Origin of the sequence: Pseudorhizobium xiangyangii, from assembly GCF_020531965.1 — a bacterium.
Taxonomy (GTDB): Bacteria; Pseudomonadota; Alphaproteobacteria; order Rhizobiales; family Rhizobiaceae; genus Neorhizobium; species Neorhizobium xiangyangii.
This window is the reverse complement of sequence record NZ_JAJAWH010000008.1, coordinates 114,474-202,754: the sequence shown is the minus strand read 5'-3', so window position 1 is coordinate 202,754 and position 88,281 is coordinate 114,474. Positions and strand designations below refer to the sequence as shown.

At 60.0% G+C, this 88,281-nt stretch carries 86 protein-coding genes; 15 read left to right on the top strand and 71 right to left on the bottom strand.

The window, feature by feature from the left end:
* On the top strand, positions 1-2,805 hold a 2,805-nt coding region (locus tag LH464_RS09480), incomplete at its 5' end, for a PAS domain S-box protein (RefSeq protein ID WP_226786124.1).
* Positions 2,806-3,150: 345 nt separating this feature from the next.
* On the opposite strand, the gene LH464_RS09475 is transcribed toward LH464_RS09480, so the two are convergent.
* Together LH464_RS09475 and LH464_RS09470 are read right to left on the bottom strand one after the other, a co-directional pair.
* Complete coding sequence (locus LH464_RS09475; protein WP_226786123.1) at positions 3,151-4,113, bottom strand: glycosyltransferase family 92 protein; 963 nt, start codon at positions 4,111-4,113, stop codon at positions 3,151-3,153.
* A 270-nt stretch (positions 4,114-4,383) separates the two neighbouring features.
* A complete protein-coding gene (locus tag LH464_RS09470) occupies positions 4,384-6,333 on the bottom strand; it encodes an acetoacetate--CoA ligase (protein WP_226786122.1) in 1,950 nt (649 codons plus the stop codon).
* A 157-nt stretch (positions 6,334-6,490) separates the two neighbouring features.
* On the opposite strand from LH464_RS09470, the gene LH464_RS09465 reads away from it, so the two are divergent.
* Entirely contained in the window at positions 6,491-8,347 is a 1,857-nt protein-coding gene (locus LH464_RS09465) for an AsmA family protein (RefSeq protein WP_226786121.1), read from the top strand.
* Positions 8,348-8,414: 67 nt separating this feature from the next.
* On the opposite strand, the gene LH464_RS09460 is transcribed toward LH464_RS09465, so the two are convergent.
* The 5 genes from LH464_RS09460 to LH464_RS09440 all read right to left on the bottom strand — a co-directional run bounded on the left by LH464_RS09460 (position 8,415) and on the right by LH464_RS09440 (position 14,023).
* Positions 8,415-9,233: an ABC transporter permease gene (locus LH464_RS09460; protein WP_226786120.1), complete on the bottom strand. Its 819-nt coding sequence runs from the start codon at positions 9,231-9,233 to the stop codon at positions 8,415-8,417.
* Positions 9,234-9,236: 3 nt separating this feature from the next.
* Complete coding sequence (locus LH464_RS09455) at positions 9,237-10,145, bottom strand: ABC transporter permease subunit (protein ID WP_226786119.1); 909 nt, start codon at positions 10,143-10,145, stop codon at positions 9,237-9,239.
* Positions 10,146-10,154: 9 nt separating this feature from the next.
* Complete coding sequence (locus tag LH464_RS09450) at positions 10,155-11,315, bottom strand: ABC transporter ATP-binding protein (protein ID WP_226786118.1); 1,161 nt, start codon at positions 11,313-11,315, stop codon at positions 10,155-10,157.
* A 78-nt stretch (positions 11,316-11,393) separates the two neighbouring features.
* The gene (locus LH464_RS09445) at positions 11,394-12,491 is read right to left on the bottom strand and encodes a polyamine ABC transporter substrate-binding protein (protein WP_226786117.1); all 1,098 of its coding nucleotides are present in this window, start codon (positions 12,489-12,491) and stop codon (positions 11,394-11,396) included.
* A 113-nt stretch (positions 12,492-12,604) separates the two neighbouring features.
* Complete coding sequence (locus LH464_RS09440) at positions 12,605-14,023, bottom strand: helix-turn-helix domain-containing protein (protein WP_226786116.1); 1,419 nt, start codon at positions 14,021-14,023, stop codon at positions 12,605-12,607.
* 217 nt (positions 14,024-14,240) lie between these two features.
* On the opposite strand from LH464_RS09440, the gene aceA reads away from it, so the two are divergent.
* A complete protein-coding gene (aceA, locus tag LH464_RS09435; protein ID WP_226786115.1) occupies positions 14,241-15,530 on the top strand; it encodes an isocitrate lyase in 1,290 nt (429 codons plus the stop codon).
* A 75-nt stretch (positions 15,531-15,605) separates the two neighbouring features.
* Positions 15,606-15,842 (top strand): SMc00767 family acetate metabolism repressor, encoded by a 237-nt coding sequence (locus LH464_RS09430; RefSeq protein ID WP_226786114.1) that lies wholly within the window; start codon positions 15,606-15,608, stop codon positions 15,840-15,842.
* Positions 15,843-15,978: 136 nt separating this feature from the next.
* Here LH464_RS09430 and LH464_RS09425 read toward each other — a convergent pair whose 3' ends face one another.
* Positions 15,979-17,823, bottom strand: a complete 1,845-nt coding sequence (locus LH464_RS09425; protein ID WP_226786113.1) for a methyl-accepting chemotaxis protein — start codon at positions 17,821-17,823, stop codon at positions 15,979-15,981.
* Positions 17,824-18,261: 438 nt separating this feature from the next.
* Positions 18,262-19,395, bottom strand: a complete 1,134-nt coding sequence (locus tag LH464_RS09420) for a BaiN/RdsA family NAD(P)/FAD-dependent oxidoreductase (protein WP_390624958.1) — start codon at positions 19,393-19,395, stop codon at positions 18,262-18,264.
* Between the two features lie 175 nt (positions 19,396-19,570).
* Here LH464_RS09420 and LH464_RS09415 point away from each other — a divergent pair, with 175 nt between their 5' ends.
* The 5 genes from LH464_RS09415 to edd all read left to right on the top strand — a co-directional run bounded on the left by LH464_RS09415 (position 19,571) and on the right by edd (position 26,535).
* Positions 19,571-21,019 carry a glutamine synthetase family protein gene (locus LH464_RS09415; RefSeq protein WP_226786111.1) on the top strand — a complete coding sequence of 483 codons (1,449 nt, stop codon included), beginning with the start codon at positions 19,571-19,573 and terminating at the stop codon, positions 21,017-21,019.
* 33 nt (positions 21,020-21,052) lie between these two features.
* On the top strand, positions 21,053-22,369 hold the full coding sequence (locus LH464_RS09410) for an NAD(P)/FAD-dependent oxidoreductase (protein WP_390624954.1): 1,317 nt from the start codon (positions 21,053-21,055) through the stop codon (positions 22,367-22,369).
* Between the two features lie 89 nt (positions 22,370-22,458).
* Positions 22,459-23,931 (top strand): glucose-6-phosphate dehydrogenase, encoded by a 1,473-nt coding sequence (zwf, locus tag LH464_RS09405; protein ID WP_226786110.1) that lies wholly within the window; start codon positions 22,459-22,461, stop codon positions 23,929-23,931.
* A 4-nt stretch (positions 23,932-23,935) separates the two neighbouring features.
* Complete coding sequence (pgl, locus tag LH464_RS09400; RefSeq protein ID WP_226786133.1) at positions 23,936-24,634, top strand: 6-phosphogluconolactonase; 699 nt, start codon at positions 23,936-23,938, stop codon at positions 24,632-24,634.
* Between the two features lie 83 nt (positions 24,635-24,717).
* Positions 24,718-26,535: a phosphogluconate dehydratase gene (gene edd, locus LH464_RS09395; protein ID WP_226786109.1), complete on the top strand. Its 1,818-nt coding sequence runs from the start codon at positions 24,718-24,720 to the stop codon at positions 26,533-26,535.
* Positions 26,536-26,574: 39 nt separating this feature from the next.
* On the opposite strand, the gene LH464_RS09390 is transcribed toward edd, so the two are convergent.
* From LH464_RS09390 to LH464_RS09165, 46 genes are all read right to left on the bottom strand, one after another.
* A complete protein-coding gene (locus tag LH464_RS09390) occupies positions 26,575-26,931 on the bottom strand; it encodes a hypothetical protein (RefSeq protein ID WP_226786108.1) in 357 nt (118 codons plus the stop codon).
* A 179-nt stretch (positions 26,932-27,110) separates the two neighbouring features.
* Positions 27,111-28,199, bottom strand: a complete 1,089-nt coding sequence (locus tag LH464_RS09385; protein ID WP_226786107.1) for an ABC transporter ATP-binding protein — start codon at positions 28,197-28,199, stop codon at positions 27,111-27,113.
* 15 nt (positions 28,200-28,214) lie between these two features.
* Positions 28,215-29,870 (bottom strand): beta-galactosidase BglA, encoded by a 1,656-nt coding sequence (gene bglA, locus LH464_RS09380; protein WP_226786106.1) that lies wholly within the window; start codon positions 29,868-29,870, stop codon positions 28,215-28,217.
* Positions 29,871-29,901: 31 nt separating this feature from the next.
* Positions 29,902-31,065 carry a carbohydrate ABC transporter permease gene (locus LH464_RS09375; RefSeq protein WP_226786105.1) on the bottom strand — a complete coding sequence of 388 codons (1,164 nt, stop codon included), beginning with the start codon at positions 31,063-31,065 and terminating at the stop codon, positions 29,902-29,904.
* A 1-nt stretch (position 31,066) separates the two neighbouring features.
* A complete protein-coding gene (locus LH464_RS09370; protein WP_226786104.1) occupies positions 31,067-32,080 on the bottom strand; it encodes a carbohydrate ABC transporter permease in 1,014 nt (337 codons plus the stop codon).
* 100 nt (positions 32,081-32,180) lie between these two features.
* Positions 32,181-33,542 carry an ABC transporter substrate-binding protein gene (locus LH464_RS09365; RefSeq protein ID WP_226786103.1) on the bottom strand — a complete coding sequence of 454 codons (1,362 nt, stop codon included), beginning with the start codon at positions 33,540-33,542 and terminating at the stop codon, positions 32,181-32,183.
* Positions 33,543-33,757: 215 nt separating this feature from the next.
* Positions 33,758-34,657, bottom strand: a complete 900-nt coding sequence (folD, locus tag LH464_RS09360; protein ID WP_226786102.1) for a bifunctional methylenetetrahydrofolate dehydrogenase/methenyltetrahydrofolate cyclohydrolase FolD — start codon at positions 34,655-34,657, stop codon at positions 33,758-33,760.
* Between the two features lie 114 nt (positions 34,658-34,771).
* Positions 34,772-36,424 carry a hypothetical protein gene (locus LH464_RS09355; RefSeq protein ID WP_226786101.1) on the bottom strand — a complete coding sequence of 551 codons (1,653 nt, stop codon included), beginning with the start codon at positions 36,422-36,424 and terminating at the stop codon, positions 34,772-34,774.
* Between the two features lie 180 nt (positions 36,425-36,604).
* Positions 36,605-37,315 carry a hypothetical protein gene (locus LH464_RS09350; RefSeq protein WP_226786100.1) on the bottom strand — a complete coding sequence of 237 codons (711 nt, stop codon included), beginning with the start codon at positions 37,313-37,315 and terminating at the stop codon, positions 36,605-36,607.
* A gap of 107 nt (positions 37,316-37,422) precedes the next feature.
* On the bottom strand, positions 37,423-37,959 hold the full coding sequence (locus tag LH464_RS09345; protein ID WP_226786099.1) for a hypothetical protein: 537 nt from the start codon (positions 37,957-37,959) through the stop codon (positions 37,423-37,425).
* The gene (locus LH464_RS09340) at positions 37,959-38,324 is read right to left on the bottom strand and encodes a hypothetical protein (protein WP_226786098.1); all 366 of its coding nucleotides are present in this window, start codon (positions 38,322-38,324) and stop codon (positions 37,959-37,961) included. The genes LH464_RS09345 and LH464_RS09340 overlap by 1 nt, the downstream gene beginning before the upstream one ends.
* 25 nt (positions 38,325-38,349) lie before the next feature.
* The gene (locus LH464_RS09335; RefSeq protein ID WP_226786132.1) at positions 38,350-38,904 is read right to left on the bottom strand and encodes a rod-binding protein; all 555 of its coding nucleotides are present in this window, start codon (positions 38,902-38,904) and stop codon (positions 38,350-38,352) included.
* A gap of 116 nt (positions 38,905-39,020) precedes the next feature.
* The gene (locus tag LH464_RS09330; protein WP_226786097.1) at positions 39,021-39,437 is read right to left on the bottom strand and encodes a hypothetical protein; all 417 of its coding nucleotides are present in this window, start codon (positions 39,435-39,437) and stop codon (positions 39,021-39,023) included.
* A gap of 7 nt (positions 39,438-39,444) precedes the next feature.
* Positions 39,445-40,197: a flagellar biosynthetic protein FliR gene (gene fliR, locus LH464_RS09325; protein WP_226786096.1), complete on the bottom strand. Its 753-nt coding sequence runs from the start codon at positions 40,195-40,197 to the stop codon at positions 39,445-39,447.
* Positions 40,198-40,224: 27 nt separating this feature from the next.
* Entirely contained in the window at positions 40,225-42,312 is a 2,088-nt protein-coding gene (gene flhA / locus LH464_RS09320) for a flagellar biosynthesis protein FlhA (protein WP_226786095.1), read from the bottom strand.
* A gap of 100 nt (positions 42,313-42,412) precedes the next feature.
* On the bottom strand, positions 42,413-42,679 hold the full coding sequence (gene fliQ / locus LH464_RS09315; protein ID WP_226786094.1) for a flagellar biosynthesis protein FliQ: 267 nt from the start codon (positions 42,677-42,679) through the stop codon (positions 42,413-42,415).
* A 40-nt stretch (positions 42,680-42,719) separates the two neighbouring features.
* Positions 42,720-43,232 carry a flagellar hook assembly protein FlgD gene (flgD, locus tag LH464_RS09310; RefSeq protein WP_226786093.1) on the bottom strand — a complete coding sequence of 171 codons (513 nt, stop codon included), beginning with the start codon at positions 43,230-43,232 and terminating at the stop codon, positions 42,720-42,722.
* Entirely contained in the window at positions 43,223-43,672 is a 450-nt protein-coding gene (flbT, locus tag LH464_RS09305; protein WP_226786092.1) for a flagellar biosynthesis repressor FlbT, read from the bottom strand. Before flbT ends, flgD begins: the two co-directional genes overlap by 10 nt.
* Positions 43,669-44,016, bottom strand: coding sequence for a flagellar biosynthesis regulator FlaF (gene flaF, locus LH464_RS09300; RefSeq protein WP_226786091.1), 348 nt, complete (start codon positions 44,014-44,016; stop codon positions 43,669-43,671). The genes flbT and flaF overlap by 4 nt, the downstream gene beginning before the upstream one ends.
* A gap of 33 nt (positions 44,017-44,049) precedes the next feature.
* Positions 44,050-45,144 (bottom strand): flagellar hook-associated family protein, encoded by a 1,095-nt coding sequence (locus LH464_RS09295; RefSeq protein ID WP_226786090.1) that lies wholly within the window; start codon positions 45,142-45,144, stop codon positions 44,050-44,052.
* A gap of 3 nt (positions 45,145-45,147) precedes the next feature.
* A complete protein-coding gene (flgK, locus tag LH464_RS09290; protein WP_226786089.1) occupies positions 45,148-46,641 on the bottom strand; it encodes a flagellar hook-associated protein FlgK in 1,494 nt (497 codons plus the stop codon).
* Positions 46,642-46,669: 28 nt separating this feature from the next.
* Complete coding sequence (locus LH464_RS09285; RefSeq protein ID WP_226786088.1) at positions 46,670-47,884, bottom strand: flagellar hook protein FlgE; 1,215 nt, start codon at positions 47,882-47,884, stop codon at positions 46,670-46,672.
* Between the two features lie 104 nt (positions 47,885-47,988).
* Positions 47,989-48,660 carry a response regulator transcription factor gene (locus LH464_RS09280; protein WP_226786087.1) on the bottom strand — a complete coding sequence of 224 codons (672 nt, stop codon included), beginning with the start codon at positions 48,658-48,660 and terminating at the stop codon, positions 47,989-47,991.
* Between the two features lie 282 nt (positions 48,661-48,942).
* Positions 48,943-49,518 carry a transglycosylase SLT domain-containing protein gene (locus tag LH464_RS09275; RefSeq protein ID WP_226786086.1) on the bottom strand — a complete coding sequence of 192 codons (576 nt, stop codon included), beginning with the start codon at positions 49,516-49,518 and terminating at the stop codon, positions 48,943-48,945.
* Positions 49,448-50,821: a flagellar hook-length control protein FliK gene (gene fliK, locus LH464_RS09270; protein WP_226786085.1), complete on the bottom strand. Its 1,374-nt coding sequence runs from the start codon at positions 50,819-50,821 to the stop codon at positions 49,448-49,450. The genes LH464_RS09275 and fliK overlap by 71 nt, the downstream gene beginning before the upstream one ends.
* Positions 50,818-52,092, bottom strand: a complete 1,275-nt coding sequence (gene motC, locus LH464_RS09265) for a chemotaxis protein MotC (protein WP_449301439.1) — start codon at positions 52,090-52,092, stop codon at positions 50,818-50,820. The genes fliK and motC overlap by 4 nt, the downstream gene beginning before the upstream one ends.
* The gene (locus LH464_RS09260) at positions 52,089-53,339 is read right to left on the bottom strand and encodes a MotB family protein (protein WP_226786084.1); all 1,251 of its coding nucleotides are present in this window, start codon (positions 53,337-53,339) and stop codon (positions 52,089-52,091) included. Before LH464_RS09260 ends, motC begins: the two co-directional genes overlap by 4 nt.
* Positions 53,336-53,977, bottom strand: a complete 642-nt coding sequence (locus tag LH464_RS09255; protein WP_226786083.1) for a hypothetical protein — start codon at positions 53,975-53,977, stop codon at positions 53,336-53,338. Before LH464_RS09255 ends, LH464_RS09260 begins: the two co-directional genes overlap by 4 nt.
* Before the next feature lie 208 nt (positions 53,978-54,185).
* Positions 54,186-55,184 (bottom strand): flagellin N-terminal helical domain-containing protein, encoded by a 999-nt coding sequence (locus LH464_RS09250; RefSeq protein ID WP_226786082.1) that lies wholly within the window; start codon positions 55,182-55,184, stop codon positions 54,186-54,188.
* 313 nt (positions 55,185-55,497) lie between these two features.
* Positions 55,498-56,505 (bottom strand): flagellin N-terminal helical domain-containing protein, encoded by a 1,008-nt coding sequence (locus LH464_RS09245; protein WP_226786081.1) that lies wholly within the window; start codon positions 56,503-56,505, stop codon positions 55,498-55,500.
* A 254-nt stretch (positions 56,506-56,759) separates the two neighbouring features.
* Positions 56,760-57,731 (bottom strand): flagellin N-terminal helical domain-containing protein, encoded by a 972-nt coding sequence (locus tag LH464_RS09240; protein ID WP_226786080.1) that lies wholly within the window; start codon positions 57,729-57,731, stop codon positions 56,760-56,762.
* A 422-nt stretch (positions 57,732-58,153) separates the two neighbouring features.
* Positions 58,154-59,017 (bottom strand): flagellin N-terminal helical domain-containing protein, encoded by an 864-nt coding sequence (locus LH464_RS09235; RefSeq protein ID WP_226786079.1) that lies wholly within the window; start codon positions 59,015-59,017, stop codon positions 58,154-58,156.
* A gap of 230 nt (positions 59,018-59,247) precedes the next feature.
* Entirely contained in the window at positions 59,248-59,985 is a 738-nt protein-coding gene (gene fliP / locus LH464_RS09230; RefSeq protein ID WP_226786078.1) for a flagellar type III secretion system pore protein FliP, read from the bottom strand.
* 111 nt (positions 59,986-60,096) lie between these two features.
* On the bottom strand, positions 60,097-60,591 hold the full coding sequence (locus tag LH464_RS09225) for a flagellar basal body-associated FliL family protein (RefSeq protein WP_226786077.1): 495 nt from the start codon (positions 60,589-60,591) through the stop codon (positions 60,097-60,099).
* 27 nt (positions 60,592-60,618) lie between these two features.
* Positions 60,619-61,335: a flagellar basal body L-ring protein FlgH gene (gene flgH / locus LH464_RS09220; protein ID WP_226786076.1), complete on the bottom strand. Its 717-nt coding sequence runs from the start codon at positions 61,333-61,335 to the stop codon at positions 60,619-60,621.
* Positions 61,332-61,868, bottom strand: coding sequence for a MotE family protein (locus tag LH464_RS09215; protein WP_226786075.1), 537 nt, complete (start codon positions 61,866-61,868; stop codon positions 61,332-61,334). Before LH464_RS09215 ends, flgH begins: the two co-directional genes overlap by 4 nt.
* Positions 61,865-62,989: a flagellar basal body P-ring protein FlgI gene (locus LH464_RS09210; RefSeq protein WP_226786074.1), complete on the bottom strand. Its 1,125-nt coding sequence runs from the start codon at positions 62,987-62,989 to the stop codon at positions 61,865-61,867. Before LH464_RS09210 ends, LH464_RS09215 begins: the two co-directional genes overlap by 4 nt.
* The gene (flgA, locus tag LH464_RS09205; protein WP_226786073.1) at positions 62,986-63,468 is read right to left on the bottom strand and encodes a flagellar basal body P-ring formation chaperone FlgA; all 483 of its coding nucleotides are present in this window, start codon (positions 63,466-63,468) and stop codon (positions 62,986-62,988) included. The genes LH464_RS09210 and flgA overlap by 4 nt, the downstream gene beginning before the upstream one ends.
* Before the next feature lie 17 nt (positions 63,469-63,485).
* Positions 63,486-64,274, bottom strand: a complete 789-nt coding sequence (gene flgG, locus LH464_RS09200) for a flagellar basal-body rod protein FlgG (protein WP_226786072.1) — start codon at positions 64,272-64,274, stop codon at positions 63,486-63,488.
* 18 nt (positions 64,275-64,292) lie between these two features.
* Positions 64,293-64,622: a flagellar hook-basal body complex protein FliE gene (locus tag LH464_RS09195; protein ID WP_226786071.1), complete on the bottom strand. Its 330-nt coding sequence runs from the start codon at positions 64,620-64,622 to the stop codon at positions 64,293-64,295.
* Positions 64,619-65,038 (bottom strand): flagellar basal body rod protein FlgC, encoded by a 420-nt coding sequence (gene flgC, locus LH464_RS09190; protein WP_226786070.1) that lies wholly within the window; start codon positions 65,036-65,038, stop codon positions 64,619-64,621. The genes LH464_RS09195 and flgC overlap by 4 nt, the downstream gene beginning before the upstream one ends.
* Before the next feature lie 7 nt (positions 65,039-65,045).
* Positions 65,046-65,432 carry a flagellar basal body rod protein FlgB gene (gene flgB / locus LH464_RS09185; RefSeq protein ID WP_226786069.1) on the bottom strand — a complete coding sequence of 129 codons (387 nt, stop codon included), beginning with the start codon at positions 65,430-65,432 and terminating at the stop codon, positions 65,046-65,048.
* A 52-nt stretch (positions 65,433-65,484) separates the two neighbouring features.
* Positions 65,485-66,057: a flagellar protein gene (locus tag LH464_RS09180; RefSeq protein ID WP_226786068.1), complete on the bottom strand. Its 573-nt coding sequence runs from the start codon at positions 66,055-66,057 to the stop codon at positions 65,485-65,487.
* A gap of 1 nt (position 66,058) precedes the next feature.
* Positions 66,059-67,462 carry a flagellar protein export ATPase FliI gene (fliI, locus tag LH464_RS09175; RefSeq protein WP_226786067.1) on the bottom strand — a complete coding sequence of 468 codons (1,404 nt, stop codon included), beginning with the start codon at positions 67,460-67,462 and terminating at the stop codon, positions 66,059-66,061.
* A 14-nt stretch (positions 67,463-67,476) separates the two neighbouring features.
* Positions 67,477-68,211 carry a flagellar basal-body rod protein FlgF gene (gene flgF / locus LH464_RS09170; RefSeq protein WP_226786066.1) on the bottom strand — a complete coding sequence of 245 codons (735 nt, stop codon included), beginning with the start codon at positions 68,209-68,211 and terminating at the stop codon, positions 67,477-67,479.
* 1 nt (position 68,212) lies between these two features.
* Positions 68,213-68,989 (bottom strand): DUF1217 domain-containing protein, encoded by a 777-nt coding sequence (locus LH464_RS09165; protein WP_226786065.1) that lies wholly within the window; start codon positions 68,987-68,989, stop codon positions 68,213-68,215.
* Between the two features lie 205 nt (positions 68,990-69,194).
* Here LH464_RS09165 and motA point away from each other — a divergent pair, with 205 nt between their 5' ends.
* From motA to LH464_RS09135, 6 genes are all read left to right on the top strand, one after another.
* Complete coding sequence (gene motA, locus LH464_RS09160) at positions 69,195-70,067, top strand: flagellar motor stator protein MotA (RefSeq protein WP_226786064.1); 873 nt, start codon at positions 69,195-69,197, stop codon at positions 70,065-70,067.
* Positions 70,067-71,020, top strand: coding sequence for a FliM/FliN family flagellar motor switch protein (locus LH464_RS09155; RefSeq protein ID WP_390624957.1), 954 nt, complete (start codon positions 70,067-70,069; stop codon positions 71,018-71,020). Before motA ends, LH464_RS09155 begins: the two co-directional genes overlap by 1 nt.
* Before the next feature lie 69 nt (positions 71,021-71,089).
* Positions 71,090-71,698 (top strand): flagellar motor switch protein FliN, encoded by a 609-nt coding sequence (gene fliN, locus LH464_RS09150; RefSeq protein WP_226786062.1) that lies wholly within the window; start codon positions 71,090-71,092, stop codon positions 71,696-71,698.
* Positions 71,699-71,725: 27 nt separating this feature from the next.
* Positions 71,726-72,772 (top strand): flagellar motor switch protein FliG, encoded by a 1,047-nt coding sequence (gene fliG, locus LH464_RS09145; RefSeq protein WP_226786061.1) that lies wholly within the window; start codon positions 71,726-71,728, stop codon positions 72,770-72,772.
* 173 nt (positions 72,773-72,945) lie between these two features.
* The gene (gene flhB / locus LH464_RS09140; RefSeq protein WP_226786060.1) at positions 72,946-74,025 is read left to right on the top strand and encodes a flagellar biosynthesis protein FlhB; all 1,080 of its coding nucleotides are present in this window, start codon (positions 72,946-72,948) and stop codon (positions 74,023-74,025) included.
* Between the two features lie 5 nt (positions 74,026-74,030).
* A complete protein-coding gene (locus LH464_RS09135) occupies positions 74,031-74,474 on the top strand; it encodes a hypothetical protein (RefSeq protein WP_226786059.1) in 444 nt (147 codons plus the stop codon).
* Positions 74,475-74,482: 8 nt separating this feature from the next.
* Here LH464_RS09135 and visR read toward each other — a convergent pair whose 3' ends face one another.
* The 16 genes from visR to LH464_RS09060 all read right to left on the bottom strand — a co-directional run bounded on the left by visR (position 74,483) and on the right by LH464_RS09060 (position 87,948).
* Positions 74,483-75,232: a transcriptional regulator VisR gene (visR, locus tag LH464_RS09130; RefSeq protein ID WP_226786058.1), complete on the bottom strand. Its 750-nt coding sequence runs from the start codon at positions 75,230-75,232 to the stop codon at positions 74,483-74,485.
* 14 nt (positions 75,233-75,246) lie between these two features.
* Positions 75,247-75,969, bottom strand: a complete 723-nt coding sequence (gene visN / locus LH464_RS09125; protein WP_226786057.1) for a transcriptional regulator VisN — start codon at positions 75,967-75,969, stop codon at positions 75,247-75,249.
* A gap of 286 nt (positions 75,970-76,255) precedes the next feature.
* Positions 76,256-77,938, bottom strand: coding sequence for a flagellar basal-body MS-ring/collar protein FliF (gene fliF, locus LH464_RS09120; protein WP_226786056.1), 1,683 nt, complete (start codon positions 77,936-77,938; stop codon positions 76,256-76,258).
* Positions 77,939-78,081: 143 nt separating this feature from the next.
* Positions 78,082-78,471, bottom strand: coding sequence for a chemotaxis protein CheT (gene cheT, locus LH464_RS09115; protein ID WP_226786055.1), 390 nt, complete (start codon positions 78,469-78,471; stop codon positions 78,082-78,084).
* A gap of 29 nt (positions 78,472-78,500) precedes the next feature.
* Positions 78,501-79,055, bottom strand: coding sequence for a chemoreceptor glutamine deamidase CheD (cheD, locus tag LH464_RS09110; protein ID WP_226786054.1), 555 nt, complete (start codon positions 79,053-79,055; stop codon positions 78,501-78,503).
* Entirely contained in the window at positions 79,052-79,441 is a 390-nt protein-coding gene (locus LH464_RS09105; protein ID WP_226786053.1) for a response regulator, read from the bottom strand. The genes cheD and LH464_RS09105 overlap by 4 nt, the downstream gene beginning before the upstream one ends.
* Positions 79,442-80,482 (bottom strand): protein-glutamate O-methylesterase CheB, encoded by a 1,041-nt coding sequence (cheB, locus tag LH464_RS09100; RefSeq protein WP_226786052.1) that lies wholly within the window; start codon positions 80,480-80,482, stop codon positions 79,442-79,444. It lies immediately after the preceding gene.
* Positions 80,479-81,387, bottom strand: a complete 909-nt coding sequence (cheR, locus tag LH464_RS09095) for a protein-glutamate O-methyltransferase (RefSeq protein WP_226786051.1) — start codon at positions 81,385-81,387, stop codon at positions 80,479-80,481. The genes cheB and cheR overlap by 4 nt, the downstream gene beginning before the upstream one ends.
* On the bottom strand, positions 81,384-81,851 hold the full coding sequence (locus tag LH464_RS09090; RefSeq protein ID WP_226786050.1) for a chemotaxis protein CheW: 468 nt from the start codon (positions 81,849-81,851) through the stop codon (positions 81,384-81,386). The genes cheR and LH464_RS09090 overlap by 4 nt, the downstream gene beginning before the upstream one ends.
* 4 nt (positions 81,852-81,855) lie before the next feature.
* The gene (locus tag LH464_RS09085; RefSeq protein ID WP_226786049.1) at positions 81,856-84,102 is read right to left on the bottom strand and encodes a chemotaxis protein CheA; all 2,247 of its coding nucleotides are present in this window, start codon (positions 84,100-84,102) and stop codon (positions 81,856-81,858) included.
* Positions 84,103-84,131: 29 nt separating this feature from the next.
* Positions 84,132-84,497 (bottom strand): chemotaxis response regulator CheY1, encoded by a 366-nt coding sequence (gene cheY1 / locus LH464_RS09080; RefSeq protein WP_226786048.1) that lies wholly within the window; start codon positions 84,495-84,497, stop codon positions 84,132-84,134.
* A 3-nt stretch (positions 84,498-84,500) separates the two neighbouring features.
* Positions 84,501-84,794 carry an STAS domain-containing protein gene (locus LH464_RS09075; RefSeq protein WP_226786047.1) on the bottom strand — a complete coding sequence of 98 codons (294 nt, stop codon included), beginning with the start codon at positions 84,792-84,794 and terminating at the stop codon, positions 84,501-84,503.
* Entirely contained in the window at positions 84,794-86,428 is a 1,635-nt protein-coding gene (locus LH464_RS09070) for a globin-coupled sensor protein (protein ID WP_390624952.1), read from the bottom strand. The genes LH464_RS09075 and LH464_RS09070 overlap by 1 nt, the downstream gene beginning before the upstream one ends.
* A 349-nt stretch (positions 86,429-86,777) precedes the next feature.
* Positions 86,778-87,359 carry a DNA-3-methyladenine glycosylase gene (locus LH464_RS09065; RefSeq protein WP_226786045.1) on the bottom strand — a complete coding sequence of 194 codons (582 nt, stop codon included), beginning with the start codon at positions 87,357-87,359 and terminating at the stop codon, positions 86,778-86,780.
* Between the two features lie 52 nt (positions 87,360-87,411).
* Positions 87,412-87,543, bottom strand: coding sequence for a hypothetical protein (locus LH464_RS24520; RefSeq protein ID WP_255648309.1), 132 nt, complete (start codon positions 87,541-87,543; stop codon positions 87,412-87,414).
* 186 nt (positions 87,544-87,729) lie between these two features.
* Entirely contained in the window at positions 87,730-87,948 is a 219-nt protein-coding gene (locus LH464_RS09060) for a hypothetical protein (RefSeq protein ID WP_226786044.1), read from the bottom strand.
* Positions 87,949-88,281 lie beyond the last annotated feature (333 nt).

Here is an 88,281-nt window from a genome sequence, read left to right as displayed (position 1 = left end):
GCACCGGCACCGGCACCGGCACCGGCACCGGAGGACGCGGCCGAAGACCTTGCCTCCGTGGAAGACCAACCTCTCGCGCAGACGGTCTCCAACGTCGTTTCGACCGATCGGGAGCCTCCGGTATCGGAATCCATGCCTGCACCGGCTGTTGCCGAGGCAGCACCCGCGGACTTCGTCTTCAAGCGCGATGCAAGAGCCATGCGCTTTGTCTGGAAGATCGACCGGGAGGGCCGTTTCTCCGAAGTGTCCGACGAGTTCGCCACCACCGTTGGCCCTCGTGCTGCGGCCATCAACGGAATGGCGTTCAGCGACGTGGCGAGCCTCTTCCATCTGGATCCGGAGGGCAAGATCGGAGAACTTCTCGGACGGCGTGACACGTGGTCCGGAAAAACGATCTGGTGGCCAGTCGAGGGTACATCCCTGATCGTGCCGATCGATCTGGCAGCTCTGCCCACTTACACGCGCGACCGCACGTTCGACGGCTTCCGCGGGTTTGGCATCGTCCGCGTCGGAGACGCTGTCGAGGACCCTCATGCATCTGGTCTCACGCTGGGCCATGCCGAGGATGACACGCCAGCCGACGCAGAGACCGACATGGTGGAGGATGAGGCGGTCGTCGTGAACGATGAGCCGCCGGCAGCCACGCATGCACCGGGTGAACTGGAAACGGGCCTCACGCACTCATCGAACGACAATATCGATCTGGCAGAGGAGCAGGCGGCCCCTGCGCCCCATGGCGAGACAACCGGCGAGATCACCGATGCACCGATCGTAGGCGAGCCCGATCAAGGGCAGGACCGCGAGCTTCCCGAGGGAGAAAAGCCTGCTCTGCGCCTCGTCGACAGCGTCGTGCCGAGCGATTCCGAGAAGGTTGTTCGACTTCCCAACCACAGCCAACGCGGCCAAAGCCTGTCGCCGGTAGAACGGGCCGCGTTTCGTGAGATCGCACGCCATCTGGACCGTTTCATCGGCCCCCGAAACGACGCCAAGGATACGGACCAGCTGGCGGCTTCCAGCGACGTTCCTGAAACGCCGGGCGACCGGGCGGACGCTGATACGCTTTTGGGCCCGAACCATCCGGCGGATGCCGCGCAATCTCACGATGAGAAGACCGTGGAGGCTGCGCAGCCCACCGATGATCTTTCCTCGCTGGAGCGGGGTGTCGAGGACGAAGTCGATGTCAATGCCGATGCCGATGCCGGAGATAAGGCAGAGCCCACCATCGACGCGGATGCGGACGCGGAAGAAGCCCACGCCACCGAACCGCAATTCGCTTATGCGGGAATACCGGTGCGCGAGCGGATCAGTCTTTCAGCGGAAGTCCTTGATCAGATGCCGGTGGCGCTCCTGGTTCACAACGGCGACAGCTTGCTCCATGGCAATCCGGAGTTCCTGCGCCTGACGGGTTACTCCTCGATTGAAGCCCTGGCGGAGGTCGGTGGCCTCGATGCCCTGCTCCAGCGTGAAGATCTGGACGAAACGGGTGACCGGACCAGCGGCATGATGGTCGTCCGCGCCGACGACGCGCTCGTTCCCGTGACGGCCCGGCTACAGTCCGTGCGTTTCGACCAGGTCACCGCCCTCATGCTGGCCCTGATGCCGATCTCCACCGAGACGGCTGAAGAAGGGCCCGCATCCGGGGCGAAAATCATTCCCCTGCCGACAGGACAGATACCGGAAGAGGCCGCGCAGGTCGAAGTGGAGGAACTACGCGCTATCCTGGAAACGGCGACGGACGGCGTCGTCGTCATCGGCACGGACGGCAATATCCGCTCCCTGAACAGAGCCGCCAGTGCGCTCTTCAACTACGATGGCGAGGAAGCGAACGGAAAGCCGTTCGTGATGCTCTTTGCCCATGAGAGCCAGAAGGCCATCATGGATTATCTTGGCGGCCTTTCGGGGCATGGAGTGGCAAGCGTCCTGAACGACGGCCGGGAAGTGATCGGCCGCGAGGCGTCCGGCGGCTTTATTCCACTCTTCATGACCATCGGCACACTGACGTCGTCGAACGGCTATTGTGCTGTCATCAGGGACATCACCCAGTGGAAGAGGACCGAGGAGGAGTTGCGAACGGCAAAGCGGTCGGCAGAAACCGCCAATGCGCACAAGAGCGAATTCCTCGCCCATGTCAGCCACGAAATCCGCACGCCCCTTAACGCCATCATCGGATTTGCCGATCTCATGGCGTCAGAACGCTTCGGTCCCATCGGTCACCCGCGCTATGTGGAATATTCCAACGATATCGTGCGTTCCGGCCGCCACGTACTCGATATCGTCAACGATCTCCTGGACATCTCGAAGATCGAGGCTGGCGAGATGGAGCTCGACTTCGTGTCGGTGGAACTCAACGAGAGCATCTCTGAAGCCGTGTCCCTTGTGCAGCCACAGGCGAACGGCCAGCGCGTGATCATTCGGACGGCCCTGTCGCACGCCGTGCCGCCTGTGGTCGCCGACCTCCGGTCGGTCAAGCAGATCGTTCTCAACATCCTGTCCAACGCTATCCGCTTCACGCCGTCCGGCGGGCAGATCGTGGTTTCAACCGTCTATGAAGCAAACGGCAGCGTCGTACTGCGCATCCGCGATACCGGGATCGGAATGACGCGTTCGGAGCTCGAGCTTGCCATGAAACCCTTCCGCCAGGTTGCGGGCAGCACCCGGCAGCGAGGGGATGGCACGGGACTGGGCCTACCGCTCACCAAGGCGATGGTCGATGCCAACCGCGCAACATTCGCCATCAACTCGGCTCCGCGCGAAGGCACCCTGATCGAAATCACCTTCCCGCCGCAAAGGGTGCTCGCGAACTGACGCGGCAGCTATCCGGCAGGACCTGCGTTCCTTGTACACGCCACGGGGCGAGCACAAAAAAAAGGCGGCAAAGCCGCCTTTTAAAGTGAAATGCTGTCCAACGTGTGGATCGAAGACCTCATGTCGTGGAGGCGTACGCTCCAGATCCGCTGCACAAGAGATACCTCATTGTTTCTTTACTGTTGACCAACACTTCTTAACGCAGCGTTAAAATGGCACATCATTCGTCGCACTCGGGGCTCCTGTTCCAACAGGCAACGACGGTGGCCCGTTCTGGCACTATCAATGCAGGCTGACAGCTTCATTTGCACATCTGCAGTTTGCCTCGGGTCTCGAGTGAACTCCTCAGGAGGCTTCTGCCTCAGCCCTCGCGTCGCGGGTGGAAGGCGTGCTGCCGTTGTCCAAACTTATGGCATTGGACAAAACGAACTCGACCATGGCGACGTCCTCCACTTCCTGCTCTTCGATATTTCGTAAAGTTGCCCGCATTCGATCAGAGAGTTTCTCCGCCGAAGCGATATAATTCGACCCCCGCGCCAGCTTTCCCAGCATCTCTTCTTCCGACTTGCTGTAGTAATGATTTAACTGCAGGTTCTTGTTGGAGTAGAATTCTCGGCCTTTCCGCCCATCTCGACTGGTTCGAAAACCGGCATCATTGGATGTCAGATCGCCGAAACTGCGCGTCTTGAATTGATGTATGCTGACCTCCACGACCTCGCAGGGATCGACAATGCATTTGAAATTGGATGCATTTTCCTTCCTGCTCATCGGATCGGCACTTCGGCGCGTGTAGTTGAGAAGGACAGGCCCATTCGGCTTTGCCTTATGGCCGCTGGTTCCAAACATATGCCACGGCAGGGAAACGTTCGGGAAATCGCCTGTCGCCGAAAGCGCCTCCTTAATAGTCGAGCCGATGCGCGGCAGCAGAAACTCGTCCGCGTCAATAAAGGCCATGCGGCGGAAGCGCGATCCAAAACTCAAGATGGCATGGGCGAAGGCAAGGACCTGCCCATCTATCAATTGGCCGGACTTCGCCGAATTGACCTTTCCGGACCAGGGTATCAGCGTCAGTGTCCCAGTTGGCGCCACACGGTTCAGGATTTCGCACGTCGCATCAGTCGATCCGTTGTCGTAAACAATGAAATGGCTCACACCCACGGCAAGGTGGTATCTCAGCCACTCCTCGATGTAGGTCTGTTCATTTTTGACGCAAACCGCGATTGCCATGCCATCTCGGTCAGGCCGAGGCGGCGGAGGCTCTATGGCAAGCGCCTTTATCGCCTTCTCCTTCTTCTTCCACCACAGCATTTGCTACCTCTTCCCCGTGCAGGCATTAGGCTGTGAGGAACCATCTATGTGAGACAAGGCGCACGGCAAGGGCGACGAGGCAGGCGAAGCGTCGTTTTGTTTCTCGTAGCGCAAGGGCGACACGCTTGAACCGCTTGATCTGGCCGACAGCCTTCTCGATGCGGGCGAGCCTTGGTGGACCGTCCTTCCATGTCCAAACGCGGACCCGATGCCGGGACCAAGCCCGAGCATGATGAGAAAGGCGACGTCGGCGCTCTCGGGCGGGCCTGACTAACTTTTCAACTCAGCCAGCTCGGAGAACAAGTCCAGCGCCTCCGGATTGGCCAACGCCTCCTTGTTCTTGACCGGTCTCCCGTGAACAACGTCGCGTACCGCCAGTTCGACGATCTTTCCCGATTTCGTTCTCGGTATGTCGGCGACAGCGATAATCTTGGCCGGAACATGCCGCGGCGAGGCACCGGTCCTTATCCTGTTCTTGATTGTCTTGATCAGCGGCTCGTCGAGTACGACGCCGGAGGCCAGACGCACGAAGAGGACGACGCGGACGTCCTCTTCCCAGTCCTGTCCGATGCAGATGGCCTCCGCTATCTCCGGCAAATGCTCGACCTGATTATAGATTTCGGCCGTTCCGATCCGAACCCCTCCCGGGTTAAGCGTGGCGTCCGAGCGGCCGTGGATGACGATGCCGCCATGGGCCGTCCACTCGGCAAAGTCGCCATGGCACCAGATGTTCTCGAAGCGCTCGAAATAGGCCGCCCGATACTTGGCGCCGTCGGGGTCGTTCCAGAACATGATGGGCATCGAAGGGAACGGCCTGGTGCAAACGAGTTCACCCTTCTCTTCCCGGACAGGGTCTCCTTCATCGTTCCAGACATCAATCGCAAGGCCAAGTCCCGGCCCTTGTATCTCGCCGCGCCAGACCGGCTTCAGCGGATTGCCCAACACGAAGCAGGAGACAATGTCGGTACCGCCCGAGATCGACGCGAGGTGGATGTCAGGCTTGATGCCGTCGTAGACGAAGGAAAATCCTTCCGGCGAGAGCGGAGAGCCGGTGGATGTCATCAGGCGCAGCGACGACAGATCGTGCGATTGCCGCGGCAAGATCCCGCTCTTGCGCACGGCATCGATATACTTTGCGGACGTACCGAAAACGGCAAAGCCCTCCTGCTCGGCATAATCGAACAATACGTTGCCATCGGGTGCAAAGGGCGAGCCGTCAAACAGGCAGAGCGTGGCACCGACGGCAAGGCCCGAGACCAGCCAGTTCCACATCATCCAGCCACAGGTGGTGAAGTAGAAGAGGCGCTCTCCCGGCTCGATGCCGCAGTGGAGACGGTGCTCCTTCAGATGCTGGATCAGGGTTCCGCCGGCGGAATGCACGATGCACTTCGGAACTCCCGTGGTTCCGGAGGAGAAGAGAACATAGAGCGGATGCGCGAACGGGAGCGGCAGGAACTCGACGTCGCGGGCTTCGAATGGTGCGAGGAAATCCATCAGCGTACGACCATCATCCAGCGAGGCCGCAAGCCCCACCGCGTCGCCGGCATAGGGTATGACGAGAACCGGAACCGAAAGCACCAATGAAACCGCACAGACCTTCTGGGCGACGTCCTGCAGTTTGCCGTTATACCAGTAGCCGTCGCAGGCGATGAACAGTTTCGGTTCAATCTGGCCGAAGCGATCCAGCACACCTTGCTCGCCGAAGTCGGGGGAGCAGGACGACCAGACGGCACCGATCGAAGCGGCCGCCAGCATCAGCGCCACGGTCTCGGGCATGTTTGGCATCATTGCAGCAATACGGTCACCCTTCTGGATCCCCAGCGCAAGCAACGCCTGCTGAATTCGAGACACTTCCGAGTGAAGGCGATCCCAGGACCACCGGTCGCGCGCCTTGTCTTCACCGCGGAAGATCATGGCGTCCCCCTCGCCCCTGCGCGACAGCAGGTTTTCGGCGAAGTTGATCCTTGCTTCCGGGAAGAAGCGTGCCGCCAGCATATCGCCGCCGTCCGTCAGGACCCGCTTTCCCGGATCCCCCTTCAGGTCGCAGAACGTCCAGACAGAAGACCAGAACTTTTCCGGCTCGCTTACGGTCCAGGCATGGAAGTCATCGTAGGATGCCGGACTGCCATGCCGCTCGGCACACCAAAGCATGAACGTGTGCATTGGTGCCTTTTGCTGCTCGGCCTTCGAGGGGCTCCAAAGGGGCTGCTCAGATGTCATCGGCGATCCTCCATCCCAACGGCACTCCATACCGTGCTGCAACGCAAGATAAACCAGCTCAGCGCGGGATATAAAGCGGTGAATTTGCACGCACACGGGATTTGCTATATCGGCTTCCTGCGGCGCCTGCCGGCTGTATCAAGGCAGACATCGAATCATGATCCATACCATTCAACGCATGTCACAAGCGCTTGGCCGACGATTGTCGCCCCTCCACCGCCGTTTGCTGCGCATCCTCCTGCTGGCCGTCACCGGCGTCCTGGCAGTGCTTGTCGCCGTGCAGCTTGCAGCACCTCTGTTGATCTCGACGCCGATCGTGCGCAACGGGATGGAGCAGGCTCTTGCGGAATGGACCGGCGACCAGGTGACCATAGACGGTGCGCCGACGATACGCTTCCTGCCGGTTCCTCGCATCGAAGTGTCGCGGGTCGCCATCACCAAGCCGACCAGCGACGGCATTCGCGTTCTTGCCCGCATATCGCGCCTTTCCGCCAATTTCAGCCTCTATCAGGCGCTTCAGGGGCGCATCGCCTTCCGCAATTTCGAGCTGGTCGAGCCGGAGTTTTTCGTTCTGCGCGATGCGACAGGCCGGCTTGACTGGGCAGACGAAGGCTTGCTTAGCGCCGCTGCCAGGAATGCTGCCATCGCAGAAGGAAATCTCACCCTCGATCCCAAGCTTGATCCTCGCGTTGGCGATGTCACCATCGAGAACGGTCGGGTGGAAATCGATGACAGTGCCACCGGCCAGATCTGGCGCGCGGCCGGCATGACCGGACGTGTCCAGTGGCCGCGCCTTTCGCAGCCGGCGTCCTTCCAACTTTCCGCTCAGGTCGGCGGTCGATCCCTGCAACTCAGTGGGTCCTCCCCACAACCGCTTATGCTTCTGTCTGGACGAAACGCACCCTTCGAAGGCCGCTTTTCGTCGGACATCATGTCCGCCCGGTTCAACGGCACAGCGAACCTCGCAAACTACGCGGCTGTCTCCGGTGACGTCGAGATTGCAATAGCCGATGCTCCCACGGCACTTGCCTGGACCGGCATCACCTTGCCAGGCCTGGAGCAGCTCAAGCAATTCTCGTTGAGTGCCCGGCTGCTGACCACCGCAGAGACGCTGCGCTTCGATGCCCTGGACCTTTCATTCAACGAGACAGAGGCGGATGGTGTCCTGGATCTGGCCATGCCGGCGGGACGACCACCACGGCTGACGGGGACGCTGGCCTTTGAACGTCTCAATCTGCCCGCCCTGTATTCCGCGATCACGCCCGCAGGCGACACACATTCCGAGCTGACAAAGGGGCTGGATCTCGACTTGCGGATTTCAGGACAGGAGATGTCCTTCGGGCCCCTGCTCCTGACACAGGCAGCACTCGGCATCATGAACGAAGGCGGGCAATCCCGCATCGACATTGTCGATGGCACCCTGGAGGGAGGCCGGCTGACCAGCCAGATGGTAACCTCGAACTCCGGCCCCGATGTGCAGGGTAATGTCCGGATCGCCCTGCACGATGCGAATCTTCAGAACGTCCTGCAAAAACTTGCGATAAGCGGGCCGTTGCCACAGGCACGTGGCTCGATCGAGCTGTCCTTCAAGCCGGGCGGTCAGGGCTTTCCCGTTGATTGGCGGGATGCGGAAGGCCTCATACGGATCACCACCGGCGCCGGTACCCTGCCTGAGCTCGACCCGGCCGCCATCCTTCAGCGGGTCGGCGAGTTGAACTATCAGCCGTTGCAGAACCCTGATGGACAGGACTTCGAATATCAGAAGCTGGATGTGACGGCCGCCTTCAAGGGCGGCACGGCGGAAATTCAATCGGGCGTGATAGAGAGTGCCGCGGCCAAGGTCGTGCTTGCCGGGCTGGTTCCCTTTGTGGACGGCGGACTGGCCCTCTCGGCGCGCATAGCCTCTGCAACCGAACCGGGCAGCGATCGGGTGCTCTTTATCGGCGGATCCACATCCAAGCCGGTCGCGATCGCCGTCCGTGGGGCCGCAATACCCGCCGGGCCGCAGGACTAGACCTGCCCCCTGCCATCCAGGGGGTGCTCCCCTATTCAACACATCAGGGGGTAAGCGCCCCTTCTTCTCACGCAGCCCCGCGTTGGGCGACATGCTCGTCGCGGATGCGGCGCAGTTCCGTTCTTTTCGACGTGAACGAGGTCGCGATGACCCCGATGGTCACAAGGCCGATCAGGATCGTGCAGATCGCATTGATTTCCGGCGTAACCCCAAGCCTGACCTGCGAATAGATCTTGATCGGCAGCGTGGTCGCACCAGGCCCCGTCGTGAAGCTCGCAATCACCAGATCATCGAGCGATAGCGTGAAGGCCAGCATCCATCCGGCGGCAACGGCGGGAAAGATAAGTGGCAGGGTAATTTTGAAGAACGTCCTGACCGGGGGAGAACCCAGGTCGAGGGCAGCTTCCTCCAGGCTGCGATCGAAGGTGAGAAGCCGCGACTGGACGACGATCGCCACGTAGCACATGGTGAATGTCGTATGGGCGATGGTGACCGTCCAGAAGCCTCGATCTATCCCTATGGCCACGAACAACAGCAGCAGTGACAGACCGGTAATGACCTCCGGCATGACAAGCGGCGCGTAAATCATTCCAGAGAAGGCCATTTTGCCGGGGAAGCGGGCGTATCGCACGAGTGCGAGGGCGGCCAGGGTACCCAGGATGGTGCCTATCGTGGCGCTGATCACGCCCACCCGCGCCGTGACCCAGGCGGCATCCATCAGCCCCTGGTTTGACCACATCGCCGAATACCACTGCAGCGAAAATCCGCCCCAGACCGTGACCAGTCGGGAGGCATTGAAGGAGTAGATCACCAGAATGATGATCGGGATGTAGAGAAAGGCGAAGCCAAGCGTCAGGACAACGGGATCGAAGCGGGACGGTTTCATGGCCTACCTCACCTTCTGCTGCTGATTCTGGAAGATCATGATCGGGATCACGAGGACCAGTAGGAGAAGCACTGCGACAGCGGATGCAAGCGGCCAATCGCGATTGCCGAAGAACTCCGTCCACAGCGTCTTGCCGATCATCAACGTCTCTGCGCCGCCGAGCAGGTCGGGGATCACGAATTCGCCGGTGATCGGAATGAAGCAGATCATTGCGCCGGCGACGACACCCGGCAGGGAGAGCGGGAAGGTAATCTTCCAGAACGCCTTCCACGGCGGGCAACCGAGGTCGCTGGCCGCCTCCAGCAGGGTTGCATCCATTTTTTCCAGCGCCGCGTAGAGCGGCAGCACCATGAACGGCAGGTAGGAATAGACGATGCCGATGAACACGGCGGTATCCGTGCGGAAGATCTGCACCTGTTCAGTCGGCCCCAGAATGCCGATGGCCTGCAGAAGGAGGGTGAGCAGGCCTTCAGGCTTCAGGATGCCGATCCATGCGTAGACACGGATCAGGAAGGAGGTCCAGAAGGGCAGGATCACCATCATGACCAGCGTGGGCCGGATGCTTGTGGGTGCGCGGGCCATGGCAAGCGCAATCGGATATCCGATGAAAAGCAGCAGGCACGTCGAGATAGCCGCGATCCGCAGCGACGAAAGGTAGGACCGCAGGTAGAGTGGATCCTCTGCCAGGAAGGCGTAGTTTTCGAAATCCAGTTGGGAGATGAAATCGCCGATCGCGCCAAATCCCTCGAAAACGGGCGTATATGGCGGCATCGCGATCGCGGTATCGGAGAGCGATATCTTCAGAATGATCAGGAACGGCGCGACAAAAAACAGCAGCAGCCATACATAGGGCACCGCGACGACCAGCCAGCGGGCGGGACCTGCATGCGGGGAAGCGGTGACCTCGGCCATGGTGATCCCCTATCGCGCCAGAACAAGGCCGGCATCGTGTGGCCACCTAAGCCAGACCATGTCGCCAAAGGTGATGGGGCGATCCACTAGCCGCGAAACGTTGGCCTGCGCCGCGCGAATGATCCGATCATCCGGGAGCTTGACGAGGAAGACAGAGAAATCGCCGAGATATCCGATATCCCAGACCTCGCCGTAGGCAGCGTTGACGGATGTATCTACCGGCTGGTCGAGCGAGATCCTCACCTTTTCCGGCCGGATGGCAAAGGCGACCTTGTCGCCTGCGGCAGCCGTGCACTGCTGCTGCTCCACCGCGACGGGAAGTCCGTCACAATCTATTCCGACCGTTCCTGCCTCCCCTCTCCCGGCGGAGGCGGAAACGACGGTGCCCTCCATGATATTGATGTCGCCTATGAAGTCCGCGACATAGCGGCAGTTCGGGGCCTCGTAGATTTCGGCAGGTGTCGCGACCTGGACGATGACGCCCTTGTCCATGACCGCAATGCGGTCAGAGACCGTCATGGCCTCTTCCTGATCATGCGTAACGATCAGGAAGGTAAGCCCCAGCGTGTGCTGGATATCCATTAGCTCGAACTGCGTTTCTTCGCGCAGCTTGCGGTCAAGAGCACCGAGCGGCTCGTCCAGAAGCAGCACCTTCGGTCGCTTCGCCAGAGACCGCGCGAGTGCCACGCGTTGACGCTGACCGCCCGAGAGTTGCCCCGGCTTGCGCTTGGCGAACTCTTCCAGCTTGACCAGCCTCAGCATCTCCTCGACACGGGTCTGGATCTCGCCTTTCGGCAGGTTATCCTGTTCAAGGCCAAAAGCGACGTTCTTCTCCACCGTCATGTGGGGGAAAAGCGCGTAGCTCTGGAACATCATGTTGGTGGGGCGCCGGTAGGGCGGGACGCCGGAGATATCCTTGCCCTGCAGAAGAATCCGGCCTTCCGTAGGTTCCTCGAAGCCGGCCAGCATGCGCATCAGCGTCGTCTTCCCGCAACCGGAAGGGCCGAGCAGTGAAAAGAACTCCCGCTCATAAATGTCCAGGTTGAGGTTGCTGACGGCCGTGAAGTCGCCGTAGCGTTTCGTGATGTTTTCGAACCGGATGAAGGGGACCGCACCGGGCTCTGTCCATGGGGCGAATTTACGTTTTACAGGTCCCAGAGATTTCGCCATGCCCGCTCCCCAAATGAGATCTTCGATTGTTTACGACAGGAAGAAGAAGGGGCAGGTGTGAACCTGCCCCTTTCGAAATCAGCTTCCGGTCTTGATCTCGGTCCAGACCCGGTTGAGCACACGTTGCTCGCGTGGACCGTAGGGAGAGATGGTGAAGAGCTTCGAGACCGTCTCGGCCGGCGGGTAGACGGACGGGTTTTCCAGGACTTCCTTGTCGAGGAGCGGCTGCGATGCAAGGTTGCCGTTTGCATACTGCACGTAGTTCGACGCCTTGGCGATGATGTCCGGCTTCATCAGGTAGTTAATGAACGCGTGAGCCTCCTCGACATTCTTGGCGTCAGCCGGAATGGCCAGGTTGTCGAACCACATGTACGTGCCTTCCTTGGGAATCACGTACTCGACCTTCACACCATTGCCGGCCTCGGCGGCACGGGTCTTCGCCTGCAGGATGTCCCCGGACCAGCCCATTGTGATGCAGGTGTCTCCGTTCGCGAGCTCATCAATATAGGAGGAGGAGTTGAAGGTTTTCACGAAGGGCCGGATCGCCTTGTAGACCTCGCCGCCCGCTTCCAGATCCGCCGCCTGCTTGCTGTCCGGATCCTTGCCGACGTAGTTCATTGCAATCGCAAAGGTCTCGTCGGACGCATCGAGGATGTTGACGCCGCAAGCCTTCAGCTTCTCCGCGTTCTCCGGCTTGAACAGAACGTCCCAGCTATCGAGTGGAATATCGCCCAGCGCGGCCTTCACCTTGTCGATGTTGTAACCGAGCCCGGTCGTACCCCACATGTAGTTGACGGCGTATTCGTTGCCCGGATCGTATTTTGCCAGCCGCTCGGAAATCTCCGGCCACATGTTGGCCAGGTTGGGCAGCTTCGACTTGTCGAGCTTCTGGAAAACACCTGCCTGGATCTGGCGGGCCAGGAACGGTGCTGTCGGCACCACGACGTCGTAGCCGGAACCGCCGGCAAGAAGCTTCGTCTCGACGATCTCGTTGGCGTCGAACACGTCGTAAACCACCTTGATGCCCGTCTCCTTGGTGAAGTCGGCCAGTATCGACTCATCGATGTAGTCGGACCAGTTGTAGACATTCACCACACGCTCCTGCGCCATGGCGGTAGTCGCCGCGATGGCAACCCCGACTGCAGTTGCGGCGAGACGCAGCAAATGAGTTTTCATGATCTCTCCTGTTCCGATTGTTATAAGCGGTGAAAGCCCACCGTGTTCCCTGTTCGTTAGAGAGTAAAAAGGAAATTTGGTAGCCACAAGCGAAATGTGCACTGCATCAACTGCTACTGAAAGTCGAAGGCGCTGAGGCCGGTAACCATCTCATCCAGACCCAGCGGGCGTGTCAGCGGTGGTTCGGCGCGTGCGAGACAACCCCGCCTCTCGCACAGTCGACATGCGGCCCCCGCCAGCACCTTTGCGGATGGCGAGGCGGCGGCAGGGCCGTAAACGCTTTCCGCACCGGCGGCGAGTTCGCAGCCGATGAGTATGGCGGTACGGCGTAGTCTCTCTCCAAAAACGGCCTGCGGCCCTTCGACGGTCCGGGAGACCGTGAGGAACGCTCGACCGTCCGGCATCTCCACTGCTTCCGAAAGCACCTGACCGGGCTGGGCGAAAGCCGCATGGATCCCGAGCTTGGGACAGAGCCCGCCGAAACCTGCCCTGGGGTAGGCTTGAGCCCCAGCCCTGCGGATCACATGGCCGGCATGGTCAAGCTCAAGCAGGAAGAAGGAAATGCCTGCGGCGTCGGGTCGTGCCAGGGTCGTCAACCGATTGGCCGCCTGCTCGAACGAAACGTCGAAACGCGATCTCAGCACATCGACATCGTAGCGGGCCTTCTGCGCCGCAGAAAGGAACGCGCCATAGGGCATCATCAGCGCATGGGCGGCGTAGCGCGCAAGTTCGAACCGCGCGATGCGCCGTGCTTCGTCGCTAGACAACGAAAGGCCTTCGAGTTCGGCGACGATCTGCGGGCCGAAAGCCAAAAGGGCAACTTCCATCGCCAATTCCCGAGCGCGATCAAACGGCGACAGGCGCTCCGAGAGGAAGAGCCGCATCGAGTGCCGGTCATACCGCCGCCTCAGATTGGGCATGGCGTGCACCGGAAGGGTTCGGACAGCAATGCCGTGCTCGGCCTTCAGCCATCCCTTCAGCACGCCGGACAGGTCCTCAGTCGACCCCAGTCGCTGGATAAACGCCTCGGCGGCATCCTCTATGAGAGGAAAGAAATTGGGCCGCTGCTCCAGCCGTTCACGAACCTCGTCGATCGGAAGCCTCGCGCCCGCCACGGATGGTTCATGTCCCTCCCGCGCCAGGATGTCAGCCAGATCCGACAGGCGAGCGGCCTGCTCGCGATAGGCACGATAGAGTTTCACCATTCCCAGAGCCGCATTGGGGGCGGCTTCCGCGACCTCGATGATTTCCTGATCGCCCGGGATTTCGCCCGCCAGGAGAGGGTCGGCGAAGACCTCGCGCAACTGGGTCGTCGTTCCGCCAGCCTCCCCCTGCAGCACATCGAGATCGATCTTGTAGACCGAGGCGAGCCTGATCAGGAGCTGGACGGTTAGCGGCCGCTGGTTGCGCTCGATGAGGTTGAGATAGGACGGCGAGATAGCCAGCGCCTCGGCCATGGCCGTCTGCGTCAGGCCGAGGCCCATCCGGATGCGCCGGACGCGCGGCCCGGCAAAGATCTTACGCTCGACCATCTGTCACCATTTTTACAATACGCACCCGAGCCGATCTTTGACAGAATTTACATTCTGACAAATCCAGAAGTCAAAGACAATTACATCATAACCCTTTTCCAGGTCCGATATAGGTCAATTTCCTAGCCGTTTCGCGTCAGTCCCTGTAAATCTAGTCACACGTCACGCAGTCGACAAAGGCTTGCCGGGCAGGACATTGAAATGGGAGAATGTTGATATGACAGAATTTGACAACTTGGTCTCGAACGCACCGAAGGGCCGGTACGAGGGTATTGAGCGCCCTTACTCGGCGGATGACGTCAGACGCCTGCGCGGCTCGTTCGAGATCAAGTATTCGCTTGCCGAAATGGGCGCCAATCGTCTCTGGTCGCTGATCAACGAGGAGCCTTTCGTCAACGCGCTGGGGGCTCTGTCCGGCAACCAGGCCATGCAGATGGTCCGTGCAGGATTGAAAGCGATCTATCTCTCCGGCTGGCAGGTCGCCGCCGACGCCAACACTGCATCCGCCATGTATCCCGACCAGTCCCTCTATCCCGCCAATGCGGCTCCCGAGCTTGCCAAGAGGATCAACAAGACCCTTCAGCGCGCGGACCAGATCGAGACCCAGGAAGGCAAGGGCCTGTCTGTCGAGACCTGGTTCGCCCCGATCGTTGCCGATGCCGAAGCCGGTTTCGGCGGGCCGCTGAATGCGTTCGAAATCATGAAGGCTTTCATTGAGGCCGGAGTTGCAGGCGTCCACTTCGAGGATCAGCTGGCATCGGAAAAGAAGTGCGGCCACCTCGGCGGCAAGGTTCTGATCCCGACCGCCGCACACATCCGGAACCTGACTGCTGCCCGTCTCGCCGCGGATGTCATGGGTGTCTCGACACTGATCGTCGCCCGCACCGATGCGGAAGCCGCCAAGCTGCTCACCTCCGACATCGACGAGCGTGACCGCCCGTTTGTCGACTATGACGCCGGCCGCACTGCGGAAGGTTTCTACCAGGTCAGGAACGGCATCGAGCCCTGCATCGCCCGCGCGATTGCCTACGCACCCTATAGTGACCTGATCTGGATGGAGACCGGCAAGCCGGACCTGGAACAGGCGCGGAAGTTTGCCGAGGCCGTCCACAAGGTGCATCCGGGCAAGAAGCTCGCTTACAACTGCTCGCCATCGTTCAACTGGAAGAAGAACCTGGATGACGCGACGATCGCCAAGTTCCAAAGGGAACTCGGCGCGATGGGCTACAAGTTCCAGTTCATCACCCTTGCCGGCTTCCACCAGCTGAACTTCGGAATGTTCGAACTGGCGCGCGGCTACAAGGACCGCCAGATGACGGCCTATTCGGAGCTGCAGGAAGCGGAATTCGCCGCCGAGGTCAACGGCTACACCGCAACCAAGCACCAGCGCGAAGTCGGCACCGGTTATTTCGACGCCGTTTCGATGGCGATTACCGGCGGCCGGTCTTCGACCACCGCCATGAGAGAATCCACCGAAACCGAGCAGTTCCGACCGGCAGCGGAGTAACAGAAACCCCTCCGCTTCAGCGGCCAGGATAGCCGGAAGTCAGTGTTCAAGAACCCTTACAAGAGGAGAAATGCCATGAACGTCCAAACCCGCGTCAAGGAACGTGCAGAAGAGCAGGCATCCGCCATGTCTTCCGATCAGCAGACCGCCATTCGTACGCTCGCCAACGATCTGCACCGGCTCAATCATTCGGTCATGAAGGCTGTCGATGCTGGCGTGTCGGTCGAACTCATCCGGTCCGCGCGCCACCATGGCGGGGCCGGGAACTGGGGCGACCTGCTCATTCCCGTCGTTGTCGCGCAGCCAGGGTGAGTCATCCGGCGTTCCCGCTGGCAAGGCTCGCGCGTCTCTCGGCGGCACGCTTTCGGCCGTAGCGGAGAGAGTTGCCGTAGAAAAAGCGGCGGCGAACAGAAGTTCGCCGCCGCCATGTCTGTCGATCATGAGGAGATCAGGCAGCCCGGGCGGCAGACCCTTCCCTCGACCTTGTATCCGCATCGATGCGGAACTGCTGGACGAGCTGCATGAGGGCTTGCGCCTCCCCTGCCAGTCGATGGCTGGACTCGCTCGTTTCCCCGACCATCGCGCCATTCTGCTGGGTCATCTGATCCATTCGGTTGACGGAGACATTGATCTCCTGAAGGGCAGCGGACTGGTCCTGGCTGGCGGTCGCGATCATCTCCACATGCTGGCTGATCCCGGTGACCTGCTTGCTGATGGCGGAGAGCACATGTCCCGCCTCCTGAACAAGCCCGGAGCCTGTGCTGACTTCGCGCGTGGACTGATGGATAAGCGACTTGATCTGTTGCGCCGCCTCGGCCGAGCGTTGAGCCAGCTCGCGAACTTCCTGGGCAACGACCGCAAATCCCTTGCCGGCCTCGCCTGCCCGGGCAGCCTCGATGCCCGCGTTCAAGGCCAGCAGATTGGTCTGGAACGCGATGTCGTCGATGACCTCGATGATCAGTTCAATCTTCTTCGAAGCCTCCTCGATACGGCCCATTGCATCGACCGCATTATTGACGACAGTGCCGGAATCATCCGCGCTACGCTTGGTTGCCGAAACAGCAGCGTTCGCTTCTTTCGCCCGCTCCGCCGAGGATTTTACCGTCACGGTGATCTCTTCGACGGCTGCAGCCGTCTCCTCGAGCGAGGCAGCCTGACTTTCTGTGCGCTTGGAAAGATCGGACGAGGCTTCGCTAAGGTCAGCACTGTTTCTCTGGATTGCCAAAGTACTCTGGCGAATCTGCGAAAGCGTGTCGCGTAGGCGGACGATCGAACCGTTGAAATCGACACGCAACTGTTCGAGGCGGCCCGAGAACCGCGCCTCTATGGTGGTCGAAAGGTCGCCCTGTGCGAGACGGGAGAGGGCCGCACCCAGCTCTACCACCGCACGGTCGATTTGCGCATCGACCTGCTGCTTGTCGAGGTCGTTGCGATGGCGCTCCGCCTCCGCCTCCACGCGTTCTTCCGCGCTACGGTTCTCGATAGCCTGCTTGTCGAGCGCGCTGTCCCTGAAGCCTTCCAGCGCCCGCGCAATGTTACCGAACTCGTTCTTCTTTTCGAGATAGGGGATACCGGTCGAATTCTCGCCATTGGCGATCGCCCTGACCGTTCCCGTCAACACGCGAAGCGGCCGGATCTGCGCCCGAATGGCAAGGAAGCCGATGATGCTGACGAATAGCAGCGCCGCCAGCGAACTGCCGACGATCACGCTGCCCGAAGCGGCGATGTGATCGAAGTAGATGGCCATGGGGATGCCGATGAAGAGGATGCCGGTCACCGTACCTGCCGCATCCTTTGTCGGGAAGTAGCCGGTCATGAAGTCCTTCCCGAACAGGAGTGCCGGGCCATAATAAGCTTCGCCACGGGCGAGGAGCGGCTGCGCGGGATGATCTGCCACGAGCTTGGTGCCGGTGGCGCGATCACCATTTTCCTTCTTCACGTTGGTCGATATGCGAACGAAATCGCTGCCCTGTTTTTCGAATACGGTAGCAACGCCACCAATCGAAGCTGCGGTGCGGTCCACCAGGGCGTGATTGCTGAGGTCACCCTCACCGGCGCGGATGGTCGTGACCACTCCCTCGTCCAGCGAGACGGCGGCGCCCGGCGCCTCCAGCTCGTAGAGCAATCCCATAACGCGAACGGCCTTATCGGCATCCACCATTGCGGTCTGCATGACGTCGGCTTGAATATGCCTGTAGGCGAGCCCGCCCACGGCCGACACCGTGATGAAGATCAGGAACAGACAGAGAAGTAGAATGCGGCTGACAACCGATGACGGCAAAAGACGAGACATTGACCTAGCACCCTTGAATTAATCCCAGGATCTAGCATCTCAGACTTTACTTAACTTTTACTGAAATGACGCTCGGCGCGAACGCGTGGACGGTGGGCACACGTTTACTCACGGAGATCCGTCACTCGTCCAAATGCCCGGCGCCGAAGAAGATTGAGACGCTGGAGATCAGAAGAGAACTGGCAGGGCCATGAGAGCACAAAGTGCGCCGATACTGATAGCCACCAAGCGCAGACGCCTCGACTTTACGGCGTCCTGGGTCTGGGCAATTGCGATGGCGCGGGCACGGCGAGCTTTCTGCATTATGTGAACCCCAAAGCGTTGTCAGTGGCGTTCCGCCGAATGCGGCGGGGCGCATGCCCTCCTTCAACCACAGGAATTGGCTGGCATTATGGCAGAATTGCCTACCCGGATTAACAAGTCCTGAATCGGCCGCCCCTACAATGCATCCCCACAAACATGACCCGAGGCCCAGGCCCACTGGAAATTGTAGCCGCCGAGCCAGCCTGTCACATCGACGCATTCTCCGATGAAATAAAGGCCGGGCATCCGCTTGGCTGCCATCGTGCGCGAATCCAGATCGCTTGTGTCGATGCCGCCGAGCGTAACCTCCGCCGTCCGATAGCCTTCCGAGCCCGCAGGCCTTAAATTCCAGTTCTGGATCGTCGATGCGATCGCCTCCAGCGCCTTGTCGGAAAGATCCGCCAAGGGTGCTGTGATGCCTGCCTTCTCGATGAAGAACTGCGCCAGCCGTTTGGGGATGATCTCCCCGAGAACGGTTTGCGCCGCCTGCCGACCGTTCTGCTTGCGCGCAGATTTCAGCGCAGCAAGGATATCCCTGTCCGGTTCGATCTTCAGCTGGATATCGTCGCCCTCTCGCCAATAGGAGGAGACCTGCAGGATTGCGGGGCCGCTCAGCCCGCGATGGGTGAACAGAAGCGCTTCCCGGAAGCCGGTCTTGCCGTGGCGGATCTCGGCCGGCACGGAAACACCGGAAAGAGGCGCCAACCGTTCGAGCCACTGCGGGTCGAGCGTCAGCGGCACGAGGCCCGGGCGCGTCTCCAGGACATTGAGGCCGAACTGCTCGGCGATCCGGTAAGCGAAGCCCGTCGCCCCCATCTTCGGAATGGACTTGCCGCCTGTCGCGATGACGAGAGACGCGGCTTCGATGACCCCGCCGGCTGTCGTCAGGCGGAACCCCTCCCCCGTCTTCTCGACGGTCGAGACTTCCTGCTGCAGTTCCATCTGGACATTTGCCGCGCGCATCTCCGCAAGCAGCATCGCGATGATGTCCTTGGCGCTGTTGTCGCAGAACAGCTGGCCGAGCGTCTTCTCGTGCCAGGCAATCCGATAGCGCTCGACGAGGTCCAGAAAGTCCCGAGGCGTGTAGCGCGCAAGAGCCGACTTGGCGAAGTGCCGGTTTTCCGAGAGGTAGTTGGCTGGCGACGCATTTATGTTCGTGAAGTTGCAGCGCCCCCCGCCTGAAATGCGGATCTTCTCTCCGGGTGCCTTGGCATGATCAAGAACGAGAACACTCTTGCCGCGGTTTCCGGCCCGGATCGCGCACATCATGCCGGCAGCGCCCGCGCCCAGAACTACCGCGTCGAATTTCCGGACCACTCGAAACTCCTTATGATGTCAGGCCTGCTCTTTTCGATCCTGACCATAAAGTCAATGCCGCACCCCTCTCGCCAATTGCCGATCTCTCTCTATGATAGTGTTCCCGTCAACTCCTCTCCGGTGAGTCATGCCACGCAAAAACTCTGCTCCCACCCCGGCCGCAGGCAATGTCCTGAAGTCGACGGGCACTCCAGCCGCGCAACCGGCACTGACTTCGCTGCGTGGCGTGACTGACTGGAGAGAAGCTGCATTGTGGCTTCGCAACCGTGGGATCGAGGACATTGAGTGCATCACACCTGACCTTGCGGGCGTGCCGCGCGGCAAGATGATGCCGTCGTCCAAGTTCACCTCGAACACCTCGCTGGCTCTCCCGTCGGCACTCTACCGGCACACGATCTCGGGGGAGTATCCTGAAGAGACAGCGAGCTTCCGTTATGAGCCGCGCGACAGCGACCTGAAGCTGGTTCCCGACCTATCGACCCTATCCGTCGTTCCATGGGAGACGGATCCGACCGCGCAGGTCATCTGCGATGTCGTCGGCACGAGCGGCGAGAACATTCTCTACACGCCCCGTGCGGCCCTGAAGAACGTCGTTAATCTATACAAGGAACGCGGCTGGAAGCCGGTGGTGGCGCCGGAAATCGAATTTTACCTGGTCGCCAAGAACGCCGACCCCGATTATCCACTGCATCCGCCGAAGGGTCGGTCGGGACGCGCGATCCTGGGTGGCCAAGGCTATTCCATAGCCGGCATCAACGAATTCGACGAGCTGATCGACGATATCTACCATTTCTCCGAGAAGCAGGGCCTGGAGATAGATACCCTGATCCACGAGGAAGGGCCGGCCCAGCTGGAGATCAACCTGCGCCACGGTGATCCGATCGAACTCGCCGACCAGGTCTTCCTGTTCAAGCGCACGATCCGCGAAGCAGCCATGAAGCACGGCATCTATGCCACCTTCATGGCAAAGCCCATGCAGGGCCAAGCGGGTTCAGCGATGCACATACACCAGTCGGTCGTCGACATAGAGACCGGACGGAACGTTTTCTCAAACAAGGACGGCAGCCCGTCGAAGGAATTTTTCCACTTCATTGGCGGCATGCAGCACTACGTGCCGAAGGCGCTTGTCATGATGGCGCCTTACGTGAACTCCTATCGTCGCCTTACACCCGACATGGCCGCCCCCGTGAACAACGCCTGGGGTTACGACAACCGGACGACGGCATTCCGCGTACCGGTCTCGGATGCTGCGGCCCGCCGCGTGGAAAACCGCCTGCCAAGTTCCGATGCAAACCCCTATCTGGCGCTTGCCGCTTCGCTCGGCTGCGGACTGCTCGGCATCATGAACAAGATCGAACCTGGGCCACCCACGGAGGATTCCGCAAACGAGGGATCGATCGAGCTGCCGCGCGGGCTTCTCGAAGCAGTCGCGGAACTGGAATCGGAACCCGCACTTACCGAAGTGTTCAGCCGAGAATTCATCGGCCTCTATGCCGGGGTGAAGCGTGGGGAATTCGAGACCTTCATGCAGGTAATCAGCCCCTGGGAGCGGGAGTTCCTGCTTCTCAACGTCTAAGGGCCGGTGGACAGACAGGATTTGGAGCGCGGCATGAGGGAAAGCCTTAAGGGACCGGCCATGAACGAGTGGCAAAGCCCGATCGCGCCGGGAATATCCTGGTATCAGGCCACGGTTAGCCAGCGCCCGACCTATCCGCCCCTCGATGGTTCGAGGACGGTCGATGTCGCCGTCGTCGGCGGCGGCTTCACCGGCTTGCAGGCCGCCTACCACCTGGCCAAGCGAGGGATCTCCGTCGTGCTTCTCGAAGCCTGCCGGATTGGCGACGGCGCATCGGGACGGAATGGCGGACAGCTCGGCACCGGCCAACGTTCGTGGCCGGAAGAGCTCGAGGAAAAGATCGGCTTCGAGCGCTCGAAGGCACTGTTCGACATGGCCGAGCAGGCGAAACGCCACCTCCTCGATTTCGCGGCCGAGCATTCAATCGACATCAACTACATGCCGGGACAGATGAACGTCGCCCATAAGCGCGGCCACGAGAAGGAATATCGTGCCAACGCGGAGATTGCCGCCGAACGTTACGGCTATCCGCACATGACATTCATGGATCGCGCGGAAACCGCAGAGAGACTGGGCTCGACCCAGTATCATTGTGGCGTCCGTGACACCGGTACCGGCCATATCCATCCGCTGAAGCTTCTTGTTGGCCTCGCCCGCACAGCAAAGGCCGCCGGCGCCGAGATCCATGAGATGACGAAGGTCACCGGGCTGCGGCAGGCGGCGGGGAGGACGTTTCTGGAAACGGCGAGCGGCACGGTCTCGGCGGACCGGGTCCTGCTTGCTACCAACGCCTATATCGAAAGGCTGGAGCCGGTCACGGCGGCGCATATCATGCCGATCGGTTCCTTCATCGCCGCGACCGAACCCCTGGACGATCACCCGAGCGTTCTTCCGGGTGGAGAGGCCGTTGCGGATTCACGCTTCGTCGTGCGCTATTTCCGCAAGTCGCGAGACAACCGTCTGCTCTTCGGTGGCCGTGAGGTCTACTCGTCGACGAACCCGCAGGACACGGCCGACTTCATCCGCCAGCAGATCGCCGAAACATATCCCGCTCTCAAGAACGTTGGCATCACGCATGCCTGGGGAGGCTATGTCGGCATCACGATGCCGCGACAGCCGTTCGTGCGTGAGGTGATGCCGGGGGTTACCTCTATCGGCGGCTATTCCGGCCACGGCGTGATGTTGGCGAATTTCTGCGGCAAGCTCTATGCCGACCGTCTGGCTGGCATGGATACAGGACTGGACGATATCGAGGCTCTGGATGTTCCGCGTTTTCCGGGCGGCCGACACATGCGAACACCTTTGCTATTCCTCGCCTTGACGTGGTTCGCGCTACGCGACAGGCTCTAGGTCGAAAGCAAAAATGCGCCCAAGGGGTAGAATTTTTAAATCGATTAGATTATGAAGCGCGCAAACTTTAGAGACGAAAGAGCAGTACGATGAGCAGCCAAATCATCCCGGTCGAGGCCTTTGATTGTGTCGTGTTTGGCGGCTCGGGCGACCTTGCTGAACGGAAGCTGCTTCCCGCTCTTTACCACCGTCAGATCGAGGGACAGTTCTCCGAGCCGACGCGCATCATCGGCGCTTCGCGCAGCCCCCTCACCGACGAGGAATACCGGAAGTTTGCACAGGATGCGTTGAAGACGCATCTCAAGGCTGGCGAATACGATCAGGCCGAGGTCGCCAAGTTCTGCCAGCGGCTGTTCTACATCTCCGTCGATGCAAAGTCCGACCAGGGTTGGGACCAGCTCAAGAAGCTTCTTGAAGAAGGCAAGGACCGTATCCGCACCTTCTATCTGGCCGTTGCTCCGGGAATATTCGGGCCGATTTCGGAAAAGATCCGGGATCACAAGCTCATCACCAAGCAGACCCGCATCGTCGTCGAGAAGCCGATCGGACGCGATCTCGCTTCCGCCCTCGAACTCAACGACACGATCGGCAAGGCCTTCCCCGAAGAGCAGATCTTCCGCATCGACCACTATCTCGGCAAGGAGACGGTGCAGAACCTGATGGCGTTGCGCTTCGCGAACGCCCTCTACGAGCCGCTCTGGAACGCACAGCACATCGATCATGTCCAGATCACCGTCGCTGAGGCGGTTGGCCTCGAAGGTCGGGCTGGCTACTATGACACCGCCGGCGCGCTGCGCGACATGGTGCAGAACCATATCCTCCAGTTGCTCTGCCTCGTCGCCATGGAAGTGCCGTCTTCCATGAGTTCCGAAGCGGTGCGTGACGAAAAGCTGAAGGTGTTGCGCGCGCTGACGCCCATCACCGAAGCCAATGTCGAGCACCGAACGGTGCGCGGCCAGTATCGCGCCGGCGCTTCATCCGGTGGTCCGGTGAAGGGCTATCTCGAAGAACTCGAGGGAGGCGTCTCCAACACGGAGACCTTCGTCGCGATCAAGGCCGAAATCGGCAACTGGCGCTGGGCCGGCGTACCCTTCTACATCCGTACCGGCAAGCGGCTGGCGACGCGTGTTTCCGAGATCGTCATCACGTTCAAGCCGATCCCGCACAACATCTTTGACCAATCCGCCGGGCGCATTCCGGCCAACCAGCTGATCATCCGCCTGCAGCCGGACGAGGGCGTCAAGCAATCGCTGATGATCAAGGACCCGGGTCCCGGCGGCATGCGCTTGCGCAACGTATCGCTCGACATGAGCTTCGCAGAGGCTTTCGCCGTGCGTAATCCCGATGCCTACGAGCGGCTGCTGATGGACACGATCAGGTCCAACCAGACACTGTTCATGCGGCGTGACGAAGTCGAGGCCGCATGGCACTGGATCGACCCCATTCTCAAGGGTTGGGAAGCAACGGGCCAGTTGGTTCAGGGCTATACGGCAGGAACCTGGGGTCCAAGCCAGGCAATTGCGCTGATCGAACGCGACGGCCGGACCTGGCATGAAGGCTGACGCGATGGAAACGCACATCCACGAATTTGCCGACGGTTCCGTATTGGCTGAAAAGCTGGCGGACCAGGTTGCGCATCGTCTTGCCGCTGCGATCGAGCAACGAGGCCGTGCAAGTCTGGCTGTTTCGGGCGGGTCCACGCCGAAGAAGTTCTTCCAGGCTCTTTCGACGCGGGATATCGACTGGGGCAAGGTCTCGGTCACGCTGGTCGATGAGCGCTTCGTGACCGCTGACAATCCTCGTTCAAACCACCTTCTGGTCAGTGACTATCTGTTGCAGGACAAGGCTTCTGCCGCACAGTTCGTTCCGCTCTATCACGACTGTCCCACGGTCGAGGATTCCGCAGCGGCAGCGACTAAGGCAACGGCGGCGATCGGCCAGCCGTTCGACGTCGCCATTCTCGGAATGGGCGGCGACGGGCATACCGCCTCGTTCTTTCCGCACGGCAACAATCTGGCCCAGGCACTCGACGCCGACACGCCGCGCTGCGTGATGACCATGGAAGCCGGCGGCGCCGAGGAACCACGCCTTACGTTCTCTTTCTCCAGCCTGACAGACGCGGGGCTGCTGGTCCTGCACATCGAGGGGGAAGCGAAGAAGACGGTGCTCGAACAGGCACAGAACGGCATCGACGAGACCGAGATGCCGATCCGCGCCGTCCTCAACCGGGCGGTATCGCCCGTGGAGATTTACTGGGCGCCCTGACGCGCCCGATGGATATCATGCGGAGCACTCCGGCGGCATGTGCCGCTCCCACCCGGCCTGCTCCCGAACCCAAGGACATGGCCATGGCTGCTCATTCAAGCATCGAAGCAATCACAGCCCGGATCGTGGAGCGTTCCAGGCCACACCGCGAGCGCTATCTGGAGCGGGTCCGTGGTGCGGCCTCGCGCGGTCCCCATCGCTCCGTTCTTTCCTGCGGTAACCTGGCCCACGGTTTTGCGGTCTGTTCCCCCGCCGACAAGGACGCGCTAGCGGGAGACGTCATCCCGAACCTCGGCATCATCACCGCCTATAACGACATGCTCTCGGCTCATCAGCCTTACGAGACCTTTCCGGCGATCATCCGCGAGGCGGCACGGGATGCCGGCGGCATCGCGCAGGTTGCAGGTGGCGTACCGGCTATGTGCGATGGCGTCACGCAAGGGCAACCGGGCATGGAGCTGTCGCTCTTCTCCCGCGATGCAATCGCCATGGCGGCAGGCATCGGCTTGTCACACAACATGTTCGACGCCGCGGTCTTCCTCGGCGTCTGCGACAAGATCGTACCCGGCCTCGTCATCGCAGCGCTCAGCTTCGGGCACCTGCCGGCAATCTTCATCCCCGCCGGGCCGATGACCACGGGACTGCCCAACGACGAGAAGTCGCGCATCCGCCAGCTCTATGCAGAGGGCAAGGTCGGGCGCGCCGAACTGCTCGAGGCAGAATCGAAATCCTATCACGGCCCCGGCACCTGTACCTTCTACGGCACGGCCAATTCCAACCAGATGCTGATGGAGATCATGGGCTTCCACATGCCCGGCGCTTCTTTCATCAATCCCGGCACGCCGCTTCGCGAAGCCCTGACAAGGGAAGCGACCAAGCGGGCGCTTGGCATCACGGCGCTCGGCAATGAGTTCACGCCGGCGGGCGAAATGATCGACGAACGGTCGATCGTCAACGGCGTCGTCGGCCTTCACGCCACAGGCGGGTCAACCAACCACACGCTTCACCTCGTGGCGATGGCCCGGGCAGCCGGCATTCATCTGACCTGGCAGGACATCTCCGAGCTTTCGGACGTCGTGCCGCTCCTGGCGCGCGTCTACCCGAATGGCCTGGCGGACGTAAACCACTTCCATGCCGCCGGTGGCATGGGCTTCCTGATCAAGCAGCTGTTGAAGACAGGCATGCTGCACGACGACGTGCGTACCGTGTTCGGCCATGGCCTCGGCGCCTATACCGTGGAGGCCAAACTCGATGAAAAGGGCGGCGTCGTCCGGGAACCGGCGGGAGAGGAAAGCGGCGACGCCAAGGTTCTGGCCCGGATCGAGACGCCGTTCCAGCCAACCGGTGGACTGAAGATGCTGACCGGCAACCTCGGCAAGGCGGTGATCAAGATCTCTGCCGTGAAGCCCGAGCGCCACATCATCGAAGCACCGGCAATCGTTTTCCATGACCAGCAGACCTTGCAGGACGCGTTCAAGGACGGCCATCTGAACAAGGATTTCGTGGCGGTCGTCCGCTTCCAGGGGCCGAAGGCAAACGGCATGCCGGAGCTTCATCGTCTGACACCGCCGCTCGGCGTCCTGCAGGACCGCGGCTACAAGGTGGCGCTGGTGACCGACGGGCGGATGTCGGGCGCCTCCGGCAAGGTGCCGGCGGCTATCCACATTACACCTGAGGCCTGCGACGGCGGCCCGATCTCACGCATCCAGGATGGCGATATCGTTCGGCTGGATGCCGTGGCGGGGACGCTGGAAGTGCTCGTGGATGCCGCGGAGTTCGCTGCCCGCCAGCCCGCGACCACAAATCTCGACGAAAACGAGTTCGGCATGGGACGCGATCTGTTCGCGGTCTTCAGACGCAACACCGGAACCGCAGATAACGGTGCAAGCGTGTTCGCCTGAATAGGTCAGGAAGGGCGCTGGAGGCACCCTTCCCCCGCGTTACCAGGACCGGATATCGAGCGTCTTTTCGCGATGGGCCGGATGCGTGCTGTAAACGAAAATCCGGTCGAGCTCCTTTTGTGTCAGGAGCCGCAGGAAGCGCACCTCGACCGTGTTGTTGACGAAGGTCTTCATGAGGACGCAGCCGATCTTGGAAATCCGCGCATCCGGAAGATCGAGATAGAACTGCTGCGGGAGATCGTACTGGGTCAGAATTGCCAGAACTGCGCCGCTCAGCGAAATGCCAACCACTTCGCAGCGGCGGGCCGCCATGTTGAGTACGCCTTTTTCCGTGTACTCGATGCGAGCGGTATTCATGGTGTCTTCCATTCGATACCGCGTTTCGCGGTCGTACATGAAAGACTCTTCCTTGTTCAGAAAATGCTCACCGCTCCGCTTCGCCGCCACCACAGTCTTTTTCTCCTTTTTGCTGGGAAGGAGGCTAGCCCCGGAAGCTTAATAGAGAGTGTTTGGACATGGGCAGGATCGGCCTTCGGCGGCACATCATATCCTTATGGTTGCACAGAAATTAACAATTAACGGCGATATGTTTGTCCTTCTTGATCAAAGAGATGTAGCTGATCCGGCCGCGCCTTGAAGCGCAGAATTTCACCTTTACGTACCTGTGCTATCCCGGGAATTTTGGCGATGATCGGCTCGTCTTTGGACAAGCCGTCGATGTAGAGAAGCGTTACTTCTCCAAGCGCCTCGACGATCGAAACCTTGCCTTCAAAAAGATAGTCGTCGTCATTGCTGATGGCGAGATCCTCCGGCCTCACGCCAAAGCTCCCCTGCTTGCCCTTCTCTCCCGCATCGGTGGCAATGGGCACGCCCACCGACTTGCCGCCCGGCAGGCTCACCATCGTCGACGGGCCTGCCTCCGCGATGGTCACAGGAAGAACATTCATCGCCGGCGAGCCTATGAAGCGCGCGACGAAGAGGTTGTGTGGTCGCTCGTAGAGCTCGAGCGGTGCACCGACTTGCTCGATCCTACCGGCAGAAAGGACCACGATCCGATCGGCGAGCGTCATGGCCTCGACCTGATCGTGGGTCACGTAGATCATCGTGGTGTCAGGCATCGACTCGTTGAGCTTGGCGATCTCTATGCGGGTTGCCACACGAAGCGCGGCATCAAGATTGGAGAGCGGCTCGTCGAACAGGAAGACCTTCGGGTCACGGCAGATCGCGCGACCAATCGCGACACGCTGCCGCTGCCCGCCTGAAAGCGCCTTGGGCAAGCGATCGAGATAGGGGGTGAGCTGCAGGACATCGGCGGCTGCACGCACCCGCCGATCAATTTCAGCCTTGTTCTCCTTCGCAATTCGCATGCCGAAGGCCATGTTGTCGTACACAGTCATGTGCGGGTAGAGCGCGTAGGACTGGAAGACCATGGCGATGCCGCGCTTGGATGGCGGCACCTCGTTGACCAACTGGCCGTCGATATGCATATCGCCGCCGGTGATCGTCTCAAGGCCGGCGATCATCCGCAGCAACGTGGACTTGCCGCAGCCGGACGGACCGACGAAAACCACGAACTCGCCTTGGCGGATCTCCAGGTCGATGCCGTGGATCACCTTCACCTGGCCATAGGCCTTGCGGATATCCTTAAGAACGACGCCAGCCATTTCGCTTCCTTCTCTTTAGGCCCTGCGGGCGAAGAATGCCCCCCATGCGGGCAAGTTTATCCGATTGTCTTCGACGGCGCTTTCAAACCCATGTCCTTCGAGAACGTCCCAGTTCCCGAGCGGCGCCTCCGCCTCCGCCGGTTCGGGGCTCATGTTGAAGACGCACAGCACCACCTCGTTACCGTGGCGCCGCTCGTAGCGCAGGATCGGCCCCTGGGACGGCAAGAGCTCCATGTCGCCCTTTGCAAGCGCCGGATGCTGCTTTCGGAACGCGAGGAAACGGCGATATTGCTCCAGCACGGATTCCGGATCGCCATACTGGGCGCTCACCGCCCGCAGTTGATGCTCGACAGGGATCGGCAGCCAGGGCTTGTCGGCCGTGGAAAAGCCCGCCTGCAGGGCCTGCGCATCCCAGACCATCGGTGTCCTGCACCCATCGCGACCCTTGAACTCCGGCCAGAACTGGATGCCGTACGGATCCTGCAGGTCGGTGAAGGCAATATCCGCCTCCGTCAGCCCCAGCTCCTCGCCCTGATAGATGCAGATGGAGCCCCGTTGGGTCATGAGGACCGCAGAGAGCATTTTCACATAGGTCTCGCGATCCATCACATCGGCGCCCCAGCGGCTCGCATGACGGACGACGTCGTGATTGGAGAACGCCCAGCATGCCCAGCCTTCGGGTGCGGCTGCCGAAAATGCCGCCTGGACCTCCGAAACCCGATCGGGAGACAGGACATCCGGCGCCAGAAACTCGAAGGCATAGCACATGTGCATCTTGTCGCCGCCGGACGTGTATTCTCCGACGATCTCCAGCCCGCGCTGGCTGTCTCCCACTTCACCGACGGCCGCGATGGCCGGGAACTCGTCCAGCACCGCGCGGAAGCGCTGAAGGAATGCCAGGTTTTCCGGCCGGTTCTTGTCGTAGAGGTGCTCCTGGAAATTGTAGGGGTTCACGGCCGGCGCGGTGGACGCATTGCGCCTCGACGGATCGAGCGCCGGGTTGTCCCGCAACTCCTTGTCATGGAAGTAGAAGTTGATCGTGTCCAACCGGAAGCCGTCCACGCCACGCTTCAGCCAGAAGCGCGTCATGTCGAGCAGCGCGTCCTGGACCTCGGGATTATGGAGGTTGAGATCCGGTTGCGAGGTCAGGAAGTTGTGCATGTAGTATTGCATGCGCGTCGGGTCCCAATGCCAGGCGGACCCGCCGAAGATCGACATCCAGTTGTTTGGCGGCGTTCCATCCGGCTTTGCGTCCGACCAGACATACCAGTCGGCCTTGGGGTTGACGCGGCTCGACCGGCTCTCGATGAACCAGGCATGCTGGTCAGAGCTATGCGACATGACCAGGTCGATCATCACCTTGAGGCCAAGCCGATGCGCCTCGTGGATCAGGCCATCGAAATCCGACAACGTCCCGAACATCGGATCGACTTCCGTGTAGTTCGATACGTCGTAGCCAAAATCCTTCATTGGCGAGGGGAAGAATGGCGAGATCCAGATGGCGTCCGCCCCGAGCGCCGAGATATGCGGCAGCCGGGCGGTGATACCCTTGATGTCGCCGATCCCGTCACCGTTGGAATCCTGGAAGGAGCGAGGATAGATCTGGTAGATGACGGCGCCGCGCCACCAGTCCTTGTCCGGTGCCGCCGGCGTTCCTGCGAGAATGGTCATTCAATGTCCCGTAAACGTGTGATGAGGAAGCTCAGCCGCCCTTGACCGAGCCTGCCAGAAGGCCGCGAACCAGATATCTCTGAAGGGCGAAGAAGACCAGAAGCGGTACAATGATCGTGATGAAGGCCGATGCCGTAAGGATCTCCCACTTGCCGCCCTGGGATCCCAGAAGTGCGTTCAGGGCACCCGTCAACACCAGCTGGTCCCGACCCGTTCCCAGGAAGACCATCGCGACCAGGAGGTCGTTCCACGTCCAGAGGAACTGGAAGATCGCGAAGGACGCCAGTGCGGGGAAGGAAAGCGGCAGGACGATCTTCATGAAAATCTCGAAGTCGCTTGCTCCATCGACCCGGGCAGATTCGATGATCTCCTTCGGCAGACCGGCGATATAGTTGCGCAGCAGGTAGATTGCGAGCGGCATGCCGAAGGCGGCGTGAGCAAGCCAGATCCCCACATAGCTGCGTGACGACACGCCCAGCAGGGAGCCGATATCGTTGTACATGCGCAGAAGCGGTATGAGCGACATCTGCAGAGGCACCACGATCAGCCCGACGACGAGAGCGATCAACAACGCCCGCCCCGGGAATGCCATCCACGAAAGCGCGTATGCCGCGAAGGCTGCGATCAGGATCGGGATGATGGTTGCCGGAACGGCCACCGTCAGGGAATTGACGAAGGCCTGGCCAATGCCCTGTGACGTCAGGACCGTCCGGTAGTTATCGAGCGTGAACACCGGGGGTGTCGCGACCGCAAGATAGACGCGCCGACCTCGCTCGCCGTCGAACGGGACGCTGCTGGAGTGGATGTAGGAGCCATCCTCATTGACCACGAGCGTCTCGCCATCGCCGAGATCGGCCGTCTGCCCCGCCGGGAATTCGTCGGGGTCGGCAACTCTTGTGCCGAAATACCTGACCGTACCGCCCGCATCACCTTCAAAGACAGAGCCGGAGATGACGTGGCTGGACCCTTCCTGGCGGGCGGTCGAGGGCTCCGCCAGTCTCGCCGCTTCGGTCTGGGTCGAGCTCGTGAACGCGGTCCACCAGCCGGCGGTCGTGATCTGGTCCTTGTCGCGGATGGAGGTGACGAGGATACCGAGGGTGGGGATAAGCCAGATGACGACGATCACGAGAACGGAGAGGTGGACGAGCAGCCGGGGGAGCCCGACACGCCGGATGCGCACTGCTATCGATGTCATGTCAGTGCCCTCCCATCTCGCGGTTCGCCTGCCGGATATTCCAGACCATGATGGGCGTAACCGCCGCCATGATGACCAGCGCTATGACGGCGCTTCGACCGCTGTCGCCGCCGCCGCGGAACATCCAGTCGAACATCAGATTGGCGAGGACCATGGTGCTCCACTGGCCGTTGGTCATGGTCAGCACGATATCGAAAACCTTGAGGACAAGAATGGTGATGGTCGTCCAGACGACGGCGATCGTGCCCCAGATCTGCGGCACCATGATCTTCCAGAAGATCTGCCAGCCGTTGGCGCCGTCGATGACGGCAGCCTCGATCGTCTCCTCCGGAATGCCGCGAAGAGCGGCCGACAGGATGACCATGGCGAAACCTGTCTGGATCCAGATCAGGATGACCATCAGAAACAGGTTGTTCCAGAACGGCAAGGCGATCCAGACCTGCGGGTCGCCGCCGATGAACTGGACGATTGCGTTCAGCAGGCCGATCTGTGTCTCGTCGCCGCCGCGGTACTCGTAGATGAACTTCCAGATGACCGATGCACCGACGAAGGAAATCGCCATGGGCATGAAGACCAGGCTCTTGGCGATATTGCCCCACCAGATGCGGTCCGTCAGGACGGCAATGACGAGGCCGAGGAACGTGCATGCCGCCGGCACAACCGCCAGCCAGAGGATGTTGTTGAAGATGGACTGGCGAAACGCGGCATCGTTGATGGCCCATCGATAGTTCGCGAGACCGACGAAGTTGCCGCCCGAACGATCGTGGAAAGACAGGATGATCGTCGCGATCACGGGATAGATGAGATAGACGGCCAGGAGGAACAGGGCCGGTCCCATGAACAGCCAGGGCCGGACAACGTTTCTGCGATTGAGGTTGCGGGAAGCAAGCTGCAGATTGCGATCCGAAACCGGGAACACGACCTGCAGAACCTTGTCGGAAAGCCAGTAGTACAGCGCGCAAGCAAAGACACCAGCGATCACCACGCCGATGGCCGACACGATCTGGGATATCATGATGTCCCCTCCAAAACCCACGCCTTGGCGCTTGGCCAACCGCCGTCGTCCGCGACGTTGCCGGTCTTGAGGCCGCGCCGGAAGCGCGGCCTCGCAGTTCCTACTTCAGGCCGTCCCAGGCCTTCTGGATATCTGCAGCGACCGTGTTTGCATCCTTTCCGACGACATAGTCGATCATGCCGGTCCAGAACGCACCGGCACCGATCTTGCCGGGCATGAGGTCGGATGCGTCAAAGCGGAACGTCGTGGCGGTCGTGAGGATCTCTCCCTGTTTCTTCAGCGGTTCGTTGGCATAAGCCTCGACATTGACCCCCTTGTAAGGTGTCAGGAACGCGGCCTGGGCCATCCAGACCTCGTGAGCAATCGGCGTCTTCAGGAATTCGACGAATGCCTTTGCGGCGGGGGAATCCTTGGTGATGGCGACGAGAGTTCCCGCACCGAGCACCGGAGTGCCCAAATCGGCCTTGGCTTCATAGGTGGGCATGTAGAAGAAGTCCGCATCCGTACCCAGTTCGGTACCCTCCGGGAAGAATGAGGGAATGAAGGACGCCTGATGGTGGAGGTAGCATTTCGGCGGAATGCCGAAGAGCCCCTTCGGGCTATCGCGAAAATCCGTCGAGGTGACGGCCGCGACGCCGCCGCTGACATACTTCTCGTTTTTGGCGAATTTTCCGAATTCGTCGATCGCGCCGACAACGGCCGGGTCATCGAATTTGATCTCGTTGCTCACCCACTTGTCGTAGGTTTCTGCCGGCTGGGTGCGCAACATCATGTCTTCTACCCAGTCCGTGGCCGGCCAGCCTGTCGCACCGCCCGAGCCGAGGCCGATGCACCATGGCACACCGCCATCTTCGACGATCTGGTCGCTGAGCTTGATCAGGTCTTCCATGGTCTTGGGAACTTCGTAACCCGCTTCCTCGAAGTTTTCCGGCACATACCAGACCAACGACTTCACATCGGCCTTGTAGGGGAATGCATAAAACGCCTCGGCGGCATCCTTGCCCTTGTAGGTGCCATATCCGACCCAGCTTTCGCCGGCTCCATAGTTTTCCTTCAACCAGTTGGCCGTTTCGTCACCGAGTGGCGTGAGGAACCCCTTCGACGCGAGGTCGGCCAGAAGACCCGGCTGCGGGATGATGGCAATGTTCGGCGGAGAACCTGCCTGCGTGTCGATGACGATCTGCTGCTCGTAGTTCTCGGAGGACGAGTAGCGGCCATCCACCCCGGTAGCGGCATTGAAATAGGCCAGGACGCTATTGAACAGGATTTCATCCTCGCCACGCCAGGGACCGAACAAGGTCAGGCTCTCCCCCTTGATGTCACCATGCGCGGCCTTGAATTCCTCGAAGCTTTGCCAGTTGAAGCGCGCGTCCTCGCCCGGCGCGAATTTCAGTTCCTGCGCTCCTGCACTACCGGCGATCAGGGCGGCCATTGCCGTCCCCATCCAGAATGCTCTGCTCATTTAGATAGCCTCCCTTGGATCCCACTCCCCATGCGCCGGTCGGATTTTCTGCATGATTACAAACCCCGGCACATATCGATGCCTACTGATCTGTTCCTCACCGCGCGACAGTCAAGGGTCGTCGATGCAGTGCACCCGGAGCACACGCTATTCGTGCACATCCTATGCCCGCAATCAAGCTGGGTGGATTCGGCTATCCGGAACGGGGCGGCGTATCAGAACTTCGGCGTCGGGCGTCCGAAGGTGCGGCAGGCGGCAACGACCGTGTTGGCCATCAGCATGGCGATGGTCATCGGGCCCACTCCGCCCGGGACCGGCGTGATCGCGCCGGCGACTTCCGAGCATTCCCGATAGTCAACATCGCCGGTGATCCTGGTACCGCCCTCGCCCTTTTCAGGCGCAGGTACGCGGTTGATGCCGACATCGATGACGGTGGCACCGGGCTTCACCCAGTCCGCCTTGACCATGTGCGGCCGCCCGACCGCGGCAACGAGAATATCCGCATGGCGGCAGATCGCGGCAAGATCCTTGCTGCGCGAATGCGCCATGGTGACAGTGGCGTTGGAGGATAGCAAAAGCAGCCCCATTGGTTTCCCGAACAGGTTCGACCGGCCTATGACAACGGCGTTCAGGCCGGACAGATCCGTGCCATGGATCTTGTTGATGAGGAGCAGAGCCCCTGCTGGCGTGCATGAGATCAGACCACTCGCCAGATCGCCCGTCGCCAGCTTGCCCGCATTCACCACGTTCAGTCCATCGACGTCCTTCTCCGGCGCGATGGACTGGATCACGGGTTCAGACTGGAAGTGCTTCGGCAGCGGGAGCTGAACGAGAATTCCGTGAATTGCGGGATCGGCATTCAACTCCGCGACCAGACACTCGAGTTCTTCCTGCGTGGTTTCCTCGGGCAGGCTGTGCTGTATGGAGTTGAAGCCGCATTGCTTCGCCATCTTGCTTTTCGAATTGACGTAAGCGTGGCTGGCAGGATCATTGCCGACAATCACAACCGCGAGACCCGGCTTTACGCCGACATCCTGCTCCAGGTCCTGCGAGGCACTGGCGACCGCTTCGATGACCGATGCCGCTGCCAGTTTTCCGTCAATGATAGTGGCCACGCCCATTTCCCTTCGCTGCGAATGAAGCCGATCCCAAGCCGGTGCAAGGAGAGTTACTGCACACGCCGTATGCGTCGCCAAGGCGGCAATTGCAAGAAGAATGCCGCTGGCGGATCAGCTGCGCCCAGAGGTGTTTTTCTCCACCCGGCCACGGAGGGCTGCGAGCTGGCGCTGCAGTTCCCAGACTTCCTGTTCCCACTCGAACCGATCGTTGTCGGCCTGGATGGTCGGAGGGGATGGACGCTGTCCGCCTGAGTGAGCCGTATCCGGCGACGCCTCCCCGGCCAGTGCCGCGGCGATCAGCGGTGGAAGCGGTTGGTGCTGATCGGCCGGGATTGCATTCCCGTACAGGATCTCGCGGATTTTCTCCGAGAACAGCCCATCCGCTGCAGCATGCTCCTGCTCTTCATATGCCACCGTTGGCTCTGCAGAGGGATGCGGCAAGGCCTGAAAAGAGGATGCGCCTGTCTCCAACGAAGGAGGTGAGAATTCGGACAAGGGTTCCAGTCTGTCGCGCCACACGGCCAAATCGAGCTCCGCTTCCTCGTCATCCCTCCAGCGGGTACGCCAGAGGGACGCCGCCAGCGGAACGGAAAGGCCGATCAAGGCTCCCAATCCCATGATGCTTGCAGTTGACCACTTGTGGGCCTCCGCTTGCACCAGAGCCGGTTCGCTCAGCAAGGTCAGCAACAGTGGCTCCTGCGTTCCATTCGCGGGACCATCCTGCAGCGCCTTCTCGTAGGCCTGGCGTGCGACGAGAGCACCGTCCTCAAGAGCATTCAAGCGTTCGAGCGATCCGTCAGGTTCCTTCACTCCCGCCGCCTGACGCGCCTTCATCTCGCCGATCTGCGTCGACGCCGCCTGTTGCTGCTGCCGCAGCTCGGCCCCGAGCTTGGCCACAGCAATCTCGATGTCTTTCGATGCGGCGTCCGCCGCCCCCCTTGCGCTCAGCAGTCGGGGGTGGCGCGGGCCGAGCTGAATGGAGAGCTGCTCCAGCAGGAGCTTTGCCTCGACATGCCGTTGACGGTGATAGTCCAGCGCGGTGAACTCGAGACTGTCCGGTAGATGCTGTGTCAGCACATCCGCAACACTCATGTCGGCGACCCGTCGCAGTTTCTCGGCGATCCCGGCAAGGCGGGCTTCACGCGAGGCAATCTCGTCAGCCAGGGCGCGGGCTTCACGCTCGCCTTGCCGAAGCGCAGCCAGCCTTTGTGGTCCGATGTCCGCCGTGAACGCGGTCAATGCAGCTTCCGCCTCCTCAGCGGCCAGACGCAACTCATCGGCTCCGCCGCTGTGCGAGCCAATACCGGATACCGCGGCCTCCGCGCTCAGCCGAGCGGCCACCGTGTTGGCCAAGCTCAGCGCTGCGACCGCATCATCGCCAGCAACGCTGACAATCAGCGTTTCGCCCGCTGTGTCGGATCCAAGGGAAATCGATCCGGCCAGTCGCTTGCGCAACGCAGCCTCCCTTTCGGCCACCGTTGTTTCGCCACCGATGATCAGGTCTTTGGCAATCTCGAAAGCGGTCGTTCCGTCGGAGGTCCATTCGCTGTCCGACCGCATTCTCAGATCACCGATCACCCCCTCCAGAAAGGGCTGGGAACGAACCCGTTGCGAGAGTGTGGTGAACGCGGTTGCACTGAGTGCTGCTCCGTCGACAGCGAGCATGGCTTCCGCCCGCGTCTGAGGACGCCACAGGTCCGTCAGAGGCGGCGCCAGAAGCGCTCCCGTCGCCGCGGCGAGGAGTGAGAGAACAAGACGTGACATCGGGACCGCGTATCCAAGGCGCAGTAGCGCGCGGGTGGAAACAGCCCGGCAGCGTCTGAAGTTGTGGAAGATCATAGCCAAGCTCATCAGGCCCCGCTCACGATCCGAGCCGCATCAAGATGAACAGAAGTTAAAGAAAAATGGCAAACAAACCGTTAATAATGGCGGCGCGCGCGAGGATCACGCTGCCTTGGAAGGTCTGCCTTCGTCCGGTATCCGACGCGAGGCCGTCGCCGCCACCCGCTGATCGGCCAAAGCAACCGAGGCCGCCAGTCCCTCTCCCGAAAAGACCGCCAGATTGTAGCGGACATCCGCCAGCTGAACGTGATCGCGGATACCGACCGCTTGCCCGGCGACGATGACGAGATCGACTGCCGATGCCTGCGGAAGCCGTTCCGCAACCAGGTGATGCCATGGCGTATGCGCTTGCAGATGGTCGCGCAGCATCTGTGCGCTTCGTTCATCCGGCCCCATCACCAGAACCTTCAAAGGCCGTTCGACAAAGGTCAACAGGGACGGCACGAATGTCTCCCGCCGGACGTGGGCGGTTCCTCGTGCGAAAACGCGTTGACCAAGGAAGCGCATGATCGTGCCGCCGGACAGCAGAAGCATCTGATGCCTCAACCGGCGGCGATACTGTTTGTCCACCAGCTGCCGGACAAACGAACGCCCGTCGAGAAACGACAGTTCCGAACGGGCTCCGGGCTGGGCGAGCAATTTCTCCACGAGAGTGAACGTGGCACCCAGATCGCCGTCGTGCAGGGGGATGCCGAACAATCTTGTTCTGGCCCGCAGAGGAGCGGACTTCCGGATATTTGCAACATCCGCCGGCGCCCAGCGCGTCGCGCCGGTTCCCATCAGGTAGTCATGGAGCAAGCTTGCTACGCGCATACGATCACCGAACCCTGCCAATCACCAGATCCCTAGCAGGCGGCAGTGAACGGCCTCATAAGCCGATCGTTAAACCTTGAACGAAGGTTGGAGAGACCCGAAAAATATCATTTCTTGGTCGATGCCGGCTCTTCGATCACAACACCCTCGACGATCTTTGTGGGAACGACGGGTCGCTTGCCTTCACGCGCAACGTTGGTGCGGATGTCTTCCTTCGACATGAAGTCGAGCTGCTCCACGATCACTTCCGTAACCATGCCCTCTCCCATCCTGCGGTTCAGATCATCCTTGACCTTGGCGCGGAAGGTATCGAGGTCGAAGTCACCGGGATTGCCGAGATCGATCATCTTCTCCCCGACGAGCAGCGTGAAGAGCTGATCCGTGGTCAGCTCGGTCAACGGCAGATCCACTCCGGCGATCTTCTGCTTGTCCATCATGAAGGAGAACCGACCGAGAAAGTAGCCGGTTATCATCCCGTCCGTGATGACGGGAATGGTAAGAGATTCGCCCCGGACGAGTTGGAGCGCTTCCTTCCTTGCGGCCTCTTCGTCGACCGACGGCGGGGCCGACATCCGGACCGAGAAATAGACTGCCCCAAGCGTGATGAGGCAGACCCAGAGACCGGTAAGAAACAGCTTGATCATCACATCTCGCTGTAGGTGAATTGTTCCTGGGTATAGGTGCCGTCGCCGTCCGCGTCGCGAGCCGCACTTTTCAGGAGATCGGCCACAGCGCGCACTGCGTGAAGGTGTGCTTCAACACGACGGGCATTGGTGGCGAGCTTGTCCTTCAGATGGTGCATCTGCTCGATATGAGCCACCGCAAGCTCCTTGGGATCCGTGCTGCGGAACAGCATGGTTAGTTCGTAAAGGCAACGGCTCTTGTGGGCGTTGGAGACCTTGAGGTCGAACTCCGCGTCGTTGCCCAGCCGCTGGTTTTCGTTGTCAACGATCATCTCCAGCCGCCCGAGCACCGTCTTGATGCGAGAATCGTTCGTAGCAACTTCCATGTGTCTTACCTCAGTGTGGTTCATATCAGGCAGCACCTTTGTCCGTGGGTGAAAGATCGAGTACCTGACGTTCAAAATCCGTGACCATTCGCATTGCGCGATCACGATCACTCTCGTTTGTCGCTGCGTTGACTACAGCCCCTTCGGAACGAGCCAGCGCCTGCGAGAACATCTGTTCCGCAATGCCGATTCCACCGTTCCGGGACATGCCGTCGGCGATCTGCTCGGCCATCATGCTCTTCCAGAACTCGCCGGCAGAACCCTTGCCGTAAACCTGCTCGCTATCGCTCGGCAGCATCGAATTCACAAAGTTCTGCAGGATGCCCGCCTCGAACTGGCGGTATTCATCCGGCATCTTCGCCACGCCCTTCGACGGCTCCGGATTGCCAAGACCAGCCTTGGTGCCCGGGGTGGAAATGATGTCGAGTGCGGCGCCAAATCCGGCGCCGACTTCCGCAAGGCTATTGGCTGCAAAGGCCGCCTTGTTCGCCTTCAGCTTCGCCTGAGCTTCCTGCACTTCTGCCGGATCGGCGGCACGCACGACGTCTAGGACAAGATCGCTCGGAGGTGAGATCGCCACATCGATTCCTTTCGCCATGCCGCGACGTCGACTCGGATGTCGTCGCGGCAGCAACAATCTGAAAATGCTCTTGTATTTCCGATCGCCATGCGGCGGCTGTCATACAGTGCCGGTGACTATGACGACTGAAGCTTGCTGGAGGCTGACGAAGCTAGCGTAATCTCTAATAGATCGTAGATGGCCTGATCCGAGGCTTCGCGATCTTCCAGATCACGGGCTTCCTTCATGTGCTCTTCGAGCCGGTCCGCCTTTGTGCGTTCCTTGAGCACTTTCGTTTCCTGCATCTGCTGGATGTTCTGCAGCTGGGTTTCCTTGATCGTAAGGCGACCGAAACGTTCGGCATAATTCTGTGAGAATTGCCGATGCACAGGCTGCATGGAACCCATCGCCTCGATCACCACCTCCATGGACCGGGCGACTTCCTGGCGATGCTGCGTGGTCGTCGCAAGCTCCTGCTCCGCCATCTTCTCCAGGTGTCGCTGAACGACCACGAGCCGCTTCAGCTTCTTCGAACGGCTCAACCCATCGGCCATCGGAACCTCAGAACGAGAGAAAGATCGGCGCAAACCCATCCGCAAACTGGCGGACCAGGGCTGCGATCGACAGGTAAAGAAGGAATATTCCACCCGCGAGCAGGAACGGTGTCGAGATAAAGAACACCGGTATCTGCGGCGCGAGCTTGTTGATCAGGCCGATGCCGACGTTGAACATCAGACCATAGATCAGAAACGGACTCGCCAGACGCAGCATCAGGTCTGTCGATGCCCGCAACGTATCGGTCAAGGTGATCAGCATCTTCTGCGGATCCACCACGTTGCCGACCGGCGTCGCCGCATAGGATTCCACCAGCGCCCGAAAGACGATGTGATGAAAGTCCAGCATGAACAGCATCAACAGCGCGCAAAAGCTCAACATGCTGGTCAGCGGGTTTTCGGACGTGTCCTCGAGAATATCCATACCACCCGGAGCACTGAACCCGATGGACATCGCCACGATCGAGCCGGCGTATTGCATTCCGAGCGTGTAGAGGCGGGCGATCAGCCCATAGACGACACCGATAAGCGTCTCACTGACGATCAGGCCGACATAGGTCGCGTCCGGCGAGGAGGCACGCGGATAGATCGTATCCCACAGGAGCGGCAGGACGGCGACCGATACCGCCACCGCCAGGAACAACCTGATGTTGGCGGCAACGCGAGCGCTGCCGAATCCAGGCAGGACCATGATGCATCCGCCCATGCGGCAGAATGCGAGAAACAACGCGAGAATGGTCCCTTGCGGGTCGGCTAGCATAGGGGCGATCCCTGTGGGGTTCGGCCATCAGGAGATGGCGCCCAAAATCTTGATCTCGAGTCCCTTGGCAAGTTCAACGTGAGAGAGAACAGGAAGCGTCGCGAAGAGCCGCTCGATAATCATGCGCACATAGGAGCGTGTTTCCGGCGACGTGACAAGGACGAAGGGCAGTCCACGGTCCATGAATTCACGGATAACTTTCGTTGCCTGCTCGCTGAACTCTTCCAGGCTGCGTGGATCGATGTCGAACTCCACGACTTCGCCCTTTCCATCGCGCTTAAGCGCCTGATGGAAGATCATGTCCCACTTCGTGCCGAGTCGCAGAACCCGCAGCACGCCATTGTCAGCCAGATCGCCGCACAATTGCTGCGCCATGCGTACGCGCACATGCTCGACGATCTGCTCAGTCTTCCGGACATGGGGCGCGAGTTCGGCGACCGCCTCGAGGATGAGATGCAGGTTGCGGATGGAGACCCGCTCCGCGAGCAGCAGCTTCAGCACCGCCTGCAGGCCGGAATAGGACATGTGCGACGAGCAGATCTCATCGGCGAGCTTCTTGTACTCCGGATCAAGGCGATCGATGAGGATCTTGACGTCCTTGTAGGAGAGCAACTGCGGCAGGTTGTTGCGGATAACCTCGGAAAGATGCGTCAAAACCACCGAAACGTTGTCGATCGGGTGGAAGCCCTCCCGCTTCAGATCCTCGGAAAACGTCTCGAGGATGGAGACTGCGGGCATGCCGAACGCCGGCTCCCTGATATCGTCGCCGGGAATGCTCGGCTTGCGGCCCGAACCGGTGACAACCAGAACGTCGCCAACCCGCAGATTGTTCGACGCGATCGTCGTGCCATGGACCCTGATCTGGTAGGATTTCTCCGAGATCATGATGTCGTCGGACACTTTTATCTCCGGCACCACGAAGCCATATTGCGTCGCGAACTTCTTGCGCATCTTGCCGACACGGAATGCCAGCTCCTGATGCGCGCCCAAGAGGCGGGTCGAAACCTGCTTGCCCAGCGCCAGCTCGATTTCTGCAGTCTTGAGGGCGCCCTTTACGGAATCCTTGTCGGCTTCCTTGTTCTGGACGACCTTCTTTTCCTCGTCTTCGCGACGAACCTTGTTTTCTGCTTCGATACGGCGCGGCACGAGCCAGGCGCCAAATGCCATGACGCCACCAAGGGCAACGAACGGCAGGAAAGGCAGGCCCGGCACGAGTGCCAGCAGACCCATGAGGCTGGCGGCCATGAACAGCGCCCTGGGATAGCTGCTCAGCTGGTCCACGACAGCCTTGTCCGTGGAACCTGTGGTGCCGCCACGAGACACCAGCAAGCCTGCCGCCAGCGAGACGATCAGTGCAGGGATCTGCGAAACGATACCATCACCGACAGAAAGCTTGACGAAGACGTCGGCCGCTTCGCCGATTTCCATGCCGTGACGGAAATAACCGATGATGATGCCGCCGAAGATGTTGATGGCGGTGATGAGGAGGCCGGCGATCGCATCGCCGCGAACGAATTTCGAGGCACCGTCCATGGCACCGAAGAAGGAGCTCTCCTGCTCAAGCTCACTTCTGCGGCGCTGCGCTTCCTTCTCGTCGATGATACCGGCGGAGAGATCGGCGTCGATGGACATCTGCTTGCCGGGGATGGCGTCGAGGGTGAATCGCGCACCGACTTCCGCGATACGGGTCGCACCCTTGGTGATAACGATAAAATTGACCGTGATCAGGATCAGGAAGACGATAACCCCGATGACGAAGTCACCAGACATCACAAGGCTGGAGAAGCCCGCAATGACGCCTCCTGCTGCGTCATGGCCTTCGTGACCATGCGTCAGGATCACGCGGGTCGTCGCGATGTTCAACGACAGGCGGACCATGGTCGCGATCAGGAGGATGGTGGGAAATGACGAGAAATCCAGCGGTCGCTGAATCCACAATGACACCATGAGGATCAGAACCGAGAAGGCAATCGAGAACGCCAGACCCAAGTCGATAAGGAATACCGGGATGGGAAGGAACAGGATGCAGAGGATCGCGATGATCCCCACGGCAAAGCCGATATCCCGGCCGTTCGGAGTTACCTTCGGAATTGATAGTGCAGGTGGTTGCGCCATGATGCATCCGTCTCTTCATGAGATGGTGGCAGAGATTCTGCCAGTTCAGCGCTTAGGTAACCTGCGAAGCTTGTGCGAGGATGGGCCTCGCGGGCCGACATCAGAAGCCGGATTGCACCCGCGAAAACACGAGATTTGAGAAAAGATTGATCTGGGCGCCGATGAAGGGCGCGGAAACGCCTATCGCAATCATGATGGACACGATCTTCGGAACGAAGGTCAGCGTCATTTCCTGAACCTGCGTCAAGGCCTGGAGGATGGCAATAGCCACCCCCACGACCATGGCAGTCATCACGGCGGGACCTGAGGCCACAAGAATGGTCCAGATCGCCGCCTGCATTATATCAAGGGCATCGGCTTCGTTCATCTCGCCAACTCCGGCCCGAATCATTCAGGCCTCAAGAAACTCAAATCGTGTCGGGCATTGTATCGTCGGCTGGATCGTCCGTCGATGGTGGTGTGTCACCAGATGAGCCGTCACCGGTCTCAGGGGTAGCCTTGATCGGTTCGTTGGAGAAGACAACGCCGGCCTGCAACAGAACCTTTTCGTTCGCTTCCGTGATGACGATAACGCCGTCGGAGTAGACTTCGACTTCCCTGACCTTACCCATGACCTTGTCGTCAGCGCTCTGGACGTATTTGCCAACCAGGTCACCTGCCCGCGTAAGGGCTTCGGCCTGCAGCATGCTGCGCAGATGGGAATTCGTCTGGATCGTCTGTTCAACCTGCGAGAATGTCGCGAGCTGCGAGATTTGCTCGGATGCGTCCATGGGCTCCGTCGGATCCTGGTTCTTCATCTGAGCGATGAGGAGCTGCAGGAAACTGTCGTAGTTCATGTTTGCCTTGTTGGCATCGTTGGTCGTCGCGCCGGCATTGGCCCAGGGATTGGATGCCGCCGTGGTTACTGGATCTACCGCCATGGAGCGATCTCCTTGCGAATCTGTTCGATCGTCGCGGGTGTCATTTCCTGGTCGTGCAGGATACGGTCCTCAAGCGGATAGAGCGAGCGGATCGCCTTCAGGGCGTCGAAAGCCCGGCCAGATGCGACCATGCCATCGACACGCTTCAGTTCGGCGAGGATCTCGTCATTCTGGAAGCAGTTCAGAAGCATGCTTACCGACTTGCGGAAGAGCGTCACGGACTGCTCCTTGCCTTCCGGATTGATCAGTATCATCTGGGCGATGAAGTAGAGCTGCCGTAGTGGAGTGTTCGCGTCTTCGGGTTGAAGAACGTGGTTTTCCAGAAGGAACGTGACGTCGTTCAGGAATTCCAGAGCCACCTTGCGATCGACGCGTAGGACTGCACCGTTGATAAAAATGCGTTCACCGGATTTCAGTGAGATTCGCAGCGTACTTTTCATTTAAGTCCATCCTTGATGATGGTGGTCACGTCGATGATGCCTTGGTAGTTCTCGGACTTTCGTGTCCTGATCTGCTCGCATTCCTTCAACATCCAGATAGCAATGGAGATCAGGTTCGCTCGCAGTTCGGCACCCAGTTCGTTTTCGGGCTGCTTAAGGTCTTCGATGAGGCGCAGCCAAACACGCCGCGTGTAGTAGACCGCCTCCACCGTCTTGCGTGAGTACGCCCCCTCGTCGCGCGCTGCTACCAAGAGTTCGATCGACCGCTCCAACGCCTGGCGTTCACGGTCCTTGGCGTCCGCGACGCCATCCTCCATGATCTCGGCGTATGAAAACTGGTACATTCATGTATCCTTAATTTTCATGCACTTCCTCAGTCATTTGAGGAAGTTGACTAAGCTCAACTGCTGCAGGCGCGCGGTTAGTGTGTAGGATGCCTCGATCAGAGCCTCGAGCCCCTTCACTCGCGTCGACGCTTCGTAGGCGTCCACGGATTGAAGATCGTTAAGGTGCGTTTCAATGATCTTGTTCTGATCCTGGAGGGATACATCGGCCTTCTTCACGCGCTCGGAAGAAAGGCCAAGCCTGGCCCGTTCGGCATCCAGCCCACCCTTGGCGGTGCTGACGAAATTCATAATTTTTCCCTGCGCCAGATCACGTCCCGCAGTCGATGTTTCGCTGTTGATGAACATCTCGGAAGCGAATGAGGCCAGAACGAAATCGCGCATGGGGTTCGCGTTTGCGTTTGTTGACGTCTCCACTATCTCGGACTGGCTGATGCGGCTCTTCATGTTGGTGTCGGAGGCATTCGAGACGAAGGTCGTCCAGAAATCCTCACCCGCGATGGCGGGGGGTACCGGCGTCAGCGCCTGCGTGCCGTCAAAAATGCCTTCCAGCTGGGTCATGAACGCGCCCATCTGCGCATCGGTCAACGTGGCCTTCGTCGCAGGCGGGACCTGCGCCGCCAGGAAGAGGTTCAGTTCGCGCTCGATTGCTGCGCGTGCGCCAGAGGCCGGATCGGCAATCTCCTCAAAAGGCATCACGTCGGAGTTGATGCCTGCGAACAGGTATTCTCCAGCAACAGAAGTGTTGGCGAGGCTGGCAAAGGCGTTCAAAGAGCCGCGGATGGTCGCCTGGTAGGTCTCGATACCCTTCGAATCCTCGCTGCCTCCCAGGGTGATAAGGCCCTGGGTGATTTTATCAGCGATACTCGCCATTTCCGCCAAGGCCTCTTCCGAGGCTTCCAGGCGCTGCGTGGCCAGCGAATTGGTCGACAGCGTCGACTTGATGCGCAGGATGTCACGGGTAAGGTCGAGGCTGCGGGCGGTCGTGGCACCAAGTGCAACGCCGACGTCAGAGTGGCGACCGGTGGTCACCTCCTGTTGAGCGGCAACCATGTCCTGCTGCGCCCTCGCAACAGCGTAGCGCATCGTGGTCTGCATGCTGAGTGATGAAATGAAAGAGGTTTTCATTTGTTATCTCGCGGCCTCCATCAACGCCTGCAACATCTCGTCTATGGTCGACATCAGCTTTGCAGCAGCCTTGTAGGACTGCTCGATATCAAGCAGCAACGACAGCTCCTCATCCAGGCTGACACCTGTCTCGCTCGAGTAGGCATCGAATGCGCGGCTCATCATCGCCAGCTTGTTTTCGGCAGCTGACGATGCACCGCTGCGGTTCATTTCGAGCCAGCCGACCGAATTCGCAGCAAAGGATACAAGCGAGAACGAACCGCCGATCTGCGTGCCGTCCATGAATACGATCTTCGTATCGAACGCATTATCGAGCGCCATGAGCCGGTCAGCGAAGCTGGCGGAACCATCCGTGTTCAGCACATATCCGGGGCCGTTGATGCCGCCATCTCGGATCAGGTTGGGATCGCCGGTCGGCGGAACAACCTTCGGATTTATCTTGATACGACCCGCCAGACCCGGTTCGATCGCAGTATCACCCGGCATGGGAGCTGTTGCGGGAGGCACGGGAGGCGGCGTGGGCGTCCATGTGAACATGCCCGGAAGCGTCGGCAGCGGTGGAACCGTTGCGGGATCAGGATTGGTTTCGGCGAAGGCTACGATCAGGCCGCGCGCGATTTCATCGAGCTGGCTCTGGAATATCGGCACACTCTCGTCACGCAGCTGGAGGAGCCCCTGCAGCGAACCCTTTGCACTGGTCTCAGCGCCACTACCAGCCTTGAGAGGGATGCCATCAATAAAGATCCCGTTTCCGACCGTCGCTGCGCCGTATGCGCTTGTCGGCGTGAACGTCACGGACCTGGCAATGGTCTCGAACAGCACATTGCCGTCGGATGTATAGAGAGCCAGGTCGTCGTTTTCGCGCCGTACTGCAGTGACACCGACAATCTCGGAGATTTGCTTCAGCAACGTCTCTCGTTCGTCGAGAGCATCATTGGGATTGCCGCCTACGGCGATTTCCTGCTTGACCTTGCTGTTGGCGATCTCGAACTTGGCAAGAAGACCGTTGAGGTTGTCGACGCTCTGCTTGATCTCGTTGTCGGCGCGCTTGCGGATGGCCTGCAATTCGTTCGACGCATTGTTCAGTGAATTCGCGAGATCCCGAGCCGTCGCAACGACACTGGCCCCGACCGTCACTTCGCTTGGCTTGCTCGCCCAGGTCTGCAGGCTCTCGCGGAGATTCGAGATAAGGATGGAAGGCGACGTCTCATAGTCGTTGCCTCCCATCAGGGACTTCATCTCTTGTAGGCCTGACAGCAGGATCTGCTGGCCGCTGAACTGGGCCGCGCTTTCGATGGTCTGCCTGTACAGCGCCTGGTTCTGGGAGCGTTCGATCCCGACAACCAGGGCGCCATTGCCGCCCGTCATCAGCACCGCAGAACGCCGGACGTAGTTGGCGTTCTGGGCGTTAGCGATATTCTTCGACGCCACACCCGATTGGATGCCGGTGTTGTTGAATATCTGCTGCGCGGTTGAAAGTGCGGATGAAAGTGACATGTTGACTGCCCCCAGCAGCTATTTCCCGTTACCTTTTCAGGTTGACGAGAACTTCCAAGAGTTCGGAACCGGTCTGAAAGACCTTAGAGTTGGCCGTGTAGTTGCGCTGCGCCTCGATCATGGAGGTAAGTTCTTCAGCGATATCGACGTTTGAGTCTTCGAGCGCGCCCGAAAGCACGGAGCCGTAGCTTCCGTTTGCGGGATAACCCATGACAATCACGCCAGAGTCGTTGCTCTGGGAGTAGACGTTGCCCGCCAGGGGATTGAGCTTGTCGGGGCTCTGGACGTCCGCCATTGCAAGGCGGAACTTGGGTACAAGCTCACCGCTCTCATACTTGAGCGAAACCACGCCATCCTTGCCAATCTCGTAGCCGATTACGGAGCTCGCAGCCTTGCCGTTGATATCGCCAGTCGATTCAAACGGCTTCCCGAGCTGCGTCATCCCGGAGATATCGATAGCGATGGGGTTGAGCGCCGCTCCGTTGATCGTAAGACCGGCGGTCGTGATTGATCCGCCTGCGGGCGTGAGGAGCTTGCCGTCTGCATCGAACGTAATGGCAGTCGCCGGAATCTGCGGTGTGACGACCCCGGTATCCGGGTTCGTGTAGCTCGCCGAGACGGTCCACGCGTTATCGCCAGTCTTTATGTAGGAAAAATCAAGCTTTCGGCTGTTGCCCTGACTGTCATAGGCCATCAGCGAGGTCGGCTTGGTATAACCGACTGCCTCATTCGAAGGCAGGTTCGCGGTAATGTAACCAGCCGTGGACGGCGTGGCGCTCATGCCGCCGGCCTGGAGATTGACCTCCGTCAGACCGTCGAAGCCGTTGATGACAATCGTCGGATCCGCCGCCGAGGAATATTCGTAGCCCATCAAAGTGAAGCCGGCGGAATTGACCAGGCTTCCGTCGTCCATCTGCTGGAAGGAGCCGGCGCGGGTGAGGTATTCCACACCATCGCTGCCCTGGACGATGAAGAAGCCCCGGCCATTGATCGCCAGGTCGGTCTGCGATGTCGTGTAGGAAAACGTACCCTGCGCCGAGATCGAGTAGCGGACGCTGGTGTTGACGCCACCGGAGTTATAAGATCCCTGCCCCGACGGAAGGATCAGCGAGGAGAATTGCGTCGATGCCTTCTTGTAGCCGGCAGTTGAAGCATTGGCGATGTTGTCGCCAACAGTGCCCAGGCGGTTGGCTTGGGCGTTCATTCCGGACACACCGGTTCTCATGGTACCGTAGAGGCTCATATCAAATCCTCAGTTTCGCTTTTCTGCGGGGAGACTATGTGGTGGGCCTTGTGTGAGGCTGTCTGATTTCCGCTTCATTCGGGAGGCGGAAATCACGGGACCGGTCAGTTCCAGTCGATGCAGTAGCCAAGGAAGCGCTTGGAATCGACGGGGTCGGTTCCGAGCTTCTTGCGCAGCTTCTTGCGCAGCTTACTGATGTGGCTTTCCACAACGTTTTCCTCGACTTCCTCGTCGAAGATGCCGTAGATCGCGTTGAAGATCTGCGTCTTGGAAACACGGCGGCCGCGGTTTGCGACTAGGTATTCCAGTATGCGGCGCTCGCGCCTTGGCAGCGGGAAGGTTTCCCCGGCGATCTCCGGATCGCGACCATCGGAAAATACCCGGATCTGGCCCACGTCCGTGTGGTTGGCAATTGCCTTCAAGCGCCGGCGGATTGCCGCTGCCCGGGCCAGGATCTCGCGGGGATGAACCGGCTTGCGCACGACATCATCCACACCGCTGTCAAACAGCGCCAACGTCGCATCAAGCGAAGGGTGATCGCTGACCGCGATCACCGGTGCTTGCGTGCGGTCGCGGATTGCCCGCGGCAATTCCAGCATCCGGTCACCCTGACCGATCAGAAACGCCTCGACGGCGTTGATGTCGCCGTCCGCCGCCGTCTGGACCCAATCGCTGAATTCAGCCGGATCGAAACCCGTGGAGGGAATGCCCTCACGCCCAAAAAGAGAAGTATAGCCGTCTTTCACGAGCTCTCGCTCATCAACCACTACGATCATTCGTCCGCCTCCGAATCACTTGTGGTACTTCGTTGGCGCTATGAGTACGAATCGCTGGAATCGGGCACAAGCCGCAGGAAGTTAACTAAACAAATTAATAGTTGATTAACCTTTGCGTGCCGATTTGCACTAGATCTAGTGCCTCATGCCGGCTTTGCCACTATTTTATCGGTGGATTAATTAACAGCCCATCGAGGTTGGGCTTGCATCGCTTATTTTCGCCCCAAACTCGCCGCAAGTCGGGAAACGAGTCTTAGGGTTGCAAGATGCAATTTTTGGTTGCTATCCGTCGCAGAACTGCGAAGCGTTCGCGGTCCACTTTCCATAGCCTGTCGCCACCAGATTGGTGATCACGCGGCACACATATTTCTTCTGCGCCGGATCGTTGTTCGGGCCCGCGTGGTATCGCGCGACGGCCATGGTCCAGGTTTCGTGTCGCTGATGAAGGTTGCGAAGGAACTTCGCCGCATACTCCACATTGCGCCTGGGCTCGAACATCTCGGCCGCCGAGGCGAAATTTTCACCGTGGAAGTGGTGATTGATCTGCATGCATCCGAGATCGATAAGCTTGCGGCCCTCGCGTCGTGCGGTCTCGAAGACCGACAGAGCTTCCTGCCGGGACGCCGGGTAGTACGCCTTGCCCTCGACATTCATCGCGAACGCGTAGAGGCTCCCCTTCCGTCCGGTCTCGGTCAAACCGACGGAATAGAGGATGCCCTCCGGCACCCCATACTTGGCGGCTGCCGCTTGAATTTCCCGTTCGCATGCTCCGGCCGCAGCCGATGCCTCAGAGGTAAAGTTGACCAGCGCGAGAACCGACAGGATCGGCAGCAGGCGCGTCGCTCGAACCCAGCTCATCTACGCCTCCGTTCAATTCTGTCGCAAACTGCGCGCCCGATTGTTCTTTGTTATTGGCGGCGCCGTTTCTTTCGCCATTTCCGGCCATCTGCTGGCCGGTCTGGGCGCCCTGCTGACCCTTCTGCTGGTCAGTATCCGAGCTGGAGGCGATGTTGATCGTCACCTGGTCCACGGAGAAGCCTTGCGACTTCAGCGCGTCCAGCATGCCGCTGCTGTCTTCACTGAGCTGCCGGTATGCAGCGCGTGTCTCCACGGTCAGATGAACGCGCAGTTCCTCGCCAATCAGTCGCAGTGTCGCGGTTACCGAACCCAGATTGTGCGGGTTCATCAGCAGTTTCAACGTGTTCACGACAGAGCCTGTTGCCCCGCCATTCGCAGGCTCACCAGCGAGAGCGCCTGACTGCATGGCAGACGACCACTCGGAATCACCGACCATGCTTGCCACGAGCGACGCACCGTTCGAATTGGGAGCGAGACCCAGGTAGCGCCTCGAATCGAGGACCGTGACATTCTCAGCGACGTTGGTTTTCCCCTCGGTGCTGCGGTCACTTCCGTTCGCTGCCTGATTGAGTTCGCTGTTCAGACTGCTATCCTTGCCACCGACAAACCGAAGGAGACGCTGTTGCTGCTCCGGATCGGCCTCGGCCGTCGGCATGTCAAGCATCTCCGATGCATCCGACTGGCTGAGGGCTGCTTCGACGGCGCTGGCCTCACGGCCACGTCCCTGACCGCTTTCTGCCTTGCGGCCATCCACGGTGGATGCAGCGCGCTGACTTGATGCACCTGCGGTCCAGGCCTGTTGCATCGGGTTCGCAAGCATCGTCAGAAGATCGGAGGCGCCCTGGCTTTCGCCTTCAACGGCGACGCCCTCTTCCGATGCCACATCGGGGTCCTCGACGGCCCCCTCCGCTTCGCCGGACGACATTCTGTCGGTAATGCTCTTAATCTTCATGTCGAACAGTGATGCCTGACTGGCGGCCCCTTTGTTCGCTGACAGGGCCTGATCGATCGAAACTCGTTTGGATCCGGGCGCGATGCCATCCAGACGGTTACCCGAGATCAAGAAGTTCGGGCCACGCATGCGGGCCTTGCCTCCGGTTTCACCGTCGATCTCGGAGCTTTCCGGCTCTCCGCCCGCGCCACTTTGCGCCTGCGTTCCGCTCCCGCTCGCCCCGTTTTCCTTGCCCAGTTTGGACAAGGTGCCGGAAAAATCGGAGCTGCCGTCACTTCCCTTGCCGGACCGGCCACCGTTCTTGATCGCCAGTTCCGTCGGGGTAGGATTGGAGAGAGCGTCCAGCATCATCGGCGTACACCTTCTTCTTTCAGAAGCTCGTCGATCGCGCTCAACTTCGAGCGTCCGTTTTCGACGAAGGTCTTGAATTCGGGATCAAGCTTGGCAGCACTGCTTTGGGGCATGCGTTGTCCGTCCGCAGCAGAGCCCGGCATATCAGCTGCCGGCAGGGCATCGGGTGTCGCAGCGTCTGGTGTGGCTATTGTGAGCGCGGCATCTTGCGTGAGGCTTTCCGCACCCGGCACCCGCAGCACTTCCCCGGCCACGAACTGCGCCGCACTCCGCAGTGCGCGATCTCGTGGCGAAAGTTCATCCTCTGGTATAGCAGCCAGATCCTTCATGGCCGCATCCACATTGGAGGTCGGAATGCTCGCAACCCCGCTATAGAGGCGTGCAAGATGTTCTGGTCTCTCGATGCCGGACAAGGCGGCCGCCCGTGCGGATGCAAGACGCGCAAGTTCATCCTTGCCCTCAAGAGCCGCCCGACGGGCGATGCGCAGGAACACTTCCCCGCGACGACCGACGTCCATGAACTCTACCGTGCCGTCGATATCGTGTTCCGCAACCTGCGGATGATGCTCCACGACCAGCTGAACGAAGAAGTCCACGAATTGGCTGGCGTAGGGCGAATGGACAAAGCGGCGGGCATATTTGCGCGAGTATGCCAAACCCTTGTCGACAAGATCCGCATCCACCGCGATCGCGACGGATCGGCGCAGCGCCGCCTCCTCCACAATGGTGCCTGGCGCACCCAACCTGGCGAGATCGTAGAATAGCAGAGCGCCCTTGGGATCTTTCGGCAGGGTGACGTTACCGCTCACCAGCGCCACATAGGGGCCGATGGGTTCGTCGCGGTATTCATTCGCCATATCACCCAGGCTCTTGGCGACAAGTGTTCCCTTTCCGCCCAGATATTTGCGCAGGGCATCAGCGACGCGGTTGTCGAAGTTGCCTGAAACATCCCGGCCAAAGAGGTATTCGAGGGTCGCCGGATTACCGCCACTCATGGCATAGATCAGTGCCGCATCCACGTTGCGCGGATCGTCGTAGACGGAAGCCGGCGCCGCGCGGAGGGCGTGATCTATCTTGCCCAGCATGAATCGCTGCATCTCGCCGGCGGAATGGTCGCCGAGCGCTACCGTATCCTGAACGAACTGCAGTGAGCGAAGCATGACATAGGGTGCCAGTGCCGGGTCGTCCTGCGCCAGCGCCGGGCGCGCCAGTGCCGCCCCCAGCGTCAGAGCTACAGCAAGGACAATCGGTCGAAGGCGCGGCATCGTCATCCCTCGTCCGCCTGCAACAGGATCTCGATGCGCCGGTTGGCGTCTGCGAGAGGATCTTCAGGAACCTGCAATCTGCGATCGGCGTAACCCGATACCTGCTGGACGCGCCCTTCCTCGAGGCCTCCGCGCAGAAGCATGTAGTAGGCGCTATGAGCGCGTGCCATCGAGAGCCGCCAGTTGTCGTTTTCGCCGCCCTTGAACTGCCGAGCGTCCGTATGTCCACGAACCACGACGTCACCATTGCGATCCTTGAGGATCTGCCCGATCTTCTCCATCGCCAGAACCATTTCCCGGCGCGGCACGGCGGAGCCGATATTGAACATGGGATCCGCCGCCTGGTCGGAGATCGTCACAAGGAGACCCCCCTCGACAGGGGTTACAACCAGTCCTTCGGCAAGCTTGCCGGCTACGCCCGCGATCTGCTTTTCGATCTCCTGACGGAGCTCATCGGCATCTTTCGCCTTGGCCTCATCGGTTTTCGGCTCGACTTCCGGAGAGGTGTCTGCGGCTTTGTCCGTCTCTTTGCCCGCATCCGGATCTACCTGATCCCTGACTTCGGGGCTTTCCGGCAATGTCGTATCGGCGCGCACCTGGGGCATGGCCAAAGCCACTTCCTCTTCGGCGGGCACCTCCGCATCGGGTTGTGCTTCCTCACGCCGTTCCGCGCTGGTCACCTGGACCTGTTGCGTCCAGAAATCCGGGTCGAAGGGGTCGCGATAGGCTTCACCACCATCGGCGCCGGTTGCCGGGCCTGAATCTGCGGCTCCACCTTCACCCTTTGCGCTCACATTTGCCTGCTGGCCCACTTCCTGAGCGATCTCGGCCAGGACGGAGTAGGGATTTTCAAAATAATCGGCTTCGGAAAAGTTTGCTTCGTCACCAGAAGTCGAGGTCAAGTCCTCGCCGGTCGCAGCTGCTGCTCCGACGTTATTTTCCTCGGCCTTGACCTGCGAGCGCTCGTTCTGTTCCTGTCCTTCGGCCTGGTCGACCGGCTTTTCTATCCCCTTTTGTGCCGGCGTTTCGTCCGACAGCTTGATGGGATTGAAATAGCTGGCCATGGAGGCCTTCGTTTCCTCGTTGGCCGCGTTGACGAGCCACATCACAAGGAAGAAAGCCATCATGGCGGTCATGAAGTCGGCATAGGCGATCTTCCACGCGCCGCCATGATGGCCATCGTGATCGCCGCGACGGCGCTTGACGATAATGATCTCGTTCTTGCCGTGGTGGTGGTTTTCGCCTTCACTCATGCCAGCAATTCCTTCAGTCGCGCCGACCATGCCGACATGCGAGTTACCAGGGCGGCATCACCCAGCTCGACGGACACATCAAGGTCCGGTGATTCGATATGGCGGATCATCGATCCGGCGCCGTCGCCGAGTGCGGCCGTCAATTGTTCTCGCAGGTGTTCCGGCCCGCGCACCGTTAAAACGCCGACATCCCCATCGAGGATGGCCTGCTGGATCAGTCCGGCCATGTCGCTGATAGCCTTTGCAACCAGAGCTTCCTCGAGGATTGGGAGCAGAATGCTTGCCGTCTGATTACTTACCGATTCAGCGATGAGCAGCGCCGCCTGACCCATCCTGGCGTTAAGCGAGGCTGCAAGTTCGACCTCATAATGACTGCGCAAGGCAGCCAGCTCGCTCGCCTGGGTATCAAGCAGTTGCTGACGCTCTTCCTGCCATTTCAGCTGAGCTTCTTCAGTCGCCGCCTCGTAGCCCCTGCGGTGCGCCTCCGACCGCTCGGCATCGATATCGACCGGGTCGTCGATGACGGCGTCAAGGGATGAGAGATTCCCGAAGTCAAATGCGTCATCATCCGCAGGAAGAACAGGCGGTGCGGAAATCTCACCGAAATCCTTCAGATAGCGCGCAATCGAGGCTGTCATTACTAGACCTGTTTTCCTGTCTTATCGACAAAGCCAGCGTATCGATGCCAACGAAACGTTGCCTCCGACCCTGGCCGTATTCCGCCACATTCCGAGGAGTGGCGATCGACACTCCCCGTACGCTAGGTTTTCAAGCTTGCGTGAAGATTAAGGTCGGGCGGCCGAAGCAGGAATCGGCCGCCATCCGACGACTTCGCCTCACCCCTTGTTACTGCCTGAACAGGGTAAGGATGTTTTCGGCGTTGGTGTTGGCAATGGACAGCGACTGAATACCCAGTTGCTGCTGCGTCTGGAGCGCCTTCAACCGGGTCGACTCCTCGTTCATGTCGGCATCCACGAGGCGGCCGATACCCTTGTCAATCACGTCGATGAGGGATGCCACGAAGTCTTCCTGCAGATCGATACGGCTCTGGATCGAGCCGAGACTCGATGCAGCGCTCGTCATCGCCTCCAACTGGTCGTTGGCGAACTGTGTCATGACGTCGAGGGCATCTATTGGATCATGCGGGGCCCCCGCCGGAACAGCTATATCCAGCTCCGCGACGATGGCCGCCAGATCTGTGATGTCCAGCGTCGAAACCGAGAAGCCAAGCGACGTTCCGGGAGGTGCCCCAGCCGTCGCTTCCTTGTCGAGAATGCCAAGCTTGGCTCCGCTGAGATCGAACAATACTGTTGATTCATCGAGAGCGTAGTCAACGGTCGTTACCGACACGCTGCCGTTGGCGTCGCGAACGAAGGAAGCAACGACCTGCTTCACCACGGCAACTGCTGTCGCGGGCGTGCCGCCGGTGCTGATCCTTTCCTGTAACCAATTTTCGCCCGAAAAGCTTGCTGATTCGGAAATACTCCGAAGCTGCTCTTGAAGCTGGCTGATCTCTTCCTGGATCTTCGTTCGATCAACACCTACACCATAGGCGGCGACAATCTTGTTCTTTATCTCCTGGACCGTCGCGACGGCACTTTCCATCGCTTCGTAGGCGGTATCCACCTTGGCGGCACCGAGGCCGAGCGCGTCTTGTACCGTCTCAAGTGTCCCGCTGTCGGAACGCATGGTTGTCGCGATAGACCAATACGCGGCATTGTCCTCAGCCGTTTCGACGCGGAGTCCCGATGAGACCCGCGCCTGGGAGGTCTCCATGTCACGATCTATGGATCGGAGCGTCTGAAGCGCGGCCATTGCCGCGGTGTTTGTAAGAATACTGGTCATGGTTGCCCCCTGCCATAGCTCTGATGTCTCTCTCAAGGAGAGTGACGACGTGAGGGCTTCATGCTTGGCCGCCTTGTCATTCCCATCATGGGAGGCGGTCTGCCGTTGTTAACAAATCGTTAACGAAGGCAGTTAACAGGCTTGCCCGGTTGCTGACAAGACCGGAGCATCTCGGGCAAGAACGTGCGGCAGGTTTCGCGCAAGCCACGGCAAAACGGGAAAGACCGCGCCTCGTGAACGAGGCGCGGTCTTTCCATCCATGCAACTATCTGTCAGTTGGACGGGACGAAATCGCCCCAGCCAGAGGCGCCGCCTACTGACGGAATAGTTGCAGGATGTTTTCGGAGTTGGAGTTGGCAATCGACAGCGACTGGATGCCGAGCTGCTGCTGGGTCTGCAGGGCCTTCAGACGCGTGGATTCTTCGTTCATGTCCGCATCGACGAGGCGGCCGATACCTGCATCGATCGAGTCCGTCAGCTTGGAGACGAAATCCTCTTGAAGGCCGACGCGCATCGATATGGAACCAAGTGCTGCGGCAGCGCTGGTCATCGCCTGAAGGCCGTATTCCACGAGCGTCAGTGCTTCGGCCATGCCGACAGCGGCGTCGCCAAAGGCCGTGATATCGAGCGTTGCAATCGACATGGCATCAACTTCGGTGGCCGGCGTTCCGGTCGTGCCGTCATTGCCCCAGTCGATCACGGCGTCGAAGGTCCCCGCGACCGAGCCAAGAATGCCCGTCGCCGGGTCGATTACGCCGGTTGTGGCTGCGCCGCCGAACAGCAGCGTCATCGAGCCTACAGTGGAGGCATCGAGTGTATATTGTGTGGTCGTTACCTTGACAGTTCCGCTGGAGTCGCGAACGAAACCGGAAACAACCGTGGCATCGAGCGGGGCGGTGCCGGTGTCGATACCGCCGCCAATCCAGTTCTCACCGCTGAAGGAAGCGGCCTCCGCGATCGAGGTAAGCTGTAGCTGTAATTGTTTAATCTCTTCCTGAATCTTAGCCTTGTCCACACCCTGTTCGGTGGCGGCAACGACCTTGGCCTTGATTTCCTTGACGACATCGATGGCGCTTTCCATCGCGGCGTAGGCCGTATCGACCTTTGCGGCGCCCAGACCCAAGGCGTCCTGTACCGCGGAAAGTGCCATGTTGTCGGATCGCATGGTGGTCGCAATGGACCAATAGGCAGCGTTGTCGGCTGCTGATCCTACGCGGAGACCCGAGGAGACACGTCCTTGCGTTTCTTCCATGCTCGAATCGATCGCGCGCAACGTCTGAAGTGCAGCCATCGCTGCTGTGTTCGTAAGAATACTCGTCATGGTGGTGCCCCTCGCTTGGCTGAGAAAAAGGGACATTCCGGATTTCGCCGGTAAAAATGGAGCGGCCTGATGCCTGTTAACCTCTTCTTCGTCTTGGTTAACCCATCCTTTCGATGACCCTGTCTACGGGTGAAATGGTTAACAGAGATTAAACGTCCGTTTACCAAACTTGCCAAAGAATGAATTATTGTGGCCAAGGCACAAAAAAACCGCGCCGAAGCGCGGTTTCATTTTTCGGGAAATTTCTGTTCCGATTAGCGGAAGAGCGACAGGATACTTTCCGAGTTGCTGTTGGCGATCGACAGCGCCTGGATACCGAGTTGCTGCTGCGTCTGCAGGGCCTTGAGGCGGGTCGATTCTTCGTTCATGTCGGCGTCGACAAGGCGACCGACGCCGGAGTCGATGGCGTCGGAGAGCTTGTTGGCAAATCCTTCCTGCAGTTCGATGCGCATAGAGATCGAGCCGAGCTGCGAGGCAGCCTTGGTCATCGCCTGTTGGGCCGCTTCGACAAGGTTCAGCGCTTCCGCCATTTCGGCGTCGGTAAAGTCCGTGATGTCGAGGTTAACAACCGTGTCACCAATGGTGTACACATTGGCGGAGGGGTCAATATCGCCGCCTGCAGAACCAAGGATGCCGCCTGCGCTCGAGGCGGGGGTAGCCGAATCAACCGTCGTGAACAGGACGTTCTGGGAATCTACCGTCGCGTTATCCAGCGTATAGGTCGTCGTGTTGGTCAGGACCGTTCCGTTCGAGTTTCGGATGAAGCCGGACACGATCGTCTTGTCAGCGACATTGTCCGGCACAGGCGCAGCCGGATTGAAGACCAACCAGTTCTGGCCGTTGAAGGAAGCGCCGGAGGCGATCGAAACAAGCTGCTCCTGCAACTGCTTTATTTCTTCCTGGACCTTGGCCTTGTCAACGCCCTGTTCGGTAGCGGCAACAACCTTGGCCTTGATTTCCTTGACGACGTCGATTGCGCTTTCCATACCAGCATAGGCGGTATCGATCTTGGCGGCGCCGAGGCCGAGAGCGTCCTGAACGGCGGAGATTGCCATGTTGTCCGAACGCATCGTGGTGGCGATCGACCAGTATGCGGCGTTGTCGGCGGCTTCGCCGACGCGCAGGCCGGAGGAGACGCGGCCCTGCGTGCTTTCCATGCTGGAACCGATCGAGCGCAGCGTCTGGAGTGCGGACATTGCTGCAGTGTTGGTAAGAATGCTTGTCATAGATTTGTGCCCCTTGAATGGCTGATTAGAAAAGGGACATTCCGGATTATCACCGGGAACAACGGTCAGCTTCATGCCTGCTAACCCGTTAATAATTAAGGTTAACTCGCTGTTTCGATGAGCCTAGATAACGGTGCTTTGGTTAATGAAGCCCTAAGCAGCGGAGGAAATCTGCACAGCCTGTGATTTTATTTTTCCACCCTTGCGCGTGCGCGCGCGTAGCACCGGACGCTTAAAAAAGGGTGAAGCAGGTAGACGCTGCCTCCGCCCCCTCATCCACCGGCTGCAAACCTCTAAAAGCCAACGCGAGGAAAGAAAGGTGAGGAACGTTTGCCAGAAACAGAAAAAGCCGCACCCGTTTCCGGATGCGGCCTTCTGCAAGCTCTGCGGGTCGGTCAGCCTCCGACCCGTGAAAACTCGTATTAACGGAACAGCGACAGGATGTTCTGCGACGAGGAGTTGGCGATCGAGAGAGCCTGGATGCCGAGCTGCTGCTGCGTCTGCAGAGCCTTGAGCCGGGTGGACTCTTCGTTCATGTCTGCGTCGACGAGACGGCCGATGCCGCGATCCAGAGCATCGGTCAGCTTGACAGCAAAGTCTTCCTGTAGCTCGATGCGCTTGGACAGCGAGCCGAGCGTGGATGCAGCTGTCGTCATGCCCTGCAGAGCAGTTTCAACCTCATTAAGGCGCGCTGCGAGAGCAGCTGTATCCGCACCGTCGACGGTGAACGCTGCGCCATTGAGGGTCCCGAGGAGCCCACCTGTACCAGCTGCATCAGCAAACAAGGCATTGGTTGCTGCGTCATAGGTGGTCGATTTGACTTCAACCGTGGCTCCGGTCCGGACAAAGCCACTGATTACGGACTCAGTTGCTGTACCGCCGACCAACCAGTTCTCGCCGTTAAACGAAGCACCGTTGGCAACCGAAACGAGCTGTTCCTTCAGCTGCTGGATCTCGGTCTGGACCTTGGTCTGGTCGACACCCTGTTCGGTAGCGGCAACGACCTTCGCCTTGATTTCCTTCACGATCTCGATAGCCGATTCCATACCTGCATAGGCGACGTCAACCTTAGCTGCGCCCATTCCAAGAGCGTCCTGCACGGCAGAAATAGCAGCGTTATCAGAACGCATCGTGGTGGCGATCGACCAGTATGCTGCATTGTCGGCAGCGGAACCGACGCGGAGACCGGACGAAATGCGGTCCTGGGTCGTGCCCATGTCGTTGTTGATGCTACGCAGCGTCTGGAGAGCGGACATTGCGGAAACGTTGGTGAGAATGCTCGACATATCTAATTGTCCCTTTGACAAAATACTAATGGGGGACATACCGGTTCGGGTTTCCCTTCCGGTCACGACAGCCCGGCTTCATGCCACTCGGTGCCGCATCTTTGGCAACCAACCGCGTCGTGTGAGGACGAAATTGCCAGCCAATTCTTGCTAACATCTTAAATCTGGGCAGTGCAGCCTAATGCGCTGTGAGCATGGTAAATGCGCTGTAAAACCACGTGGTTAACAGTTTATCCGAACGACCGGACCAGGCTGCCGACGAGCAGGTTCCAACCGTCGATCAGGACGAAGAACAGGATCTTGAATGGCAGCGAAATGGAGGTCGGCGGCAGCATCATCATACCCATCGCCATGGTGATGGCCGCGACGACCATATCGATGACGAGGAAGGGAAGAATGATCAGGAAGCCGATCTCGAAACCTCGGCGGATTTCGGAAAGCATGAAGGCCGGGACGAGTACGCGGTAATCGACGGCTTCCGGCGTGCCCACGCTCTGGCCGCGTTCGCGGGCCAGATCGACGAACAGGGCAAGATCCTTGTCACGCGTGTTGGCGCTCATGAACACCCGGAATGGCTCGGCAATCTTCTGGACTGCCTCGGCTTCCTCTATCTGGTTTTCCATAAGCGGCTGTACGCCCTCGTTCCACGCCCGGTCGAAGGTCGGCGCCATGACATAGAACGTCATGAACAGGGCCATCGATATCAGCACCATGTTCGACGGTGCGGATGCAAGGCCCATGCCGGAGCGGAGGATGGAGAACGCGATGACGAAGCGCGGAAAGCTGGTCACCATGATCAATATGCCGGGCGCGACCGACAGGACCGTGAGAAGGCCGAAGGTGCGAATGATCCATGCTGCCGCAGAACCATCGACAGGCAGGTTCAACAGGTCAACCGGCGACTGCTGCGCAAGGGCAATGCCCGGCGCAAGAAGCATGGCAACAATCAGGGAAATCAGCCGAATCATGCGCGCACAAGGGTTCTGAACATCGATCTTCGATAGCCATCCTATCCGGGATCGGTCAACCAGCCCGACCGATGATCCCCTGTTATCGGCGGGGTTCACGCGGACAAGCCGCTATTCGATCACCATCGTTCTGAACATGACGTTGGAGACCTTGCCCTGCGAACGCAGAGCGACACGCTCCTGGATATCGTCGCGCAGATACCTGAAGCCTCGCGGCCCCTCGATCTGCTGCAGCGAAACGGTGCGCATATAGGCCATGATGTCCTGATGGATTTCTTCGGCCAGAGGCAATTCAGGCGGTCCCTTGAATGCAAGCGCAATCTCAAGTCGGATCCAGCTGTCGGAGGGATAGGCAAGGTTCGTCGTCACCGGATCAAGAAGAACGACACCGTTCTCTTCCGTGGCGATCTTCGGAATCCCCTCCTCGGCTCCCGGCGCAGCTTCCCCGGCCGAGGCCTGCCCGCTTTCGAGCACCGGCGGCGCGATCATGCCGCCCAGCACCCAGCCACCGCCGCCGCCCAAAAGCGTCAGGACGGCTACGCCCGCGAGGAGCATCACAAGCGAGTTCTTCTTGTTTGCGCCATCCGCGCCTTGCGTGTCATCCATCGTCTTGTCCTGTTCGCAAGCGCGTTCTTAGAAGGGCGAGAAGAGATCGACCACCTGCTGGCCCACGGGCGGCTGCTGCACCTCGGTCAGACGGCCACGACCGCCGTACGAGATGCGCGCTTCCGCGATCCGCTCATACGAGATCGTGTTGTCGGCATCCACGTCCTGCGGGCGCACGATACCCGCCACGTTGAGGATGCGGATCTCGTGGTTCACCCTTACCTCCTGGGAACCACTGATCAGCAGGTTGCCGTTCTCGAGGATCCCGGTGACAACCGCCGCGACGAGCAGCTTCAGCTTCTCCGACCGCTCGGTCGAGCCCTTGCCCTGGGTATCCGTGCTGGAGCTTGAGCTCAGGTCGCCCGACATCGGGCTTGGGCTCAGGCCGAACAGGTTGTTGATGCTGGTTTCCCACGACAGGCCACCACCATTCGTGCGGCTGCGCTCGGTCTCGTTGTCGAACGAGGCGCGGTCGTTGATCTGGATGTCGATCGTGAGGATGTCACCGACATTGAGAGCGCGTGCATCCTTGAAGAGTGCCGCCTGCGAATCGGTCCACAGCGAGTAGCCGTTGGAAAGCTGGCGCGGCTGCTTCGGATAGGAAGACATCTGCGGCGTCTGCGCATACTGCAGGCCACTTCCGATCGGGCTCATCGACGGCGCATTGCCGATCTCCCTGACCGTCTGGCTCTGGCAGCCGGTGAGGAAAAGGAGGGCCATGATAGCTGGAGCGCGCTTCGTCATGTGGGTTCTTTCGAGGTGGTGGGATCGGAAGCGCTGGAGATGATCGTCGCGATCATACCCGCCTTCAGCGGGTCCATTTCGCTGAGAACGAGACCGGACTGACGTGCTGGCAGCTTCATGATGATGGCTGCCGCTATTTCCAGGTTCATCTCTTCAAGCTGGGGAGCGGCTGCGTCCGCCTTCATCGTCTTGAATATCTCGACCAGCCCTGCTTGGGCGCTGACAAGGAAGTCGTTGCGGCGGGTCAACCAGTCTTCGTATTCCGCCCTGCGGTCCTCCAGCACGGCGATACGTGAATCCACATCGGCCTGGAGCTTCTCCAGCTCCTGCTTCTGCAGGAGGTAGCGCTGGTCCCGAGCGGCATCCGCAATGTTCGTGCAGAACTGCTGGATCTCGCTGGAGGACGATGTCGTGGAAGCAACCTGCGGCTCCTGGGCGCTGACCTGCGGCACCAGCAACACTACGCCTGCAAGCAAAAGCAGCTTCCGGACCAAGCTTTTGGGGACGATAAAGGAGGAGGATCTATCGATCATTGCAGAACGAGCTCCGCTTGCAGCGCACCGGCCGATTTAATGCCCTGAAGAATTGCGATGATGCCGTCCGGCTTGACGCCGATGTTGTTGAGGCCTGCGACGAGCGTGCGCAGATCGGGACCGTCGAGGATCGCAACCGGTCCGCCCTCTTTCATCGCCATGATGTCCGTTTCGGGCTGAACCGCCGTGACACCGCGCGAGAAGGGTTCCGGCTGCACGATCTGCGGTGTCTCCGTCACCTGGACGGTGAGCGTTCCGTAGCTGACGGCAACGCGGGAGACCCTGACATCGGCGCCGATGACAATCGTCCCGGTGCGTTCATTGATAACGACCTTGGCAGGCGTGTCGGTTTGCACGACCAGGTTTTCGATTTCGGCCATCAGGCGCGTGAGGTCTGCGGCCTTCGGTTTCTGGACAACCACTTCCTGACCATCCCGCGCCTCGGCGATGGGACCACCGTAGCGGCGGCCGGCGAAAGCGTTGACCGCATCCGCCATGCGAATGGCAGTCGAGAAGTCGGGATTGCGCAACTGTAGGACCAGATTGACGGAATCCTTGAACTTGGATGGCAGCTCGCGCTCGATGATCGCGCCGTTCGGCACGCGGCCGGCCGTGGTGACACCTTCGGTCAATGTCGCCGCCTCGCCTTGCGCCGAGAAGCCGGAAACGATCACCGCCCCTTGAGCCACGGCATAAATCTGCCCATCGGCGCCCGAGAGAGACGTCATGACGAGCGTGCCGCCGCGCAGGGAGGTCGCGTCGCCGAGCGAGCTGACATTGACGTCAATCCGGCTACCGGGGCTGGCGAACGGCGGCAGATTCGCCGTGACCATGACAGCAGCCGTGTTCTTGGCGTTCGACTGACCACCCTGGGTGGAGATGCCGAGATTCTGCAGCATCGCTCGCATGGATTGTTCGGTGAACGGCGAGCTGCGCAGGCTGTCGCCGCTTCCTTGCAGGCCGACAACGAGACCATAGCCGATCAGCTGGTTGTCTCGACCCGCTTGCAGGGAGGCAACGTCCTTGATCCGCGCAGCATCGGCCATTGCCGGCGCTACGCCGTGACCGAGAACAGTGGCTGCTGAAAAAATCAGAGCCACGATAAAACGCACACTTCTCATCGTGCCATCACCTGTACAGTTCCATTGGCCATGACCGTGCCACTGACGATGATGCCCGAGTCCGTGTTTCGAACCCGAATGACATCGCCTATCGAAGCATCCTGAAGAGGCGTGCCACCCGCCGAGATCATCATACTGCCGATGGCGAAAGAGAGCCGGACGGCAGATCCCCGCCGCACCGCGTAGGGTGCGCGCAAGGCGGAAAGAAGAATGGTGCGACCCGGCAGCAGCGTGCGGTTACTCACCAGCCCGGTCACCTCATCGGCGGTACGGGCATATTCACCGACAAGCTTGGGGTTGGTCACCTCAACCTGCTCGATGGCCCCCGGCGAGATTTCCTCGCCGGGATAGATGATCTGCCTTGGCACGACGGCGGTCCCCATTTCGGCCGCGGCGGGCGCCGCAAAGCCGAAGGACAGTGCCATAACGAGTGACAGGAGCCCCCCGTTGGTGATCTTCTTTCTCCGGCGAAACATCATGTCTGCCTGCCTTCTGGTTACTTCAGGTTCTTGCTGACGATGGAGGCCATCTCATCCGCGGTGGTGATGACCTTGGAATTCATCTCATAGGCGCGCTGCGCCGAGATCAGATCGGTGATTTCTTTGACGGCATCCACGTTGGACCCTTCAAGGTAGCCTTGCTTGATGTAGCCGAAGCCCGGATCTTCCGGCACGGCGACGATAGGCTCACCCGACGCAGGCGTTTCCGAGAAGAGATTGTCGCCCAGCGGCTGCAGGCCTGCCTCGTTGACGAAATTCGCGATGGTCAGCTGGCCGATTTCCTGGAAATCGGTCGCATTGCCAACACGAACGCTCACCTGGCCGGTCCGGCTGATGACCGTTTCACTGACATCGGGCGGGAACACGACGCCTGGAACGACCGTGTAGCCGTCGATCGTCACCAGCTGGCCTTCAGCGTTGGTGTTGAACGCGCCGGCGCGGGTGTACATCGTCGTGCCGTCCGGTGCCTCGATCTGAAACCAGCCGCGGCCGACCAGCGAAAGGTCGAGGCCGTTTTCGGTGTGCGTCAGCTGGCCCTGCGTATGAATATTGCGGACTGCCGCCGTCTGCACGCCAAGACCGATGTTGGCGCCTTCCGGCACGATCGCCTGGTTCGCACGGTTAGGCACGCCCTGGGCTCGTTCAGTCTGGTAGAGAAGATCAGAGAATTCGGCACGCGCGCGCTTGTAGCCCGTCGTGTTGATGTTGGCGATGTTGTTGGCGATGACCTCAAGATTGGTCTGCTGGGCATCCATGCCCGTCGCTGCGATAGCTAGCGCTCTCATATCTGGGTCTCCACTCGGTTAGATCGACATCTTGCTGATTTCGAGATAGGCATTCACGACCTTGTCGCGGAGCGCGATTGCGGTGTTCAGCGACTGCTGGGCCTGCAGAACGGCATCAACCACTTCTCGCGTGTCGGCCTTGCCCTGAATGCCCTCGAAGGACTTCATTTCGGCGGCCTTCAGGCTGTTCATGGTGTCGGTCGTCATGTTGCCGAGCACACTTGCGAAACTGACGCCGGCGGTCTCACCGGAGGGCATCGCGCCACGCATCGTCGACGAGGACTCGGTGATGTCGGCAAGGCTCCGAGTAGACGACAGGGAACCAACTCTGGTGATGTTCTCGATCATTGTGCACTCTTCAGAAGGTCGATCGTCGCGGCAACGAGCTCGCGCGTCTGTTTGATAGTCTGCAGGTTTGCATCGTAGGTACGGTTAGCTTCCCGCATGTCTGCCATTTCGATCAGCAGATTGACGTTCGGGATCTTCACCATGCCGCGGTCGTCTGCGGCCGGGTGGTTTGGGTCGTACTCTTCGACGAAACTCGAAGCGTCCGTGCCAAGCTTCTTGACGCTCACAAGTTCGACGTCAGCGGCGCGGTCAAGCTCGGAACCGAAGGTAATGGTCTTGCGCCGATATGGATCGGCGCCAGGCGTATCACCTGTCGAACGCGCGTTGGCGATGTTTTCGGAAACGATGCGCAGGCGTGTGGCCTGGGCCTCGAGCCCGGAGCCTGCAATCTTGGAGGCAGCTGAAAGCGGATCCATTTGCTTCTTACCTTCTTACTGTCATCAGCATCATGCTGTGAAAGGACTTCACCAGACCGGCACTCAGTTCGTACTGGCGCTTGATCTCTCCGGTCTTGGAAAGCTCGTCCGCCAGAGCCACGGTATTGCCGGACTCCTGAATGCCGATTTCGTTGTCCAGATCGTTCTCGTTGACCCCGATAGTCTGGCTGTACTGGCTTTCCGCCAGATGGCCAGGATGGGTCCGCGTCATACTCGCCTGCGTCTCGTTCAGCACCGAATGGAACGGCGTGATGTCCTTGGCGCGAAACTCAGGCGTGTTGGCGTTGGCGATATTGGTCGCCACGACTTCCTGGCGGACCGAAAGCCATTCAGCCTGCCGGGATGCGAGCGCGAATAGTTGAATCGGTTGCATGAGCTTCTCCATCGTTCATATTGGAGACTACCCAGGTAATCTTGCGTGGGACTTACGGACGGGCCGAAGCTCCGTCCTGATATATTTGGCCGGCCGAGGTCACGATGACCCACTTGCCGTCACGCTGTTCGATGGTCGCGAGCTTGCTGTTGTCGGGAAGGATCGAACCCACCCTGACCATGTACATTCCCGAGCCATCCTCGATCAGGGCACGTCCGTTGGCGACGTGCAGCAACCGGAAGCTCTCCTTGCCGGGGAAGGCCTGGAGCTCCCGCGGCTTGCCATTGCGTTTTTCCTCACCAAGAGACGAGACGGTTGCAGTGGTCATGAGGTCTGTCGGTTCGAGAGGAAGTGGAGTTTCCTCATCCTTCGAGTTGTCGACCATCGCCAGCGGGGAAACGCTCATGACGTCGCGCGGCGGCCGCGGCGGCAGGTCGCGCGTATGGTCGAAGCTCTCCGGGCGAATGCCGAACTTGTCTTCGTTGAAGAAGACGTACCAGGGGAAACAGGCGGCTGCGCCTGCGAGGAGGAGGCCCACTGCGGTCAATACCCGATCGCCGGGCAGTGACTTGACCTGCTCGGTTTTCTGAAGCTCCGCCGGGTGCGTGAGATCCGCTTCGGTCATTCTATCCTCTTTGTCTGTTCATCGGGGCGGCTGGTGCCTGACCCGCAGCGTTGCGAAGCGCAATTGCGAGATCCGCATAGGCATCGGCGGACGGGGCCTCGCCGGGCGACTGTTTCAGCACCTCGTAGATCACCGGTACCTGCTTGACGGCCATGTCGAGGTCGGGGTCACTGCCCGGCCGGTAACCGCCGATAAGCCGAAGGTCGCGCGTCTCTTCGTAACGATGAATAAGCGCCTTCAGCCGCGAGACGAGCTTTTCCTGATCCGGCGTCCATGCCTTGCGCGCCAAGCGCGATATCGAGGCCAACGGATTGATGGGCGGATAACGGCCCTCTTCCGCGAGACTTCGGTCCAGCACGAGGTGACCGTCCAGGATGCCGCGGGTGGAGTCCGCGATGGGATCGTTGTGGTTATCGCCATCGACGAGGATGGATATGATCGCCGTCACCGTTCCCGTTCCCTCGACGCCAGGCCCCGCCCGCTCAAGCAGCCGCGGCAGTTCAGTGAAGACCGAAGCCGGGTATCCACGGGCAATGGGAGGCTCGCCGGAGGCCACGGCCACTTCACGGATCGCGTGGGCAAACCGGGTGACGCTGTCGACGATGAAAAGGACGTTCTCTCCCTGGTCGCGGAAGTGCTCAGCGATCGTAACGGCCACCAGCGGCGCCATCTTGCGCAGCATCGGGCTTTCATCGCTCGTCGCCACGACGGCGATCGACTTGGCCATGTTCTCGCCAAGCGTATCCTCGATGAACTCGCGCACTTCGCGACCACGTTCACCAACGAGCGAGATCACCACCTTGTCGAAGGCATCGGCGCGCGCCAGCATCGACAGAAGCGTCGACTTCCCCACGCCCGAGCCGGCAAAAACGCCAAGACGTTGGCCAAGGCACAGCGGCGAAAAGAGATCGACGGCCTTCACGCCGGTCTTGAAGCCCGTCTCCACGCGCTTGCGTAACATTGACGGCGGGGCCGTGTTGGAGATCGAGCGCCTGATCTTCCCGTCGGCGAGGGGACCTCTGCCATCGATGGGATCGCCGAGCGCATTGATGGTTCGGCCACACCAGCTGTCATCCGGTGCAACACGAAATGCACCTTTGCGGATCACGATGTCGCCAATTCCGATCGGTTCGCCCGGCTCGATAGGGCAGACATAGATCACGTCCGGCTCCACCCGAACGATCTCGCCCAGGTGAATGCCTGTCGCACTGCGATGGGCAACGAATTCGCCCAGCCTGACATGCTTGGAGAGACCGGCGACCGTATAATGGCCTGCCGCAATCGTGCGAACATGGCCACCATGAGCCACCGATTTGGCGGGATCAGAGTAGCGCTTGGAGATTTCAGCGAGCTGGGCCAGCTTGCCGCCGGTGACCGCCTGCAGGATGGCCGCCTGTTCAGACATGGATATTCAATTCCTTAGCGGCCGCTGCCGAGAGTCTTGATGGCTTCACCGAATGTGGCCTCGGTATCGCGCATCAGGGACGAAATTCCCTCGAATGCGCGATTGACCTGAATGAGCTGGGTCATCTCGCTGATGCCATTCACATTCGAGCCTTCGATGTAGCCCTGAACAACGGAAATCTGGAAGTTGTCGACCACTGGCTGCGGCACATCGACGGTGATCACGCCGCTGTTGTCGGCGCGGATGAAGCCTTCGGATACATCCGCGGTGAAGAGGCCCAACGTCGCCACCGGCACACCGTCCTGCGTGATGCGCCCGTCCGCGCCTACCTCCGGTGGGCCGCCATTGCGGTTAAGCTGAATCGGAGCCCCGCCAGCATCCAGAACCGGATACCCCATCAGGGAAACGAGCGCGCCCGTTTCCTGCATCGTGAAACGCCCATCGCGCGTCAGAACGTCGCCTGCCGGCGTATCGATCGAAAACCAGGCGTCACCCTTGATGGCGAAGTCCAGCGAATTTCCCGTCTGCTGCATTTGGCCCGGGCGGGTCGATAGATAGTCGTTGCCTTGGGTGACGAAGGCCACCTTGGCATTCAGCTCGTTCTTCGTGCTGCTGAGGACCTCATCGAATTTCACCTCGGTGGCGCGAAAGCCGACGGTGTTCATGTTGGCCATATTGTCGGCGATGGTGTTCAGGCGGCGCTCAAGCGCGATCTGGGAAGAGATGCCGACGTAAAGTCCGGACTGCATATCATTTGCCTCCGAGTTTCAGAGTATTGATGGATATAAGGAGATCGGTGGAAATACCCTGGCTCGACGGCGAGAACAGAGACAGGGTGCTATCGGTGTGCGTGGAGTTCTCCACTTCCCAAAGCGCTGAAAACCGCTCAAGGAACTTGGATACCTTGGCCGGATCCTGAAAATCCTCGATGTTGATGGATTCGGCGATGAATGCCGCCTGGCGGTCAATATCAAGCGCCGCTATTTCATCAGGCAGCTGCAGGACGGTTCGCACCACCTCGGCAAGGGCATCGTCGGCAAGGACTTCCATGCCGGATTTGATCGAGGGAGCCATGCGCTCGAAGTAGAGCGCGAGCCGGACCCCAGGGTTCTCCGCGCCGACCTCTTCCTCGAGGGTCTGTCTTTCAAACTTTTGGACAACAACCTTCTGCGCCTTGTCAAAAGACGTGGTCGCGGCGCCGAACGCTTCGAAGTTAAACGTTTCTGCAAGTGCGGAATAGCGATTGTCGGAGAGATTGCGCGCAAACGCATCCGAGCTTGCGATGCCCTCGGTCAGCACCTTCCGGATGAAGGCCTTGGCGTATGCCATGTCTTCGAGGCCATGAGCCTTGAGGGCGTAGTTGTAAATCCGGCTGTCGGCCATGAAGTCGTCGACCGACTTAATCTTCCCGACATTCGCCAGGTAGTATTCCGTTTCACGCGCCACATCGGGCTTCTCGGCAACACGTGCGAGGGAGCTCGGGAGGTTACGGCTAATTTGAGTGTAGCTGGTATAAGTCGTGATCATATCCGCTCCCCGGTCACCTGTGCGCAGGTCCGTTTTTCGACAGGCCGCCGCCCGATTCTGAGCAAGGACTATGCGCGAAGACTTGCGCGAAGCTGTAACCCCCTCTCGCACCCGACATTGCAACCTGGCCCTGGCCAACCAGCTTCACGCAAGCCAGAGGCCGTACTTCCGTCGAAGAAGCTCAACGTTCGGTGTAGGTAGGCGGATGAATATTCTAATCGGATTGGTGATCACATTCGGCAGCATTGTCGGCGGCTACATGGCTATGGGTGGACATCTCGATGTTCTGTACCAGCCGTTCGAAGTGTTGATCATCGGCGGCGCAGGCATCGGTGCCTTCATCGTGGCCAATCCCATGAAAGTGGTGAAGGATTCGGGCAAGGCGCTCGCGGAAGCCTTCAAGCATTCGGTTCCGACCGAGCGCAACTATCTCGACGTGCTAGGCGTCCTTTACGCTCTTATGCGTGACCTTCGCACCAAGTCTCGCAACGAGATCGAGGCACACATCGACAATCCGGACGAATCATCGATTTTCAAGATGGCTCCGAACCTCCTGAAGAACAGGGAACTGACAACGTTCATCTGTGACTATGTCCGACTGATCATCATCGGCAATGCACGCTCGCATGAGATCGAGGCGCTGATGGACGAGGAACTCGACACGCTCCTGCACGACAAGATGAAGCCGTATCATTCGCTTGTGTCCATGGGCGACAGCTTCCCTGCGATCGGTATCGTTGCGGCAGTTCTCGGGGTCATCAAGGCTATGGGCGCCATCAATGAGTCCCCTGAAATTCTCGGCGGACTGATCGGCGCCGCACTCGTTGGCACCATGCTCGGCATCATCCTGTCCTATTCGATCGTCAGCCCGATCGCGGCTCAGGTCAAAATCGTGCGGACGAAACAGCACCGGCTCTTCATCATCGTGAAGCAGACATTGCTTGCCTATATGAACGGCTCCGTTCCCCAGGTTGCCCTGGAATATGGCCGCAAGACAATCTCCAACCACGAACGCCCATCGATCGACGCAGTCGAGCAGGAAATGATGAACCCGGGCGGCGATCAGAAAGCGGCATGATGACGACGACTGAAGCCAAACCAAACTCCCCGGTTCCGATGGATCACGCGCTTCTCGCAAAGCTGACGGGTGGACTTGGCGATAGAAAAACGATCGAGAAAATCAGCAGCGAGTTCGGGCGTCTCTACGCCGACTTCCTGCCGGATGTTTTCGACAGCGAAACGGGAATTCCGATCGAGGTTGCCTATACGGGCTGCACGTCGGGGCGAATGAACGATCTCGTTGCCGACCTTGGCGACGCATTCGTCCTGGCGGACGGCTCCTTGCGCAACTGGTCCCCGAACTTCGTTCTCGCCTGTGGCAACAGCATCGTCATCGCACTGATGGAACGCATGCTTGGCGCCTTGCCGGAGACGATTGAGCAGCCGTTCGACCGCCCGCTCTCCGATATCGAGCTCGACCTCGCCCAGATGGTGATCGGCAAGATGGGCGATGTGCTGCGCTCGGGTGTGAACGCAACGGGCGGCTTCGAAGCCCTGCTCGAGCGGCCGCACAATGCCGAGGACCGTCCCCATTCCGACCCTGCCGCACCTGTCGAGTTCGGCGTCACGGTTCGCATGAGTATCGAATTCGGCAAGGTCAGCTCCGAACTCGCGCTCGTCATACCGCAGCATGCCTTCCTGAAGACCCACGTGGTGGCCCCCAAGGCCAAAGGCCAATCCTCCAAAAGCAAGGAGGAGTGGCAGGAGCGGATCACCGAACAGGTGAAGCGCTCTCAGGTAACGCTGGAGGCCCGTGTGCGCCTGCAGACACTGACACTCGGCACGATCTCGCGCCTCGCGGCAGGGGACGTGATCGCCTTCCAGGAAGCGCAGGACGTATCCGTGCAGGTCAGCGCCAACGGCAAAGACATGTATTCGTGCGAACTCGGCCGCTCCGGCGAGCGCTACACGGTTCGCGTGAAAGACAACATCAGTACGGAAGACGAAATCCTCAACCACCTGATGGGCTAGAGATAACGGTATTTGGCATAGCCCGTCCCTGGGCAGGTTGACGCAAGTTTCAACGGGAATAATGATCGCATGGCTACGAAGAAAACACCTGTGACCGAAGATGATGCCCTGATGCCTGCCGGTGGCGAGCTCGATCAGGCGATTGATGATCTGCGCGGCGTGCTGAAGGCCGACAGCACCGGTGTTCCGGGCTTTGACGCCGATTTCGGAAATGTTGGCGGCGATCTCACGGCACTGGACGCACCAGCTTTCGGCGGCGAATTCGGCTCCGATCTCGGTGAGATGGGAAGTTCAGACTTCGGCGGCTCCGATTTTGGCGGGTCCGACCTGGGCGGATCCAGCTTCGGCGGCTCCAGCTTCGCTGAAGCGAGCTTCGGCGAGGCTTCCTTTTCGGCCGGCATTCAAGAACCTGGCAGCGCGCTGACGTCCAATATCGACCTCATCATGGACATTCCGATCGACGTCGAGATCGTCCTCGGATCGAGCCGGATGCAGGTCTCAGGCCTGATGAACCTCGAAGAGGGCGCAACGATCGCTCTCGACAGGAAGATCGGCGAACCGGTCGAGATCATGGTGAACGGACGGCGGATCGGCAAAGGCGAGATCACCGTGCTGGAAAATGACGATACCCGGTTCGGCGTTAAAGTAACGGAAGTGCTGGGCACGAGAAGAGCCTGATCCCGGTTTGGGACGGAGGGAAAGACCATGATGGACTTTGACGACTTCGGTGGCGCGATTAGCGAAAGACCGTTGAACCAATCCGAAAAGGCGGCAGCAGTTCTCTTGGCCATGGGCAAGGGCGTTGCCGGCAAACTTCTCAAATACTTCACGCAGAACGAACTGCAGACGATCATCGCCTCCGCCCAGCGGCTGCGAGCCATTCCTCCGGATGAGCTGCTTCTGCTCGTCGGCGAGTTCGAGGACCTGTTCACGGAAGGAACAGGTCTAATGGACAACGCAGCCGCAATCGAGGCCATTCTCGAAGAAGGCCTCACACCCGAGGAAGTCGATGGTCTGCTGGGCCGCCGTACGGCGTTCCAAGCCTTCGAAGCTTCCATCTGGGACCGTTTGCAGGACGCCGATCCCGGTTTCATCGGGACGTTCCTTTCGCGCGAACACCCGCAGACGATGGCCTACATCCTCTCGATGCTGCCCTCCTCGTTCGGTGCCAAGGTCCTGTTGCAGTTGCCGGAGAGCCGGCGCGCGGACATCATGAACCGTACCGTCAACATGAAGGACGTCAGCCCCAAGGCCGCGCAGATCATCGAGAACCGTGTGGTCAACCTGATCGCCGCTATCGATGCCGAGCGGAATTCGAACGGCTCCGCGAAGGTCGCCGACCTGATGAACGAACTCGACAAGCCACAGGTCGATACGTTGCTCACGTCGCTCGAAACCATCAGCAGGGAATCGGTCAACAAGGTTCGCCCGAAGATCTTCCTGTTCGAAGATCTCCTTTCCATGCCGCAACGCAGCCGCGTCCTGCTGCTCAACGATGTCGCCGCCGATATCCTCACGACGGCGCTTCGCGGCGCCACCGCGGAGATCAAGGAGTGCGTACTTTCGGCAATCAGCCCTCGCCAGCGTCGCATGATCGAATCCGACCTTGTCGTTCCAAGTGCTTCGCTCAACCCGCGGGAGATCGCGATCGCTCGCCGGGCCGTGGCGCAGGAAGCTATCCGCCTTTCCAATTCCGGCCAAATCCTCCTCAAGGAACCGCCGGCGGAAGAGAATGGTGCGCAGGCGGCATAACGTCGCCTCGCCGGAGTTATCAAAGGCGGAGCGTCGAGCTCCGCCTTTTTTTGTTTCAACGCGCAGCGGGATTGATCAGTAGCCCACAGTCTTTTTGTCGGCTCGGTTATTCCCCTGGAGGCGCATGTTGTAGCCTGCTGCTTCAGCTTGGCCGATTCGCTCGGGGATGACGCTTGTCAGACGAAGATAAAGACAGCAAAACAGAAGACCCAACAGCCAAAAAGCTGACCGATGCGGCTGCCAAGGGCAATGTGCCGTTTTCCCGCGAGGTGCCCATCTTCGCTTCGGCGCTTGGTTTCTACCTATTCCTGATTTTCTTCATGCCTTCCGGCGTCGGGAACATCACCGAAACGCTGAAGGACCTCTTTTCGCAGCCCGATCAGTGGCGCCTTGAGAACGGGCCGGACGTGGTTTCGCTCGGCGTGCACCTGGCTTGGGCCGTTACCGCCTTCCTTGCGCCCGTCATGCTGCTCTTCATTATCTTCGGTCTTGGCTCCTCGCTTGCCCAGAACATGCCCTCAATGGTGCTCGAGCGTATCCGTCCGCAGGCATCCCGCATTTCGCCCATGAAGGGTTTCAAGCGGATCTACAGCCTGCCGGGCATGGTCGAGTTCGCGAAGTCCTTCTTCAAGATCCTGATCGTTTCGATCATCATGTATTTCTCCTTGCGCGGCGAATTTTTCGGCACGCTCGATGCGATGTTCTCTGATCCGCAAGTGATTCTCGTCAAGCTCGACACCATCGTGAGAAAGATGGTCGTCGTCATCCTCCTCGCGACCGCGCTTCTGGCCGCGGTGGATGTGGCCTGGTCCCGCCATCACTGGTTCAGCGAGCTGCGGATGACCAAGCAGGAGATCAAGGACGAATACAAGCAGGCTCAGGGCGATCCGCTGGTCAAGTCCAGACAGCGTTCTCTGGCGCGTGACCGCGCCCGTCGGCGCATGATCGACAGCGTTCCGCGCGCCACGCTTGTGATCGCGAACCCCACTCACTACGCGATTGCCTTGCGTTATGTTCGCGAGGAAGGCGATGCGCCGGTGATCGTCGCGAAGGGGCAGGACCTGATCGCGTTGAAAATTCGAGAGGTGGCTGAAGCCAACGGCATACCCGTCTTCGAGGATCCGCCCCTCGCCCGCTCCATGTTTGCGCAAGTCTCGGTTGATAGTGTTATCCCGCCAGCCTTCTACAAGGCAGTGGCGGAACTTGTGCACCGGGTCTACGCGTCCCGGTCGCTCAACCAACGGGCACACTGAGCGTCATGAAAAAATCCGACCATTCTATGGAACGCGAGAAGATCCTGGCCGAGGCCATCAGCCCGGTAGCGACGGAACTAAGGTTATTGGACGCCGGTGACCTGATCTCTTTGCTGCGTATGGAGTGCTACGGCAATCTTGCCGATCTTGTGTCATCGGCAGCCGAACTCTATTTCCACCCGGGCACTGTCAACTTTGGCGCCGGCGGCGAGTACACACTGGAATGGAGCGGTGCTCCAAAGGTCATCCTTGACCTTGAGATCAAGCCAAGAGGCGTATCCGTCTACGCACGGCTAACGCTGGCCGATACCCAGGCAGGAATCGAGATCGATCACATCGCGTTCCACGATCCATCTGAGGATCCGCAGGAGAACACCGCCTTCCTGCAAACCAGCTTGCGCGACGCTCGTTTCGTCAAGACCTACCCGCCGATGGCTCTGGCCAGCTAGGCCAGCTCTCAATGGATGTAGCCAAGGCGAATCGCCTTGGCTATTGCCTGTATCCGGTTCACGGCGTCCAGCTTCGTGGTTGCAGAACCGAGATAGGCGTTGACGGTGTGAACCGAGAGCCCCAGGTTATCGGCGATTTCCTCGCTTATTCGACCGTCACCTGCCAGTTGCAGGCACGCGATCTCGCGTTCGCTCAGAGTTTCAGCAGGCAGCGTTCGGCGCTCGTCGAGCGCGAGAAGATCCGTCATGATGTTGCAGCTGCGCACATGGTGTTCGACGATCAGGTCGCTGGTCAAGCTTAGCGAACCGGCGGCGAAGACGACGAACCCATTGCCCATGGCACCCAGGCGAACCGGGAACGCCAGTGCGGAAAACGGGGTTATGTCCGAAGGCAGCTTCTTGATCAGCGGCCCGAATTCGAACGCTTCCACGAAACTCATATGATCGTTACCGCTCCACGCCAGCGGCAGAAGCGACGTCTCGATATGATCGAGCATCAGTTCACCATAGCCGGTGATGATCATCGCAATCTGGTCAGCGTTCTCCTGCCCCCAGTTCTCCATTTCGCAGATCAGCTTCCGTTTTCCGGGCGATCCAGCTCCGGTGACGCGAAAGATCGCAAAATTACGGGCTCTCAACTTCTTCTGCATCGCAATGAGCTTGGGAAAGATGTCGGCTCGGCTCGAAGCCCGCTGAAGACGTGGAAAATACTCCGAAGCGGCTGGTCCTGAGGAATGGCTACGCGGTGGATAGGCCATTATTCGGGCATTCCCTAGACCAGATTGTTGCGAACAGCGTAGGCTATCGCTTCCGAGCGGGTCTTTGTTCCCGTCTTGCGCATGACGCTGGTGATATAGTTATTGATGGTGTTTCGCGAGATCCCGAGGATCGTGGCTATTTCATCGCTCGTTTTACCTTCCGCGATCCAGAAAAGGCATTCGAGTTCGCGGTCCGTAAGCTCGAAATCCCGTTCCAGCTTCGGCTCGGTGCTATCCTTGAAGCTCGCAGCATATCCGGCCAGCAATCCGACTTCCCGCAGGCGCTCCTGCGAGAGGATCGTGCCTTCACGAAACAGCAGCTGCAGTGAATACCGGGTCCGGCCGATGCTAAGGCTGAGCGAACAATATTGCCGGCTGATCCCCTCGGGAACCAGAACGTTGTCGGGCAGGACAGAGAACGTCGGCATCAGAAGTGAGAGACATTTCTCAAGCTCGTTCGACCGTGCATAGCTGGCAGCAAGCTCGGTCTCCATATGCCTGACGAGATCGAACGGCCAGTCGGAGGAGACGATAAAATCCAGACCCTGCTCCTGGATAAGATCGCAACGCGCCATGAGAAAACGCGAGGCGTCGGCATAGGTTGCCAGCAGATGCAGTGCCGCGGGAATGTTGTGGGCGCTTGCTGCCAGGGCAAGTTTGCGGACCAGCTGCTCGCGGGATACAGCCGCGCGAGAGACCTCTCCATCCACCTGGGATGAGTCCAACGCCGCTTTCATTCCCGAGAACTCCATTCCGCACCCCTACCCTGCACAAGACATAGCCTGCAAATACCTCGACCTAAAGGCTCGTGGTCGTTCAGGTTTCTGCCCCCAGTCCCGTGCGACGAATCACAGTCATTCTAGGAGACGGAGAATGAAATGCTATGGTTCCAGCGCAACGCAGGAATATTATTGCCAGATGCCAATTCGAGTTATCCCGATAACGGGGCTCAAGTTACTCTCACACATACGAAAACAGGCCGGCGGGGGCGCCGGCCTGTGAGGATAACAATTTCGTGAGAACTCACGCGGCCTGATCGACAGCCCACTTGCGAAGGATTTTTGCAGCCCGTTCTTCGCTGATTTCCACCATGCGGGACAGGCGACGTTCCGGACCTTCCTTGAGGCGACGGTTGAAGCCGCCGTCGTCGCCCATGCCGAGAAGGTCGTCGTTGCTGTCGAACCCGAAGTCCGAGCCGAAGCCCTCCATGAGCGAGCCACCGCCCAGCGCCGGGGAGAAGTCCGGAAGCTCGAGACCGGCGTTGTCGGATACCAGTTCTGTTGTGTTTGCGTTGGCGCCGGCACTGGTGACGGTGCGAACCAGAGGACGAATGCCGAGCCAAATCACGAGGAAGGCGACGACGACGAAGGCGAGCGAGTTGATGATGCCTCCGAGATTGCGGCTCAGCACTTCGGTTACACCCGGGCCTGCTGCGGCTTCCTCGAGAAGTTGCGATTCCAGGAAGTCCATCGCGGTCAGGGTAACGACGTCACCCCGCTCCTGATTGAGGCCAGCGGCGGAAGCTACGATCTTCTGCATTTCCGCCAGGTAGGCATCGATCTTCGCCTGGTCCACGGGCTCGCCGACCATTTGTGCGATGCGTCCCTTGTTGACCACAACGGCAACAGAAAGGTTCTCGACCCGATAGCTGTTGCGGACTGTCGCTACGGTCTTGCTGTTGATCTCGTAGTTGGTCTGCTCTTCCTTCTTGTCGGACTGGTCGGAAGATCGCGGACCACCTGCAGGGCCTGCTTCGGGTGCGGCCTGCGGTACATTCTGTTCCACCGTGGCGGCTGAGTCGTCCTGGGTCTGTTGCGACCGCTGCTCTTCCTTGGTGACGCGTACAGAACGCTCGACGCGTGATTCCGGATCGTAGATGGTTTCCTGGATCTGCTGGCTGTCGGTGTTCAGGTTCGCCGTCACGCTTGACCGGAAATTGTCCATGCCGAGGAATGGCGCCAGCGCCTTGTCGATATTCGTTTCCAGCTCCCGCTGAACTGTCTGCACGACATTGAGTGAACGGTTGAGCTCGCTGTTACCGAATTCATCACCCGCAGCGAGAAGCTGTCCAGTCGAATCGAGAATAGTCACATCATCGACCTCCAGACCGGGAACGGCCGAGGCGACGAGGTGCCGGATGGAAGATGCCGACTTGCGGCCGGTGTCGGTGCTGGCGCGGATCATCACCGATGCTGTCGGCTTCTGCTCCCCGCGGCGGAAGTTCCCGACGTCAGGCATGACGATATGGACACGCGCTGCTGCGACGCCGCTGATCTGTTGAATCGAGCGGCCGATTTCGCCTTCCAGCGCGCGCACCCGGGTCACTTCCTGCATGAATGAGGTAAGGCCGAGCGACCCGACGTTGTCGAACAGCTCGTAGCCGGCGTTTGCGCTGTTGGGCAGGCCGCGCTCTGCGAGAAGCAGTCGGGCCTTGCCGGTCATGCCGACAGGAACCTCGATGCTTGTTCCGTCCGATCCGACCGCAAAATCGATGCTGGCCTCGGCCAGCGCAATACTGACCTGATTAAGGTCGGTCGTTTCCAGGCCCACATACAGCGTCTCGTAGGCCGGTTTGTTTACATAAAGCGCCGCGGCAAGCACGATCGCCATCGAAACGAGACCTGCACCGGCAAGGGCAATAAGTCTGGTCTGGCCCAAACTGGCCAGATTTTTAAATACATGATTAAATTGAGCCAACAGATTCATTCTGTTTCCACATCGCAAACTAGGATCAGGCTTTTGCCCTTACTCACCCTAAGCGGCGAAGCTTGTGCGAGCGTTTCCCGAATGCGATGTGTGGAACCTTGGTCGGCCTGGCGCGAAGCGCGGAAGATCAGCCGCTATGGCTTTCAGAAGAAATCGAAGTCTCCGGCCGCCTTGCTGAGCGGCTGACTGTGGCCATGGCGTACGCCAGTGGCCAGCGCCTTGCGCATGTCGGCAAGCTTGACGAGACTGAGTGCCGTGGCAACATCAACCGTCCAGTCTTCCGGAATGGTCGCGGTGAACGTGTCGATGAACTCGGCAAGGCCGCGCGACTTCTGGACCGCCAGGTCGAGACCCTGCAAAATCTTGATGCTTTCCGGATGCTCCAGAATTTGTGCGCCTCCCAGTTCGAGCAGCTGTGGTTCCACGCGCTCAATGAGGTAGGCGACATCATGCAGTTCCGAAACCAAGCGCATCAGAACGTCTGGAAGGGATTGCTCGGGGGAAGCTCCGGTAGACTTGGCAATGTTGTTCATGGCTTTCCTCGCACCCGCCACCGGGTTCGCTAAAAGAATTCGATAGAAGTTTCGACCGGCTTGGGGACCCGCACCGGGCGCTGCTCGAGTGCGACGGTCTTTTGCGTTTCGGCACCGGTGAGCGGATACTGGCGAGCCCTTCCGCTTGAGGGCCAGAATTCAAGCTTGCGCCCATGATCACCGCCGGTGGAGGACCCTACGATAGGGATACCTTCATCCTTAAGGAACTGGGTCGCAAAAGCCGCATTCTGCTCCCCGACATTGGAGAAGCTGGCGATCGTCTTTGCCCCGCCGAAGATCTTTGCCTCCAGCCGGTCACGCCTCGCGCCCTGCTTCAACAGGCCGTTGATCAGCAACTCCATGAGATGGACGCCGTAACGCGTCGCATCGCCACCGGATGTCATGGCATTGCCCGAACCGGGAAGCAGGAAATGGTTCATGCCACCGACGCCGGCCACCGGGTCCCTAAGGCAGGCGGCCACACACGAACCCAATATGGTCGTCAGGACCACGTCGGGATCGTTGACCACCTTGTACTCGCCCTGGATAATATGGACCCGCTTGGGCGCGGTAGCATCACTCATTTAAGAGCTCCGAATACTGCTTCGATCGCAGCCTTCATCTTTTCGATGGTGAACGGCTTGGCCAGCACGTTGTTCGCGCCGAGCTGAGCCGCCTTCTGGACCAGGGCCCTGTCGCCCTGGGCAGTCAGGATGATGAACGCCGCCTTCTTGGTGGCCGGATTGCTCCGCACCGCCTGCAGGAGACCGAGACCATCCATCTTCGGCATGTTGAAGTCCGAGATCACCAGATGATGCGGCTGCTCGTACATGATCTTCATGCCCTGCTCACCGTCACCGGCAGACGTGATCTGCTTGAAGCCCAGCTGTGTCAGCGCATCGCTGAGCAGAAGGCGGCTCGTCACCTGATCATCGACGATCAGAACTTTGATTTTTTCAGCGATGGACATCTATTCGGTACCTTCTTTTCGGGCAGCGGTTAGTTTGAGAATTTCCTCGCCGATGGAGTTCAGCGGCAATTGCTGCTCCACGGCACCAATTTCCTGAGCGACACGCGGCATGCCATAGACCACGCAGGTCTTCTCGTTCTGGCCGAGCGTCCGGGCCCCGACCTTGCGCATCTTCAATAGGCCCGATGCGCCGTCGCGCCCCATCCCCGTGAGGATGACACCTACGGCATTGCGACCCGCCAGCTCGGCGACTGAATCAAACAGCACGTCAACCGAAGGCCTGTGGCCGTTGACGGGCTCCCGCTCGACCAGACGGCAGGACGGTGCAGATGCATTGACGACTTCCAGATGCCTTTCGCCGCCGGGCGCAAGGTAGATCTTGCCGATTTCGAGACGCGCACCATCGGTGGCTTCATGCACGACCGGAGCACAGAGCCTATTGAGCCGTTCGGCAAAACTCTTGGTGAAGCTTGGTGGCATGTGCTGGGTAATCACCGTCGGCGGACAGTTTTTCGGAAACTTCTGCAGGACGGCGATCAGGGCTTCCACGCCACCGGTCGATGACCCGATCGCCACCACCTTGCGTCCGACGCGGTATTCCGCGACCGGTGTGGCAGCCGGGACGGGCGCCGAGGCCTGTCGGCGCATGCCGGAGCGTGCTGCAGCCTTTACTTTTTCCACCAGTCCCATGAAGGGGCGGAGGTCTCCCGGCGCAGGTTTGCCGACACAGTCAAAAGCACCGATTTCCAGGGCGGCCAACGTCGCGTTGGCACCATGATGCGTCATGGTCGATACCATGATGACCGGCATGGGCCGCAGCCGCATGATCTTTTCCAGGAACTCGAGCCCGTTCATGTTGGGCATCTCGATATCAAGCGTCACGACATCGGGATTGAGTTCCTTGATCGCCGCGCGTGCCTCCAGCGCATCGCCGGCCTGGCCGACGACGCTCACCTCGGGATCGGCGTTCAGAACAGCCGTGATAAGGCCGCGCATCGTTGGCGAATCATCGACCACCAGAACTCTTGCAGGAGCGCTCATGCTCTCCTCCCGGGGGTCTTGCCTATGCGTCGATAGGTGGTGATGCCGATGTTATCAAACAGGTTTTTCGATTCCCCGGAGACACGCTCCGAGTGGCCGATGTAGAGATGTCCGCCTTCCGGGAGAAGAGCGGCAAAACGGGACCAGATCTTCACTTGGGTCGGCTCGTCGAAATAGATCACGACGTTGCGGCAGAAAATCATGTCGAACTGGCCCTTGAAGGGCCATTGGGCCATCAGGTTGAGTTCGTTGAACGTGATAAGCTTCTTGAGGCGATCATCGACCTGGAACTTGCGGCGCCCCGCGACGTCAACCTCGCGGAAGAACTGCTTGCGCATGGCGGGAGATACGGTCTCCAGCGCACCCTCATCGTATGCACCCATACGAGCCTGCGCGAGAATCTTGGGGTCGATGTCGGTTGCCAGGATCCTGAAGTCGTAGTCGGCCGCGTTCGGCAGCATAGAAAGCACCGTCAGGGCAATCGAATAGGGCTCCTGCCCGTCCGAGCAGGCAGCAGACCAGATACGCACACGTCCACCGCTCTTGGCCCGAGCGATCAGCTGGGGGAGAACTTCGTCCCGCAGATGCTCGAAATGATGGTTTTCGCGGAAGAAGCGCGTGAAATTGGTCGTCAGATGGGAGAGCATCTCGCGACGAGCTGGAGCACCTTCCGGGGAGCTTACCAAGGCGCAATAGTCGCGGAACCCCTTCAGACCAAGTGCACGGATATGCTTGGACAGGCGGGAATAGACAAGCGAGGCCTTGGAATCGTTCAGATAGATTCCGGCATCCGAATAGATCATCGCTGCAATCTCGGCGAGATCACGGCGCGTCAGCGGGTATTCCCCGTTCGCCATGACCTCATCCGGCGATTGCCGGCTGTCTGTTGCGCCCATCGGCCTCATGCAGCTTCGCTTTCCTGATCGGGGAAGAGAGCATTCAGATCGAGCATGCAGATCATCCGCTTGTCGATCGCCAGAATGCCTCGAGCGTATTGTTTCTCGAGATCGGAAGAGACTTCCGGTACAGGCTGGACACTATCATCGGTAATCGTAAGGATATCGGAAACGGCCTCCACCAAAAGTCCCACAATCCGGCTCTTCACCTGGGTCACGATGATGACGTGGCGGGCGTTTGGCTCCGCCTCGTCCATGCCCAGCCTGGCAGCGAGATCGACGATGGGAAGCACCGCGCCACGCAGGTTGATGACCCCCATCACGTAGGGAGGCGCATGCGGCAGCGGTGTCGCCGCGGTCCAGCCGCGGATCTCCCGAACCGACATGATGTTGACGCAGAATTCCTGCTCGCCGATACGAAAGGCGATCAGTTCGCGACTTCCTTGTGAGGCAGTTTTCACCGTGTACGACATACACTCAACCCGTGGCAGCTAGTGACATTTCCGCTTTTAGTGACTGGCCGCGCGATGCCCCGACGACAGCATCGACGTCCAGAATGAGTGCGACACGACCGTCCCCAAGAATGGTCGCCGCCGCAATGCCTGGAACATGCGTGTAGTTGGCTTCGAGCGACTTGATGACGACCTGGCGCTGGCCCTGGATCGCATCGACCATCAGGGCCCGCTGGCCGCCGCCTTCGGACTCCACCAGAAGTGCTACACCCTCGACCGGGTTGGCCTGAGTGGCGCGGAAATTCAGGATGCGCCCGACATCGACCAACGGGCAGAACGAGTTGCGGATGGAAATCAGCCGCTGGTTCGAGCCGAAGGAGTGGATGGCAGCCGCTTCCGGCTGCAGTGTTTCCACGATCGCCGTCAGCGGCACCACAAGTGTCTGTCCGGCAACGGTTACGACCATGCCGTCGAGGACCGCCAGCGTCAGAGGCAGGCTCATGGTGAAGACAGAGCCGTGGCCCGGCTTCGAGGAGATGCTGATCCGTCCCCCGAGAGCCTGGATCGAACGCTTGACCACGTCCATGCCGACGCCGCGGCCGGAAATGTCGGAGATCTTGTCGGCGGTAGAGAAGCCTGGTGCGAAGATCAGGTTGTCGATTTCTTCGTCCGACAGGTTGGAGTCCGGCGCGATCAGTTCGTTGTCGATCGCCTTCTGCCTCACCCGTTCGCGGTTGATGCCGGCGCCGTCGTCAACGAGTTCGATCAGGATGCGGCCTGAACGATGCTTGGCGGTAAGTTTGATCGTGCCTTCCGGGTCCTTGCCGGCGGCCAGACGCTTTTCCGGTGTCTCGATGCCGTGGTCGACGGCATTGCGGATCATGTGTGTCAGCGGCTCTGCCAGCTTGTCGATCACCGTCTTGTCGACTTCGGTGTTCTCACCTTCAGTGACAAGGCGGATCGACTTGCCGACCATGTCGGCGACTTCACGGACGATACGCGACATGCGCTGGAAGACCGGCTTTACCGGCTGCGCGCGGATGGCCATGACCGAATCCTGGATCTCCCGCGTGAGCTGCTGCAGCTCCTCGAGCCCCATGTTGACGGCGGACGTACCCGACGCATCGTTCTCGATGACGCTCTGGGAAAGCATTGCCTGGTTGATGACAAGCTCGCCGACAAGGTTGATCAGCCGATCGACGCGATCGAGGTCGACGCGGATGGTCTGTCCGGCGGTAGATGTCGCAGCGGCATTCTGTGCTGCCACTGTTGCAGTCGCCGCAGCCGATGCTGCTTCCTTCTTCTCAACACGGGCAGCCGCGGCCGCCATGTTGGCGATACCGGTCGCGACATCTGTGGCTTCGACGTCCGCTGCTACCGCCTCATCCACGGCCGGCTGAACCGGCTCGATGTTAAACGGACCGTCATCCAGCGCGGAAAGGTCGAAGGCCACAGGGACCATTGGCAAATCTTCTGGGGGTGACGCGGGCTCAGCGGCCTTGACTTCGAGATCGCAATCCCATTCGGCGAATTCGAAGACGCTGCGGATATCGTCTTGCGTTTTTTCCGTCGTCAGGGAGATCTTCCAGCTGAAGTAGGATTGCTCCGGATCCATCTGGTCCAGCACTGGAAGCGTGCCGGTGTCGCAGATGATGCTCATCTCGCCGAGGCGCGTGAGGTCACGAAGGAGGAGTGCTGCTTCGTTACCCTTGCCGTAGAGTTCCCGGCGCGGACGGAAGCTGATTTCGTAGGTCTGGCCCTTCGCTGCATCATCTTCGTCATCGAACGCATCGAACGAGAACGGGATCGGCTGGAACCCGTCGTCATCGGCCGGTGCCGTTGCAGCGACGGAGACGGGTTCGGGCGCCTTGGATGCAGCAGCAGGCACGTTGCCATTTGCGAGCGCCTCCAGTTCCTTCACCAGGCCACGGCTGCGAGCGTCGTCGACATAGCCGCCGTCGCGGGCCACCTTGGTGAGATCAGCCAGAACGTCGGCGGATTTCAGCATGACCTTCAGCACGTCCTGCGTGGGCTCCAGGCGATTGGACCTGACACAATCGAGAGTCGTCTCGAAGACGTGCGCGAAGGCGACCAGATCGTCCAGGCCAAACGCGCCGGCACCACCCTTGATGGAATGAACTGCGCGGAAAACAGCGTTCACCGTCTCGGGATCGCGGTCTCCGTCGTTAAGTTTCAGAAGTCCCGATTCCAGTTCGGCGAGCTGTTCCTCGCATTCCTGGAAAAAGATCTCTTTGATTTCGTTCATATCCATCGGAAGGAATCCTGATCCGGCTGTTCAATTCAGGCTGTAACGCGCTCGATTGCGTCGATGAGCTTGGCAGGGTCGAAGGGCTTGACGATCCAGCCTGTCGCACCGGCCTGGCGGGCGCGGTTTTTCTTTTCCGCATCGCTTTCGGTCGTCAGCACGAGGATCGGGACCGCGCGATATTTCTCGTTGCGGCGAACGCCCTCGATAAAGCCGAAGCCGTCGAGACGGGGCATGTTGATGTCGGTGACAATCACATCCGGATTGCAGCCTTCCAGGATTTCGAGACCCTCGATGCCATCTTCCGCCTGCACCGTTTCAAAGCCGGCATTGTTGAGCGTCACCAGAAGCATGTTCCGGATTGTCCGCGAGTCGTCGACGGTCAGTACTTTTTTCTTCATTTCTCAGATCTCCTTGGCAACCAGCAGGTTGGGGTCGATGCCGATGAGTTGCATTGTCTTTTCGAACGCGCCGGACGCGTTTTCGATGGCGAATATCTTCGTGTCCGCATTCCATGCCTGCGCGCCGGCGACGAGAACCTGGGCGCTTTGCACGCCCAGCCGCTCGACTTCGGACGCGTCGATCTTAATGTTGCCGCCACGCAGCTCCATCAGCTTGCCATGCAAAGCAGAAGCCTCATTGAGGTCCAGCACCGAGGCCAGCTTCAAACTCTTCTGCGCAGCCTTCTTGCTTGCCATCAGTTCATTCCTTGTCTTTTGTGGAACAGTATTTCGTCATGGTCGTCCCGCAGGCCTGCATCGGAGCCGATCGCCATGATCGGCGCACCTGCCCTGGCCGAAACCGGCGTCACGCGCACCTCGTCCGAGTGGTAACGGGTCTGCCGCTCAAGGCGGAACTCGCGCACCGTGCGTCCCAGTTCGAGAATGACCGTGTGCAGATCATCGGCGCGGTCGCTCGCCTGTGCCGCTTTGTCGGCGGTGGACGCGACCTCGGCGCCGAGAGAAGACACTTCCGACGTAACGTGCTGGAGCACGCCGACCTGCTCGTCGGCGCGTGTCGCAATGCCGGCGATGGCATCGTTGATCTCGGACACCTGCCGGACGATCCCGCCGATCGCATCCTGCGTCCTGTGCACCATCTCGACGCCGGCATCGACCTGCGTCTTCGTGCTGTTGACCAGGGTCTTGATCTCGCGGGCCGCATCCGCCGAGCGTTGCGCAAGCGCACGCACTTCCTGGGCAACGACCGCAAAACCGCGTCCAGTCTCGCCTGCCCGCGCCGCTTCGATGCCCGCGTTGAGCGCCAGAAGGTTTGTCTGGAAGGCGATCTCGTCGATGACCCCGATGATCTGGCCGATTTTCTCTGCCGACGTCTCGATGTCGGACATGGCGCTGATCGCGCGCCCCACGACCTCACCGCTTTCCTCGACCGTACCGCGCGTCTTGGCGGCTGCCCTTGCCGCCGCACCGGTATCGGCAGCATTGCTGCGAAGTTGTGACGTCACCTCACCGAGCTGATGGGCAGCATCTGCCAGACGGTGCGACTGGGCCTCCGAGTTCTCGGCAAGCGCGCGCGCCTCGGCCGCCAGTGCAGCGGCAACCGCCTCCGCCTGCCCGCCGTGCTCCTGCGCAACGGTCAGCGAGGACCGTATCGTGTCGATCGCCGCGTTTAGAATGCCGGCGATCTCGCCATAGGCCTCCGGCACGTCAGCGGGAAGACAAACCGTCAGGTCGCGCTCGGCGAGCGAGCGGACGACGTCGGAAAGCATCTGCACGACCTCGGCGCGATCCTCCTGTCGCTGGTCGTCCAGCGCCCGGTGGTGTTTCTGGCGAAGTTCGTTGAACCGCAGCGAGACCGCGATTTCGACATCGACCATAACGAGACGTACGAGGCCCTTCATCAGCTCGGCCATGTCCTGCGAGCGTCGGCGGCCGAGGGGAAGGAGTGATTTTCCTCCCTCCTGTTCCATGATGCCTGCGAGCAGGTGCTCCAGCATGACGGCGTGGCCTGCGATGTGCCAGCGTGGGTCGAGACCCATTCGGCTTTCGCTGTCGGACAGAACCTTCACGCGCTCGGCGTAGAGAGCGTCGAAGCGCGCATCGGTCAATACGTTCCAGTGGGACGCCTGGAGATCATGCAGGCGTTCGATCTGCTGCTCGCTGCCGAAGTTTCGCGCGGCGTCCGGGAACGACTGGAAGCGGTGAAAAAGGTCGCGCAAGCCGCTTTTGAGCGACGGTTCGATCTGCGGGCGGTAGCGACGCAGGAGATCGCACAGTTGCGCGTCAAGCCCGGCGAATGCCAGTCTTTCGCCCAGGCTTCCCGCCTGGGGTCGTCGCGCCTGATCGGATCGGGTCTCGTGGCCCACCTGCATCCCCAAAACCAATAGCAACCCAAAACGGGTCGAGTGCGAACTGGCTCATAATCCCGAACCCAGTCGATGGATCGATGAGAAGATGCCACAGGCCTTTGAGGCCCGGCAGCATAGACAACACGGTCACCGCGGTCGTTCTGGTTGTGATCATGAGCGGATACCGGGTCGAGACCGGTACGGCAGGGCGGCTTCATGCCTCTTGGGAACCGACGTTACCCATCTTGCCGTGGTACCCCATATGTATGGTTAATTCCTTGCCCGAAGGTTAAGGAATTCTCATCTGTCTCATAAGAGATCATCTTGATGCTGCAGCGCAACCAAAATGATGCGCCGCATCGAGATGCGAGAACTACAATTCGACGTCCGCGCCGGTGGGGGTGCCTGAAAAACGACGGCTGAGATGGCCCGAGCCGAGGAGGCCGAACCGCCACGGCATGTCCACCGCCTTGGTGATGCCAATGCGCTTGCCGATGGCGATCTCCGGCGCCGCCGAGGATAACGACAGGCGGAACGGCGGTTCGAACAGGCTCAGCCCATCGTGCTCGCGAATGACACCAAGGGCCTGGCATAGGCGACCCGGGCCGGAACACAGAAGACGCGGTAGCGGCTGTCCCCGGCGCGCCTGCATTTCCTCCACGCCCCATACCGGCTCGAGTGCGCGAACGAGAACGGCGCTGCCGGGCCGGCAGACAATGTTCAGGCACCAGTGGATGCCATAGGAACGATAGACGTAAGCGTGCCCGGCGGGTCCGAACATCGAGCGATTTCTCGGCGTCTCCCCCCGGTAGCTGTGGGAGGCCGGATCGTCGGGCTCGTAGGCTTCGGTTTCCACCACAATCCCGCCGACACCGCCGAGTGTCAGTTCCGCGCCGATAAGATCACGCGCCACCTCTACGGCGGATCGGTTGAAGGCTTCCGTTCTGGGATACATGGCTTTTGGATTCTTCGGCAGCATCCAGCGGTGAACCGTATTGTTCTAGATGCTAGAATTCGAATTCCCGATTGTTGCGCTTCATGTCCTTCAGGAAGGCGTCGCGCCAGGGATCGAACAGATCCACGTCCTTTTTGGGGTCGCGGCGATCCTCGCGCTCTTGCTGGTTGGCTTGTTCCTGCATGTCGTCACCTGTCTATTGCGGCACGATGGCGGCGTCAGCCAAGGGCACTCGATGAGCGAGCGTTAAGGGTGTTCGCCGGAGGCCGCAAATAAAGACGTGTTGCAGACTGTAACATCCACAGCCTGGAGTACCGGCTTGCATTGCCGGTGCGCCGACCTCGACGCAGCAAGCGCCAAAAGATCTTGCTCAGTGCTTGGCGCTTCTGCTCCGGTAGGTCGTCGGGGGTGGCAGCGCCTCATGAGCCTTGGCCAGGGTCTCCAGCCACTCGGCCAGTCCTGCCGGCACATCCTCATTTCCCGCCTCGAGCGCTTCGATCCACGAAAGCTCGCACTGCAGAGCCGACGCAATGTTGATCGGCGTCCACCGGATGACGCGAAGGCATTGGTTGAAGCGGTCTGCGGTCATGGCCTGTCCTAACGGTTATCGGAGCAATATCGACGTGGAAATAATAAACAGGAGTACAGGGAGCCCGGCGATCAGTGCAACGACGTTTTTGGCCGCGGAGGATTTTAGGCGCTGCCACCAAGGACGCTAACTGCTGCACAATCCAACCTACGATTTCGGCCAACCTACGATTTCAGCCCAGCCTAGGATTTCACCGACGACCGGCTGCTCGGTGGCGGCATGTTCCCGCGAGGAACGCGCAGGTGCCTGCCGCAGGCGTCAACAACAACTGCTCGCCGCCCGTAAGGTGAAAATTACTTCCGAGGTAGAGAGGGCTGCAGAGGCCTGATCGAA

What these genes read in the sequence shown, in the direction of transcription:
- cheR (WP_226786051.1), bottom strand. Translation starts at nt 81,387, where the DNA reads ATGAGGCCGATGGGCGCAACAGACAGCCGGCAATCGCCGGATGAGGTC.
- LH464_RS09060 (WP_226786044.1), bottom strand. Translation starts at nt 87,948, where the DNA reads ATGACCGCAGACCGCTTCAACCAATGCCTTCGCGTCATCCGGTGGACG.
- LH464_RS09275 (WP_226786086.1), bottom strand. Translation starts at nt 49,518, where the DNA reads ATGAGCTGGGTTCGAGCGACGCGCCTGCTGCCGATCCTGTCGGTTCTC.
- edd (WP_226786109.1), top strand. Translation starts at nt 24,718, where the DNA reads ATGGCTGCTCATTCAAGCATCGAAGCAATCACAGCCCGGATCGTGGAG.
- LH464_RS09235 (WP_226786079.1), bottom strand. Translation starts at nt 59,017, where the DNA reads ATGTCGAGCATTCTCACCAACGTTTCCGCAATGTCCGCTCTCCAGACG.
- LH464_RS09285 (WP_226786088.1), bottom strand. Translation starts at nt 47,884, where the DNA reads ATGAGCCTCTACGGTACCATGAGAACCGGTGTGTCCGGAATGAACGCC.
- LH464_RS09450 (WP_226786118.1), bottom strand. Translation starts at nt 11,315, where the DNA reads ATGGCGAAATCTCTGGGACCTGTAAAACGTAAATTCGCCCCATGGACA.
- LH464_RS09250 (WP_226786082.1), bottom strand. Translation starts at nt 55,184, where the DNA reads ATGACCAGTATTCTTACAAACACCGCGGCAATGGCCGCGCTTCAGACG.
- LH464_RS09155 (WP_390624957.1), top strand. Translation starts at nt 70,067, where the DNA reads ATGACGACGACTGAAGCCAAACCAAACTCCCCGGTTCCGATGGATCAC.
- aceA (WP_226786115.1), top strand. Translation starts at nt 14,241, where the DNA reads ATGACAGAATTTGACAACTTGGTCTCGAACGCACCGAAGGGCCGGTAC.
- flgK (WP_226786089.1), bottom strand. Translation starts at nt 46,641, where the DNA reads ATGTCACTTTCATCCGCACTTTCAACCGCGCAGCAGATATTCAACAAC.
- cheT (WP_226786055.1), bottom strand. Translation starts at nt 78,471, where the DNA reads ATGAACAACATTGCCAAGTCTACCGGAGCTTCCCCCGAGCAATCCCTT.
- flhA (WP_226786095.1), bottom strand. Translation starts at nt 42,312, where the DNA reads ATGGCGCAACCACCTGCACTATCAATTCCGAAGGTAACTCCGAACGGC.
- LH464_RS09165 (WP_226786065.1), bottom strand. Translation starts at nt 68,989, where the DNA reads ATGATCACGACTTATACCAGCTACACTCAAATTAGCCGTAACCTCCCG.
- LH464_RS09350 (WP_226786100.1), bottom strand. Translation starts at nt 37,315, where the DNA reads ATGCGCGTAGCAAGCTTGCTCCATGACTACCTGATGGGAACCGGCGCG.
- LH464_RS24520 (WP_255648309.1), bottom strand. Translation starts at nt 87,543, where the DNA reads ATGCAGGAACAAGCCAACCAGCAAGAGCGCGAGGATCGCCGCGACCCC.
- cheB (WP_226786052.1), bottom strand. Translation starts at nt 80,482, where the DNA reads ATGAGCGCTCCTGCAAGAGTTCTGGTGGTCGATGATTCGCCAACGATG.
- fliQ (WP_226786094.1), bottom strand. Translation starts at nt 42,679, where the DNA reads ATGAACGAAGCCGATGCCCTTGATATAATGCAGGCGGCGATCTGGACC.
- flaF (WP_226786091.1), bottom strand. Translation starts at nt 44,016, where the DNA reads ATGTACCAGTTTTCATACGCCGAGATCATGGAGGATGGCGTCGCGGAC.
- LH464_RS09375 (WP_226786105.1), bottom strand. Translation starts at nt 31,065, where the DNA reads ATGACATCGATAGCAGTGCGCATCCGGCGTGTCGGGCTCCCCCGGCTG.
- LH464_RS09085 (WP_226786049.1), bottom strand. Translation starts at nt 84,102, where the DNA reads ATGGATATGAACGAAATCAAAGAGATCTTTTTCCAGGAATGCGAGGAA.
- LH464_RS09340 (WP_226786098.1), bottom strand. Translation starts at nt 38,324, where the DNA reads ATGGAAGTTGCTACGAACGATTCTCGCATCAAGACGGTGCTCGGGCGG.
- flbT (WP_226786092.1), bottom strand. Translation starts at nt 43,672, where the DNA reads ATGAAAAGTACGCTGCGAATCTCACTGAAATCCGGTGAACGCATTTTT.
- fliR (WP_226786096.1), bottom strand. Translation starts at nt 40,197, where the DNA reads ATGCTAGCCGACCCGCAAGGGACCATTCTCGCGTTGTTTCTCGCATTC.
- LH464_RS09365 (WP_226786103.1), bottom strand. Translation starts at nt 33,542, where the DNA reads ATGAGCAGAGCATTCTGGATGGGGACGGCAATGGCCGCCCTGATCGCC.
- LH464_RS09385 (WP_226786107.1), bottom strand. Translation starts at nt 28,199, where the DNA reads ATGGCTGGCGTCGTTCTTAAGGATATCCGCAAGGCCTATGGCCAGGTG.
- LH464_RS09415 (WP_226786111.1), top strand. Translation starts at nt 19,571, where the DNA reads ATGCCACGCAAAAACTCTGCTCCCACCCCGGCCGCAGGCAATGTCCTG.
- LH464_RS09090 (WP_226786050.1), bottom strand. Translation starts at nt 81,851, where the DNA reads ATGTCGTACACGGTGAAAACTGCCTCACAAGGAAGTCGCGAACTGATC.
- flgA (WP_226786073.1), bottom strand. Translation starts at nt 63,468, where the DNA reads ATGATGTTTCGCCGGAGAAAGAAGATCACCAACGGGGGGCTCCTGTCA.
- pgl (WP_226786133.1), top strand. Translation starts at nt 23,936, where the DNA reads ATGGAAACGCACATCCACGAATTTGCCGACGGTTCCGTATTGGCTGAA.
- LH464_RS09255 (WP_226786083.1), bottom strand. Translation starts at nt 53,977, where the DNA reads ATGACAGCCTCGATTGCGCGCTATCTGAAGGATTTCGGTGAGATTTCC.
- LH464_RS09475 (WP_226786123.1), bottom strand. Translation starts at nt 4,113, where the DNA reads ATGCTGTGGTGGAAGAAGAAGGAGAAGGCGATAAAGGCGCTTGCCATA.
- LH464_RS09420 (WP_390624958.1), bottom strand. Translation starts at nt 19,395, where the DNA reads ATGATGTGCGCGATCCGGGCCGGAAACCGCGGCAAGAGTGTTCTCGTT.
- LH464_RS09445 (WP_226786117.1), bottom strand. Translation starts at nt 12,491, where the DNA reads ATGAAAACTCATTTGCTGCGTCTCGCCGCAACTGCAGTCGGGGTTGCC.
- LH464_RS09390 (WP_226786108.1), bottom strand. Translation starts at nt 26,931, where the DNA reads ATGTACGACCGCGAAACGCGGTATCGAATGGAAGACACCATGAATACC.
- LH464_RS09440 (WP_226786116.1), bottom strand. Translation starts at nt 14,023, where the DNA reads ATGGTCGAGCGTAAGATCTTTGCCGGGCCGCGCGTCCGGCGCATCCGG.
- LH464_RS09215 (WP_226786075.1), bottom strand. Translation starts at nt 61,868, where the DNA reads ATGATCGATAGATCCTCCTCCTTTATCGTCCCCAAAAGCTTGGTCCGG.
- cheY1 (WP_226786048.1), bottom strand. Translation starts at nt 84,497, where the DNA reads ATGAAGAAAAAAGTACTGACCGTCGACGACTCGCGGACAATCCGGAAC.
- LH464_RS09410 (WP_390624954.1), top strand. Translation starts at nt 21,053, where the DNA reads ATGAGGGAAAGCCTTAAGGGACCGGCCATGAACGAGTGGCAAAGCCCG.
- LH464_RS09345 (WP_226786099.1), bottom strand. Translation starts at nt 37,959, where the DNA reads ATGATCAAGCTGTTTCTTACCGGTCTCTGGGTCTGCCTCATCACGCTT.
- LH464_RS09330 (WP_226786097.1), bottom strand. Translation starts at nt 39,437, where the DNA reads ATGGCCGATGGGTTGAGCCGTTCGAAGAAGCTGAAGCGGCTCGTGGTC.
- fliF (WP_226786056.1), bottom strand. Translation starts at nt 77,938, where the DNA reads ATGAATCTGTTGGCTCAATTTAATCATGTATTTAAAAATCTGGCCAGT.
- flgB (WP_226786069.1), bottom strand. Translation starts at nt 65,432, where the DNA reads ATGCAACCGATTCAACTATTCGCGCTCGCATCCCGGCAGGCTGAATGG.
- flgH (WP_226786076.1), bottom strand. Translation starts at nt 61,335, where the DNA reads ATGACGAAGCGCGCTCCAGCTATCATGGCCCTCCTTTTCCTCACCGGC.
- zwf (WP_226786110.1), top strand. Translation starts at nt 22,459, where the DNA reads ATGAGCAGCCAAATCATCCCGGTCGAGGCCTTTGATTGTGTCGTGTTT.
- flgC (WP_226786070.1), bottom strand. Translation starts at nt 65,038, where the DNA reads ATGGATCCGCTTTCAGCTGCCTCCAAGATTGCAGGCTCCGGGCTCGAG.
- LH464_RS09105 (WP_226786053.1), bottom strand. Translation starts at nt 79,441, where the DNA reads ATGTCCATCGCTGAAAAAATCAAAGTTCTGATCGTCGATGATCAGGTG.
- fliG (WP_226786061.1), top strand. Translation starts at nt 71,726, where the DNA reads ATGATGGACTTTGACGACTTCGGTGGCGCGATTAGCGAAAGACCGTTG.
- LH464_RS09195 (WP_226786071.1), bottom strand. Translation starts at nt 64,622, where the DNA reads ATGATCGAGAACATCACCAGAGTTGGTTCCCTGTCGTCTACTCGGAGC.
- LH464_RS09070 (WP_390624952.1), bottom strand. Translation starts at nt 86,428, where the DNA reads ATGCAGGTGGGCCACGAGACCCGATCCGATCAGGCGCGACGACCCCAG.
- LH464_RS09240 (WP_226786080.1), bottom strand. Translation starts at nt 57,731, where the DNA reads ATGACAAGCATTCTTACCAACACTGCAGCAATGTCCGCACTCCAGACG.
- LH464_RS09425 (WP_226786113.1), bottom strand. Translation starts at nt 17,823, where the DNA reads ATGTCTCGTCTTTTGCCGTCATCGGTTGTCAGCCGCATTCTACTTCTC.
- LH464_RS09065 (WP_226786045.1), bottom strand. Translation starts at nt 87,359, where the DNA reads ATGTATCCCAGAACGGAAGCCTTCAACCGATCCGCCGTAGAGGTGGCG.
- motA (WP_226786064.1), top strand. Translation starts at nt 69,195, where the DNA reads ATGAATATTCTAATCGGATTGGTGATCACATTCGGCAGCATTGTCGGC.
- LH464_RS09245 (WP_226786081.1), bottom strand. Translation starts at nt 56,505, where the DNA reads ATGACGAGTATTCTTACGAACACAGCAGCGATGGCTGCACTTCAGACG.
- LH464_RS09225 (WP_226786077.1), bottom strand. Translation starts at nt 60,591, where the DNA reads ATGGATGACACGCAAGGCGCGGATGGCGCAAACAAGAAGAACTCGCTT.
- bglA (WP_226786106.1), bottom strand. Translation starts at nt 29,870, where the DNA reads ATGACCATTCTCGCAGGAACGCCGGCGGCACCGGACAAGGACTGGTGG.
- LH464_RS09370 (WP_226786104.1), bottom strand. Translation starts at nt 32,080, where the DNA reads ATGATATCCCAGATCGTGTCGGCCATCGGCGTGGTGATCGCTGGTGTC.
- cheD (WP_226786054.1), bottom strand. Translation starts at nt 79,055, where the DNA reads ATGAGTGATGCTACCGCGCCCAAGCGGGTCCATATTATCCAGGGCGAG.
- LH464_RS09260 (WP_226786084.1), bottom strand. Translation starts at nt 53,339, where the DNA reads ATGAGTGAAGGCGAAAACCACCACCACGGCAAGAACGAGATCATTATC.
- LH464_RS09180 (WP_226786068.1), bottom strand. Translation starts at nt 66,057, where the DNA reads ATGACCGAAGCGGATCTCACGCACCCGGCGGAGCTTCAGAAAACCGAG.
- LH464_RS09455 (WP_226786119.1), bottom strand. Translation starts at nt 10,145, where the DNA reads ATGGCCGAGGTCACCGCTTCCCCGCATGCAGGTCCCGCCCGCTGGCTG.
- flgG (WP_226786072.1), bottom strand. Translation starts at nt 64,274, where the DNA reads ATGAGAGCGCTAGCTATCGCAGCGACGGGCATGGATGCCCAGCAGACC.
- LH464_RS09280 (WP_226786087.1), bottom strand. Translation starts at nt 48,660, where the DNA reads ATGATCGTAGTGGTTGATGAGCGAGAGCTCGTGAAAGACGGCTATACT.
- LH464_RS09465 (WP_226786121.1), top strand. Translation starts at nt 6,491, where the DNA reads ATGATCCATACCATTCAACGCATGTCACAAGCGCTTGGCCGACGATTG.
- visN (WP_226786057.1), bottom strand. Translation starts at nt 75,969, where the DNA reads ATGAAAGCGGCGTTGGACTCATCCCAGGTGGATGGAGAGGTCTCTCGC.
- flgD (WP_226786093.1), bottom strand. Translation starts at nt 43,232, where the DNA reads ATGGCGGTAGATCCAGTAACCACGGCGGCATCCAATCCCTGGGCCAAT.
- LH464_RS09430 (WP_226786114.1), top strand. Translation starts at nt 15,606, where the DNA reads ATGAACGTCCAAACCCGCGTCAAGGAACGTGCAGAAGAGCAGGCATCC.
- LH464_RS09355 (WP_226786101.1), bottom strand. Translation starts at nt 36,424, where the DNA reads ATGTCACGTCTTGTTCTCTCACTCCTCGCCGCGGCGACGGGAGCGCTT.
- flgF (WP_226786066.1), bottom strand. Translation starts at nt 68,211, where the DNA reads ATGCAGTCCGGACTTTACGTCGGCATCTCTTCCCAGATCGCGCTTGAG.
- visR (WP_226786058.1), bottom strand. Translation starts at nt 75,232, where the DNA reads ATGGCCTATCCACCGCGTAGCCATTCCTCAGGACCAGCCGCTTCGGAG.
- LH464_RS09295 (WP_226786090.1), bottom strand. Translation starts at nt 45,144, where the DNA reads ATGAAAACCTCTTTCATTTCATCACTCAGCATGCAGACCACGATGCGC.
- motC (WP_449301439.1), bottom strand. Translation starts at nt 52,092, where the DNA reads ATGACGATGCCGCGCCTTCGACCGATTGTCCTTGCTGTAGCTCTGACG.
- fliK (WP_226786085.1), bottom strand. Translation starts at nt 50,821, where the DNA reads ATGATGCTGGACGCTCTCTCCAATCCTACCCCGACGGAACTGGCGATC.
- LH464_RS09470 (WP_226786122.1), bottom strand. Translation starts at nt 6,333, where the DNA reads ATGACATCTGAGCAGCCCCTTTGGAGCCCCTCGAAGGCCGAGCAGCAA.
- fliP (WP_226786078.1), bottom strand. Translation starts at nt 59,985, where the DNA reads ATGATTCGGCTGATTTCCCTGATTGTTGCCATGCTTCTTGCGCCGGGC.
- LH464_RS09075 (WP_226786047.1), bottom strand. Translation starts at nt 84,794, where the DNA reads ATGGCAAGCAAGAAGGCTGCGCAGAAGAGTTTGAAGCTGGCCTCGGTG.
- LH464_RS09135 (WP_226786059.1), top strand. Translation starts at nt 74,031, where the DNA reads ATGAAAAAATCCGACCATTCTATGGAACGCGAGAAGATCCTGGCCGAG.
- fliI (WP_226786067.1), bottom strand. Translation starts at nt 67,462, where the DNA reads ATGTCTGAACAGGCGGCCATCCTGCAGGCGGTCACCGGCGGCAAGCTG.
- LH464_RS09210 (WP_226786074.1), bottom strand. Translation starts at nt 62,989, where the DNA reads ATGAGAAGTGTGCGTTTTATCGTGGCTCTGATTTTTTCAGCAGCCACT.
- LH464_RS09460 (WP_226786120.1), bottom strand. Translation starts at nt 9,233, where the DNA reads ATGAAACCGTCCCGCTTCGATCCCGTTGTCCTGACGCTTGGCTTCGCC.
- fliN (WP_226786062.1), top strand. Translation starts at nt 71,090, where the DNA reads ATGGCTACGAAGAAAACACCTGTGACCGAAGATGATGCCCTGATGCCT.